This window comes from Tumebacillus avium, from assembly GCF_002162355.1.
Classification (GTDB): Bacteria; Bacillota; Bacilli; order Tumebacillales; family Tumebacillaceae; genus Tumebacillus_A; species Tumebacillus_A avium.
Window position 1 is genome coordinate 1,847,501 of the sequence record NZ_CP021434.1, and the last position, 115,000, is coordinate 1,962,500.

Genomic DNA, 115,000 nt, shown 5'->3' on the forward strand with positions numbered 1-115,000 from the left:
CATTAAAGCGGTACGCGAGCTGGGTTCAGAACGTCGTGAGACAGTTCGGTCCCTATCTGCCGTGGGCGCAGGAAGTTTGAGAGGAGTTGTCCTTAGTACGAGAGGACCGGGATGAACCGACCGCTGGTGTCCCAGTTGTGGTGCCAACCGCATCGCTGGGTAGCTATGTCGGGAAGGGATAAGCGCTGAAAGCATCTAAGCGCGAAGCCCACCTCAAGATAAGACTTCCCACACGGTCAACGTGGTAAGACCCCTTGTAGAAGACAAGGTTGATAGGCTGGAGGTGGAAGCGCCGTGAGGCGTGCAGCTGACCAGTACTAATCGGTCGAGGGCTTATCCTAAGTAAGTCCAACACTCACTATTACTCGCATCCAGTTTTCAGGGAACACGCACATGTCTAGTGGCAATGTCGTGGAGGTCACACCTGTTCCCATCCCGAACACAGAAGTTAAGCTCCACAGAGCCGATGGTACTTGAACCGCAGGGTCCTGGGAGAGTAGGACGTCGCTAGGCAAAGAGAAAGACCTGATCCATTTCGGATCGGGTCTTTCTTCATGTCTGACGAGAACATAGAAACAGTGCCGAGTTCGCAGCGGAGCGGAGAACCACCGTAGCGATAGCGGAGGTATGGTACTTGGACCGCAGGGTCCTGGGAGAGTAGGACGCCGCTTGGCAACGAAGAAACACGAAAAAGACTCGATCTTACGCAGATCGGGTCTTTTTTGTTGTCACAAAAACCCATAGACGGATATACCATGTAGGTGTAACGTTCGGGAGAACATTTGCTTCTAAAAGGAGATGAATGGTTTTGTACTACAATTGCTGTGATGATGAGTACCGGCAAATGAATCCATACGGCCAACAACAAGGTGGCCAGTCTTTGATGCAGCCGACATCGATGCCGATGTACCAGCCGGGCACTCAACTGGCGCAACCGGGGATGATGCAACAGCCGCTTCTGCAACAGCCAGGGATGGTGCAACAACCCGGCATGATGCAACCGGGCATGATGCAGCCCGGCATGACAGGCGCCGCACCCGGCGGTTTTCAAGTAGGCGCACTAGCGGTTGCCGAAGAATCCTATATTGAGAACATTCTCCGTTTCAACAAAGGAAAAGTCGGCACGTTCTACTATACGGTGGAAGGCAGCAAAGAATGGAACTCGGTCGTCTTCCGCGGCCGCGTCGAAACGGCAGGCCGTGACCATATCATTCTGAGCGATCCGAAGACGGGCCGCCGCTTCCTGCTCCTGATGGTCAACCTGAGCTGGGTGGAATTTGATGAGCCGATCAACTACCCGAACATTCCGGTGCCCCAACAGGTGCAGGCGGTCCTGACGTCCGGCGATATGCCGACCTTCCCGACCGCTCGCGAAGAAGAATAGCAAAACAAAAGGGCTCCCCGCTTAGCACAAGCGGCGGCGGCCCTTTTTCTTTACAGGGTATGGACACAATGTTAAACTGGCTGATGAGGAAAGAATCACCAAGCTAGCCTGCATGCCGGATACACATACTACGAGTACTTGCGTGTGCAGTCTGTGCATTTACATACCTACATCGTTACCTATTCAGGTTCAAGGAAGGGGTTTCCTAATGACTGCAAACATTGAGCAACTTGCAATCAACGCGATCCGCACGCTGTCGATCGACATGATCGAAAAGGCAAAATCCGGCCACCCGGGCTTGCCGATGGGCGCTGCGCCGATGACCTACGAACTGTGGACCAAACACCTCAAGCACAACCCGGCCAACCCGGAGTGGATCGACCGCGACCGCTTCGTTCTCTCCGCCGGCCACGGCTCCGCACTGCTGTACAGCATGCTGCATCTGACCGGCTACGGTCTGGAGCTCGAAGAACTGAAAAACTTCCGCCAGTGGGGCAGCAAAACGCCGGGCCATCCGGAATTTGGCCACACAGCGGGCGTCGAAGCGACCACCGGTCCGCTCGGACAAGGGATCGCGATGTCGGTCGGCATGGCGATGGCTGAAGCGCATCTGGCTGCCACCTACAACCGCGACGGCCACGAGATCATCAACCACTACACCTACGCGCTCTGCGGCGACGGCGACCTGATGGAAGGCGTGGCATCCGAAGCGATTTCCATGGCCGGCCACCTCGGCCTCGGCAAGCTCGTCGTGCTCTACGATTCGAACGACATCTCCCTCGACGGCCAGCTCTCCATGTCGTTCACCGAAAATGTCCAAAAGCGCTTCGAATCGATGGGCTGGCAGTACCTGCGCGTTGAGGACGGCACCGACATCGCTGCGATCGGCCAAGCGATCCGTGAAGCACAGGCTGACCACAACCACCCGGCCCTGATCGAGATCCGCACGATCATCGGCCACGGTTCCCCGAACCGCGCCGGCACCAACAAAGCACACGGTGCCCCGCTCGGCGAAGAAGAAGCACGCCTGACCAAAGAAGTCTACGGCTGGCCGCACGAGCCGTTCCACGTGCCGTCCGAAGTCAGCGCACACTTCAACAATGTCCAAGCAGAAGGCGGCAAAAAAGAAGCGGAATGGAACGAACGCTTCTCCCGCTATGAGCAGGCCCACCCGGAACTGGCGAAGCAGCTGAAGCAGGCGATGAAGCACGAACTGCCCCAAGGCTGGGACAAGGACATCCCGGTCTTCCAGCCGGACGCGCCGCAACTGGCAACCCGCGAAGCATCGGGCGCTGCCTTGAACGCGATCGCGAAAAACCTCCCGTCCCTCTTCGGCGGTTCGGCCGACCTGGCGGGTTCGAACAATACAACCTTGAAAGACTACCCGGTCTTCCATCAGGAAAACTACGCCGGCCGCAACATCTGGTTTGGCGTGCGTGAATTCGCGATGGCAGCGGCGATGAACGGCATGGCTCTGCACGGCGGCGTGCGTCCGTACGGCGGCACCTTCTTTGTCTTCTCCGACTACCTGCGCCCGGCCGTCCGTCTCTCCGCACTGATGAAACTGCCGGTGATCTACGTGCTGACCCATGACTCGATCGCAGTCGGCGAAGACGGCCCGACCCATGAGCCGGTCGAGCACCTCGCAGCGATGCGCGTCATCCCGGGTCTGGTCACCCTCCGCCCGGCCGATGTCAACGAAACGATGGAAGCGTACCGCTATGCTCTGTCGCAAAATGACACCCCGGTCGCGATGGTGCTGACCCGCCAAAAGCTGCCTGTGCTGACCGGCACCGCCGAAAAAGCGCGTGATGGTATCACCCGAGGCGCCTACATCCTCTCTGACGCGCCCAACGGCCAGCCGCAAGTGATCCTGATCGCCACCGGCTCCGAAGTCGCACTGGCGGTCAAAGCACAGCAAGCGCTCGCCGACAAAGGCATCGCCGCACGCGTCGTCTCCATGCCGAGCATGGAGCTGTTCAACAAGCAGTCCCGCGAATACAAAGACTCCGTGCTTCCGCCGTCCGTCAAGGCGCGCGTTGGCATCGAGATGGGCACCACCTTCGGCTGGGAGCGCTATGTTGGCGACAACGGCGTTGTGATCGGCATCGATACATTTGGCGCTTCGGCACCTGGTGACCGCGTGATTGCCGAGTATGGTTTTACCGTCGAAAACGTGATCGAAAACGTCAACAAAGTCCTGTAAAGAAACGCAAACACAACCGCAAATATTCTGTCAAAAAACCGCCTTCGCGCCAGTCGCGACGGCGGTTTTTCCACTTGTGATCCTCTTCACAAATCGTTCATTCTTGGTGTGCGAAATGTCATACTGAACACCCTCTAAAAGGTGTATGATGAGATTGTAAATAAAGGAGGCGTACGCAAAATGAAAAAATTTGCACTGATCGCTGCGACAGCTGTCGCATTCGGCATGATCATGACCGGTTGCGGTTCCGATGAGAAAGCAGCAGACAACACGAACAACACCCCTGAACAAACGAACTCTGGTTCTACCGATTCCAATACGAATACTGATACTGCGACCGGCAATGAGCAGGTTGTCAACGTAACCGCATCCAACTGGAAGTGGACGCTCGACAAGACCGAAGTCAAAGTCGGCCAACCGGTGAAACTCGTCGTAACCGGCAAAGAAGGTCTGCACGGCCTGACCGTGATGGGCGCAGACGCGAAGATCAAGAACGTCGCGCCGGGCAAAACCGAAACGGTTACCTTCACCCCGGACAAAGCGGGCGAACTGAAACTGGTCTGCACCGTTTCCTGCGGCACCGGCCACAGCACCATGTCGACCACCCTTAAAGTTGTAGAATAATTGCAGATATCGATCACTTAGCAGACAACCCATGCGATTTCAACCGCATGGGTTGTTTTATTTTGAACATTTGGCGAACGTCCTGTAACTTAGACATGCCCTTCCACGTCTTTCCATATAGTGATGGAGATGGAGGGGTGCAGGGTGAACAACAAGAGGAAAAAGCAGAAACTGTGGGTGCTGACAACCACAGTGACCAGCCTGGTTACGGCAGCTGTCGTAACCGGCGTGTATTGGCAGGCGGGAGGTTTTGCCAAACCGGTTGTGCAGCCGGCCGAAGCTGCTGCCACCGCTCCGCCGCAAAAGTCTGTCACCGTCCGACCGCAGCCGATTCCACCTCAATATGAAAAATTTGTCCCGGGCGAAAACGTGATCCCATCGCGGCAAGACAACCACACACAGCGCGAGGTCCACGACCAATATCAAGCATATCTGCAGCAACTGCCAAGTCAAAAAGGCGAACCTGTCGCCTCCTTTCAAACCTCGCTTGCCGGGCACAGCGCCGAAGGGCGGGTGAAAAACATCATCCTCGCCAACGACAAGCTCAATGGACGCATCCTGCTGCCGGGGGAGGAGCTCTCCTTCAACAACACGCTGGGCGACTCCAACGATCCCAGCGGCGGCTGGCAGTTGGCGACGGTGATCGTCGGCAAAAAATTTGAACAGGGCTACGGCGGCGGCATCTGCCAAGTATCGTCCACGCTGTACAATTCGGTGCTCGAGGCCGGGCTTGGCGTCGTTGAGCGCTACACGCACAGCTTGCCGGTCGGCTATGTTCAGCCGGGTCATGATGCGACCGTTTCCTATCCCGAACTTGATTTTCGATTTGTAAATACGTATGAGGCACCGGTCAAACTTCAAGCAACGATCATCGGCGGCATGGTGGTGTCGAAAATTTATCGACTGCCCGCTTTCCAGTACGTGCCGGCCAACTAAAAAAGCCGTCAGCAGCTCACAACTGCTGACGGCTTTTTTATTGCTTGATGAACACCAAGTCGCTAAACGCCACTCCCATGCCGGAGCGCAGCATGTTCCGCTGGCTGGAGCTGTTGTATGCCGCCTGGCCGACGACGAGGTCACAGCCCATGCGGGCCGCGTCCTGGATGCGCTGATAGATCAACGCCTGCTGCAAGCCCCGCCCGCGATATTCCGGGAGCGTGGCGGCGGCACAGAACGAGCCCATCCCGTCATGGAGGAACATCATCGCCACGCTCGCCGGAACTCCGTCCGCCGCAGCGATGTAGTAGTGATAGTCGGAGTTGTTCGCCGCGATCAGGCGGTTGTTATGGGCCAGCGAAGCTGCCCGCTCCGGAGCCAGCCCCATCGCTTGCGTATACAGCTCGGCAAACTGCTCGATCTCTTCAATCGTCAGCTTCTGCACGGTGATCCCGTCCGGCAGCGGCGGAATCTCTTCGGTCGCCAGCCCGTACATCGACGACGTGGCGAACTCTTCCACGACAAACCCATGCTCGGTCAGCGCCGCCAACAGATTAGGCGTGGCCAGCACCGGATTGGTCTTCACCCGGCAGACGACATCGTAAGCCGCGTAAAACTCGAGGATCTCCGGAAGCAGGTGCACATCCGCCTCGGTCAGACCGATCACCTTATTAAAAAATCCGGCCGGGGACTCTTTATAAATCAGCGCCGTTCCGCTCCCAAAACTTTTCAGCCCCACTCCGTCCCGTTTCGATGCGTCCGTCTGAAAGGCTTCCAAACGCTTGATCAGCCCCACATGCTCCGCAGACTCCACCCGCAACGCCAGCTCCGGCGTTGCGATCGGCAGCGTGCCGTTCATGCCGCTCACCCCTTTTTCAAGTCTTTTCTACCTCTTACATTAAAAGCCGGACCCGTCCCTTGTCAATCAACGTTTCGGTTGCGTACTTATACATATCTATGTATAATAATGCATATTGTGAAATCAAAACGAGGTGAAGAGGGATGAACGTTGCCGTAATCGGTGCGACCGGATATACAGGATTGGAAGTGGTGCGGCTGTTGATGCAGCACCCGGAGCTGAACGTGACGGCTGTCACGTCCGACTCGCAGGCAGGGGCGATGCTGACCGAGGTGTACCCGCACCTGCAAGGGCTGGTGCATGATCCGCTCCAGCGGGCTGATGCGCTCGAACTGGCAGCCCAGGCCGACCTGGCGTTTCTCGCCTTGCCGTCCGGGCTGTCCACCGCGCTGGTGCCCGACCTGCTCGCCGCCGGCCTGAAAGTGATCGACCTCGCAGGCGACCACCGGCTGTCCCAAGCGGACTATGCCGAGTGGTATCATAAAACGCCGCCGACCCACGAGGTCTTGAATCAGGCGATATACGGTCTGCCGGAATTTTATGCAGCCGAAATCGCACCGGCCCGCCTGATCGCCAATCCGGGCTGCTATCCGACGGCGACGCTTCTGTCCCTGCTTCCGCTCGTGCAGCACGGGCTGATCGACACCGAGTCCCTGATCGTCGACGCCAAATCGGGCGTATCCGGCGCCGGCAAAGCGTTGTCGCCGGGCACGCATTTTGCGGAAATCAATGAGAATTTCAAAGCCTACAAAGTCGGCGTCCACCAGCATATCCCGGAGATCGAAGGGGTGCTCACGAAGCAGCACGGGGCCAAAGTCACGCTGTCCTTCACGACACATCTCGTGCCGATGACGCGCGGGATCATGGCGACGTCTTATGCCAAGCTGACACAGGACCTGTCGACCGAAGAAGTGCTTGCCATCTATAAAGAGACCTACCAGAACCAGCCATTCGTCCGCATCCGTGCAAACGGGAGCATGCCGGCGACCAAAGACGTCAGCGCCAGCAACTTTTGCGACATCGGCCTGCGGGTCGATCCGCGCACGAGCCGCGTGACGGTGATCGGCGTGATCGACAACCTGATCAAAGGCGCGGCGGGGCAGGCGATCCAAAATGCCAATCTGCTCTGCGGCCTGCCGCAAACGACCGGCCTGCTACACGCGCCGGTCTATCTGTAACCAACCACAAGGGGGAACTGCAACGTGAACATGATGGTGAAAAAAGCCGCCTATACGGTACTGCCGAAAGGGTCGGTCACAGCCCCGCTTGGCTATCAGGCGGCCGGGCTGCATGCTGGGATCAAACGCAAGAAAAAGGATGTTGGGCTGCTCCTCTCCACGGTGCCGGCTGCCGCGGCCGGCGTTTTTACGATGAACACCGTGCGCGCCGCCTGCGTCACGCAAAATGAACAGCAGCTGCAAGCCATGCCGTACCTGCAGGCGATCGTCGTCAACTCCGGCAACGCCAACGCCTGCACCGGGGCGCAAGGCGATGCCGACGCCAAAGCGATGCAAAGCCACACCGCCGCCGAGCTTGGCCTGCCTTCTCATGCGGTCGCCATCGCGTCGACCGGCGTGATCGGGGTGCCGATGCCGATGGAGACGCTGAAGCAAGGCATCACCCAAGCTGCCGGAGGGGTATCGGAGGCAGGCGGCGATGATTTTTCCGAAGCGATGCTGACCACCGACACCTGCCTCAAGCAGATCGCCGTGCAGCTGACCATCGACGGCAAGACGGTGACGATCGGCGGCGCTGCCAAAGGGTCGGGGATGATCCACCCGAACATGGCGACGATGCTCGCCTTCGTGACCACCGATGCAAAAGTTGATCCGGCCGCGCTCCAGACCCTGCTGCGCCAGACGACCGACCAGACTTACAACTGCATCACCGTCGACGGCGACACATCGACCAACGACATGGTGCTGGTGCTGGCCAACGGCTTGGCCGACAATCACACCTTGACCCCGGCGCATCCGGACTGGGCCGATTTTGCCGCCGCTTTCCGCCATGTCTCGGAAAAGCTCGCCAAAGACATCGCCCGCGACGGCGAAGGCGCGACGAAGCTGGTCGAGGTGCATGTCAAGGGAGCGGTCAGCGTCAGCGTTGCCACGCAGGCAGCGAAAAAAGTCGTCGGCTCCTCCCTGGTCAAAACGGCCGTCTTTGGCGCAGATGCCAACTGGGGGCGCATCCTCGCGGCGGTTGGCTATTCGGGCATCCCGTTTGATGCTGGCCGCGTGAACATCTGGCTCGGTGACGTGCCCGTGGCGCAAAACGGCATGGGGCTGTCCTTCGATGAAGAGGCGGCCAAAGCGCATTTGCTCGGCGACACCGTGCAGATCACCGTCGACCTCAACCTCGGCGATGCGTCGGCCACGGCGTACGGCTGCGACTTGACCTACGACTATGTGCGCATCAACGCGAGCTACCGGACGTAAGGGGGAGCGGACATGATGACGATGACTCAGACAGAAACCCTGACGCCTGCTGAAAAAGCGCACGTTCTGCTCGAAGCGTTACCATACATTCAGAAGTTTGCCGGAAAGATCGTCGTGATCAAATACGGCGGTTCCTCGATCGAGCCGGACAGCGGCGAGATCGACCCGGTGATCCTCGACATCATCTGGCTGAAGCAGGTCGGCCTGTATCCGGTCGTTGTGCACGGCGGGGGCAAAGCGATCAACCGGCTGTTGGAGCGGCTTGGGCATCAGGCGCAGTTTATCGACGGGCTGCGGGTGACCGATGAGCCGACGCTGGAAGCGGTGGAGATGGTGCTGGGCGGCCTCGTCAACCAGCAGCTCGTCGCGGCCTTTCACGCGGGCGGCTGCAAAGCGGTCGGGCTGACCGGCGTCGACGGCGGCCTGCTCGCCGCCCAGAAGATCACACATGAAAAAGGCGACTTGGGGCGCGTCGGCGAGGTGATGGCGGTCCATGCCGAGCCGATTCATGCGCTGCTGCAAAACGGCTTTTTGCCGGTGATCGCGCCGCTGGGCTGTGACGAGCAGGGCGCGCGCTACAACATCAACGCGGACAGCGCGGCAGGCGCGATTGCCGCGGCGCTGGGCGCGGAAAAGCTAATTTTGCTGACCGATGTGCCCGGCATTTTACAAGCGGGCGAACTGATCAACCAAGTGACGCCGGAGGAAGTGGATGCGCTGCTCGCCGACGGCACGATCCAAGGCGGCATGGTGCCAAAAGTCGAAGCCTGCCTTGCCGCCCTGCATGGCGGTGCGCAGCAAGTGCACATTTTGAACGGCAAAGAACCGCATGCGCTGCTCCTGGAGATCTTCACGGAGCGCGGCGTCGGCACGCTGGTACACCGTTAGAAGAGGGGGATGACAGAGATGACCAGCCTGATGAACAACTATGCCCGGCTGCCGGTCGCGTTTGCCAGAGGGGCAGGGAGCAAGCTGTGGGATACGGAGGGGCGCGAGTATCTTGACTTCACCAGCGGCATCGCCGTGACCAACCTCGGCCATGCCCATCCGAAAGTGACGGCCGCCCTGCAGGAGCAGGCCGGGATGCTTTTGCACACGTCCAATCTGTATGAGATTCCCTTGCAGGAGCAGGTGGCGGGCAAACTCGCCGAGCTGTCGGGGCTGCCCAAAGCGTTTTTTTGCAACTCGGGGGCGGAGGCGAACGAAGCGGCGATCAAGTTGGCCCGCCGCTACAGCCAGTTAAAGCACGGGGCAGAGAAGTTTGAGATCCTCACCTTGCACGACTCGTTCCACGGACGGACGCTGGCGACGGTGACCGCGACGTGCAAGCCGAAGTTTCAGGAAGGATTTGCGCCGCTGATGCCGGGCTTTACGTATGTGGAAAAAGAGCTGGGCAAGATCGAAGCGGCGATTGGGGCGCACACCTGCGCCATTTTGGTGGAGCCGGTGCAAGGCGAAGGCGGCGTGCTGCCGCTGGGGGCGGAGTTCCTGCAGGGGCTGCGCGAGCTGTGTGACGCCAAAGGGATCTTGCTGCTGTTCGATGAGGTGCAGACGGGGATCGGACGCACGGGGCAGATGTTTGGTTTCCAATCCGCCGGGGTGCTGCCCGACATCATCACGCTGGCCAAAGGGCTTGGCAACGGCGTGCCGGTTGGCGCGATGCTGGCTAAGGAAGAGGTGGCTGCGGCGTTTACGCCGGGCACGCACGGGTCGACATTTGGCGGCAATCCGCTGGCGATGGCGGCCGCTCTGGCCGTGCTGACGGCGATTGAGGAGGAAGAGCTCTTGTCCCATGCTGTGCAGATGGGCGAGGAACTGCAGGGCCGTCTGCAGCGGCTGATAGAGAAGTATCCGTTCATCATCGGCGTGCGCGGACAAGGCTTGCTGCAAGGGCTCGTGTTCGACCGCCCGGTAGCGCCGCTGGTCAGCAAGTGCCTCGACCACGGCCTGCTGGTGCTGTCGGCCGGGGAGCACACCTTGCGCCTGCTGCCGCCGCTGATCGTCACGTCGGCCGAGCTGCATCTGGGGGTTACGTTGCTGGAGGAAGCAATAAAAGAAACTAGTGCCTGAGAGCGCTCGTTTTTTTATATAGTGGTGTCGTTCTGCAACAGGCATAATCGAATTTTCCCACTCATATACATGAAAAGTAGCAGCAAGCTCGGGTGATGTACAGAAAGGAGATGGGGTATGGTACGCGCGGGCAATCTGTTTCTCATGTTCGCCACGTTGATCCTGATCAACCTCGTCTTGAGCGACTTTGGTGTGTCCTGGTGGGTGCGCGTGTTGCTCGGCACGTTGATCTTTGCGCTGCTCAGTCCGTTCATCCGCATCCGCGACCGAAAACAAGAGCAAAAATAAGCTGGACAAAATAGGCAGGCGCCGCCACCGATTTCCCTCCCGCGCCATAGGATAACGTATCACCAGCGGAAAGGGGGAAACAACGATGTACGGAGTCTTTGGCGCATACACGCATTGGGCGGTTGTGTTTCTGATCATCTTCGTTCTGTTCTTCCTGTTCGTACCGGTGGGCGGTCAAGAAGGACACGGGCATCAAGGCTGCTAACCCGGCCACACATGTCCACAACAGGAAAAAGCCGTCAGCTCTTCGGAGTTGGCGGCTTTTTTGTCATCGGATATACATAATTCCCAGCGATAACGGTCTTGTCTCAGCGTGGGTTGTACTTTATGTTAAGAAGAGAGTTTCTGTTTCGCAGAAAGAGGGATTCCTTCAATGAGTACGAAAAGTACGCAATGGCTGAAAGTGTTAGCCTATGTCGCGACGATCATCATGTTTTTGGTCATGATCGCAGGGTCATTGGTAACGAAAACGGAGTCGGGCATGGGATGCGGCAACACATGGCCGCTGTGCAACGGCAAGTGGGTGCCGGAATACACGATCTCGTCGATGATCGAATACATGCACCGCATGATCACCGGTGTGGCAGGCGTTGTGGTGCTGTTGTTCTCGCTCCTCGCCTGGTGGAAAAACAAAGGCAACAAGGAAGTCCGCAATCTCGCCCTGTTCGGCATTTTCTTCATCATGGTTGAATCGGCGCTTGGCGCTGCTGCTGTCATCAAACCGCAGTCGTCGCCGGTGCTGGCGCTGCACTTCGGGTTCTCCTTGCTGGCGTTTACCGGCGTGCTGCTGCTGACGATCTGCATTTTGCAGCAGAACCGTTCGCAGAGCCTGATCCAGACGGCCGTGTCGAACGGCTACCGGCTGTACGCGTGGTTCGTCGCGCTGTTTGCTTACGGAGTGGTCTACCTCGGCGCCTATGTCCGCCACACCGGCGCGAGCGTGGCTTGCCCGAGCTGGCCATTGTGCCAGGAAGGCGTGCTGATCCCGGAGCTGCAGGGTCTGGTCGCCGTGCATTTTGTGCACCGCCTCGGGGCGCTGACCTTGTTCATTTTGGTGACGATCCTGTTTGTTTTGACGCTCAAGCGCTACAAGAACACGCGCCGCGATCTGTATGTCGCAAGCATTCTGGTGTTTGTGCTGATCACAGCTCAAGTGATCTCCGGCGGATTCGTGGTGCTCAAGCAGCTGCATCTGTATGCGACCTTGACCCACTCGGCGATCATTACCTGTCTGTTCGGGACGCTGTGTTATCTCTGTGTGCAGACGCTGAAAAAGCCGCGTAAAAACGCGTAAAAGAGGCTGTCTTGTGACAGCTTCTTTTTTTATGAAGGAAGTATTGAGTTGCTGTTGAAATTGTTTCTCAGGAAGAAGGAGGGAGAACTTTGCTGGATAACTTGCAAGCGAATGGCCTGATCGTGACGGAGCCGAACGGCGCCCGCCGCCGCCCGACTCCGACGGAGATGGTGAACATGCTGGCCGAGACGATCGGCGAGACGGCGATGAAGTCGGAGAAAGTCTGGGCGAAGCACAGCCAGCTGGAAAATGTCGCGATCTATGTCGATTATGACAACGTTTACTGGACGCTGAAGAACAGCTATCTCCACGACCCGGATGACAAGAACTTAGAGAAAAACTTGTTCACCCAGCTGTGGAACACGTACGACCGCGACAATGTGCGCGTGTTTAAGGCGTTTGGCGACTTCGAGCAGATCGCCTGCGACATGACATCGCTGCAGAAAAAGCGCATTCAGCTGCGCCACGTCTACGCCAACGGCAAGAAAGACGAACACCGCAAAAACGCGTCCGACATCGAGCTTTGCCTCGACGCGATCGAAACGACGTACACCGACCCGAACATCTCCTGCTACGTGTTTGTCACGGCGGACAGCGACATGATCCCGATCATGAGCCGCTTGATGTACAAGGGGAAACATGTCGAATTGTACTATGTGCCAAGCGCCGCTTCCAAACATTACGACATCACCTCCTATGCGCACCGCGCGGTCGACCTGCTGGAGTTCCTGAACATTCAAGTCAAGGAATACAACATCGAAGACTACATCATCGGCGCGTTGGAGTTTATCGAGAACTGGGAGCGCAAATTCCAGGAGAACCCGGAAGTGTTCCTCGGCCGTTCCTGGCTGTTCATGAAGCTGCGCGAAGTGCTGGCGATCCCGGAGAGCGCGTGCAGCCAATTGTTAGAGTTTTTGGAAACCAACGAGTATATCCTGCTCGACAACAAGAAATACTATGACAAGATCAAAGACGAACACACGATGAAAAAGAGCTACCGTCTCGCCAAAAAAGGCATTCAGTGCCTCAAAGAGTCGAACAAGGAATCGGCGGCTGCGAAGCAATAAGCGCGTTTTCATGAAGTTTTTGTCGAAATGCGTTTGACAAATTTCTCACTCCACTGTAATATATAGACATAGCAATGAGTTATCTGCTACAACATCGATTCGCTATGTGTCTATACGCTAAATATGATTCGCTATTATCAAAGACAGGAGCCAGATGGCTCCTGTCTTTTTTTGTCTACTCTTGTCTGTCAGAATTAGTAAGAATTAGTCTAATAGTCCCACGCCGCTCATAGGCTTATCTATGGTAAAATATACAAAACTAGTAGATTCGCAATGAGGGTTGGGAGAGTTGCAGATGAAACGATTTTGGGTGAGTCTGATCGCCGCCTTGTCGCTGGTTGTGCCAGGCGGGATGTTTACGGAGCGAGCGGAAGCGGTTGGGATGGCGATGGGCGCGGTGCAAACGCCGTCTGTGGTGCTGGACGGGTATCACCTGCCGATCGATCCGCAGCCAATTTTATATAAAGATCGTGTGATGGTGCCGTTTCGGCCGCTGGCCGAAGCGCTGGGCATCAAGGTGGAATGGGAGCCGAAGACCTCGACGGTCATCGCCGAGAGCGGCGGCAAGGAACTGCGCATGCAGATTGGCAACAAGACCGCTTGGGTAGGCGGCAAGGCTGTCCAATTGGATGTGGCGCCGTTTATCACAGAAGGACGCAGCTTGATTCCGCTGCGCTTTTTCAGCGAGCACGCCGGAGCGCAAGTCAGCTGGAACGACAAAACGCAGACGGTGAGCATGGAGTCGCAAGAGCGGGATTTGCATACGATGGTGTTTTACGGCTTGGGTTCGTACGGGCAGAAGGAGTATCTGCCGTACTTTGACGAGGCCTCTTTTACATGGAGCAGACTGGATGCTAATGGAGTGCTGGTCACCGATGAGAGCGAATACCAGTGGCCGGCAGCAGGCGCGGAGGAGCTCATGCAGGAAGTGCAGACGGCGGGCGTCGACACGTCGCTGATGGTCTTTTCGGTCAATGAGCAGGGCGAGCTGACCAAGCTGCTGAACGATGTCGCGTTGCAGCAGCGCTTTGCGAACGACCTGGCTGCTTTGCTGGTGCAAAAGGGCATCGGGGGCGCGTATCTCGACTTTGAAGCGCTGGCCCCGACCGGATCGAAAGACATCGCCACCGTGCGGGCGCAGTATGCGGCGTTTGTGAAGCGGGTCGCCGATGTGCTGCACAGCAAAGGCAAGCAGCTGACCGTTGTCGTGTCACCGCTGGAGCACGGCTGGTACCGTGGCTATGACTACAAGGCGCTGGCGGCGTCGGCCGATGCGCTGTTTATCATGGCATACTCCTATGTTGAAGACAAGCTCCCGCAGCCGGTCGATAAGATCGATGATGACATTCGCGCGGCGGTGGCAGCGGTCGGCCCGGAGAAGCTGATCCTCGGGATCAACGCTTACAGCGAGACTGCGCAAGGGGTGCAGGAGAAGATCGGCCTGGCGAAGCGGTACAATCTGCATGGCGTGGGCTTCTGGATCTTGCGCGTGTTTGACGACCCGTTTATGGATGCGATCGATGCGAAGCTGCTGCTCCGTCCGGAGCTGAACTAAAAAAGGCAGACCCGGCTATGGTGCAGGGTCTGCCTTTTTTATGCAATTTCATAGCCGAGCGCTTCGATGATCGAGACGGTGGCGCGGTGCGCGAAGTAAAACAAAGTCTTGGAAACGATGCCGACGACGACAAACTCATTTTCCTCGTGGTCGATCATCTGCCAGAGGGCAAAAGCGCGTTGGTTGTAAGAATACCGGCAGTGAATGATGTAGTCTTGTTCATTAGAAGTGAGCAGCCGGGCTCGCAATCGAATCTGGTCCAGCTCGAATTCGATGTTTTCGAGACGAAAACGATGATCGACATGGTTGACGGGCAAGATTTTCGATTCGACGAAATTAAGAGTATCGCGGAGCGTTTTCATGTCAGATTCACCGCCGTCATTGATATCGTTAATGATAGGTATAATCTATTGTAGCAGAATCTCGTGATGTACGGTATGGGTATGCCAGTCAGTTTTTGCGAACATCCTAACGTTGATCTTGGCAATGGGAAAGGATGGTTCGACAGAAATGGTGACAGGTGAGGTTCAGCAAAGCATACAAGCGGCAACGATGCCAACCATGCAGATTATGACGGTTGCCGATACTTTTGTCAAACAACTGGAAGCGTGGGGCGTGGAGCGCATCTACGGCGTGATGGGCGATACGTTTTTGGACTTTTTGGATGCGGTAGAGCGCTCTTCGATTCAGTTTGTCGCCGTCAAGCATGAAGGGACGGCAGCGTTTATGGCCTCGGCGGAGGCGAAATTGACCGGCAAGCTCGGCGTCTGCATCGCGACATCGGGGCCGGGGATGGCGAACCTGCTGAACGGGCTTGGCGACGCCTATCAGGACAAGGTGCCGGTGCTGGCGATCACGGGGCAGGTGCCGACGAAAAAGATCGGGACGGACACCAAGCAGTATCTGGACCAGCAGGTGTTCATCGAGCCGCTGGCGGCGTATTCGGCGCTGCTCTCCGCGCCGGACGCGACGGTGGAGCTGGTGACGAAAGCGATGCACACAGCAATGGAGTGGGGCGCGGTGACACATCTGTCGGTGCCCAAAGACCTGTGGAGCCAGCAGCAGACCAACGCGGTGCGCAAGCCGCCGCAGTTGGTCAAAGGCGTGGTGCAGTTCAACCCGCAGGATGTCGAGCAGGCGGTGGCGATCATGAAGACCGCCCAGCAGCCGGTCGTCGTTGCCGGGATCGGGGCGCGGGAAGCTGCCGGGGATGTGGTGCGGCTCTGTGCAGCGTGGGGCGCCGGGCTGATCCTGTCGTTGGGAGCGAAAGGGATGATCGAGGAGAGTTTCCCGCAACTGCTCGGCGGCATCGGCAAAGGAGGCAGTCCGCAGGCGTCGCAGCTGTTGAAAAAAGCGGACGTGGTGCTGCTCGCCGGGGACACGTGGTGGCCGGAAGGGTATGTGCCGGAGACAGCCAGACTGATTCAGATCGACTATGCGGCGGCGAACATCGGGACGCGCTTTTCGGTGGAGCTCGGGCTGGTCGGCGCGACCGGGCAGGTGCTGCCGGAGCTGGCCAAGCGGATGGCCGGGCATGAGCAAAATGAGCAATGGCTGACCTATGTCGGGCAGCAGCGGTCGAAGTGGTATGCGCAAGTGGAGAAAGAAGCGACAACCGAAGGGACGCCGGTGCATCCGGCCAGGCTGGTGCGGGCGCTGCAGAACACGGTGGCAAACGATGCGGTGCTGTGTGTAGATACCGGGGATCATACGGTGTGGTTCAGCCGGATCTTCGCCGGCAGCGGGGAGCAGAAGACGCTGTTTTCCGGGACGTGGCGTTCGATGGGATTTGGGCTGCCGGCGGCGATGGCCGCTCAACTGATCCAGCCGGAGCGGCAAGTGGTGGCGCTGGTCGGGGACGGGTGTCTCGGCATGACGCTGGCCGACCTGTCGACGGCGGCGCGCTACAACCTGCCCCTCACCGTGGTCGTGGTCAACAATGGCAACCTGCAGATGGAGACCGACCGCCAGAAAGTCGGCCAGCATACGACGCTGGGATCGGACCTGACCAACCCCGATTTTGTCAAAGTCGCCGAAGCGTGCGGCTTGGCCGGTTTCCGAGTTACCGATTCCGCCGAGCTCGACCAAACGCTGGAGCAAGCCTTCGCCCTCCCCGGCCCGGTCTTGGTCGATGTCAGCACCCTTCCGCTGACGTTCCCCAACACGTCGCCGCAGGAGGGGTAGTAGCAGGCAGAATAGTAAAACGCCCTTTCTTGTCTAAGAAAGGGCGTTGTTTTTTGGCACGGTCGATGAAGAATCCGGGCCGGGGAAGAACAGCTTGCGGGAGGACACGACACCGATGGCGGCGGTGATCATCAGGGCGCTGAGGATGTAGAGTGAACCGGTAGCGCCGGTGTAGATGATCGTTTGCGTGAACAAGGTAAGCAGCGACACGCGCATCGCCATCCCAAAGGCGTTGAAGAAGGAGTTGATCCGCCCGATCAGGTGGTTCGGCACGATCTCCATCAGCACCGTGTTGCGCGCCACGCGAATCCCGGCGTTGCCCCAGCCGTGCAGGAACTGCATCGCGATAAAGATCAGCGCCGCCGGGAACATGGCCGTCATTGTGATCGCGACTGCATACACCACGCCGGTCGCAATCGTCGTGCGATAGGAATTCAACCTGTTCATCAGATAAGGAATCGTCAGACCCGCCACGATCGCGCCGATCGCATAGATCGTGCTGCCTAAGCCCAGCACCGTAGCGCTGGCGCCAAGCGTCTTGGTCACATAGATCGGGAACAGATAGTTGCCCATCATCACCCCGATAAACGGCATCAAAGCGGAGATCAGATACAGATTGAGCAGCGGTTTCGTCTTCAGGTAGTGATAGCCCTCTTTGATATTTGCAAAAAACGAAACGTTCGCCGCCGCATTGTCTTTGCGCTGCGGTTGATACGGCACCAGGAAAATCAACACCGCGCCGATCAGATAGGTCATCGCATCGACGACCAGCAGATGCGACAGAAACACCTTGTCGATGACCAGCGAGGCCAGACCGCCGGAGATCATCGTCGCAAACTGGTTCTGCACCTCCAGCACCGAGTTCAGCGACCGGTACTGCCCTTTATCAAATATCTCCTGAATAAACGCAAATTTCGTCGGGAAGTAGATCGAATAATACAGCGACCCGCCAAAATGAATCGCAATCAACTGCCACGTCTCAAATTGCCCGGTCACATATCCCCACAAGGCAAACACCAGCACGGTGGTCAGTCCCATATACTCCGCGAACAACAACGTCTTCTTTCGCGAAATCCGGTCGATCAGCACCCCGATGTACGGCGATGCAAAAAACAGCAGCAACGTCGAAAACAGCGTCGCATACCCAAAAATCTGATCGCCACCCGCCCGATTCACGAGCAGCCACGGCACGGCGATCATCGTGATCCCCGACCCGATCGACGAGAACACGTTCGCCGTCAACAAATACTGAATCCGTCTGTCCTTCAACACTCCAAACATACCCGTTCACCCCTCACATGGGAATCTCTGCATTTATTGTACTCTCAATTCCATACTTTGTATATAGTTATGTATAAAAACTTTTCCAAATCTGCCCAAAAAGAAAAAGCCCCTGCGCGGCAGCAAGGGGCGATGTTCAACGTAACGCCTGAAACTCCGGCGTCTCGATCAACTTTTTGAAAAAGTCGTGCTTGGCGATCCGATAGGCGTCATGATCATTTCCTTGGAAATAACTCTTCAGTTGATTGTACAGCACCACATAATGCGGATGGGCCAGCATGAGCTCACGGAACTTCCAGAAAAAATCGTAGTCGCTGCCGATCACCGTCAACTGCACCCCCAGCGGCGGGGGTAGCGTCTCCTGTTGGAAGGCGCGAAAACTGTCCGTCTGGATGCTGCCGTCATTGAGCTCGTACAGTTCGGACAGCACCTCAACCGCTTTTTCAAAATCAGCCTCGGCGACGCGGACTTGGATGTCGAGGTCGCCTTTGGTCAGCGAGCCGGGGACGGCCGTGCTGCCGACATGCTGGATGTCGGCGGCAGGCAAGACGGCGAGGATGCGTGTTTGCTGTTCGGCAAACAACCGTTCGGCAGCCGCGCGAAACTGCATTTCGTCAGCAAATTGGACTCGCTCCATGAAGCACCTCCCCTGTGTTAAAGCGAAATGCTCTGCTTGCCGCCTTTCATGCGCAGATTGCCAAGACCTGCGAACAGCGACAAGATGATCGCCCCGTGGAAGATCATCACCATCACCGAAAGCGAAGTCGCGGCCAGCACATGCGGCGCGACCAGAAAGCCGATGCCAAATCCGGTGCGGTTGAGGAATCCGGACACGCCCATGATCCGCCCGCGAATCTCGTTGTCGCTCTGCTGCAGCAAAGTCGCTTTCGACGTGACCGAAATAGCGTCGAAGATACCGGTCAGGAACGCAAACAGCAAAATCAACGGCACCGTCGTCGAGGACAGGAACAGGATAAACCCAAACGACAAGCCAAACGTCGAGTACAAATAGGTTAGAGCAAGATTCTTGCGGAAAAAGCTCAGCTTGGGAATCAGGAACGAAGAGACAACGTTCCCGGCGCCCCAGACCGACCAGAACAGCCCATAGTAAAACGCCTGCCGCTCCGCATCGACCATCTCCGCGAGGAGGGGAATGCCGAGGTTGTGCGATGCGGAGCCAAACGTGTCGATCACATACACGAAAAAGACGGTGAACAGCACCGGGTGCAGTTTTAAATACGCGGCCACATCGCGGAAGTCGCGGCGCAGGGAGAGCACTTTTGCCCCGAGCGGCTTGGACTCGACTTTGTTCCACTGCACGCGGTACAAAAAGGCGGCCGAGAGCAGGTACGAGATCGCGTCAAACGCAAACACCGCCTGGTAGCCAAACTTCTGATAGAGGAAACCGCCGCCGAGGAAGCCGATCACCATCGCGATCGAGCTGAGCCGGGAGACGAGCGCGTTGATCGCCAGCGCCCGCTCTTTGCCGTAAATTTCAGGCAATTCGGCGCGGAACGAGACTTCAAAAAAGGACGAGCAGAGCCCGATCGCAAAGCGCACCAGCAGGATCAGCCACGGGTCGGGCGCAAAGATCAGCGTCGAGATCAGTGCGGCGCGGGCGATGTCGGCGAAGATCATGATCTTTCGCCGTTCAAAGCGGTCGGCGACCACCCCGGAGATCAAGCTCGACAAAAACCCGCCGAGCACGCCGGACAACAGCATCCCGGACAGCCACAGCGCACTCCCGTCTGTCGCGACCAGAATCAGCGCCCCCATCGCGATCACATCCATCCGCACGCCCAGTTCGGACAATGCGTTGACGTACAAATAAGCCCTGCTGTTTTTGAGTGCAGTCATACTCCACACCTGCTTTCTGCGACTAAATAAATGAATGCAACTTAAGATGGTCATATCATAACACAGGGATAATGAAAAAGCATGCCCGTGACGGGCATGCTTTTTATTCGCTTTCCAGCTCGGCCCACTCTTCCATCAGGGCTTCAAGTTCGGTCTGTGCGGCTTCCAGAGCAGCGTTTTTCTCAGCAGCGACAACGTGGTCGTTGAAGACTTCCGGCAGGCAGAGGTCCGCTTCAAGCTGGGCGGTCTGCTCTTCCAGCTCGGCGATGCGCGCTTCCACTTTCGCCAGACGCTCAAGGCGCTTTTTGGCGAGGCGCTTCTGCTCTTTTTCCTGCTGGCGGCGGAGCTGGTAGTCATCGAGCGGCGCTTCCTGCTGCTGCTGTTTCTTGCCAGCGGCGGCTTCTTCCCGCTCTTTGCGCTCCGCTTCCAGTTCGGCCTTCTTCTCCACATAATCATCGTAGTTGCCGAGGTAGGACGTGATGCCGTCTTCGGACAGCTCGACGACGCGCGTCGCCAGGCGGTTGACGAAATAGCGGTCATGGGAGATGAACAGGAGCGTGCCCGGATAATCGTCGAGCGCATTTTCCAACACTTCTTTGCTCAACAGGTCAAGATGGTTGGTCGGCTCGTCGAGGATCAGGAAATTGGCGTTAAGCAGCATCAGCTTGGCCAGCGCCACACGGCTTTTCTCCCCGCCGGACAGGGCGGCGATCGGCTTGGTCACATCGTCGCCGGAGAACAGGAAGTTGCCAAGCACCGTCCGCACCCGCGTCTGCTCCAAGTTGCGGTAGGTGTCCCAGACTTCGTTCAGCACGCTCTTGCCGGGTGTGAGGTCTTCCTGCTCCTGCGTGTAATACCCGAGCGACACGTTGGTGCCCAGCTTGATCCGTCCGTGCAGCGGCTTCAGGCGGTTGTTGATCGCCTTGAGCAGCGTCGTCTTGCCGATCCCGTTCGGACCGATCAGCGCGATGCGTTCGCCGCGAAAGACGTTCAGGTTGAGGTCATGCGACAACACCTTGTCCGCGTAGCCGAGCGACACGTCGTCCACGACCAGCACTTCGTTGCCGCTCTGCTTGTCGATGTTAAACGAAAAATGCGCCTGCTCCTGAGACAAGGTCGGGCGGTCGATGCGGTCGATCTTGTCCAGCATCTTGCGGCGGCTCTGCGCGCGCTTCGTCGTCGTGGCGCGGGCGATGTTGCGGCGCACGAAGTCTTCCAGCTTGGCGATCTCCGACTGCTGCTGGTCGAAGCGCTTCATCTGCTGTTCGAGGTCGGCCGCCTTCTGCTCCAGGAAATCGGAGTAGTTGCCTTTCCAGCGCTTGGTGCGGCCGCGCTCCATCTCGTAGATCACGTTGATCAGCGAGTCGAGAAAATAGCGGTCATGCGAGACCATCAAAAGAGCGCCCGGATAACTTTTCAGATAATCTTCCAGCCAGGTCAAAGTCTTGATGTCCAAGTAGTTGGTCGGCTCGTCCAAAATCAGCAGATCCGGCTGGGTGATCAACAGCTTCCCGAGCTGCAGGCGCGTCTTCTGCCCGCCGGACAGCGAGTTGACCAGCCGCCCGTGCATCGCTTCCGGAAAATCCAGCCCGTGCAAAATCCCGCGCACTTTCGCTTCTGCCGCGTACCCGTTCTGGTCGGTAAACTCCTGCTGGAGCCGCGCATACTGGTCGGTGAGCTGCCCGTATTTGACTTCATCTTCATAATACGCCGGATCGGCCATCAGCACTTCCAGCTCGCGCATCTTCGCTTCGATGCGGTAGACATCGGCGAAGACGGTGATCATCTCGTTCCAGATCGTCTGCTCCGAGTGGATCTGCGAGGTCTGGGCCAGATAGCCGACCGTCGTCTCCTTGGACATGTGGATCGTGCCCGAGTCGGAGGATATCTCGCCGGCGATCACTTTTAAAAAGGTCGACTTCCCGGCCCCGTTTGGCCCGATCAGCCCGACCCGCTCGCGGTCTTGCACGACGATCGATACGCCGTCCAAGATCACGTCCGTTCCGTATGACTTGCGTATATCATTCGCTTGCACGAGAATCATGTTTTATCACCTGAAATCTCTCTGGAATTATCCTCTAAGTGTACCCCAGCCGCCCCGATCTGAAAAGGATTTCTCAACTCGTCCCGTGAAACATATATATGAGACGATAAGGGGGCTGCCAACTTGCAAAAAGACATCCTGATCTGGATCCAAGGCTTTGCGGCATCATGGCTGGATACGCTGATGATCGCGTTTTCCTTTGTGGGAGATGAAGAGTTCTACGTGGCGACGGTGCCGCTGATCTATTATTTGATTTCCAAACGTGTTGGCGTCCGGCTGGCGATCGTGCTGTCCTTGTCGACGTTTGTGAACTATGCGCTGAAGTTCTTTTTCAACGCGCCACGCCCGATCGGGGTGGACGGGATTCGCAGCTTGTATACGGAGTCTGCGCCCAGCATGTCCTTTCCCAGCGGTCACGCCCAAGGCTCGGCGACATACTGGGGCTATCTGGCCACACAGGTCAAAAAGCCGTGGTTTTTCGCGCTGGCCGGGGTGATGATGTTACTCATCATGCTGTCCCGCCTCTATCTCGGCGTCCACTGGCCGATCGACGTGGCGGCCGGGCTGCTGTTTGGCCTCGTGTTTGTGGCGGGCATCGTCTGGGTGGACGGTCGGCTGATGGAGCGACCGCTGTCGTTTGGCGTAAAATTGACCTTGGGCATCGTGCTGCCGCTGTTGCTCCTGTTTGTCTACCATGAGCCGGACGGGCGCAAGATGATCGGCTTTTTGCTCGGATGCTGGAGCGGCTATGTGCTGGAATCACACACGCTGCGCATGGCGCTGCCGGAGTCGATCTGGAAGCGCATCCTGCCAACCGCCGTCGCCATCGCGATCGTGTTTGGCCTGCGCGCCCTGCTCAAAGAAGTGCTCCCAACCGACGCGCCGTGGGATCTCGTGCGCTACCTGCTGATCGGAGTGACCGCGACCCTGGCTGTGCCGTGGCTGTTTGTGAAACTGCGCTGGTATCCGCGGGAGAAGTGATGGCTATGAACAAATGAAAGGCCACAATGACCGCGTATAAGCGGCATTGTGGCCTTTCTTCGAACTAAAAAGACCACCGAATACGGAGGTCTCATGGGTAAGAGATCTTGATCTCGCCATTTTTATATTGCTGAATGAACTTAGACATAGCTTCTTTAATTTCCTCTTTTGAATCTGTGGGAGGAACTGCAAGAACTCCGGACGGATCGATATTGCTCGACTGTTTTGCACCCACAGATACTCGGAGGGTTTGTCCCGTTTGTTTCGGTACGAGCATAACTTTGCGCTTCAGCATAATCACGCCCCTTTTTTTGCAAAATTGGTGCCGTTCTTCTATACCTCTTCCATTATAGCAAGTCCTCAAACGAGAAAAGCACGATTTGCGGAGCAAAAGGGGACGGAATTTGCTCAAAACCGGGTGTTCGAAAAATTCAATCCATCGAAACCCGAAGATGTCCCCCAACCGTTGATCAGGTCAGCTAATTTATCTTAAGAAAGTCCGCGGGCTTTTCTCTTCGGTTTGCAGCCAGTCAACTCAATGATGATCGTCTCCTTCTTGAAATAGGCGTTTTTGCTGCGCGACCAAGATCTGCACCCAGAATTCCCCCCAGCACATGGGTAAATAGCCAATACTCACCTATCAACAAGAGTTGACTATTTTTAACTCCAAAGATATTTACAGCAAACAACCCTCTCGGTATAATTTTAACAGAACACTTTAATAATCCATGACGAGCAGGTGTGAAATTTGTTAGTTGACTTCAACGACACGACAATTGGACAACGGTTTAAGATAATCCGAACGGATAAAGGGTTTTCACAAGCTGAGCTCGCAGAAGGGATTTGCTCGACTTCTGTCATCAGCCAAATCGAGTGTGACCGGAAGTATCCTTCAGCAGAGACGCTTGGGAAACTTGCGGAAAAATTAAGCGTACCTCTCCGCGAAATAATGGGGATGCAAGAAAAACAGATGGACGTTGCATTTCAAATTGAATTGGTACGAGTACACCTTGAAAGGACAGATCATTCTCATGCTCTTATACTGATTCAAGAGCTGGAAAGAAGCACTGACTTATTAGAGCATCAGCGAGTATCTCTTCTCTATTTGCGAGCAGAATGTCTCATTCAACTTAGTCAGTTTGACGTGACCTGCTCGATCCTGATTCCATTTATCGAACAACAACAGATCCAACAATCGATTGAAGACGAGATGCTATGCGATCTCTATAATAAATTGGGAACCGCCTTTTTCAAACTCAGGGATTTTGAAAAGGCTTTTTCAGCTTATGAGCAGGGGTATCGTGTTTCCCTCCGCCTGAATCACTTTGGGCTTATCCCAGCTAGGGTGACCAAAAATTTAGGTCTGACATGTAATCAACTTGGGTTCAAGAAAGAGGCATCGCGATATTTAGAGAAAGCATATGCATTCTACAGTTCGGTCTCGGATATGAAAGGCATGGCGAATACACTTTTTGCCCTGGCGATTGCAACTGGTGATGCTGAACGATTAAAATTAGCTCGTTCGACATATGAAAGTCTTAACTTAGTCTATTCTGCCAATGTGGTCAAACAGCATTATGCTTACCATGTCGAATCCAAACGAGACTATAGGAAGGCTGTCGATGATTTGGTTGCAGTGGCATCTGAATTTGAGAAAGTCGAGCAGACAGGGATGGCCATCTATACATTATCGAGGGCTGTGATGGTGTGTATCGATCATACAGATATCGAACTGGCAGAATTGATCATGCGTGACGCGACCATCAAGCAATCTAAAATGGACGTCGAAGATAATTACATGATGGCCTTATACTATCGGTCAAAAGCCAGATACTGTTTAGAAACCGGTCTTCTTGACGAATGCGTGGCCCATTCAGAAAAGAGTGCAGCTATGTATGGTATAATTGGGATGAGTGCTGAGGCAGCTGAGTCACTTCAACTCGCCGTAAGTTCTTACCAGCGCCAAGGACAAATCGAGAAAGCACTCGTGGTATTGAAAAGATCATATGATTTGTTAAAAAGGAGTGGCGATATTGAATAAATCATTGTTGCTTTTTTTGGCTATTGGTCTAAGTATAGTTCTTAGCCTGCCTGATGCAACCAAGAAGAATGTAGCCCATGACATTGGAACAGAACCTGATACGGCTCCAAAGTACTTGGCTCATGACATTGGACCGGAACCTGATACGGCTCCAATCTTCTACAAATTCAAAATCAGCTAATCTCTATGAATTTACCAGACTAGTACATCTTGTACCATGTACCTGTAAGATGTAAAGAAGGTACAAAAAGTATACATTTATCAATGGATCTATGTTGGTTAAAATCACCATTGTAAGAGATTCTTCTTACGTGGTGATTTTTTTTATTTGGAGGTCATGACGATGCCAACTGATAAGCTGCCTACTATGTTCGACTCTTTTGGGCAACGCCTGCGTGAACTTCGCTTGAAAAAGGGTCTCACCCAAATCGAGCTAGCCAAAGGGATCATCACCCCCAGCATGATCTCGCAGGTCGAATCGGATCGCGCTCGCCCGTCGTATAAGGTATTAGCAGCACTCGCCTCGCGTCTGGAAGTTCCGCTGGAACAGCTTTTGGAGGGTGTTCATTTGGAGTTGGAGATTGCGAGCCAATACAAGATGGCGCTGAGCATGGTCAGGGCACGGGAGTTTAAAGCGGCGGTGCCGTTGCTGGATGGCCTGTTGAGAGCTTCACAGCATCGGATTCCAAGGTCGAGCTTGACGCTGGAACTTGCCCGCTGTCATCTTGAATTGGGGAATGCAGAAGAAGCCGAGAAACTGCTGAATGAATTGTACCAACTGGCAAGCGCACAGCAGGATGACCAGTTGCTGGCGGTGACGCTTCTGCATCTGGGGAAGGTCGGGGTGCTTGCATTGGATTTGCCAATGGCTCTTTTCCATTCGGAGCGGGCTTGGGATGTGCTTCAGAGGGAAGAGGCAGTGGACCCGGATTTGCAAGTACAGACCTTATTGCAACTGGCGAAACTGCATGAGCAAGTCGGAAAAATTGCAGCGGCCGTCAAGTACTATGAGCAAGCACTGCTGCTTAACCCGGGCGATGGTGAAAAACGGGGAACGATGTACCTCCGTTTGGCCGAAATGTACGACTGCTTGAAAAAATATGAGCAGGCAGAAGAGTATGCATCCAAAGCTGCTCTGATCTTCGAGGAGCATGCAAACAAGCAGCAGCGGTTCGAGATGCAACGGCGCTTGATCCTGCTGCAGCGCGGGTCGGACGATTGGCATACGTCTGTCCAACAACTGGTGTCCCTTGCGAACCAGCAGGAACGCGATGGTGATGTGAACAACGCTGGTAAAATCTTCTCCGACCTCGCGCTTCTCTGCTTCGAACATCAGGCTTATGAGGAAGCCTGCACGTTTGCTGAACAAGCAAAAGGCTGTCTGACTGGCTCAGACCCGGCGTTAGGGAATACATATCGCGTCTTGTCGTTGGGCGCTTTTCACCGCGAGGATGCGACATCAGGCAGGGAATACCTCGACAAGGCGGTCAAGATTTTTGAAAAGCACAGCATGGTTGCAGCGCTGGAAACTTTCACGATTGACATCTGCCAGTATTTAAACGACAAGGGCGCGCACCAAGAAGCGTTTGAGCGGATGGAGCGCACGCATAAGTACATGATCACACAACTCGCCCAGCGTGGGATTGTGTTGTAAAGGAGTGAGACATTTGGAACTCAACCGTCTTCAGAAGGAACAGATCAGCTATATCCACCTGCCCGACCCGGACAACGCTGAGGAGTCGATCTATCTCCCATCTTACGTCATCTCCGAAACACAAGCCTACGTCATCTGCGACGGTCATCTGGAACTTGCGGTCATCAGCCCAACATTCAAACCAAACGTGTTTGAACTCGTCTCTTTTTCCAATCCGATCTTCTATGTGGGCAGCGATGAACAAGCCGTTTTTTATGACCTGACCACGATGGGCTTTATCGACTTCGCTAAGAAGTACATGCACACAACGTTCCATGAAAAATGCCGGCGTAACCTGATCGAAGCCCGCTGGCGAAAGCAATTGACCGTGAATGAGGTCGCAGAGCTACTGCAGATGCCAATCCATGACTACCTCCGCATTGAATACGGGACTTCAATACCCTCGGTGGACGCTGCGTATTCTCTAGCGAATTTGCTTGGCACATCGATCGAAGGGCTCTTCTTCCCATGATGGCAGCACCCGTTTTGGACATGCTGGAGCAGTTCGAGAACATCTCACAGTGCCAAGCGATCCTCAGCCAAATTCGCGAACTGGAATCCGAGATCAAAGAACGTGTGGATGAAGAGTCCTGGCAGTTAATCATTCGCTGGGAGGAGCTCTGGGTGCAGATCTTGGTCGAGCAGCAAAAACATCTTCTTCCAAAAGGAGACGATCATCATTGACCATTCACTGGCTGGAAACGAAGAGAAAAGCGTATGGGCTTTCTCAAGAAAAACTGGCTGACCTGATCGGGGTGCACCGCTCATACGTCTCGAAACTCGAGAAAGGCCGCCAACCAAGCGTTGAAGTCGCACAACGGTTGAGTGATATTCTTGCTTTCCAATGGACTGAATTTTTCGAACGCAGGGTGTCAGAGTGCACTGCGCCCCCTTTTGTTCCGCAACTCGTGCTTGTCTCTTTTGAGAATTCAAGTGACGAGCATCCACATACGATCATGGAAGAAAGCCTGCTCTTTTGCCCGGTTCTCGCCATCTCCCGAATGGAGAAATGCTTGGAGAGTGGTTGTGTGACTTTTTGGGTACGGCGAGTTGAGCAACTTGAGAACTCGACGTATTACCGAGAGATTGCGTCTTATCCAGACCTGTTGTTTTATGACTCGGAAAAGTTGCTTCAGGACATGACATGCCTCACATTTGCTGGTCTTTTGCATAAATATTTTGCGGAGGACACGTTTTAATGGAAACACATATTGGAGAATTTCTCCGAACGAGGTGGATTGCAAGGGGGATGTCGATCCGACAAGTCGCTCTCTATGCTGGTGTTTCGGGCTCGTATCTTTCCTTATTAGAACGGCAGATTGTCGGAACGAATGGACCGACACCGAAGTTTTTGAAGAAGCTCTCAAAACCTCTGGATGTTCCATATGAGCTGCCGATGAAGGCTGCCGGACATTACGACGATTTCATCTCCGGCGTAGAGACCGTGCCGGTATCCTTTTTGCCACTGCTTCGATTCGCTCTGCTTGATGACCAGGAACAGTTTGCGGAGCGAATTGGTCTGTCCGTTGCAGAACTGCGGGACTTGGAGGCCAGCACAGAATTAACCGCAGAGACTGTCAGCATGATTTTCAACAGCTTGTTTGCAAAACATCTGGCTTTTAAAGCATCTGAAAAGGAGATGTTTTTTTCTGGTGCAACGAACATTTGAACGGGATTTTGAGTTGAGCCGAAAGTTGGAATCATTGCTCCAGTGGTTCTTTGCGGTTCATGGGAAACCGAATCAAAAGAACACAAAGGCATAAAAAGTTAGGAAGGTGTCAGAAGCTTGGAAAAGAGATTTGGATCTTACTTACGTGAAAAGCAAGCGAAGGACATGTCCATTCGCCAGTTGGCGTTATATGCCGGATGCTCCGACTCTTATCTATCTTCACTGGAACGAAACATTTCCGGCACACGTGGCCCCTCTCCCGCCATCTTGCAGAAATTTTCAAAACCGCTCGGAGTTCCATTCGAACTGCTACTGCAAGCCGCCGGGTACTTTGCCGATTTTCACAATGGTGTTGAAGTTGTCCCTGTCCCTATACTGTCCATCCTCCGAGAATCCTTGCAGGACAGCGAAGAAGTGTTTGCCAAGCGACTCAATCTGACCGTAGACGAGTTATCCAAGTTGGAGGGAAATCCGGATTTGACCGCCGGAACGGTGCGCGTACTTTTCGATAATCTTTTCGCACGGCAAGCCCAATTCACTTCATCCGGGAAAAGGGACCTGCTGTTAATTGAACAAACGTTTGAGCAGAATCAGGCACTTGGCCGCAGGTTGCAATCCTTACTGCAATGGTTTTTTGAAACAGAAGATGGTTACTTGATATCTAAAGAGAAATAGAGGAAGATAACGACAATACACCAATCTGCAACTTCCCCCCGCTACTATAGCTAGGGTAGCGTTGTATCTCAATAACCCTTTCCCGCTACGTTGAGCCAGGGCTGGGTTATTTTTGTTTTTAGCAGGTGCTCTCAATTTTCGGGCACTTGTACAAATGTTATGGTGAGGCATGTGAGGCAGTATCGAGGTTTGCGAGCTGGGGGATTTACTTATACGACAGAATGCGGTTTCTGAGCTTCTGAAACGATGGGATTTCGTACCTGGTGCGTTTCAGAAGCTTGATTTTTGTATTGGTGCCTTCAGTAAAAACCGTTCGTATATTTAATCTTGGACAAGACCAGCCGCTCTCAGCAGCGACCTGAGCAATGGAACGGGTGCGGCAGAGCTTAAACAACCACGCTGCCATTCTGTACAACGACCATACCTCGCCAGCGATGGATAACTGCTCAGAGAACAGAACTCTGCAACGAGCGCAGCGGAATCTCCTTTTCTCGCAGAGTTAAAAGGCACGTTGATCTCGAACCGGTCGATCTTCAATCAATTGTTTGCGTCGATCATGTAGCGATACCTCCACCGGCCACAATCAGGACAAGTCGGAAGGCTTATCGCCTTGACAAGAACAATCAAAACATTATTGCGATCCGTGACGGTTCCTAGCACGGAGAACTCTGGAAAATCATGTCTCATGTTCGATAATGATAGACTGGGAATGCATCTGAAACGCTTCTCTCAAGTTTGCTGGTCACACAACAAACTTCGACAGAAGCGTCCCGGATGTTTTTTTATTTCCAGTCCACCACAAGAGACATTCTACAGCCTTTTCTTTCAGGTTTAACATCGCTCACGCGGTCATCTTTTTTTTCGTCAATTCTTGGACAGCAGAGCCTGTCAATTTACGGGATATTATAGGGCAGTAGTAACATAAAGCCAATCCTCATAGATTATAGAGGTTGGCTTTATCGATAAGACGAACTATTGGTTTTTGTTGGGTCTTTCCTTTAATTTGTCAACATCACTTTTCACCTTGAATCTAATTTCATTTTTCTCTTGTTTACTCAAAAGTTGGAACAGCGAAGTATCGATTTGAGAACTACTGTACGCGATGCTTCTCGGCCAACTGTTATTGTTATACATGCTGATACCATAGTTGATCCAGTACTGGTCTCGCGGGTCATCAAAATAACTTGAGTACCAACCGATATACGATGTACCAGAGTAAATCTGGTAGGCACCGGCGGCCGTTTTTAACAAAGTGTCAGAAAAGCCGGCACCTCTACCTACAAAACCGTAATGCATGTTGCCTACATCCGCACCAGTCACGTAGAGACCGTTGTAAAGGTATTGAACTGTACTGCCGTAGTATTGTTTATAGTCCCACACGCCACCCGTTCTAACCTTGCTTGCAAATTCTTTGCCTGTTGCAATCGGGTATGTTTGCTGATAGTCTTGTTCATTCATTGCGTAATATGCCATGTAGGCGGCATTTTTACGCATGGTGGTCGTGAAGCTGTACGTTAAGTCTTCGCCAATGGGAAGTTCCACTTCCGGTGTAGTCGTTGAATTTGTTGCTGCGAATGAGCTGTTTGTACTGAATGTGAAAATTGAAGAAACTGCAAGCGCTGTTAGTAAGAGGTTCTTTGTTTTCATTTCAAAACTCCTTTTCATTTGTAATACACCTACGTTATCATTGGTTTCTAAAAAATGGAATATGAAAAAGTAAAGTTTTCCAAATTTTCTTCAATGTGTTAATATTAATTATCTGCATAAAACGGAAGGAGGCATAACAAACTTGAAAAAAAAGGTCCTAATCGGCTGTAGTTCGTTTCTCATTCTTGTTTTAGGGATCCTTGCGTTTGCTGTATACTATTTTTTCTATTCGATGGATAGGCTTCCAGTAGGAGAATTCCTGACTCAATCAAGTTCACCTAATAAGACATATACGATAGACTTTTACTTAGTAAATGGTGGAGCTACAACTGATTTTAGTGTTAGGGGTGAACTCGTGATCAATAAAACGAAAGAAAGAGAGAATATTTATTGGGAATACCGAACCGAAAATGTAAAAGCGGTATGGAAGGACGAATATACTGTGCTGATTAACGGGCATGAGTTAGATGTAAGAAAAGACAAATATGATTGGCGTAATGATAAAGATTGAGAATATGGTTTGACTGTTCATAAAGCAGAAAAAGCTGACGGCTGCATACCGCATCCGTCAGCTTTTTCCTATTTCTTTACAAACTGATTCAAAATCACTGCCGCTTCGCCGCGTGACAAGTTCTGCTGCGGCCGGAACGTGTTGTCGGGGAAGCCGTGCACGCAGCCGTCGCGGGTCAGGCTAGCGATGGAAGCGCGTGCCCAGTCCGGCACCGACTTCCAGTCTTGGAACGCGGGCGCTTCCACATAGGCGTTCGGGTCGATCTGCAGCGCCCGGCCGATCATCGCCAGCGCTTCGGCGCGGGTGATGCTGCGCTCCGGGAGGAAGACGCGTTCGCCAGCCTGCACTTCGCCGCTCACCCAGTCTAGGGCGGCGAGGTCAGCGATGAACGGGCGCGACCAGTCGTCCGCCTTTACATCGGCAAACGGGAACTCGCCCTCCGGCTCCGGGGTCACGTCAAACGCTTGATGCAGCATCGTCGCAAATTCCTTGCGTGACACGTCACGATCCGGCTCGAACGTCGTGACCGATGTGCCGGACAACAGCTGTTTGCGCGTCATGTTGCGGATCGCGTGGTAGCCGAAGTAGTTCAGAGCGACATCGGTAAATTTCAGCTTGTATGTCGACAGGAACTCCAGCATCGATGTGCCGATGTTAGGCGACGACTTGGTTTTTGTCACCACATGCAGTTTGTGCGTGCCGTCAGACAGCTCGCGTGAATCCAGCACATACGGCATCAGGCCGGTTGGCGCGGCCAGGTTGTCGACAATCTTTTTGCCGTCCAGCCACACCTGCATGTACTCCACATCGCTCCAGTCGCCTTCATAGGTGACATAGTCCAGCAAATTCATCCGATCAGAGATGAAGTTTAAATTGCGATTGCGGAAATACACTTCCGGGAAATCCCGGCTCGGGATGTCCAACTCCGCAGCTTGAATCTTGAAGCCATACTGCATGTCCCATTGCTGATACGTATGCGTGATCGCAGCCAGATAGATGCCATCTTGGGGCAGTGTAAAGCGGATCGGGGACAACGGCATGGTTTGGGTTCCTTCCGACACGATCTCCTTGGTGTCGGCATCGCGAATCACCAGTTTGACCTGTCCGTCTTGGCCTAAGCCGGACGCGACCAATTCACCGGTGCCAGCTCCAGCAGAAAAAGGAAACTCGGTCAGGTCAGGAATCCAGCCTTGGTACGATGTGAAGTAGGCCTCGTTAAACAAATATTGCCCGTCCGTGCGAAAATTCACGGTCAGATCGTTTGGCAGCGGAAAGCCCCACGAGCTGACCAGCCCGTCAGCTCCGCCCTTCAAGGTGACGGTGTACAGCTCGTTTCGCTTCAGCCGCTGCAACCGCTCGATTGCAAGCGCGCGGCGCGAGGAATCCGGATAGATGTGGAACAGCGACGTCACATCCGCGCCGGCGCTGTTCGTAACGTGCACGGCACCTTGTAGGCTCTCCACGGTCGGAACATCATTAAACAGCAGATAATACGTGCCAAACGTGCGGGGAATCACCGCTACGTCCGGGACTCTCACCAGCGTTTCCTCGAGTGAAAGCGCCGGATGCAGCGTATAGGCCAGCCCGTCCAGCATCAGTTCGCCGTTGCCTTCTTCCGCCATGGCGGTGAAGGAAGGGAAGATCAGAGTTACAATCAGGCTCAGCGCAAGCAGCAACGGTAGTTTGGATCGTCGTGTGAAGCTCATGAAGCAACCTCCTTTTTCCAGTCATTTTCGGGTACACTTAGTTGCAAAAGGAGGGATTGCCGATGGACAAAAAAGAACTGCGCAAGCACTTGCTCACGCAGCGGCAAAATCTGAGCCGGGATGATCGCGCTCCGCTTGATGCGGCGATTTTGGCGCGCCTGACCGAACTGCCCGAAGTGCAGGCGGCGCAAACGATTTTGCTGTATCTCGATTTTCGCGGCGAAGTGGAGTCGGACGGCATGATCGAGTATTGCCTGACGCACGGAAAAACGCCCGTTGCTCCGGTCACTTTTAAAGAGGAGCGCAAGATGATCCCGGTGCGCATCACGTCGCTTGCCGACCTGCGTGAAGGCGCGTACGGCATCCGCGAACCGCTGCATCTGCCGGAGCTGGAAGTCTCCATCGAGCAGATCGACCTCGTGATTTTGCCCGGCGTTGGTTTTGACCGCAAAGGGGGCAGGCTTGGGTATGGCGGCGGCTATTATGACCGCTTCCTGCCCAAGCTCCGCCCCGAGGTGCCGAAAATTGCGGTCGCCTATGAAATGCAGGTGGTAGAGTCAGTCCCGCTGGAGCCGCATGATACGCTGCTCGACGCGCTGGTTACCGAAAAGGGCGTCTGGCGCCGGACATCGCCTGCTTAGAACGGCAAGAACTTGTACAGCATCGCTGCAGCTTCCGCGCGGGAGAGGTTGTCGTTCGGATGGAACTTGCCGTCGCCTTGCCCGCTCAGCCATTTGTTGTAGGTGAGGATGGCGACGGAAGGCTGTGCCCAGGCCGGGACGGTGTTGAAGTCGCTGTAGCTCTGGTAATAGCTCCAGTTCGCACTCGAATTCGCGATCTCATGGATGCGGCCGAGGATCGTCGCCGCCTCAGCGCGGGAGATGTTGCGGTCCGGGTAGAAGTACATGTAGGAGCCAACTTTTTCACCGACGAGCCAGCCTTGCTCCGCCATCGCTGCGATGTACGGTTTGGCCCAGCGTTTCGGCCCGACATCGTAGAACGGGGACGGGCGGGTCGCGGTGATGCCCAGCGTCTTGGCTGCCATCGTGGCAAATTCTTCACGGGTGACTTTCGCATCCGGCACAAACGTCGTCGCGGTGCGGCCGTTGATCGCGCCGATCATGTTCAACATCTCCACCTGACGCGACGCCCAGTGCTTGCGCGGCATGTCTGTAAAGGTCTGATGCCCTTCGGAGTAGAAACCAAGCACGGAGCCGCCGACGTTGTTCGACGTTTTGCTTTCTGCGGCGATGGTCAGCGTGTGCAGACCGTCTTTCAGCTTCGCCGGGTCGATCACCACTTTCTTCATGGAGCGGTCGGCGTTCAGAATGTTCTCCATGTACGGCTCTTCATCGATGTAGACATGCAGTTGTTTCACGCCTGCATCAGGTTTGATCAGTGCGGTGATGTCGCGGGCTTTGTCAAAGAGCTGGAAGTGCTTCCCGAGCGACGTGGTCAGGCGGGGGATGTAGGTGTCGTCCAACTTCAGCTCATTGGCCCCGATGTTGACCGCCACGCCGCCTTCCATGTCGGTGCTGGCGACGGCGACCGTCAGCACATAGCGTCCGCTGTGCGGCAGGTTCAGTTTGTAGACGCCGCCTTGCTGATATGTTGCGTCCGCAACCGTCTCCCCGGTCGCTTCGTCGGTGAGTACCGCTTTCACGCTGCGCGTCCATTCGCGGCTGTTCTGCCATTCGGTGAGAATTTGGAACACGAACGAGCCGGCTTCCGCTTCAAACGGCAGGACGGTCATGCTCGGCAGGGTCGGATAGGTTGCGTTTTGCAGATACTCCATTTTGTAATACGGCGCATCGTCCGTTTTAAACGTGACGACCACATCGCTCGGAATGGCCACACCGCCTTCGAGGACCGGCTTGGGGTCGCCTTTGATCGTCACGGTGTAGGTTTCGTTTTTCTTCAGGAAGCCGGAGTCGAGCGTTAAGGAAATCGTCTTGTAGTAGCTGAAATTCACGTTCAGCCCCGGATCTTGACCGGCGCTGTCCTGAACGGTGACGCGGGGACGCAGCGCGGCTTGATCGGTCACGGCGTGGGAAAGACCGATCAGGACCCCGGTCGAGTTCGGCGAAATCACGCCGCCTACGGGAACGGTGACATTGGCGAACTCGGCGCCTGTCCGGTTCGACGACGTGCTGATCCCGATGACCGCAAACGGTTCAGCCGCAGTGGCAGCCGAGACCGGGAACAGTGGAACGATCAGGCAAAGCATTAGTAACAGAGTGAACATACGATGAAGTCTATGCAAGTTGTTTTCGTCCTCTCCCAAAATGGTTCATTCTAGCACTCTTTAGTTTACGTAATTCATTGATCGTTTTACAGGAACGGATTTTTCCAATAAAAAAAAGAGAGGAGCGAACTCCTCTCTCTTGCATGCGATATTAACCTGCCGTATGCGATTCTTCCAATGCCGGGTTGTAGCGGCAGGTGCGGTTCTTGCCGGAAGTCTTCGCGACGTACATCGCTTGGTCGGCACAGTCGATCAGGTGCTGGTGGTTGTGGCTCGTCTCCGGGAAGGAGGCGACGCCGACCGAAGTGGAGACGCGCAGGAACTCGCCGTTGGCGAGCGGGATCTTCACTTTGTTGATCTCCTGGCGCAGGAAGTCGGCCATCACAAACGCATCGTCGACCGGCATATCCGGCATGATCACCGACAGTTCCTCGCCGCCGGCGCGGCAGGGGGTGTGGTAGGTGCCTTTTAAGACTTCTTTCAGGCGCTTGGAGATCATGCGCAGCACTTCGTCGCCGATCAGGTGGCCAAACGTATCGTTGACGCGCTTGAAGTTGTCGATATCAAACATGACGAGCGACACAGGATGCCCGGTCTGCTTCGCTTTCTCCACTTCGATGATCAGCTGCGAATGGAGATAGGAATGGTTGTGCAGGTCGGTCAGCTGGTCGAGCACCGCCTTGTTGTGCAGGTCAAACGTATACTCGGCCACTTGGCGCGAGATCGATTCCATCTCCTGCACCAACTGCTCTTTTTCCAGATTGAGCCGCGAGGAGACGGTGTTGGATTCCTGATGACGGGTCTCGAGGAGCGACAACAGCGGGAACAACGTCGACAAGAAGAGGAAAAACACCATCCGAATCGCGATCTCCCGCGGCGCTGCAGGTCCGGGTGCGATGATCATCACAGTCAGGTAGGCGATGTTCGTCAGCAAGGCAAAGATTGAAGTAAAATTGCACTTGTACATAAACGATGCCATCGCCAACAGCCCGTAATAGGCGTAGTAGATGTCGCTTTGCACGCCGCCTTGAACGTAGACCATCACTGAGACGGCGGCGAGGTCGGTGTAGAGCAATACGCGCCATAAATTCCAGCGCCCTTCTCCTTTGTTGTAACAGAACAGCATCGCGGCGGTTGTCAGCACGTAGTAGCCAAACGCCGCGAGCATGATGCCGTCAAAGGAGCTCGTATATGGGTTCCATGCAAACAGCAGCAATGTGGAGGTGATAAACGTTCGCAAAGTAATCAAAAGCGCTTCATAATTCGTAAGGAATCGAAAGAGGAACGTCACGGAACACGACTCCTTTCCCAGGGTTTGCATGGCAGTTGTAAAGCGAAAGTTGAAAAATCATACATATCCCCTAATGATAGTAGTGTATCATATGCTTGAACTCTGCAACAGAGCCTAAGGTTATATTTATTGAATAGTCACATAAGTAAAAATAACATTAAGGATGTAAATTCAATGCGAGGAATTCTTTTGTGCGGCGGAGCGTCGAGCCGGATGGGACGGCGCAAGGAATGGCTGGCTTTTGATGACCGGCCGCTTGTGCTGCATACGCTGGAGAAATTGCAGAGCGTGTGCAGTGACGTGGTGGTGGTGGCCCGCGAGGAAGCGGAGCTGGAGTCGCTCTTACAACTAAATGTACGAGCCATCCTTGACGAATATGCAGGTCAAGGTCCGCTGGCCGGTCTGCATGCCGGATTAAATGGGCTGGCTCCGGCGGAAAAAGCTTGTCTGGTCGCGTGTGATCTGCCTTTTTTGCGGGCAGAAATTTTAAAGGACCTGGCACAGCTGATCGACGAACAGCCAGGTACACAGGCGGTGGTGCCGCAGGAAGGGCAGCGTTTGTTTCCGGTCTGTGCGCTGTATCATGGACAAGTGCGGGAAATTGCGGCATCCTGTTTACAGAACGGGGAAAATGCGATGCGGGGTTTTTTGGCGAAGTTACAGGTTGGGTATGTGCCGATTGAGCGGTATGCGGCGTATGACCCGTCGCCTTTTCTCAATATGAATACGCCACAGGATTATGAACTGGCGCGCACTTTATGGAAGAAGGAAGGTCGCTGAACATGGAAGATCGTTATCATCTGGCGCTTGGCTACGGCGGAGACCGCGGGGCGAGCGCATGGTTTGAGTGGAATTTCCGCTGCTTGATCGGGCAGGAGAACAAGGCCGATTTTGCGGCACGAGACAAGTTTATTCAGGACTTTGTCAGCGCTACCGAAAACGGGCAGGAATATGTGATCGGCGCGCCCGACCCGAGCGCCGACTATGTGCGGGCGTTTGCCGAGTTTGGCAAAAAGGCGCTGGGCGAGCGGGAAGACCTGTTTGTGTTTTACATACTGGAAGACGCGAGTGCGCCTTCGAACCAGTTTCGCATCTATTTGAAAAAGGATGATCCGGAAGCGGAACTGCCGGAGTATCAGATGTACGTCGACGGCTTTGACGTGCCGCGCGATGCGCTGGTCTGGATGCAGGAGCAGATCGGCTGCCGGTTTTATGTGACGGAAGACCGCGCGGAGATGATGATTGAGTTTCCGTATCAAGGGCCGGAGGAACTGCCGGTCATTCAGTAGGGAGGCGCTTGGTGATGAAAAAGGAAGTCCGGGTAGAAGACGCCGTCGGGATGCGCCTTGCGCACGACTTGACCCGCATCGTGCCGGGGGAGTTTAAAGGGCGTTTGTTCAAAAAAGGGCATGTGATCAGCGCCGATGACATTCCGGCGCTCTTGAATATCGGCAAAGAGCACATCTACATCCTGGAGCTTAACGACGGGGAACTGCATGAGGACGACGCGGCGCTGCGCATGGGCAATGCGCTGGCCGGCACTGCGATGCGTTTTGACGAGCCGCATGAAGGCAAAGTGGTCTTGAAGGCGGAGATGCAGGGCTTGCTGAAAGTTGACGCTGAGCGGCTGTTTGCGATCAACATGATCGACGAGATCGCCGTGGTCGCCAAGCAGAACAACACCGTGCTGGAGCCGGGGGATAAGATCGCCGGGCTGCGGGCGATTCCGCTGACTGTCGCCGAGGAAAAAGTGGCGCGGGTGGAAGCTCTTGCCGCTGACAGGGCTGTTTTTGCGATCAAGCCGTTTCGCCGGTTGAAAGTCGGTGTGGTCACGACAGGTTCGGAAGTGCTGAAAGGGCGGATCGAGGATAAGTTCGGCCCGCGCGTGCGCGAGAAGCTGGAGCGGTACGGCTCGGAGGTGATCGAGCAGAAGATCGTCGGCGACCTCGTGGAGGATATCGCTGGAGCGATCGAAACGTTCCATGCGGCCGGAGCGGACATGGTGATCTGCACCGGCGGGATGTCGGTCGACCCGGATGACCGCACGCCTGGCGCGATCAAGCGGGCGGCGACCGAAGTTGTGTCGTACGGGATGCCGGTGCTGCCGGGCTCGATGATGATGCTGGCGTATCGCGAAGCTATGCCGATCTTTGGGCTGCCGGGCTGTGTGATTTTTGATGATTTCACGTCGTTCGACATTCTGCTGCCGCGCGTGCTGGCGGGTGAAAAAGTCACCCGGGAAGAGGTGGCGCACCTCGGGCACGGAGGGCTGTTGTAATGGAGATGTTTTTGCGCCTCGAAGAGGCGTGGGACGTGACGCTTCGGCGAACCGATGCTTGTCCGGTGGAGACGGTGCCGCTGTTTGATGCGTACGGACGAGTGCTGGCGGCAGCGGTGCAGGCGAAGGCGCCTTTTCCGCCGTTCGACCGCTCGGCGCTGGACGGGTATGCGGTGCGGGCCGCCGACATCCAAGGCGCGTCGCCCGATGCGCCGGTCGAGCTGCAGGTGCTGGAAGAAGTGCCTGCTGGCACGGTGCCCGAGCGGGTGGTCGGAGCAGGTCAGGCGGCGAAGATCATGACCGGCGCGCCGATTCCTGTTGGAGCGGATGCGATTGTGCGGAAAGAGGCTGCGGAGCTGCTCGGCAATCCGGCGGGGCGGAATTCCGAAAGTGCTGACGGTGAAGGTGCGGAAGGTCTGTGCCAGCATGCAATCGTGCGCATTTTGATGGACGTGCCTGCGGGCGAAGCGATTTCTGTGCAGGGTGAAGATGCCCCGCAAGGCGCTATGCTCTTGGAAGCGGGGACGCGAATCGGCGCTGCTGAAACTGCCTTGCTGGCGACGAACGGAGAGGCGATGGTGCCTGTCTATCGGCGACCTCGCGTCGGCATCCTCGTCTCGGGCAGCGAAGTGCGCCCGTTGAGCGGGGAACTGCTGCCTGGCCAGATCCGGGACAGCAACGGCCCGATGCTGGCGGCGCTGGTGCGCGATCTGGGCGGTGAACCGGTCTTGTACGGACAGGTCGGCGACGAACTGGAAGAGATCGCAGCGCGGGTCAAACAGATGGCCGCCGAATGCGACCTCGTCCTGACCACCGGCGGTGTCTCGGTCGGCGACTATGACGTGATGCGCGACGCGTACGTGCAGGCGGGCGGCGAAGTGGTGTTTTGGAAAGTCACGATGCGCCCCGGCACCCCGGTCACCTTTGCTGAGATCGCCGGAACTCCCGTCTTTGGCTTGTCGGGCAACCCGGCGGCTGCCTATGTCAATTTTGTCATGCTGGTCGTGCCTGTCCTGCGCAAACTGGCCGGGTTGAGCCAAGTGCTGCCCCGCCCTGTCAAAGCGGTGCTGGACAGCGCAGGCTCGGCCAAAGTGATCGGCCTCGACCGCTTCCTGCGGGCTGAGCTGGTCTCTCTGGACGGACAACTTGTCGCCCGCGCAGGAAAAGGGCAAAAGGCAGCGATCCTCACCTCGCTTGTCGGCATTCAAGGACTGGTGCGCATCCCGGCGCGCGAAGAAGCGCCAAATGGCAGCCTCGTCGACGTCTACCTGTTGCAGGAAGGGGCCTTGTCCCGATGAAAGCGGTGGCGGTCGTCGGCTACAAAAACACCGGCAAAACCACGCTCATCGCCCGCCTCACCGCCGCCTTCAAAGCGGATGGCCTGCGCGTCGGCACGCTCAAGCACGAAGGGGGCGGACACGACATCGCCGGGGACACCCCGCACACCGACACCTGGCAGCACCGCCAGGCCGGGGCGGACGTCACCTTGCTCGCAACGCCAAGGCAAGCGGTGCTGCGCCAGCACTACGAGTCGGAGCCGCCGCTGGAGCAGTTTTTGCAGCAGTTGAACGGAGTGGAGCCTGCCCTCGACCTGATCCTCGTCGAAGGCTGGAAACATTCCGATTTGCCGAAAATCGTGCTGGTCGGCGACGAGAAAATTGAACGATTGGCGAACGTTCTCGCATATGCGGGGAATTGTAAAGAGTCGTCAATTGCAGTGGGTCAGGAGCAGGTGTATGATAGAGAAGATATCGAGGCACTCGTCCAATTGATCAAAGATCTTGTGCTGCACGAATAAACGAATCTTACGACAAATCTTACAACCTGGAGGGTTACTGCTATGTTCCAAAACATTGGTGTTCCGGGACTGATTTTGATCCTTGTCATCGCGCTGATCGTCTTCGGTCCGAGCAAACTGCCGGAGATCGGCCGCGCGTTTGGCCGCACGCTCAAAGAGTTCAAGTCCGCTACTAAAGGCCTGACCGAAGATGACGACAAGAAAGAACAGCCGGCACTGGCGAGCAAGGAAGACGAAAAAGGTCTGCAGACCAAGTAATGCTGCGCTGAGCGGCAGGAAAGGTGTGAGCTTGTGAGCGCAGTTGAGCCGGAAACTCTGGTCGACCATATTGCCGAGCTGCGAAGACGGCTGATCTGGGTCTTGGTCATTTTCCTGATCGCCATCGTTGTGACGTTTATCTTTGTCGATCCGATCTACTACGCGCTGGTCAATGACGCCTCCCGACTCTTCCCCGGCATGGGGGAGATCGAGCTGACGGTGCTTGGCCCGGGCGAAATCTTAAAAGTGTACTTCACCGTGGCGGGTCTCGCCGCCTTTGGACTGACGATTCCGTTTCTGCTCTACCACCTCTGGGCGTTCATCAAGCCCGCGCTGGAAGAGCGGGAAGCCAAGCTGGCCTACAAATTCCTGCCTTTGGTGGCGGGGATGTTTTTCGCCGGGATCTTGTTTGGCTACTATTTCGTCTTTCCGATGCTGTACAAGTTCTTGTACCAGCTCGGGGTGGACCGCTTTAACATCATGTACACGGCGGCCAACTATTTTGGCTTCATGACGAACATCGTCATCCCGTTTGGCCTGATCTTTGAGATGCCGGTTGCGGTGCTGTTCCTCTCCCGCATCGGCATCCTCGCGCCGCATACGCTGGTCAAAGTGCGCAAATACGCGTACCTGGCGCTCGTGATCGTCGCTTCGATGATCTCGCCGCCCGACCTGATCGCCCATCTCTCGGTGGCAGGTCCGATGATCCTGCTCTATGAGTTGTCGATCATCATCGCCAAATGGTCGTGGAAGAACCGCGAGAAAGCGATGCAGGCTGCGGAAGCGCGTCTGGCGCAGGAAGAAGCATAAGACATGACGCAGCCTTTTCCCGCCCGTGGAGAAGGCTGTTCGTTTACGGACATATTTCCGGACCTAACCCACTATTTATGTAAAGAGGAGGCTGCTTGTGACCGATTCAAAAAAGCCATCCATCGCTGAATTGGAAGAAGTGGTGAGACAGTTGAAACAGGCACAGGAAGAAACGTCGGCTGCGATCACGGCGGACAGCTTGCAGTTGCTGCCAGACCGCACCGCAGCGAAGCCCCTGTCGGTGAACCTCCAAGGGTTATTCGGCAAGAAGCGCCTGTTGCTCGTTCTGCTCTTCACCGCGCTGGTCGCAGGTTTTTCCGGCGCCTGGTATTTTCTGAACGTGCAGGAAAAGCCAAACGCTGCCGTCTTTGTGACCGGCGTGCGCGAGCTGTCCGCATTGGCGACGGCTGAAGCGTATGTGATGACCACGCTCGAGGGCGCGGACAACAAGATTTTTGGCATCGAGATCCCTGTGGATTTGCCCGGCACCAAGCGCTCGTATTTATTTGTCGTCCCGGCGAAAATGCTCGCCGGCGTCGAAGTTGGGCAATTGCAGGAAGACGATGTCCGCATCGACCATGACCAGAAGACGATCGGGATCACCTTGCCGCACGCCGTCTTCCTGGAGGAGTCGATCCAGATGGACCAGATCAAAGTCTTCACCGAGGAAGGCTTGTTCCGCAGCTCCACCGATCTGCAGGAAGGCTTGAAGCTGATGTCCCAGGACATGGTGCTGGCCAAACTCCGCTCCGAAGCGGGCGCGACCGGCGTGTTGCAGACGGCTGAGCGCAATGCGGAAAAAGCGCTGCAAGAGCTGTACGGTAAACTGGGATATACGTTGACGGTGAACTACCAATAAAGACGAACGCAAAAAGCCGGGCGATCGCCCGGCTTTTCCACTTCTTTCGAGCTCATTCGCGAAAACTTCCTATGGTAACTTCCTGCCTTCTCTATGTATAATGTTGCCAGCAGGGGACACCCTAGAACTTTGTGTGGGTTTTACAAAAATGTAATGCAAAATTTTTGTTCTTCCCTCTTGCAAACAACAAGGCATTTGACTATCATAAGAATTGGAATTAGCACTCAGTGATGACGAGTGCTAACAGAACATCACTCATCAAAATCTGAGGAGGGTTTTGCATGATTAAACCGATTGGCGACCGCGTCGTCATCAAAGTTGTAGAACGTGAAGAGAAGACCGCAAGCGGGCTGTTCCTGCCGGACACCGCGAAAGAAAAGCCGCAAGAAGCTGAAGTTGTAGCAGTTGGCACTGGCAAAGTTGTAGGCAACTCCGTAGTTGCACTGGACGTAAATGCCGGCGACCGCATCATCTTCTCCAAGTACGCAGGCACCGAAGTGAAGTACAACGGCGTCGAGTACCTGATCGTGCGCGAAGCTGACATCCTCGCGATCGTCGAAGCGTAAGCGACTCCGGGACTGCCCGGAAAACATAGAACATTCACAGGTTTCGACACACATACGTAAAACCGACAAGTACAGGAGGTTGGACGAAAATGGCTAAAGAAATTCGTTTCCAAGAAGATGCTCGCCGCTCCATGCTGCGTGGCGTAGACATTCTGGCTGACGCTGTAAAGGTAACCCTCGGCCCGCGCGGCCGCAACGTCGTGCTCGAGAAGAAGTTCGGCTCCCCGTTGATCACCAACGACGGCGTAACCATCGCCAAAGAGATCGAACTCGAAGATGCTTTTGAAAACATGGGCGCGCAGCTGGTCAAAGAAGTTGCGACCAAGACCAACGACGTCGCAGGCGACGGCACCACCACCGCGACCGTTCTGGCGCAGGCGCTGATCCGCGAAGGTCTGAAAAACGTAACGGCAGGTGCAAACCCGATCGGTCTGCGCCGCGGTATCGAAAAAGCGACCCGTGCTGCTGTTGAAGAAATTCAACGCATCTCCACTCCGGTTCAAGGCAAAGAAGGCATCGCAAACGTTGCTTCCATCTCTGCCGGCGACGAAGAGATCGGCCAGCAAATCGCTGAAGCGATGGAAAAAGTCGGCGAAGACGGCGTAATCACCGTTGAAGAGTCCAAAGGCTTCACCACCGAGGTGGAAGTTGTCGAAGGTATGCAGTTCGACCGCGGCTACATCTCCCCGTACATGGTGACCGACACCGACAAGATGATCGCGGTTCTCGACGAGCCGTACATCCTGATCACCGACAAGAAGATCTCCAACATCCAGGAAGTTCTGCCGGTGCTCGAGCGCGTTGTCCAATCCGGCCGTCCGCTCCTGATCATCGCAGAAGACATCGAAGGCGAAGCGCAAGCGACCCTGATCGTCAACAAACTGCGCGGCACCTTCACCGCAGTTGCTGTTAAAGCTCCGGGCTTCGGCGATCGCCGCAAAGCGATGCTGCAAGACATCGCAGCTCTGACCGGCGGTCAAGTGATCTCCGAAGAAGTTGGCCTCGAACTGAAAAACACCCTGATCACTCAACTGGGCCGCGCGCGTCAAGTTCGCGTTTCCAAAGAGAACACGATCATCGTGGACGGTTCCGGCGACAAGAACGAGATCGAAGCACGCGTGCACCAGATCAAAGTTCAACTCGAAGAAACCACTTCCGAGTTCGATAAAGAGAAGCTCCAAGAGCGTCTCGCGAAGCTCGCTGGCGGCGTAGCGGTGATCAAAGTTGGCGCTGCGACCGAAACCGAGCTCAAAGAGAAGAAACTGCGCATCGAAGATGCTCTGAACGCAACCCGTGCAGCGGTTGAAGAAGGCATCGTACCGGGCGGCGGCACCGCGCTGGTGAACGTCATCCGCGCCCTCGACGCAGTTGTGCTCGAAGGCGACGAAGCGACCGGCGTGCAAATCGTGCGTGCAGCGCTCGAAGCACCGGTTCGTCAGATCGCGACCAACGGCGGCCAAGAAGGCGCGGTGATCGTTGAGCGCCTGAAAAAAGAAGAAGTCGGCATCGGCTTCAACGCGGCGACCGGCGATTGGGTCAACATGCTCCAAGCGGGCATCGTCGACCCGGCCAAAGTTACCCGCTCCGCGCTGCAAAACGCAGCATCCGTAGCGGCGCTGTTCCTGACCACCGAAGCGGTAATCGCTGACAAGCCGGAGCCGAAGGGCGCTGGCGGCGGCATGCCGGATATGGGCGGCATGGGCGGCATGGGCATGATGTAAGCCCACGCTCTTCGAAAAACCACTCTCCTTTGTGAGGGTGGTTTTTTTCTTTTTGCACAACTCGTCCAAAGCTTGCCAAAACAATGACAGCTTGGTTACAAATTGTCGAAACAGGTTGTACCCGCCGCTCGCATTCGGTAGTATGAGACCGATACGTAAAGGAGTGAAAGCGGGGATGAGCAACAAGGGGAACCAGTGGACCGCCTGCTTATTGGCCGGTTTGCTCTTGACCACAGCGCTGCAAGGGACTGCGCTGGCTGCCGAGCAAAAGGGCGAGCAAGCAGAGAAGATTCAGCAAGAAATCACCCAAGTCGACAAAGAACTGCAAGATACATTACAGACGATGCAAGACCTCGAAGCGGAACTGACCGCGGGCATGAAAGAAAAGGAAAAGATGAAAGGCGAGATCGCCGCACTGGAACAGCGCATCGAGAAGCACCGCGAGAAGCTGAAAGAGCGCGTCAAAGTGATGTACGAAAAAGGCGATGTCTCGTTCTGGGAAGTGTTGTTTCAGGCGACCGACTTCTCCGATTTTCTGGAGCGGCTCCAGATGCTGTCGATGATCGTTGAACAGGACCAGGAGCTGATCGACCAGCTGCGTGCCGATCAGGAGCAGCTGAAAGTCACCAAGGCCAAGCTCGACGCGCAGCAAAAGGCGCGCCGCGCCAAGCAGGAAGAGCTGCGCAAGACGGAGCAGGACCTGCAGGCGAAAGCAAAAAATCTGAAAGGCGATCTCGCCGAAGCATTGGCCGCTCCGGCGGAAGACCAGATGGTCGTCGAGCAGGCTTATCAGAACTACACCGGCCCGCAGTTCATCCAGAGCGTTGCCGGCAACGGCAGCTATGCTTGGCCGGTGCCGTCGTCGTTTGCGATCTCTTCGGGCTACGGCATGCGCGGTTCCGAATTCCACAAAGGGATCGACATCTCCGCACCGATCGGCACCCCGTTTGTGGCGGTGGCAGACGGCGTGGTCGTGCAGGCAGGTTCGGCCAGCGGGTACGGACACTGGATCGTCATCGACCACGGGGGCGGCGTCACCTCCGTCTATGGCCACATGTACGGCAACGGGATCTATGTCAGCACCGGCCAGACCGTACGCCAAGGCCAGGTGATCGGCGCGACCGGCAATGACGGCTACTCGACCGGCCCGCATCTGCATCTGTCGATGCAAAGCGGCGGCGGCTACGTCAATCCGCTGGCATTCCTGCAATAACGTTGGCACAATCCCCGGTTTTTCTGGCCGGGGATTTTTTTGTCGAGATTTTTGTAGAGATTAATGTGAATTTTCATATATATTAAGAGGGTAGACACCTGTCCATCCATCCAATACTTGTGCGAGGACAAACTTTCCCCCACTCTGTTATGCTTAATTATGTAGACTTGCCTGAAAAATGCTAACAATTGGAAGGACTTTTGTCATAGCTGCGAGAAGTATAGATGACTGGCAATCTTTTGAATTGGAGGAAGTAAATCATGCAACATACAGACGATAAAGAACTTGTGAACCGTGAATTTGATCACCCGCACAAAGTTCTGACCGATGTGGTGAATAACGTCGAGAAAGTAATCATTGGCAAGTCGAAAGCTGTCCAGCTCTGCATGGTCGCGATGCTCTGCGACGGACACGTATTGCTGGAGGACGTTCCGGGTGTCGGCAAGACGATGCTCGTGCGCTCGCTGGCGAAGACGCTGGGCTGCTCCTTCAAACGCATTCAATTCACGCCTGACCTGTTGCCCTCCGACGTGACAGGCGTTTCGATCTATAACCAGAAGACCAACGAATTTGAATTCCGTCCCGGCCCGATCATGGGCAACATCATCCTCGCCGACGAGATCAACCGCACCTCGCCGAAAACGCAGTCCGCGCTGCTCGAAGCGATGGAAGAGCACAACGTGACGGTCGACGGCACCACCTATAAACTGCCGTCCCCGTTCCTCGTCATGGCGACGCAGAACCCAATCGAATACGAAGGCACCTTCCCGCTGCCGGAAGCACAGCTCGACCGCTTTCTGCTGAAGCTCAACCTCGGCTACCCGACGCCGGAGCAAGAAGTTGATCTGCTTGGCCGTCAGCAACTGGTGCATCCGATTGAGAACCTCGAGCAGGTCACCGATCAGGAAACCTTGCAGTCGATGCAACAGAAAGTGCGCGAGATCTATGTGGAACAGTCGATCCGCGAATATATCGTCAACATCACCACCGAGACCCGCAAACACCAGGCGGTCTACCTCGGCGCATCGCCGCGCGGTTCGCTTTCTCTGTTTAAAGCAGCGCAGGCGCTGGCCTTTGTGCTGGGCCGCGACTATGTGATTCCGGATGATGTGAAGCAGTTGGCGCCGGTCACGCTGGCCCATCGCCTGATTCTGAAATCGGAAGCCCGTCTGGGCGGCACGACGGTGGAGAAAGTGCTGTCTGAGATCATGAAAGCTGTGCCGGTGCCGGTCACCCGCGAGTTTTCCCCCGACAAAGCCCGTGAAAGGGTGAAGTAAGGTGAGGAGATTCGGACGCATTCTCCTGTGGCTGATCCTGCTGTTCGCCACGTTTGCTTACGGCAAGTTTCAAGGCGGTTTTGCGGCCTGGTTTATGTTTTACGCAGCAGTTCTGCTCGCCGTCTACGAGCTGGGGACCGCCCGCTATGCCCTGCGCGATGCCAAGTCGGAGCGCCGGCTGTCCTCGCTGAAGATCAACGCGGGACAGACGCTGGAAGTCGATATCGTGATCGAGATCGAAGGCCGCAAATGGCCGCTGCCGTGGCTGGTCGTCGAAGATACGCTGCCGACCCGGCTGCTCTTGCAGAGCGGATCGAACCGCGAGCTCCATTTCCCGGGTTATAATCGCAAGCTGCGCCTCACCTATTCACTGCCGAACATGCCGCGCGGCAAATACGTCCTCGGCGACACCCGGCTCGTCACCGGTGATATTTTTGGCCTGACCAAAAAGGAACTGGTGCACCAGCGGACCGATGAGGTGACCGTCTATCCGAAGATCATCCCGATTCCGTATTGGCATACGATCAACAAATTTAACATCGGCCACACCAACGCGCAAAACCGGATGGCGGAAGACTCGTCGAACGTGATCGGCGTGCGCGATTATGCGCAAGGCGACCGTCTGTCGCGCATTCACTGGCGCGCGTCGGCCCGCACTGGCTCTTTGAAGACCAAAGAGTTTGAGCTGCATGTGACCAACGATATGATGTTTTTCTTAAACCGTTCGGAGGATGCCTATCGCGGCGGCTCCAACCAGCTGTTTGAGCTGGCGGTGACCACGGTGGCGTCGCTTTTGAAACACGCGTCGAGCAAAAAGTACTCGGTCGGCCTGACTTCTTATGGCCGCGAGCGCGTGACGATTGCGCAAAGCCGCAATTTTGAGCAATACCTGCGCATCATCGAGCATTTGGCGATCGTGCAGGCGGACGGCGCTGACGAGTACAATGACGCGATTCTGCGCGAGGTCAACCACCTGCAGCGCGGTTCGACGATCGTGCTGGTCACGCCGGTGCTCGACCAGCCGCTGGTGCAGTTGATCGGCTTTTTGGAATACCGCAAGATCAAGGCCGAACTGTTTTATATCGTCGGCGGACGCCAGTTGAACGAAGTGGATCTGTCGCACATGGGGAAATTGGAGATGCTAGGCGTCCACACCTATGTGGTGCGGGACGAAAATGAACTGGAAGATGTAGTGAGGGGGCCGATATCCTATGCTTCAAACGGCTAGATGGGTGACGGGCAGCCCGCTGCGCGACACCGTTCTCTACTCCTTGGTCTGGCTGTGGCTCGCTCAAGTGCTCTTCCCGCTCGGAGAAGCCGGCGAGATCCAGTCGATCTGGTTCTTCTTGTCCTTCCTGCTGCTGCTGTTCGTCAGCGATTTGCTGGTCGGACACCTGTTGCTGCGCTTTTTGCTGAAAGCTGTGGTGTTTTTCAACTTCGTGTTTCAGTACCACTATAAAGGCACCTATCTCTTCTTCGAGCTGACAGCGTGGCTGGGGCATTGGTTCCGCGACGTGACGGCGGCGTTTCACGCGCTGCAGGCGGGGGAGTTTGCCGCGCTGACGATGTCTGCGAAGACGACGGCGATGCTGCTGGGACTGTGGCTGTTCCAAGTCTTGTTCCGCCAGAGTCTGAAGGCGAAGATCTGGATGTTTGTCTTCCTCGTGCTTGGCCTGGTCGGGCTCGGGGTGCTCGATACGTTTTATGTGGAAGAGACGGAAGGCCATATCGTGCTGTTCCTGCTGTTTGGCCTCGTCATCCTCGCCTTCCGTCAACTGCCGGTGGTGGAGCGTCTGGCCCGCATGCCGCGCCATCTCAAAGGCTGGCCGACACACTGGCTGGCCTGGACGTTGATCTTGTCGCTTTTGGTAACCGGCGTGGGTCTGGCCGTCCCGAAAGCGCAAGATCCGGCCTGGCCGGACCCGGTGTCATACCTGCAAGGGCTGAAAGACGGCGGCGCGGTGCGCCAAAAGATCGGCTATGGCAGCAACGATGACCATCTCGGCGGTCCGTTTGAGATGGACGAAACGGTTGTCTTCACCGTGACGTCGACCGTCGAAGGCTACTACCGGGGCGAGACGAAAGCATTTTACACCGGCAAAGGCTGGCTCTCCGTAGCGCCGGCCGAACCGGTGCCCAATCCGGAGTTTGTCCAAGCGGAAAGGTTTTTACCGACATCGACCTTGGAGACCAAGCGCGTGGAGCAGACCGTCCACGTGCAGGACACGATGGTGCCGCTCGTCTTTGGACATTCGGAGATCACCGGCGTGACCGGCCCGAACATCTCGCCGAACACGCTGAGCTATTCCATCCTCGACAGCCGTCTGGAAGTCAATCAGATGGAGCCTGGCGACACCTATACGGTCATCTCGGAAGTGCCGTACCATGATGAGGTGGCGCTGAAGGGCGCTTCCATGCCGCCGCAAGACCTGCTGACCGGCTCGCTGCAGTCGTACATCTCGCTGCCGGCCAACCTGCCCAAGCGGATTCGCGAGTTGGCGCTGGAAGTTACGAAAGACGCCAAGACGCCGTATGAGCGCGCCAAGGCGCTGGAGGATTACTTGAGCGGCAACTACCGGTATGAAACGGAAGATGTGCCGATTCCAAAGGATAAGCAGGATTTCGTCGATCAGTTCCTGTTTGAGTCCAGACGCGGCTACTGCGACCACTTCTCCTCCTCATTTGTCGTCATGGCGCGGACGCTGGGCATGCCGACCCGCTGGGTCAAAGGCTTCACCCGCGGCGATGTCGACTTGACGTATGACGGCAAAACGGACGACGAATACCTGTACACCGTCCGCAACAAAAACGCCCACTCCTGGGCGGAAGTGTATTTTGACGGGATCGGCTGGGTGGCATTTGAACCGACCGCAAGCTTCCAATTGCGTCCGCTGTTCAAGCCGGATGAAGCGGCGCCGGTGATTGCGCCGCCGGTCAACAACCCGAAAGGCGAAGAAGAAGAGGAAGAGCAGGCAGCACCGTCCAAGACGGCTTTGTTCTCCTTTGACATCAACTGGAAAGCGGTCGGCCTCTACGCAGGCATCGCAGCCGTGATCCTGCTGATCGTCGCCTTCTTCAACCGCCGCAAGCTGCTCACCGCCTACTACCTGCGCCGGGCGTACAAAGGCGACGGCGATGTGATCATGAACGCGATCCTGCGTCTGATGCTGATCATGAACCGCTTCGGCTGGAAGCGCCGGGACGACATGAGTTTGCGCGAGTACGCGTTGTTCCTCTCCGGCAACCCGGACCTGCGCGGGCGGGAGATGATTCCGCTGGCCCAGATCTTCGAGCGCGTACGCTATGGCAAACGCGACGTGTCCGACGGGGAAAAATCGCAAATTCAAGACCTCTGGACGCGAATCGTTCGGAAAGCGGGACGTATGAAAAAACGGTAACGCGAACGATGTGTGATTTATAGTTGACGAATGTTCGTCTTTTAAAGTAGAATGATGTCGAAAACAAGATTGTCTCGTATATTGCCGGGGATATGGCTCGGCAGTTTCTACCAGTTCCCGGAAAGAACTGTCTACGAGGATTCGACATCGTGCAAGTCAAGTAAGCACCCTGTTCTCCTCGTATGCCTTGAGTATGATTTTTCCATACTAAAGGTGTTTGAGGAGCGACAGGGTGCTTTTTTCATGTTTACAACCTAGTGGGACGGGAGCGTATGTGATGATGGATAACAAAGAGATCGTCGTCGTGCTGGACTTTGGGGGTCAATACAACCAGTTGATCACCCGCCGAATTCGCGAACTGAACGTCTACTCGGAGCTGATGCCGTTTCAAACGACGGCGGAAGAGCTGAAGAAGCTGAACCTGAAAGGGATCGTTTTCTCCGGCGGCCCGAACTCCGTCTATGCGGACGGCGCGCCGAAAGTCGACCCGGCGATCTTTGAACTGGGTGTGCCGATCCTCGGCATCTGCTACGGCATGCAGCTGATGGCGCATCATTTTGAAGCAAAAGTTGAGCGCGCCGATGTGCGCGAGTATGGCAAATCGATGATCGACGTGCAAAGCGACAACGTGATGTTTACCGGCCAGCCCGCATCGCAGCAAGTCTGGATGAGCCACTCCGACAAAGTGGTGTCCGTGCCGGCCGGCTTCCGCGTCGACGCGACGACCACCACCTGCCCGGTCGCAGCGATGAGCGATGCGTCGCGTAAGCTTTATGCGGTGCAATACCACCTCGAAGTCAACCACAGTGAATTCGGACAAGAGCAGTTGAAGCATTTCCTGTACGATGTGTGCCAAGCGAGCGGTTCCTGGACCTCCGCGTCGTTTGTGGAAGAAGCGATTGCGAAGATCAAAGAGCAAGTCGGCGACAAAAAAGTGCTCTGTGCTTTGTCCGGCGGCGTGGATTCCTCCGTGGCGGCCGTGCTGGTGCACCGGGCGATCGGCGACAACCTGACCTGCATGTTCGTCGACCACGGCCTGCTGCGCAAAAACGAAGCGGAGCAAGTGATGGAGATGTTCGCCGGCGAGTTCAAGATGAACGTCGTCAAGATCGATGCCCGCGACCGCTTCCTCGGCCGTCTGGAAGGCGTGTCCGATCCGGAGCGCAAGCGCAAGATCATCGGCGAAGAGTTCATCCGCGTCTTTGAAGAAGAGTCCAAAGCGCTGGGCAACTTCGACTTCCTGGCGCAAGGCACCTTGTACACCGACATCATCGAGTCGGGCACGGCGACGGCGGCGACGATCAAGTCGCACCACAACGTCGGCGGCCTGCCGGAGGACATGCAGTTCAAACTCGTCGAGCCGCTGAACGCCCTGTTCAAAGACGAAGTGCGCGCCGCGGGCACCGAGCTTGGCATCAAAGACGAGATCGTCTGGCGCCAACCGTTCCCGGGTCCGGGTCTGGCGATCCGCATCATTGGTGACGTGACGGCAGACAAGCTGGAGATTTTGCAAGATGCTGATTTCGTCGTTCGCGATGAGATTCGCCGCTCCGGCCTCGACCGCGAGATCTGGCAATACTTCGCGGTGCTGCCGGACGTTCGCTCCGTCGGCGTCATGGGTGACGAGCGCACCTATGCGTATACGATCGCGATTCGCGGCGTGACGTCGAGCGACGGCATGACGGCCGACTGGGCGCGCATCCCGTACGATGTGCTGGAGCGTTTGTCCGTAAGACTGGTCAACGAAGTTCGCGACGTCAACCGCGTCGTGTATGACATCACGTCCAAGCCGCCGGCAACGATTGAGTGGGAATAACAGAGAAGCAGAATCAGAGGGGAAAAAAGGGGGAGCATTGCGATGTTAGAACGTCTCTTTAAACTTGGCGAATTTGGCACCAACCCGCGCACCGAGATCATCGCCGGGATCACCACGTTCGTCACGATGGCGTACATTCTGTTTTTGAACCCGGTGGTCCTGAAGGGCACCGGCATGTCGGAAGGCGCGGTCTTCTTTGCAACGGCGGTTGGCGCCGGGCTCGTGACCTTGATGATGGGTCTGTTCGTCAACTACCCAGTCGGCCTCGCGCCGGGTATGGGTCTGAATGCGTATTTCGCGGTTGTCGCAGCTGCTAACGGCGGCGTGATGACGTGGCAAGTGGCGCTCGGTGCTGTTTTTGTCGCCGGTATCATCTTTATTTTGCTGACGGTGACCGGGTTCCGCCAAATGCTGGTCAAGGCGCTGCCCGATTCGCTGAAATATGCGATCACCGTCGGTATCGGTCTCTTCATCACCCTGATCGGCCTGAAACTGGGTCAGGTCAGCACCGTTTCTTTCGTCGGCGGTCCGTCTGCCGAAGCGATCAAAGCGGGCGCTCCCGTCGTCAACCTGCTGTTCTTCGAGTGGAACATCGGCCTGACCAACTTTGTCGCCAACAAAGCGGCAGCCTTGACGCTGATCGGGCTGCTGATCGCCGGCATCCTGACCACGCTGCGCGTGCGCGGCGCACTGCTGATCGGCATCATCCTCACCACCCTGATCGGCATTCCGCTTGGCGTCACCAACACGGCGTCGCTTAGCAACCCGACGTTCCTGCCGAACTTCAGCGAGCTGTCCCTGTTCAAACTCGACTTCTCGATGCTGGGCAGCGGGATCTTCTGGGAAGTTGTGATCATCTTCGTTTTCGTCACCTTGTTTGACTCCTTTGGCACCTTGGTCGGCACGGCGAACCGTGCAGGCCTGCTCAACCGTCCGGACGGCGAAAAGCGTCTGGGACGCGCGATGTTCGTCGACGGTTCCGGCGTTTCGATCGGCGCGCTGCTCGGCATCACGCCGATGACGGCGTACATCGAGTCGGCAGCCGGCATCGAATCGGGCGGCCGCACCGGTCTGACCGCTGTGACCACCGGGATTCTGTTCCTGCTGTCTGTCGTACTGCTCGCTCCGTTTGTGCAAGTGATTCCCGATTCGGCGACCGCACCGGCGCTGATCGTGGTTGGCGTGCTGATGATGAGCTCCGTCCGCCACATCGAGTGGGATGATTTCGGCATCGCGATGCCAGCGTTCCTGACCATCGCCCTGATGCCGTTCACCTACTCCATCGCCAACGGCATCTCGATCGGGATCATCTTCTTCGTGATCCTGAACGTGCTGCGCAACCTCTTCACCAAAGACGCTGACAAAAAAGTCAACGTCCACTGGCTGATGTGGGTCATCGCCATCCTCGCCCTGGCCCGCTACATCTTCCTGGCCGGGGAGTAAGACCCTGGAGAAAATAATTAAAAGCCCTTCATCGCGAAGGGCTTTTTTTCATACTTTTACACCGGCGCCGTGCCGTCCGCATCGCCCGGCTCTTGCGCCGCCAGCAGGTCGCCAAGCGCAGGCAGCCGCTCCAAGAGCCGGACGCGGATGTCGTCGGGCATCTCGTAGCGGTTCCGCTCGCGGTAGAGGATCAACAGCCCAAGCGAGGCAACCTCCTCCATAAACGCGTCGATCCGGCAGCGCTCGTGCAGCGCCAGCCGGGTCATCGCGCGGCGCTCAAACGGGGAGAGCGCTTTTACAAACTCATCCCAGTGCGCGGGGTCTTCCCAGTAGGCCACGATCTGCTCGCGCAGCTCAGCCTCCGTGTACTTCACCTTGGTCTCCGGGAGGTACAGCGTCTCATACACGTCATACAGATGAGACGGCGGCAGCGTCCGCAGATAATCGCAGAGCATCATGAAACGTCCCTCCTCTGCTCTTTCATACGCTTGGGCCGCTTGTCGGTCAGGGGAATCGCATGGCGCCAGGCAAAACGCTGCAGGGCGCTCATCGCATCCCAGTAGTCGGCCGCATTCACGCGAATGTATCGGTTGTGCTCGCCGACGCGAATCTGCACAACATTGTTTTTGATCAGGAAAATCTCATAGATCTCCTCATGCGAAAACACCTGTTGCCAGCGGCCGCGGTCGATGCGAATCTCCTCATCGCCGACCTCCAGCTCACGCAACTGAAACAGCACCCGAAAGGTGAACAGCACGTAAAGCGCCACGACGGCAAAAAACACCAAGGCATTGCCCGGGCGCATCCATTGCAGCAGCAGCGGGATCAACGGGAACAACAACGGCAGAAAAATAAAACGCTGGGTGTCGCGTATCCGATAGATGCGTGCCATGTCCAATCACTCCATACAGTTCCGGATCTACTATCAGTCTATTGGCACGGGCCAAAAACTATGTCTAGAGGAGAAAAAGAGGTCAAAATTCGAACGATCATAAAATGTTCACGTCTAATGTTCGTATTTTCCGTTGACGGGCTAGGATGCGTTTTGGTATGCTTACAGTAGACAACGACATCAACCGACAACAGTCCGTATATACTCGGGGATTGGCCTGAGAGTCTCTACCCGGCGACCGTAATCGCCGGACTACGAACGAAAGTGAATCTAGGGTTCCGCTCGCACCGAGTAGGTCCAAGCGATTCACATGTCTACCACGCGTGGACATGACACCGAAGGGAGAAAAGCCCAGGCGGGTAGGTTTCGCTCGGCAGCACCACGTGCAGCGACCGAATTCTACCCATCTGGGCTTTTTTATGAAACTTTTGCGTGTAGCACCAGAGGATTTGCTAAAAACTAACGCTGGTTCACTAATTGGAGGGAAACAACAATGGCAAAGAAAGTATTGATTCTCATGGGCAGTGATTCCGACCTGAAAGTAATGAACGAAGCAGCAAAAGCGCTGCACGCTCTGGAAGTGGAAACGGAGATTCGCGTCTCCTCCGCACACCGCGTGCCGGACAAGACGATGAAGCTGGCGCGCGAAGCTCGCGAAAACGGCTTCGGCGCGATCATCGCAGGCGCAGGCCTCGCCGCGCATCTGCCGGGCGTCGTTGCAGCATGCACCACCCTGCCGGTCGTCGGCGTGCCGATCCAAGGCGGCGCGATCCAAGGCGTTGACGCACTCTACGCGATCGTCCAAATGCCGAAGGGCATCCCGGTGGCAACCGTCGCTGTCAACGGCGCATACAACGCTGGCCTGCTCGCTGCACAGATTCTCGCAACTGCAGACGAAGACCTCGCGAACCGTCTCGTCACCTACCGTGAACAACTCGCCGCCGAAGTGATTGCGAAAGACGAAAAACTGCAAAGCATCGGCGTGGAAGCATACCTGAACAACTAATCCTTACAAAGACACTTACAACTTACTGACCTGCAACATTGGGGACTTGGGAGGAAACCAACTGTGATCGATCGCTACACCTTACCGGAAATGGGCAAGATCTGGGAACTGCACAACCGCTTCGCCAACTGGCTCGAAGTTGAAATTCTCGCATGTGAAGCATGGGCAGAACTCGGCGTCATCCCGCAAGAAGACGTCAAGCTGATCCGTGAAAAAGCAACCTTTACCGTCGAGCGCATCCTCGAGATCGAAGAATCGACCCGCCACGACGTGGTTGCTTTCACCCGCGCCGTCTCCGAATCGCTCGGCGACGAGTCGAAATGGGTGCACTACGGCCTGACCTCGACCGACGTTGTCGACACGGCGCTGTCCAGCCAGATTCGCCAAGCCAACCAGATCATCCGCCAAGACATCACCGACTTCATCGAAGTGCTCGGCGCGAAAGCAACTGAGCACAAATACACAGTCATGATGGGCCGTACCCACGGCGTGCATGCCGAGCCGACCACGTTTGGCTTGAAAGTTGGCCTGTGGTTCGAAGAGATGAAGCGCAACCTGGAGCGTTTTGACCAGGCCTGCGACACCATCGAATACGGCAAGATGTCCGGCGCGGTCGGCACGTACGCGAACATCGACCCGTTTGTTGAGAAATTCGTCTGTGAAAAGCTCGGCCTGAAAGCATCGCCGATCTCCACCCAGACCCTGCAGCGCGACCGTCACGCACACTACATGAGCACGCTGGCGATCATCGGCTGCACCTTGGACAAGATCGCGACCGAGATTCGCGCCCTGCAAAAAACCGAGTTCCGCGAAGCGGAAGAGCCGTTCTACAAAGGCCAAAAAGGCTCCTCGGCGATGCCGCACAAGCGCAACCCGGTCTCCTGCGAACAAGTTTCCGGCCTCGCGCGCATCCTGCGCGGCAACTCGCTGGCCGCTTACGAAAACGTGCCGCTCTGGCATGAGCGCGACATCTCGCACTCGTCGGTGGAGCGCGTGATCATCCCGGACAGCACGATTCTCGTCAACTACATGCTGCGCAAGATGATCCGCATCATCAAAGACCTGACCGTGTTCCCGGAGAACATGAAGCGCAACATGGACCGCACCTTCGGCCTGATCTACTCCCAGCGCGTCCTGCTCGCACTGATCGACAAAGGCCTGACCCGCGAGAAAGCGTACGACGCGGTCCAAGCCCGCGCGATGCAATCCTGGGAAGAGCAGCGCTCCTTCCGCGAGATCGTGGAAAGCGATGAACTGATCACTTCGCACCTGAACAAGGAAGAACTTGACGACTGCTTCGACTACAACTGGCACCTCAAACACGTCGATACCATCTTCGATCGACTCGGCCTGTAAAATTTTTTCCGGGGCTTTACTGCCGGACCGCCTTCATCCCTTGACCGAGAGGAGGCGGGGAGTGAGTCCCGGTGTTTTTTATAACAGAGGAGGTTTTCTCTCATGATTACTAAAGGCGAAATGCTCTACGAAGGCAAAGCAAAACGCGTTTTTCATACCGACAACTCGGATCAATATATCGTGGAATACAAAGACGACGCTACCGCTTTTAACGGCGAGAAAAAAGGCACCATCTCCGGCAAAGGCCAGCTGAACAACGCCATCTCCACCATCTTCATGGAGATGCTCAAAGAGCACAACATCCCGACCCACTTCATCTCCAAGCTGAACGCGAACGAGCAACTGGTACGAAAAGTCGAAATCGTCCTGCTTGAAGTAGTAGTCAGAAACATTGCAGCCGGTTCCCTGGCGAAGCGCCTCGGCATGGCGGAAGGCACCGTGCTCCCGAAGGCGGTCGTGGAATTCTACTACAAAGACGACGACCTCGGCGACCCGCTGATCAACGACTCGCACATCGACGTGCTGAACCTCGCAACCCCGGAAACGGTTGCCAAGATGGCTGAATACGGCCGCCAAATCAACGACATCCTGATCAACTACCTCAAAGACCGCAAAGTAAAACTCGTCGATTTCAAACTCGAATTTGGCATCACCCCGCAAGGCGAACTGATCCTCGCCGATGAAATCTCTCCGGACACCTGCCGCTTCTGGGATGCAGACACCAACGAAAAGCTCGACAAAGACCGTTTCCGCCGCGACATGGGCAATGTGGAAGAAGCATACCAAGAAATGCTGCGCCGCTTGGGAGGAGTCGAAGTATGATCATCGCTCGCATTCACGTCACCTTGAAACAGTCCGTTCTCGACCCGCAAGGCACCGCCGTCACCAAGTCGCTGCACGCGCTTGGCTACAGCGAAGTGGACGATGTGCGCATCGGCAAATTCCTCGAGCTGAAAATCAACACGACCGACCGTGGCGCAGCAGAAGCTCGCGTGACCGACATGTGCGAAAAACTGCTCGCCAACACCGTCATCGAAAAATACGAATTCGAACTTGTGGAGGCCTAAACGATGAAATTCGCCGTCCTGGTTTTTCCGGGTTCCAACTGTGACATCGACGCAGTGAAAGCGGTGGAAGACGTGCTCGGCGAAGGAGTCGAGCCGGTCTGGCACACCACCACCGATCTGTCCGACTATGACGCCATCATCGTACCGGGTGGCTTCTCCTATGGCGATTACCTGCGCTGCGGCGCGATCGCCCGTTTCTCCCCGGTGATGGAAGCGGTGAAGCAGGAGGCTGCCAACGGCAAATTTGTCATCGGCATCTGCAACGGCTTCCAGATCCTCACCGAGTCCGGCCTGCTGCCGGGTGCCTTGCGCCACAACGATCACCTGCAGTTCCGCTGCGCGATCTCGCCGCTTGTCGTCGAGAACAACAGCACCCCGTTTACGACCGGCTATGAACAAGGCCAGGTGATCAACATCCCGATCGCCCACGGCGAAGGCAACTACCACGTCGATGAAGAGACGCTGGCGAAGATGAAAGCGAACAACCAGATCGTCTTCCGCTACCACGAGCACAACCCGAACGGCTCCTTGGAGCGCATCGCCGGGATCTGCAACGAAGCGGGCAACGTGCTGGGCATGATGCCGCACCCGGAGCGTGCTGTGCACGAACTGTTGGGCTCGGCCGACGGCAAAGCGCTGTTCACGTCGATTCTGAAAGCATGGAGGGACAAACAAGGTGCGTAACGAACCGACTCCCAAGCAAATTGCTGACGAAAAAATCTATCGCACGTTCGGACTGAATGACGAAGAGTACGACCGCATCGTCTCCTTGATGGGCCGTCAACCGAACTACACCGAGACCGGCATCTACTCGGTCATGTGGTCTGAACACTGCTCCTATAAATCGTCCCGCCCGGTTTTGAAAAAGTTCCCGACCTCGGGCCCGCACGTGCTGCAAGGCCCGGGTGAAAACGCCGGGATCATCGACATCGGCGACAACCTCGCCGTCTCCTTTAAGATCGAATCGCACAACCACCCGTCTGCGATCGAGCCGTACCAAGGCGCTGCGACCGGCGTCGGCGGCATCATCCGCGACGTCTTTACGATGGGCGCGCGTCCGATCGCGCTGCTCAACTCGCTGCGCTTCGGCGAGATCGAAGGCGACGACAACGTACACAACCGCTACCTCTTCTCGAACGTCGTCGCAGGTATCGCCGGTTACGGCAACTGCATCGGCATTCCGACCGTCGGCGGCGAAGTGGTGTTTGACGACCGTTACCGCCACAACCCGCTGGTCAACGCGATGTGTGTCGGCATCATGACCCACGATGAGATCGCCAAAGGCTTCGCAAGCGGCGTCGGCAACCCGGTACTGGCAGTTGGCGCACGCACCGGCCGCGACGGCATCCACGGCGCAACGTTTGCGTCGACCGAAGACCCGCACAGTAAAGAGCGCTCCGCCGTGCAAGTCGGCGACCCGTTCATGGAAAAACTGCTGCTCGAAGCCTGCCTCGAACTGATCGCCACCGGCGACGTGATCGGCATCCAGGACATGGGCGCTGCAGGTCTGACCTCTTCCTCTTCGGAGATGGCAGCCCGCGCCGGTTCCGGCATCGAGCTCGACATGACGAAAGTGCCGTGCCGCGAAGAAGGCATGACTCCGTACGAAATGATGCTCTCCGAATCGCAGGAGCGCATGCTGGTGGTCATGGAACAAGGCAAAGAGCACATCGCCACCGAGATTTTTGAAAAATGGGGTCTGGAAGCTGCCGTCATCGGCCGTGTCACAGATGACAGCATGCTCCGCCTGAAGTGGGGCGAAGAAACGGTTGCTGAGATCGTCGTCTCCACGCTGGTTGACGATGCGCCGGTCTACCACCGTCCGTCCCAGCGTCCGGCCTACCTCGACGCAACGCTGGCATTTGATGCGGCAAGCGTCTCTGTACCGGACAACCTGACCGACACCTTGCACGAACTGCTCCGCACCCCGACCATCGCGTCGAAAGAATACGTCTACCAGCAATATGACTACATGGTGCGCACCAACACCGTCGTGCGCCCGGGCTCCGATGCGGCAGTCGTTTCCATCCGCGGCACCAAAAAGGCGCTGGCGATGAGCACCGACGGCAACGGTCGCTATGTCTACCTCAACCCGTACACGGGCGGCGCGCACACGATCGCCGAATCGGCGCGCAACCTGATCTGCTCCGGTGCACGTCCGATGGCGGTCACCGACTGCCTCAACTACTCCTCGCCGGAGAAGCCGGAGATCTTCTATCAGTTCGAAGAGAGCTGTGCAGGCATCTCCGAAGCATGCCGCGTGCTGGATACGCCGGTCATCTCGGGCAACGTCTCGCTGTACAACCAGACCAACGATGTCGACATCTACCCGACTCCGATCATCGGTATGGTGGGCCTGATCGAAGACACCGACCACATCACCACCCAGGCGTTTAAAGCGGCAGGCAGCAAAGTCTACCTGATCGGCCCGTCTGCCACCGGCCAGATCGGCGGCTCCGAATACCTTCGCGTCGTGCACGGCACCGTCGCCGGCGATGCGCCGCCGCTCGACCTGAACGTGGAAAAAGCGGTGCAGCACGCGACTTTGACCGCGATCCAATCCGGCCTGATCGCATCGGCGCACGACCTCGCAGAAGGCGGATTGTCCGTTGCGTTGGCAGAGTCGGCGATCGGCGGCAAGATTGGCGCGACGATCGAGATCGCATCTCAGCAGCGTTTGGATGAAATTCTGTTTGGCGAAGCAGGGTCCCGCATCATCGTTGAAGTGAAGCAGGAGAACGAAGCTGCTTTTGAAGCATTGTTTACGGAAAACAACGTCACGGTCACCCCGCTTGGTCTCCTCGGCGGCGAGAACCTGACGATTCGCGTAAACGGCAACACCGTTGTTGATGACAAGGTCGAGCACTTGGAAGCCACTTGGAGAGGAGCCATCCCATGTCTGATGAACTAAATATGGACATGACCGACGACGAGATTTTTGACAAATGGCATGAAGAGTGCGGCGTGTTTGGCATCTTCGGACACCCCAATGCGGCACAATTGACCTACTATGCGCTGGTCGCTCTGCAGCATCGCGGCCAGGAGTCGGCCGGGATCGCCACGGTTGACGGTTTGAAACTGTATCACCAGAAGGGCATGGGTCTCGTTGCGGAAGCAATTCCGAACGAGGCCATGCCGCGTCTGTCCAAAGGCCACGCGTCTGTCGGCCATGTGCGCTACTCCACGACCGGCGTTTCGCAGCTGCTCAACGCTCAGCCGCTGGTGTTTAACTTCCAGCGCGGCAACATGGCGTTGGCGCACAACGGCAACCTCGTCAACGCGCACCAGCTGCACAGCTTCCTTGAGCGTCGCGGCGCCATCTTCCAATCGACCTCCGACACGGAAGTGGTCGCGCACCTGATCGCCCGCGCCGGCAACCCGGACATGGCGGACAACATCCGCGAAGCACTGTCGATCGTCAAAGGCGCGTATGCGTTCTGCATCCTGACCGACGACAAGCTGTACGCGATGCGCGATGCGAACGGCCTGCGTCCGATGGTGCTCGGCAAGATCGGCGATGCCTACTGCGTATCGTCCGAATCCTGCGCGTTTGACACGATCGGCGCGGAGATCATCCGCGACATCGAGCCGGGCGAAATGCTGATCATCTCCAAAGACGGCATCGAATCGACCCGCTTTGCCAGCGCTTCAAAGCGTGCGCTCTGCACGTTTGAATACATCTACTTTGCGCGTCCGGACTCGGATATCGACGGTTTTAACGTCCATGCCGTGCGCAAAGATTTCGGCAAGCTGTTGTACCGCGAACATCCGGTGGAAGCGGACGTCGTCATCGGCGTGCCGGACTCCTCGATCTCCTCGGCGATCGGCTATGCGGAAGAGTCGGGCATCCCGTATGAGATCGGACTGATCAAAAACCGCTACATCGGCCGCACCTTCATCCAGCCGAGCCAGGAACTGCGCGCGCGCGGCGTCAAGCTCAAGCTGAACGCGGTGCGCCGGATCGTCGAAGGCAAGCGCGTCGTGATGATCGACGACTCGATCGTGCGCGGCACCACCTCGGGCCGCATCGTCGACATGCTCCGCGAAGCGGGCGCAGTCGAAGTGCACGTGCGCATCGCGTCGCCGCCGGTCACGCACTCCTGCTTCTACGGCATCGACACCTCGGCCCGCGATGAGCTGATCGCGTCGAAAAAGTCGGTCGAGCAGATTCGCGAGTATATCGGCGCCGACACGCTGGCTTATCTGTCGGAAGGCACGATGATGCAGGCGTTTGGCATCATGGACGGCAAAGATCACGGGCACTGCAACGCATGCTTCAACGGGAAATACCCGACCGAAGTGTACGAAGACCTGAGCAAATCGATCATGGATCGCTAGGAGGATACAAAATGAGCGAACTGTACAAAGCGGCGGGCGTCGACATCGACGCGGGCAACGAAGCGGTCAACCGCATGAAATCCCACGTGGCGCGCACGATGCGCCCGGAAGTGGCGACGATGCTCGGCGGATTTGGCGGCGGGTTTCAGCTCGACGTATCCAAATACAAGAACCCGATGCTCGTCTCCGGCACCGACGGCGTCGGCACCAAGCTGAAGCTGGCCTTTGCGATGGACAAGCATGACACGATCGGCATCGACGCGGTGGCGATGTGCGTCAACGACATCGTGGTGATGGGCGCAGAACCGCTCTTTTTCCTCGACTACCTCGCGACCGGCAAAGTGGTGCCGGAAACGATCGAAAGCATCGTCAAAGGCATCGCCGACGGCTGTGAACAGTCCGGCTGCGCGTTGATCGGCGGCGAGACGGCCGAGATGCCGGGCATGTACCAGGACGGCGAGTATGACATTGCCGGCTTCACGGTTGGCGTGGTCGACAAAGACAAGCTGATCGACATCAGCAACGTGCAGGCGGGCGACCTGATCGTCGGTTTGTCGTCGAGCGGGATTCATTCCAACGGCTACTCCTTGGTGCGCAAGCTGTTCTTCGGCGACAACGAGTATTCGCTCGACCATGTGTTCCCGGAGATCGGAGAACCGCTGGGCGAAGTGCTGCTCACCCCGACCAAAATTTACGTCAAAACGATCTTGAACCTGCTGGAGCGCTTCGACATCCACGCGATGGCGCACATCACCGGGGGCGGATTTTTGGAAAACATCCCCCGTGCGCTGCCGGAAGGGCTGTCGGCGGAGATCCAAGTCGGCTCCTGGCCGATCCATCAGGTGTTCAACACGATGCGCCGTCTGGGCAACATCGAGACGTTTGATCTGTTCCGCACCTTTAACATGGGCATCGGCATGATTCTGATCGTTCCGGCGGAGCAGGCGAAAGACATCGTGGCGGCAGCAGAAGCGCTTGGCGAAGAAGCGAACATCATCGGCGCGATCATCGAAGGTCCGCACGACGTTCAGCTGAAGGGGATTTAAGCAGATGGCGAAGTTTGCAATTTTTGCATCAGGATCTGGGTCGAACGCCCAGGTCCTGATCCATTGGGTCAAAGAAGGCAAAATCGACGCCGAGCTGGCTTGTCTGGTCTGTGACCGGCCGGGGGCGAAAGTGATTGAACGAGCAGAGGCAGCGGAGGTTCCTGTGCTCGTTTATTCACCGAAAGAGTTTGAAAACAAAGCGGCATATGAGGCGCAAGTCGTGGCCGACCTGCGTGCGCGCGGTGTGGAGTACATCGTGCTGGCAGGCTACCTGCGCATCTGCGGACCGACTTTTTTGGAAGCGTATGCGGGCAAGACGATCAACCTGCACCCGTCCTTGCTGCCCTTGTTCCCGGGCCTGCATGCGATCCGCGATGCGTTCGAAGCGGGCGTGAAGTACACCGGCGTCACCGTGCATTTCATCGACGAAGGCGTCGACACCGGCCCGATCATCCGCCAAGAGACGGTCATGGTTGATCAGGAAGATACGTTAGAAACGCTGGCAGAAAAAATTCATCAGGCCGAGCACCGCGTTTTACCGGAAGTGGCCGCCCAATTTTTGACCGGAAAAATCCGGCTTGTGAACGGCCAGATCGAGACAGAGATAGAGTAAAAGGTAGTGGAGAAGAACCGAACGGAACCGAACGGAACCGAACGGAACCGAACGGAACCGAACGGAACCGAACGGAACCGAACGGAACCGAACGGAACCGAACGGAACCGAACGGAATCGTACGGAAGAGAACGTGTACTTGAATCGAAGTATCTGATCTGAAGTATCTGATCTGAAGTATCTGAACTGAAGCATTGAACGGAGGAACCTACCTTATGAAACGCGCACTGATCTCAGTATCGGACAAAACGGGCGTTGTCGAGCTGGCCCAAGCGCTCGTCCGCCACGACGTCGAAGTCGTCTCCACCGGCGGCACGCACAAACTCCTGCAAGACGCCGGCGTGCCCGTCACAAACATCTCGGATATCACTGGCTTCCCGGAAATCATGGACGGCCGCGTCAAGACCCTGCACCCGAACATCTTCGGCGGCCTGCTGGCGATCCGCTCCAACGAGGAGCACATGGGCGCGATCGGCGGGCTGAACATCCAGCCGATCGACTACGTATTCGTCAACCTCTACCCGTTCCAAGCAACGATTGAAAAGCCAAACGTCTCCTTCGAAGACGCCATCGAAAACATCGACATCGGCGGCCCGTCGATGCTCCGCGCGGCGGCGAAAAACTACCAGGACGTCGCAGTTGTCGTCGACAGCAACGACTACGCCCGCATCATCGACTCGCTCGACAACAACAACCCGCTGACCCGCGAAGAACTGCTCGGTCTGGCCACGAAAGTATTCCGCCACACCGCCGCGTACGACGCGCTGATCTCCCAATACCTCTCCAAAGCGACCGGCGAAGAGTTCCCCGAGCGCCTGACCGTCACTTACGAAAAGGTGCAAGACCTGCGCTACGGCGAGAACCCGCACCAGCAGGCTGCATTCTACGCCGAGCCGGGCGCGGCCCAGCACACCATTGCCGGCGCGAAACAGTTGCACGGTAAAGAGCTGTCCTACAACAACATCAACGACGCCAACGCAGCGCTCTCCATCGTGCAGGAGTTCACCGAACCGGCTGTCGTCGCGATCAAGCATACCAACCCGTGCGGCGTCGGCATTGCCGAGAACATTTTTGACGCCTACATCAAAGCATACGAAGCCGACCCGGTCTCCATCTTCGGCGGCATCGTCGCTTTGAACCGCGAAGTTGACGCTCCGACCGCACAAAAGATGAGCGAGCTGTTCCTCGAGATCATCCTCGCGCCGTCCTACACGGCAGAAGCATTGGAGATCCTGACCCAAAAGAAAAACCTCCGCGTCATGACCGTCGCGATGACCCCGCAAGGCGGCATCCAAGCGCTCGGCACTCCGCGCACCACGCTGAAAGTGCAAGGCGGCCTGCTGATCCAAGACCTCGATCTGAAAACGGTCACTGAAGCGGACGTGCAAGTGGTCACCAAACGCCAGCCGACCGCCGAAGAGATGAAGCAGTTGCTCTTCGCCTGGAAAGTGGTCAAGCATGTGAAGTCCAACGCGATCGTCCTCGCCCGCGAAGACCGCACAATCGGCGTTGGCGCAGGCCAGATGAACCGCGTTGGCGCTGCGAAGATCGCCATCGAGCAGGCAGGCGAGCTGGCAAAAGGCTCCGTGCTGGCATCCGATGCATTTTTCCCGATGGCCGACACCGTGCAAGCGGCAGCCGCAGCAGGGGTGACCGCAATCGTGCAGCCGGGCGGATCGATCAAAGATGCCGACTCGATCGCCGCAGCCGATGAAGCGGGCATCGCAATGATCTTCACGTCTGTCCGGCACTTCAAACACTAAGAGGGAGGCAATCCCATGAAAGTATTAGTAGTAGGCGGCGGTGGCCGCGAGCACGCGATCATTTGGAAGCTGTCCCAGTCCCCCAAGCAGCCCAAGTTGTACTGCGCCCCGGGCAACCCCGGCATCGCCGAGCTGGCGACGTGCGTCAACATCTCCGCAGAAGACGTGGCCGCTCTGGCCGATTTTGCCGAAGCGGAAGGCATCGAGCTGACCGTCGTCGGCCCGGAAGCGGCGCTCCTGCTTGGCATCGTCGATGAGTTTGAACAGCGCGGCCTGCGCATCTACGGCCCGAAAAAAGGCGCCGCGCTGATCGAAGGCTCCAAAGCGTTTGCCAAAGAAGTCATGGCGGCGCAAAATGTCCCGACCGCAGGCGCTGCTTATTTTGGCGAACTGGAAGCGGCCAAAGAGTACGTCCGTGCCCAAGGCGCGCCGATCGTGATCAAAGCGGACGGCCTCGCAGCCGGCAAAGGCGTCGTCGTCGCCCAAACGGTGGCAGAAGCGGAAGCGGCGCTCGACATGATGATGAAAGACAAAGCATTTGGCGACTCCGGCGCACAAGTCGTGGTCGAAGAGTTCCTGACCGGCCAAGAGGCGACCGTGATGGCCTTCATCTCCGGCGACACCGTCAAGCTGATGGCCCCGGCGCAAGACCACAAGCCTGCTTATGACGGCGACCAAGGCCCGAACACCGGCGGCATGGGCACCTATTCCCCGGTCCCGGTGGTCGACGAGGCGTTGTTGAAAGAGGTGGAAGAGAAGATCATCCGCCCGGTGATCTACTTCCTCGCCAACAACGGCACCCAGTACAAAGGCACCTTGTACACCGGCCTGATGCTCACGGCAGACGGCCCGAAAGTCATCGAGTTCAACGCCCGCTTCGGCGATCCGGAAACGCAAGTCGTGCTCCCGCGTCTGGAAACCGACCTGCTGGACATCTTCAACGCCGCCGTCGACGGCACGCTCGCCGACCTCGACGTGCAGTGGAGTGACCGTGCGGCCGTCTGCGTAATCATGGCCGCCGGCGGCTACCCGGCCGACTACCGCAAAGGCGACCTGATCACCGGCCTCGACTCTGCAGGCAACAACGCCGTCATCTTCCATGCCGGCACCAAGCAAACCGCCACGGGCATCGCCACCAACGGCGGCCGTGTCTTGGGCGTCACCGGCTTCGGCGCCGACCTGAAAGCGGCGCAGGCTGAAGCGTACCGCACCGTCGAGAACATCAAGTTTGAAGGCGTGCATTACCGGAAAGACATTGCCGAAAAAGCGTTTCGATAAGCTGTTCACAAGAGCCCTGTGAGAAATCGCAGGGCTCTTGCTTTTTCATAAGTTGCAAAAATTGACATTTCTTCACCGCAATTGATGCGATGTAGGATACCCCAGTATGGTTTATATTTAGATCAAGGAACAACACAACAACAAAACAAGGAGGCAACACACATGGAAAACCAAAACATGTTCGACCTGGATCTGGAAGTCACTTCGGAAGCTGCTGAGCACGAGATGGTCCTGATCTCCATCGAATTCTGCTACTAAGCCAACGCTTTTCACAAACAACAACCATTAGGGAGGAAACAACCATGAAAAAAAGCATCGCATTTCTGACCGCACTGGCATTTTCGATCATCGTGATCGGCGCACCGGCTACCGCGACCCACGCGGCGGGCGACACTAGCGACACGCCGCAGCCGTACATGGCACGCGGTTAAGCCAAACACGAAACACATACCAAAACCACCATACAAGGAGGCAACAACCATGGAATTCCAAAACATGTTCGACCTGGACGTAGAAGTGACGTCCGAAACCACCGGGACCAACATCATCCCGATCTTGTCCATCGAATACTGCTACTAGTCTAAGCAACCAAAAGCAAGGTCGTCGGTAAAGCGGTGACCTTGCTTGTTTTTGCGCAGGCCAGCACGGCAGCGAACAAAAGCTGAAAAGCCAACTTCCTCTGCAGAGGAAGTTGGCTTTTCAAATTGTGAGTGATGAAGGCAGTGATTAGTACAGGATAGCGAAGACGTTGACGGTAAAGTTTTGCGTTGCGTGCGACGGGTTGGCGATGTAGAGCTTGTCGTTGGTTCCTTTTACCGGCGTACGGTTGCCCGACATGACACCGGAGAAGATCGGGTCGTCGGTGCCGAAGGAAATGTCACTCCAGACATCAAAGGAGATCACATCCGCGCCGGAGGTGGTGTTTGGGTCGATTTCCCATTCCAGATTGAGCGTTCCGGCCGGCAAATCATGATAGCTGAAATTGCCGCTGGAGCGGTGCTCCTGACCTTCTTGCGGATGCGGCTCCGAAATAATCGTAGCGATCAATTGTCTTTCACTCATGTTTTCGTCACTCCCATTTTGTTGGATAGTTCTCACATCTCTATCGTACAGAGCGCAAAGAGAGAAGTCTATATTTATCTTATTAAAATATTTGAAAATGGAAGGAAGTAAAAATTGTAAAAATAAAATGTCAATAGGAGTCGGTCTTTGTCAGCCAACCGGGAGGGAAAGCGGACGCTGTGATAAAATGTACTCAACTGCACACCACGGAGGTACTTTATGAAAAAGCGCATCGCCATCGGCATGATCAGCCACGAATCGAACAGCTTTTCCCCCGTTCCGACCCCGCGTTCCGAATGGGAAAAATGGGGTCTGACCGCAGGCGAAGAGATCCTCACCGTCTGGAAGGGGAGCCACACCCCGGTCGGCGCGTTCCTCGACTTTGCGGATAGAGCGGGATGGGACGTCATTCCCACCTTGGCAGCGCAAACGTTGCCTTCCAAGCCGACCGATGCTGAACACTACCATTGGATGAAAAAGCAACTCCTCGAACCGATCGAACGCGAGCAGCCCGACGGTGTGCTTCTTTTCATGCACGGCGCAATGATGGCGGAAGGCACAGACGACGTGGAAGGCGACATCTGCTGCGCGGTGAAGGGGATCATCGGCGACCGCCCGTTGATCCTCGCCATGGACTTGCACGGCAACATCACCCCGGAGATGTGCGCGCATTGCGACGGGGTCTTTGCGTTTGACACCAACCCGCACATCGACCTGATCGAACGCGCCACCGAAGCGGCCCAGTGTATGGAGCAAGCCCTGCTCGGCAAAATTCGCCCCGTAATTGGACATTCCTATCCGCCACACCGCATGCTGCCGCCGACGATCAACATGCGCACTGCAGAAGGGCCGATGGCGGAGCTGTTCACGCTCGCTCGAGAGTGGGAGGAGAAACCGGGGATTCTTAACGTCTCCATCTTCGGCGGTTTCCCGTACTGCGATTTTGCAGGCGCCGGATTCTCCGTCGTGACCACCGCAGATAGAGACCAGACCCTCGCCGACTCCTGCTCAACAGAAATTGCCGCAAGAGCGTGGGAAATCCGCGACCAGTTTCTCAAAGAGATCCCAACCTACGAGGAAGCAGTCCAGCAAACACTCGAACTGCTCAAAGAGCGTGGTCAACCTGAAGACCAAGTCCCGCTCCAAGCCAATCCCGACCTGCAAGCCAACAACCACCCCTCCGGCCCGATCATCCTCGCCGATGTCGCCGACAACCCGACAGGCGGCGGTTCGGCAGACACGACCGTTTTGCTCCATGAGCTCCTGCGCCGTGGCGTCACCGGTGTTGCCGTCGCCTGCATCCACGACCTGGAGACGGTCGAACGCGCCTTCCAGAGCGGCCTGCACAACACCGCCCGCTTCACCATCGGGGGCAAAACATCCCCCGATTACGGCGCGCCTTTGGAAGTCGAAGGCACCGTCCGCGCCCTCACCGACGGCCGCTTCACCGCGACATCCCCGGTCAGCCGCGGCGAGCAAAACATGGGCCCGACCGCCGTCATCGAAACGGGCGGTCTAAAGCTTGTCATCACCACCAACCGCCGCGCCTGCATCGACACCGCCGTCTTCGCAAGCGTGGGCATCGACCCGTCGACAATGCCCGTGCTGGTCGTGAAATCACGCGGTCACTTCCGCGCCTCCTTCGAGCCGATCGCCAGCCACATCCTCGAAGTTGACGCCCCCGGCCCGGCCAACCCGAGTCTGCACCACTTCCCGTACCGCAAAATCCCGCGCCCAATCTGGCCGCTCGATGAAGCTCCAGAGGAGAGCACACCATGAAACACACCATCACCCACAAAAAGCCGTCCAAACTCCTCAACCCCGCCACCGGCTACCTGACCGGCTACAGCCACACGCTGAATCCTTACACCGGCTGCTCATATGCCTGCTCCTACTGCTATGTCCGCCAGATGCCCGTGGCGCTTTTTCGCAAAGAGGAGTGGGGCAGTTGGATCGACGTCAAAACGGAAGCGGCCGCCAAGCTGAAAAAAGAGCTGCAATCGGCCCGCAAAAAAGGCCCGGCCACCCTCTTCATGTCCTCCAGCACCGACCCGTACCAGCCGCTCGAAGCGCAGGAAAAGGTCACCCGGGGCCTGCTGGAAACGATGGTCGAGCAGCCGCCCGACTTCCTGTTTGTCCAGACCCGCAGCCCGCTCGTCACCCGCGACCTCGACCTGTTTCAGGAGCTGAAAGACCGCATCCGCATCTCGATCACCGTCGAGACCGACCGCGACGACATCCGCAAACTCTTCTCCCCGAAAGCCCCGCCGATCCCGGCCCGGCTCAAAGCCCTGCAAACGATCGCCGACGCCGGCATCCCGGTGCAGGCGACCATCGCGCCCGTCCTGCCGAGCAGCGACAACTTCGCCCGCACACTTGCCGGGATCGTCGACCGCGTCTGCCTTGACGACTTCTTCATGGGCGATGGCAGCGGCGGCAAACGCACCGAGCGGATGCGGATCAGAGATATCTACACGGAGCATGGACTCGAAGACTGGTATGGCCGCGACGCCTATCTGCGCGTGCTGCATCGCCTGCAGGCCGAGTTTCCGCCTGAGCGGATCTACATCTCCCAACAGGGTTTTCTTCCGTAGTCATTTCTTGTCCCGTACTGCTCATACAGTAGAAGGTGGAAAGACTGACTAGCCGGAGGTGCACCTCATTATGATCGCAGACTCATTTGCAGCCGAACTGATCAAACTCATCCTGATCAACATCGTGCTCAGCTGCGACAACGCCTTGCTGATCGCGCTCGTCTGCCGCAACCTGCCTGCCCAGCTTCAGAAAAAAGCGTTTTGGTGGGGCAGCATGGGAACGGTGGTGTTAAAAGTCGCGTTGACCTTCATCGCAGCAAGGCTGCTGGAGATTCCCTACCTGCAGGCGGCGGGCGGGGTGCTGCTCGTCTATATCGCGGTCTCCCTGCTCCGCCAAGACCCGGAAGAAACCAAGGCCCAGAGCCAAGAGTCCGGCCTGTGGAGCGCGGTGAAAACGATCATGATCGCCGACCTCGTGATGAGCGTCGACAACACGGTCGCCGTCGCCGCCGTCGCGGGCGGAGACCTGCTCCTGATCGGCATCGGCCTGCTCGTCTCCGTTCCGGTGATCATGTTTGGCGCCGACCTCGTGACCCGGATCATGCGGCGTTACCCCTACGTGATCACCCTCGCCGCCGCCTTCCTCGGCTACACCGCCTGGGAGATGGTGCGCGAAGACCACTTCGTCGGCCCCTACCTCTCCCAACACCTCGCCCAAGCGGAAATGTTAATCCCCTGGCTGCTCGTGGCTGTCTTCCTGCTCTACGGCTGGAAACAGCAAAACCGCGTGGTGACCATTAAAAGAAGTCAGACCAGATGAGTCTGGCTTCTTTTAATGGCGAGTGAGTACCATAAATATAATAATAGGGATAATTGTAAAATTATAGTTGACGATTTTACGCTGGATATTGTATGATCTTTCTAACAACAATAATAAAATATTAATAAGTTATACATAGAGGAAAAATAAAAACCTTGTCCGTAGGTTCTTAAATTTCGAGGTGATGCACGATGAAACGGAGCGAACTGGTGGACAGTTCCGCCATCAAGATGCCGACATTGCACGGCAACTTTCAGATGATGGCCTATGAGACGGAAGATCCCACTGGCCAACCTACCCTCGTGCTGGTCAAAGGCGATGTACTCGGGCGGGAGAACGTGCTTGTCCGCTTCCATTCCGAGTGTTTGACCGGTGATGTGTTTGGCTCGTTGCGATGTGACTGCGGCCTTCAATTGCAGCATACGATGCAGATGATTGAAGAGGCAGGCTCCGGCGTAATCATCTACTTGCGTCAGGAGGGTCGCGGCATCGGGCTGGTAAATAAAATGAAAGCCTACCGTTTGCAGGAGCAGGGCTTAGACACGGTGGAAGCCAACGAGCGGCTGGACCTGCCTGTCGATGCCCGGGAATATGACGCTTGCAAAGTGATACTCGACGACCTCGGCGTCGCTTCGATCCGGCTGATCACCAATAACCCGGACAAGATCGATAAAGCGCTGGCTCTTGGCATCAATGTGCAGGACCGCGTCGAGATTGAAATTGAGCCGTTTTACGAAAATAAGCAGTACATGATCACGAAAAAAATCAAGATGGGACATCTGCTCAGCGAAGTCTGAAGGAGGAAACGGGATGCATGCAGGTCCGATTACATCGGTAGCCGTAGCGGAAGACGGCCGGACCGTCTATACGTGTGGCTATGATAAGCGGGTATTTAAATGGGATCGCCAGACTGGACAGGCTGAACTGTTGACTCTGCATGAGCATCTGGTGAACGCGATCTCCCTTTCGAAAGATGGCCAATGGTTGGCGTGTGCATCGGCTGACTATACGGTGTCCCTGATTGACACTGTGCAAAACAAACGGGTGCGTACGCTGTACGGACATCATGATGATGTGGAAATGGCGCTATTCGCTATGAATGACAGCATGCTGGTCACCTCTTCTCAGGACACGCGGGTAAAAGTGTGGGACTTGGCAACCGGCAGCATCGTCACAGATTTTCGCCACCATTCCAAAGTTGTCAATGCGATCTGGGTGCATGAAGACAAAGTGTTCTCGGCTGCTGATGACGGCAAGGTATTTGTTTGGGAGATGATGACCGGCAGCATCGTCGACGAACTGCACTTCGACCGCGATTTGGACTGCGCGGGCGGGCACAAAGAATGCGGACTCTTCGCTGTGGGCTGTGACGACGGTACTGTTACGCTGTACGATACCGAGTCGCTTTCAGTCGTCAACCGCATTCAAGCACATGAGCGCGGTGTGAAGGCGATATGTTTTTCTCCATCTGGAAGCCGTTTCCTGACAGCAGGTTACGATCATCAGATCAAAATCTGGAGGGTCGCAGACGGAGCCTTATTGCAAACCCTGCCCTCCCACCGTTATCAGTGGGAGCGAGCCTTCGCCTGGACACCTGATGAGCAGTCGGTGATCGGCGGAAGTTTTGGCCGCATGTACACCGAATGGCTGGTTGCGGAAGGACTTTTTGTGGAACGAGGCATAGAGCTTGCCACACCGGCGTTCAATGATGTGGCTGTTTCGCAGAATGGAGACATTGTTACAGCTTCCGATGATGGAAAATTCAGAGTGAACGGCGAATACCGCGGGCATCACAATCTCGTTCTGACCAACGGAGTTGGGGTCTCGGATGACGGAAGGTTGGGAGCGTGGGGCGATCATTTTGGATATGTCCATGTGATGGACCTGCATACGGGCGAGATTCTTCACAGCTTGAACACCGGCACCGGTCCGGTCAACAGCATCAAATATTGGGGAGAGAACCACTCCTTTTATGTCGGCACATACGGCGGACATATTCATCGTCTGTGTCTTAACAGCGGAAAGTGGAAAATGCAACTGCAAGCTGCAACCGGAGCAGTAAAGGCGCTGGAAGTAGACGAAGAACGCATGATTTCCGGCGCATCGGAAGGGAAAATCTACATCTTTGACCGCCATACGCTCGAACGCCGCGCCGAATTGGTCGGGCCGACCTTGATCGTTAACGATGTCAGCCTCGACCGAACCCGCAATCGGGTCGCCGTCGTGAGCCGCGACAACGTGGTGCGCCTGTATGACTTGGCCGCATGCACGCTGCTTGCCCAGCACAAACTGCATCGCTATTCGATCAAATCGGTCACCGTTCTCGATGACGGCACCGTCGTCTCCGGAGATTATTGGGGAGAAGCGGTCGTTTGGAACCCGGACAAAGATGTTCTGCACAAAATTCGCGTCGGCTGGAACGGTATCTCTGGGCTGACCTCCCATCAGGGATCTGCATACGCTGCTTCCTATGATGGAGGCGTTTATAAAATCGCGGCGGATGGGACGTTTGAAGAAGCGTTCCGCCTGTTTGACCAAAGTCAAACGTTCACCGAACCCGCCTTGCAAGAGGTGTAATTGTGGCATCGAACATGTTTTCAGTATTGAAAATCCGTGATTTCCGGCTGCTTTGGCTGGGGTTGATGATTTCCAATCTCGGCACCTGGGCACAGCTGTATGCAGAACAGTGGTATGTGTTTTCCTTTAACAAATCGGCGACAGACGTGTCTTTGCTAATCTTCGTGCAAGCAGTTCCAAACATTCTGTTCATGCTGCTTGGCGGCATCCTCGCGGACCGTTTCAACAGACGCAACCTCTTGTTTTTCACACAAGGCATGCAAGCATTCTTGACGGTCGTGCTTGCACTGCTGATCACGTTTAACGTGATGGATCTTTATCTGTATTACTCGATCAACTTTTTGTACGGTTTGTTGATCGGGTTGGACATCCCGGCCCGTAGGTCGATCGTGCCGAATATTGTGCCGCCGGAGAAGTTATCCCAGGCCTTGTCGGTGTACAACGCCACATTCCAACTAGCACTGTTCGCCGGTCCGGTGATCGGCTCGACGCTGGTCGCGCTGTTTGGCTACAAAATGGTATTCTACCTGAACGCCCTGAGCTTCATAGCGATTCTTTACGCGGTTTGGCAAATGAAGATCCCGGAAAAAATCCAACTTGTCGGAGTCAAGCCGACACTGTTCTCCGAGTTGAAAAATGCGGGCGAAGCATTCCGTTTGCACAGGGTGCTGCTAACAATGGTCATCCTCAACTTCCTGTTTGTGTCGCTGGGACGGATCGACTACCTCTTCCCGTCAATTTCGAATGATCTGCTAAACATCGGGGTCGAAAATGCCGGCTGGCTGAATTCATCACTTGGCATCGGATTTGTGATCGGCTCACTGGTCTGCGGAACTTTTGACAAGTATTTCAAACAAAACGTTCTGGGGATGTTGATCTTCAAAGCAGTGGTCTTATGCGTGACTGCCTGGGTGGTTGCTTCCTCGTCGTACTTGTGGCTGGATTGCGTAACGATTGCGATTCGCGGCGCATTTCTGTCGATCGGCGGAATCGTGATCAGCAACGCCTTGCAGATGACAACGCCCGACCAGCACATGGGCAAAGTGATGGGCGTGCAAAGTGCCGTGGTCTCCGCAGCGCAAATGGCAACCTTCCCGGTGGGGCTGATGACCGATTGGTATGGAATCCAGTCGATCCTAAACGGGCTGGCAGTCGGCAGCCTGCTGATTCTCGGTTATGTGCTGCTCAATCGCAAACAGGTCGGCACAATGTCCACACCTAAACTCACAGGTGTCGGGATAAGCAAGTAAGGGGGAGCGACATGTTGAAGAATGTCATGCACTTAAGCATGGAGGAAGCCAAAACCAAGCTTGTTATGGAAGCGTTGCCGATGATGGCGAATGTCTATGATCTGATTGAACATAAAACTCTTGCCGAGGCACGCCAGCTTCTGACTGCGCAAATTGGGGATGACTGGGTGGAGAAAACATTGGCCATAGTTGGTCTGGAACGCCTGAAAGAGATTCGCCCGTCCTGGTATCAGACGTTTGTCGCTGGCGAGAACGGCTTGATCGGCAGGGATGAGATGTCCGAGTTGGTCGCCAAGTACATGACGCGGGAACACGCCTTGATGGAGATCGCTTTCTACTACGCGCTCAACCACACCGGCTTGTACACCTACTACCTGAACATTCCACTCGACTATGACGCCGTCGATTTCACTGTAACGACGGGTGAAGGTGAAGAGCGTCATGTGATGGACGTCGAGCAGGGCAGCATCCCCGGCTATGAGTGGTTTTCCAAAGACCGCGGCGATGTTACGGCGGGCGACTACTTTAAGATGATTGGCCATACACGGGAGATGTTCATCCGCTTGGGACGCGAGATTCGTCAAGCCCTTAAGGACGGAACACTGGAAGAATAATGCGTTAAATAGGCAGACTCTATTGAAAGGAGGTGAGAGAAGAATGAAGATCGAACAACTGAAAGACCTGGTACACGGCGCAATGGCGAAGTCCAACTGCACCACGACCACGTTCATGACGTATGGCGCTCGTTCCGGCGCTCTGGTTGCTACTGCTGCAGTTGCAGAACTGAACGCAGCGATGGCACTGGTGAAAGAAGAAGTCATGGCATAATGTCCATTTCGCAAAATGGCTCAAGGCAGATTTGCCTCGGGCCGATTTTGCATTTCTCATAGATTCGAACAGCTTGTGATGGGACTGTATATCCCTTGAAAGAGCGTTTCAAATGCGCTAGGCTTTTACCAAAGCTTAGCGTTTTTATTTTGAGGTGAGAGAATTGTATATTGCACTATGTATTGTGCTCCTGGTGCCTGCAGCCGTACTGTATCTCCTATTCCAAACCAAATACGTAGGAGTCACCACCCATACCTTGCCGAATCATAAGGGATCTTTTCGCATTGTGCAAGTGTCGGACATTCACGGCGCGACCCGGTTTTTAAACGGGAGGCTGAGCCGCTTGGTCAACCGTTTTAAGCCGGACATCATCTGTGTGACGGGAGATCTGGCCAACCATCGCGGTCAGTTGCCGCGCGTGATCGGGGAAATCGCAGAGTTTCGGGCTGGGCACGGGGTCTTTTTTGTGCCGGGGAACTACGAGCGGGAGGAGCAGACCGGTTTTTGGCAAAAGGGGCTGATCACGGGGCCGCCGACGTATCGGGATTACCTGAACGGGGAGATGACCGTGCTGGAAAATGAAGCCCGCACCGTCCAGGTCGGGGAGACGGATGTGTTCATCTACGGTTTTGACAACTCGATCTACGGCAACGAAGCGATCACGGCCGACTTGCCTGAGGACGCATTTGTGCTCTTGCTCGCCCACTCGCCGAACATCATTCGCTTCCTGGACAAGCATCAAATTCAAGGCGACTTGCTGCTCTGCGGACACACGCACAGCGGGCAGATTCGCCTGTTCGGGCGCACCATCGGCGCGTACAAGCATTTTCACATCGGCGTGAAACAAGTCGCTGACCACGCGTACTTTGCCATTACGCGGGGCTTGGGCATGGTCAAACTGCCGCTGCGCCTCAACTGCCGGCCGGAGATCGCCGTCTACGATCTCGTGCAAAAACCATAGAAAAAGCCATAGCAAAAGGGAAGCCCTCGGAGGCTTCCCTTTTGCTTATTTGTGGTACGGCGGCGGCGTTTTCAGCCAGCCGTTTTTGATCATCAACGGTTTGAAGGTGGCGGCGAAGGTGACTTTTTTCATGAAGATCTTCACGAACAGGTACGCAACATCCGCCCGCAGCGAGTTAGTCAAATAACGGGAGGCATAATCGATGCCCTGGTTCAGGTTGAACATGATCAGATTGGCCACCTGCGCATCGGTCGGGCGGGCGCCAAACGGCACGTCGACCGAGCCAAGCTGCGGGATCGACTCCGATTCCGGGGGCAGCTCCACGCCTTCTTTGAGCAGCAGTTCCTTGAGATCCTCGATGATCGTTCCGTGAATCTCAATCCGCAGCTCATGTAACTTTTCGCGCAACTCCGGATCGGACACCACATTCTCAAATACGCCTTCGCAGCGCATCGTTTCTTCGGAACCGGCCAAATACGCCCACATATGAAACGCTTCCCCCACATGCAGCGGCGGTTTCTCACCGTCGACCAACGGGGCAAAGCTGTCTTTTAACACCTCAAACAGGTTCATAACGGCCTCCTTGGAGCAAAAAGGTATTCTCTCCAAAAGAATGCCCGACTACACCAACTTTATACGGTGGCCGGACGCCGGATCACGATGCGCACCAGCACCAGCAGCACGGCCAGACCGATAAACGAATAGGTAAACCCGATCACATCGACCACCGCCCCGTACAGCGGGAAGATCAGCATGATGCCAAACGAGGTCAGGAGCGAGATCATCGAGAAAAAGGTCGCCCGCACCTGCGCGGTCAGCTTGGCCTGCACGAAATTGGAGAAGATCGGCTCCAGCCCCGTCGACAGCATCCCCATCGCATAGAGCAGAAAGACGGCCATCCAGCCTTTGATCACCGCAAAGACGAGCAAGAGCAGCAGAAAGCTGAAGTAAATCCCTTGAAACAGCTTGGAAAATTGAATCTTTTCTTCCACCCGGTGCGCCAGTTTCGCCGCCGCCGCGCTGAGCAACGCTTCGGCCATGAAAATAAACCCGATCTCGCCCGTCGAAAAGCCTTGCCGCTTGAAGTGCTCCTGCGCGTAGAAGATCACGACCGTCATGATCGTCACCACCGCGACAAACAGCACGACCGGCTTGCGCAGCGAGGGCTCTTTTTTCCAAACGGACAGCGTGTCGGCAAACTGCCCTTTCCACAGCTGCACCGTCGATTTTTTCCCCGTTTGCTCCGCCTGTTCCGCCGGGACTTCCCGAGCGGGCTCTTTCACGAACCAGACCAGCACCAGCGCGACCACTTGCGCCACGATGATCGAGGAGTAGACCAGCGTCCAGCTCGTCCCGGCCATCAAGCCGCCCGTCCACTGGGCGATGGAGAGCGAGAGCAGGAACAGCGCCGTCTCGTTGCCCATGATCTTGGTGTAGCTGCTCTCCTTACCGCCTGCCTGCAGCGTCTCATAGAGCAGCGCCTGCGACGCGCCCGACTTGAACGTTCCGGACAGCCCCATCAGGGCAAAGGCGAGCGTAAAAGTGAAGAAATTGCCGGAGATCATCATAAACAGGGCATAAAACAGCGAGATAAACGTGCCGATCAATAAGCTTTTGCGCCGTCCATACAGGTCGGCGACGATGCCGGTCGGGACTTCGAAAAAGAGAATCGCCAAATGCAACAGCGACTCCAGCAGCCCGACCTGCGCCATATTCATTCCGCGCTCGACTAAAAACAAGACCCATAGCGCGCGGTCAAAAAACAATCCGGTCGCAAACGTGTAGGCATAGATCAGCCAGACGTTGTTGCGGACCAATTTCGTATTCATTTGTCAGTTCCTCCACTCTTTTTTACACAGCGGCACAGGCCTCACAGTGCTTCTTCACATACGCCTGCGCATGGTTGACAAACTCGGCCGCCGCCGGCGACACCGTCTGCAGACAGCGCACCGCCAAGCCCAGCGTGCGCGTCACCTCCGGCGACAAGGGAAGCGCCGCCACATTGGGCAGGCTGGCCGGAATGCCCATCTCCGGCAGCACCGTCACGCCGAGGCCTTCCTGCACCATCGCGAGGATCGTCGACGTATCGCGCACCTCAAACTGCACGTTTGGCGTCAGGCCCCGACTGGCAAACCACTCGCGCACAGGCGCGTCACAGCTCCCTTTTGCCAGCAGGAACGGCTCGTCGGCCAACTGCTCGACCGCAATCGCCGTCTCGTGCTGCAAAGGGTGGCCGGGCGGCAGGTAGACATGGAAGCGCTCCTGCACCAGCGGCAGGCTGTGGATCATCAAGCCGTCGAGCGGCAGCGGAAGCAAGCCGACATCGACGACCGAGCCTTGCACCCACTCGATGATCTCCTCCCGGCTCCCTTCAAACAGGATCAGCTCGATCCCCGGAAAGCGGCTTTTGAACCCGCCGATGATGCCAGGCAGCAGCTTCGCCGCCATGCTGGGGATCGACCCGATGCGCAGCGACCCGATCTCCAGACCAAGCGAAGCGGACGCCTCCTGCTTCATCAGCATCGTCCGGCGCGAGATCTCCCGCACATGCAACAGCATCCGCTCACCGATCTGTGTCGGCGTGATTCCGCTGCGGCTGCGATTGAGCAGCGTCACCCCAAGCGCCGTTTCCAGCGCAGAGATCGTCTGCGAAACGGCCGACTGAGTCAGCCCGAGCTGCTCACCAGCTTTGGTAAAACTTTTTGTTTCAATCACTGTCATCAACACCTGAAATTGCAGCAGCGTCACAGCGTCCCCTCCTCTCATTAGAAAAACCTAATGTAATCTATCGTAAAGAGTAATTAGACTGATGGAAATGAAACTAGTTAAGCTTATTATAACAAGTCACAGAGAGGGGCAACACCATGATTACGAAAAAAACGCACTGGCAGGAGATCTGCGAACAATTTCTCGCCACAACCGGCTATGACTACGGCGATTTTGAACGAGACGAGCTGCTGAATCCCGACCCGGGCCAGAAGCCGCCGGCCTACTACAGCCATGGGGATGCGGTGGTGGTGATTCTGCTTGGTGAACCGGTATTTCCGCAGGAGAAGGGCAGCTATTGGGAGCTCTTGAAAAATCGCCGGACCAAGCGCAACTATACGGGGAAGTCGCTGACCTTAAACGAACTCAACCTGCTGCTTTGGGGCACGCAAGGCATCACCGCCGATCTCGGCGACTACCAAGCGCGCACCGCATCGTCGGCCGGGGCGTTGTATCCGATTGAAACGTATCTGCTGATCAACAACGTCGAAGGGTTGGAAAAAGGGCTGTATCATCTGAACGTGAAAGACTGGACGCTGGAAGGGGTAAAGCTGGGCGATTTTGGCGATTTTGCGGTCGAGGTCACCGACGGGCAGGAGCAGACGCGCCATGCGGCGGTCAACTTCGTCTGGACGGCGATGGTCGAACGCACCCGCTACAAATACAAGGAGCGCGCCTATCGCTACATCTTCTGGGATTCCGGCCACATCGCGCAAAACCTGCATCTCGCCTCGGCTGAACTCGGCCTTGGGGTCACCACGATCGGCCACTGGTACGATGTCCCGATGAACTCCTTCCTTGGCATCGACGGCAAAGAGCACCTCTCGATCCTGATGGCTTCGGTGGGCAAAGTGGCAGGCCAGGACTGGCTGGCCGATCGTCGGCCGCCGGTGCAAGCATAAACGAAAAAGACCTGCTCTCTGAGCAGGTCTTTGCTTTATCCTTTTATCGCTCCGTGCGGGAGGAAGGCGTGGACGCCTTTGACCCCGTTGACGATCTGGGTGATGCGCAGGTCGACGGTGAGCGAGGCGAGGGCGTATGCTTCGGTGCGCGAGATCCCGTACAGGCTGCCGATCAGGTCGAGCATGCCTTCAAGAGCCTGCCACATCGCTTCGTCGAGGTCTTCATGCAGACCCATCGTCAGCCAGCCTGTCGGGGTCTTAGCCCGGGGCATGGTCAGGCGGAGATCGTCGCGGACTGTGAGGGTCAGGTCGACCCGCTCCATCGGGCACTCCAGCGCCGGGCCGGAGACTTCGCCGTCCCCTTGCACGGCATGGCCGTCGCCGACCGAGAGCAAAGCCCCTTTTACAGGAATCGGCAGGTACAGGATGCTGCCGGCTGTCAGCTCCTTGCAGTCGAGATTGCCGCCGCAGAAGCGGGGCGGGAACGTGGAATGCGTGCCCGGCTCAGCCGGGGGCATTCCGAGGATGCCAAGGAACGGGCGGATCGCCACCTCATAGGGGAAATCGCCATGCAGGCTCCGGGCGGTCATCTTGTCCCGGTCGAGCGCCCAGTCCAGCAGCACTTCCGCTTCCTCGGCCACGCCCATCCGGCGGTTCCAGTAGCTGTTGAATCCGCCGGCGGAAGACCAGCCCCATGCGCCCGGCACGATCTCGTTGATTTTGATCTCCAAGGTCATCCCCGGCTCCGCACCCTGCACGTAAATCGGGCCGGTCAGCGCATGGTTGCCTCCGTCGCGCTCGCGGTCAAACTCGGCAAACTTGCGCCGGGTCGCCCCTTTATAGGCGCGGGGCTCGATGCCCCAGGCGGAGTCGAGCGTGGCGAGCCGCACCGTGTCGCCGGAGTCGATCGTCAGCGCTGGGGGACGGTCTTTGTCAAACGGACCATGCAGGGAGTGCCGGTCCGGGAGCAGTTGATGAATCATCGGCATGAAAAAGCGCACCTCCAAATCTTGGATGTACGCTCAGTCTACCTGAAGTTTGCTAGTTTTTGTAGCCTAAAACTTTGCCGTACAAGTCCTTTTCATCGAGCGGGCCAAACGCTGTGCTGTCGATGCCGCGAAACCAGTCGTCAGCTACGACAAACACCTGATGGGAAGCGAGCCGGACGGCGGGGTATTTCTGGTCGCTTTTCTTTGGCGGCCCCGGAGAGAAATTGCCTTGTGCGGCATAGGTGTCAAAGTCGGCGCCGCGGCGATGGTAGGCGCCGTAGAAGGTGTCGAGTTTGGCACCGTTGATGTAGATCTGCGCGTCTTTGACCTCCACCGTTTCGCCGGGCAGCGCAACGACGCGGGCCAAATCTTTATAGCGGGGGTCGCGGGACAAGTAGGGATTCAGCTTCAGCCCTTCTTCCGGAGTGGTAAAGGCGACAACATCGCCGCGCGTAAGGGTCTTGGCGGTGGTGAAGTCCTGATCGACCACCAACGGATGTTGCATATATTCGTAGTCGCCGCGATCCATCGCGTCGTGTCCGTATTCGTAGAGCACCATCGAGTCGTCCAGCTCTTTCACCACCGGCACCGCCGTCTTGGTATCCGGGTCGGTGACCGGCGGCTTGCTCGGGTCGATGGCGATCACGGATGCCTGATCCGGAGCAGGCGCACGCTCCGGGAGAAAGACGATGAGCAGCGCTGCGGCGGCGAGGAGGAGCAAGCCTCCGCCCAGCCACATGCCCCCTTTTTTCATATTTATCATGTCAATCGATCCTCTCTTCTAAGTTTAGATGCGGTATCCGATCACTTTGCCGATAATGTCCGTTTCGCTGAGCGGGCCGTAGTGCCGGCTGTCCATCGCGCTGATGGACCAGGTATCGCCGATTACAAAGACGTGCCCGTCAGGAACTTTTACCGGCGCCAGGTAGAGGTCGTCTGGTTCCGGAGTTTCATTTGGATCATGGAAGGAACCGTAAAACGTATCGAGCTTCTTGCCGTCGATATAGAACTGGGCATCGCGAATCTCTACGGTCTCACCGGGCAGTCCGATCACACGATGCACAGCTTTGTAGTGATTCGGCTCGGTGTACTCGGGGTATTTTTCAAACGCCTTGCGCGGGGTGGAATACAAGATAAGATCGCCGCGCTGCAAACTGGCTGCCGTTTGGTACGTTTCGTCGAAGATCGCTTCGCGGTTCCCGACCGGATAGGCCGGCAGATTGCTCTCAGTCTGAGCCATGTCGGGAAGATGTACTGCCGTAATCGGGTCGGTGATCGTCTCCGGGGCGTTCAGCGCCTGCCACAGCGTCGGGGTCTGCCAGAGAGCAAACGCAATCGCTGCCACCGCAACACCGCCGCAAAGCCATGCGCCGACCCGGCGCGGAGACTTGCGGGCGCCGGAAGCGGCTTGCGTGTGGATCTTCTGCCGAAGCTCATCGGTGAACCCGGCCTGACTATGCTCCACAGGCGGCTTCGACAGGGCTTCTTTCCAATCGAACTCCGTCATTTTACGCATCCCCTTTCATCAGTTCATACGCTTTTTTGCGGGCCCGATGGAGCCGCGTTTTCACGGTCGCTTCCAGCAGGTCGAGCACAACGGCGATCTCGGCGTTGGTCATGTTGTAGTGCGCGTGCAAAATCAGCACTTCGCGGTACTTCACCGGCAGTTTCAGCACGGCCGCCCACGCGTCATCGGTGACGAGGTTGCCCAAGGCTTCCTGCTCCGCCGACGGGTGCTGGCCGCGTTCGATGAACAGATCGACCAAAGTCACTTTGCGTAAATAATACGATCGGCGGCAGTCATATGCTTTGTTTCGCGTGATGCGGAGCAGCCACGTCCGCAGCGACGCATCTCCGCGAAACGTATCGAGTTTCTGATAAATGCTGAGAAAAACATCCTGGGTCACATCGTCCGCAAGGTCGACGCGCCGGGTCAAGGTATAGGCGAGGTTCCAGACGTCCTGTCCGTACTGCGCCATGATGTCATCAAATAAAAGCGGGTCTGCGTTCATCCTTACGATCACTCCTCTCACCAAGAACTGACGATCCAACCGGGGAAAAAGAGTCAAAGTCGCAAAAAAGCCCCTTTGGAGCATCCTCCAAAAGGGGCTTTTTTGCAAGTCAGTACTTCGTCAGATCTTAAAACTTCTCGCGCGGTTTGCGCTTTTTCGAGACCATGCTGTACAGCACAGGGACGAACAGCAGGGTCAGGAAGGTGGAGGTGGTCAAGCCGCCGATGACCGTCAAGGCGAGGCCTTTGGAGATTAGGCCCGCTTCTTCTTGCGACAGGCTGAGCGGCAGCAGTGCGAAAATCGTAGCCAGCGCCGTCATCACGATCGGACGCAGGCGCGTTTTCGCCGCTTCGACGACCGCTTCGGTCAGCTCCATGCCGTTGTCGCGGTTTTTCTCGACGCGGTCGAGCAGGACGACGGCGTTGGTGACGACGATCCCGATCAGCATGAGCAGACCGATCATGCCGCTCATCGAAAGCGGTTCGCCGGTGATGAGCAGAGCGCCCAGCGCCCCGATCGGCACGAACAAGAGCGAGGAGAGGATGACCAGCGGTGTTTTCAGACCGCCGAAGGTGACGCTCAAGATCAGGAAGACGAGGAAGACGGCCGCCACCATCGCCATCCCGAGATCGGTAAAGCCTTCGGTGATCATTTCCATCCCGCCGCCCGTCTCATACGTGACGCCGCTCGGCAAGGTCATCATGTCGAGGTCGGCCAGCACGTCTTGGGTGACTTTTGCCGTGTCGGTGCCTTTGATCGTCGCCGAGAGATCGGCGTACGGTCTGCCGTCTTTGTGCGGGATCGAGACCGGCGTTTCTTCAATGGCGATGTTGGCGATGTCGCCGAGGTTGACCACTCCGGTCGCGGTCGGGAGTTTGACGGCGGCGAGCTGTTCCTTGGTGGTGATCGCTTTGTCGTATTTCAAAGTGAGGTTCCACGCGTTGCCGCCCAGTTCATAGGTGCCGACATCGACCGGGCGCAGCTGTTCGGAGACAGCGCCCATCAGGACATAGCCGCTAACGCCGGCATCTTCGCCTTTTTGGTTCAAGGTGACGACCCATTTCGGGCGCTGTTCGTTCATGTTGTTGGTCACGTCTTTGAGGTTTTCGTTTTGCTTCAGGGCATCTTCAACTTGCGTGGCCGCTTTGCCAAGCGCGGTCAGATCTTCGCCAAACAGCTGGATCGTGACGTTGTTGCCGGCCGGCGGGCCTTGAGACTGCGTTTCCTGCACGGTGACTTCCGAGTCTTGTTCCAGCTTCTGCACGATGGCGGTCAGGTCTTTTTGCGTGGCGGCCATCGTGGTTTCCAGCGAAGCGTCCTCTTGGAGGTGGATCGTGAACTTCGCTTCGTTCGGCGTTGCGCCGATGTTGTTGAAATCAAGCGCGGTGCCTGATGTGATCGTCATCTGGCTGTATTCGACGCCTTTGAGCGATTCCAGATATGTTTCCACTTCTTTGGACACTTCGTCGGTGCGCTCCAACGATGTGCCGTTCGGGAGTTTCATCGTGGCGGTGAACTGCTTGCCTTCCCCTTGCGGCAGGAAGGACACGCCGATCACCGGGATCAGCGAAAGCGACCCGATCAGCAGCACGATGGTTAGGCCCACGGCGATGCCTTTTCTGCGCAGGGAAGCGCGGAGCAGCTTTTCAAAGCCTTGGGTGATCTTGCCTTCTTTGTGCGAGAGCTTGATCTTTTTGAAGAACGAGCTGCCGAGCACCGGGATCAAGACCAGCGACACGAGCAGGGACAAGAGAATCGAGGTGACGACAGCGACGGCAAACGGGCGGAAGAACTCGCCGATGATGCCGGAGACCAGAGCCAGCGGAGCAAAGACGACGACGGTGGCAAACGTCGAGGACGCAACCGCGCCGGTGACTTCTTTGGCCGCCTGGTAGGCGAGCGCTTTGCCGCTCAGCTCTTCGCCTTTTTCCTGACGCCAGCGGTAGATGTTTTCGATGACGACGATCGAGTCGTCGACGATGCGCCCGACGGCGACGGCGAGACCGCCGAGGGTCATGATGTTCAGGGTATAGCCAAACTGGTTGAGCACAAAGATCGTGCCGAGGATCGACAGCGGCAGGGACAAAATCGAGATCAAGGTCGCCCGCACGCTGCGCAGGAACAGCAGGATCACGATGACGGTGAACAGTGCGCCAAGCAGACCTTCACGGATCAGCGCGGAGACCGATTTCTCCACTTCTGCGCCTTGGTCAAAGATCACGTGGTAGGTGAGGTCAGCGTTTTCTTGTTGCCATTTGTTCAACACGTCTTTCACTTCGGTGACCACTTCGGCCGTGTTGGCGTCTTGCGTCTTCAGCACTTCGATCGTCATCGACGGCTGGCCGTTGTAGCGGGTGATCTCCGCCTGGGTGGTGACTTCGGAGATCGTCGCGACGTCTTGGAGCAGCACCGGCTTCATGGCAGCCGGAACTGCTTGTGCAGTCGGAGCGGAAGCGTTGCCTGCAGACGGCATTTGTCCGTTCATCTGCGTGCCGTCCGGCATCATGTGCGACATGCCGCCGGAAGGAGCCGCTTGAGCGGCGGGAGCAGACGGGCCAGGCGCAGCGGTCTGGCCAGAGGTGAGCTGCAGTTTTTTCAGCTCATCGACCGTGTCGAGATCGCCGGTCAGACGCACCGGGATCGAGTTGCCTTCGTTTTCCACGTTGCCAAGCGGGAGCGAATACTCTTTGGCTTGGATCGCTTCTTTGATCTTGGAGAGCGACAGGCCGCTCGCTTGCGCTTTGGCCTGATCGACCACGACTTGCAGGTCGGTGCTCTGGGTCCCTTTCAGCGAAGCAGAGGCGACGCCATCGACCCCTTCCAGCTCCGGCATCACGCTTTTTTCGAAGAGGCCTTGCAGTTCGGCCGCATTTTCGCCGGACACGGCGACTTGGTAGACCGGCATCGAGTTGCCCGTCATGCGGATGACGTTGACTTCCGCGCGCTCCGGCATGTCGATCTTGGCGACCGCCTCTTCGACTTTGCCGGTCATTTCCTCCATATCGGTGCCAAACGGGTACATGATCATAATGATCGACGCGTTTTCACTGGAGTTGGAGGTGATGTTGTCATAGCCTTTGAGATTCAACAGCGTTTTTTCCAGCGGGGTGGTGATTTCCGCTTCCACATCGGACGCCGCTTCGCCCGGATAGATTCCTTGGATCATCAGGGCCGGGAAGGAAACGTCAGGGAACGTTTCGATTTTGATCTGATTGGTGGAGAACAGACCGCCGACCAGCACCAGCACACAGAGGATGATGACGGCGACCGTATGTTTCAAACTGAGTTTGGTAAGTCCGCTCATAAAAAAATGCTTACCCCTTTCTTTTGCTTTTCTGAGGTAAGCATAGTGTTCCAATATGAACTGAATATGAACAAAACTACATTTTGGGCAAGGTTGCCAAAAAAGTGGTTCCGCTGCCCGGCGTGCTTTCTACGGTGATCGTGCCGCCGTGGATCGAGATGATTTTTTTGACGATCGCCAGTCCCAGCCCGTTGCCGCCCAGCGAGCGGTCGCGGGACTTGTCGACTTTGTAAAAGCGTTCGAAGATCTTCGGCAGTTCCTCGGCGGCGATGCCGATGCCGGTGTCTTGGAAAGAGACGGTGACCGTGTCGGCGTGCAAGGTCGCAGTGATGGAGATCGACCCGCCGTGCGGCGTGTATTTGACTGCGTTGGCGAGCAGGTTGGTCCAGACTTGGCTGAGCTGGTCGGGGTCGGCCAAGATGGCGACGGCGGGCAGGTTGAGCTCAATGTCGAGGTCTTTGGCCGACCACTGCGGTTCGGCGGCGATCACCGTTTGGCGGATGCCTTCATCTAATGCGTACGGCTTGGGGTGATACGGGTAGTGCTCCGCTTCCAGCGAGGCGAGGCGGAGCAGATTTTCACTGAGCCGGGAGATGCGTTCGCTTTCGTCGTGGATGATCTGCAGGTAGCGCAGGCGGTCGGCGTCGGTCAGCTCGTTGTCCTGCAGGGCTTTCGAGAAGCCTTTGATCGAGGTCAGCGGCGACTGGATCTCATGCGAGACATTGGAAACAAAGTCTTGGCGCATCTGTTCCAACTGCTGCAGCTCTTGGGCCATGTGGTTGAAGCTGTCGGCGAGCGTGCCTAGTTCATCCTGGCGCTTGTAGGAGATGCGCACGTCAAAATCGCCTTTGGCCAACTTTTTCGTCGCGGCTGTCATCTGCACGAGCGGCCGGACGAGAAAGCGCGAGGAGATCAGGATCAGCAGGGAGCCGGTGCCGAGAATGATCGACAGCACGATCAAGAGAAACGAGTGTCCGGTCATCTCCTCTTGTCCGGGAGCGGGCAGCAAAAAGAGGGCGTAGCGCTTCCCGTCCGCTTCGAACGGCAGGCCGACGGCGATGTGGCGGAAGTTGACACGGCCGTCCAGCGAACTGCGGTAGACGCCGCCGTGCAGAACTTTTTGCACGACGTTTTGCTCGATCTGCGGACTTTGATCCCCGTTGTTGGGCACAAAGACTTTTTGGCTGCCGTCTTCGCTGTAGACGAGGAAGGTGTAGAAATTCAGGTCGGCCAGATTGTGAAAATAAGTGTCGAGGTCAGGCTCGCGCTGGTTTTCATAAAGGCGGATCACCTGCTGGCCGATGCGGGTCATGTCGGACTGCATCATTTCGAAGGCCTGCGTTTTGAACAGTTGGACCGAGATGAAAAACGAGACAATCAGGCTGAGCAGCACAACGCCGATGAAGGTCAGCACAATGCGAAGATAGAGGCTTTTGATCATGACATGACCTCCGGGCGGAGCGTCAGCACGATGCGCGAGGAAAGCGATTTGATCATGAGGTGACCTCCAAGCGGTAGCCGAGCCCGCGCACGGTGGCGATTTTGAAGTCTGACGTCACCGGCTGCAAGCGTTCGCGCAGCCGCTTGATGTGCACGTCGACGGTGCGGTCGTCACCTTCATAGTCGAGGCCCCAGATGTCTTCGATCAGCTGCGCGCGGGTGAAAATCTGTCCGGGGTAGCCGGCGAGCTTGTAGAGCAGCTCAAATTCCTTCGGCGCGAGCGACAGGCGCTGGTCGGCGGTGACCACTTCAAACGTCAGGCGGTCGATCTGCACCTCGCCGAAACGAATCGTCTGCGAGGCGTTGATCCGGTAGCGTTTGAGCAGGGCTTTGACGCGCATGACCAGCTCCAGCGGGTCAAACGGCTTGACGAGATAATCGTCGGTGCCAAGCTGAAAACCTTTGATTTTCTGCTCCGACTCGCCTTTGGCGGTGACCATGAGGATCGGCAGGTCGAATTCCTTTTTGACGGTGCGGCAAAATTCATACCCGTCCATCTGCGGCATCATGATATCAAGCACAATCAAATCGGGGAGCTCCTGCTCCACCAAGGCTAACGCTTCCACGCCGTTTTGCGCTTCAAGGGTGTGGAAGCCTTCTTTATGCAAGTAGTGTTTAATCAGTTCGCGAATATGCGGATCATCGTCGGTGATGAGAATTTTGATCACGGAGTTCCCACCTTTCAGAGGCACTGATTACCATTTTATACGAAAACAGGGGCGGAAACAGATTACTTTGGTAAAATGAGCTTGGAGGTGTCAGAATCGTGGAAAATTTGATAGGTTTTCTATTAAGTGCGATTGCATTGGCGCTGGGCGGGATGTTGGTCATGATGTCTGCACTCGTAAAAAAACACGACTCCCGCTATGGAAAAATCGGCGACATGATCGGATGGTTTGTTGTTGGGGTTGCCGTTCTCATTGGGATTCTTATCTTTGTACAAATATCCTAAGCAAAAGGATCTCCGTTTGGCGGAGATCCTTTTTGTTTCTGCACTTATTGTTCCTGTGCTTGGAGCCAGTTCGAGACGAGGCTGGTCAGCTCGGGGTCGATCGGGAGCTTGACCGCTTTGCCGTAGTCGCCTTTCAGGCCGAGTATGGTCGGAACGTTGTCGACTTTGCGCAGGATGTGGATGAGGTCGGGGATGACGTGCCACTCGGACGGGCCGGTGACGAGCGATGCGATTTGTTCGGCGTGGTCGGGCGGGACTTGGATGTCTTTGGCGCCGGTGATGACCAGCGTCGGGCAGGTCACATTTGGCAGAGAGGCGCTGACATCGTAGTTGTAGTGCTCGCGGAACCACTTGGCGTTAACTTTGATCCCTTTCAGGCGGATCGTGTCGGTGGTCGAATTCATCATCTTGCTGAAGGACTTGGCGCTGTCTTTGCGCGCTTTCTTCGCGACGCCGAGCAAACGGATCAGGAAGCCTTTGAAGCCGGTCATTTTGCCGAGCTCGTCAAAGACCATCTCGTTCTGGCGGTCGACGGTGAGCTTCAGCGACTCAGCGACACCGGAGAGCAGGATCATGCCTTTGAACGGTTCGCGCTCAAACACCTGCGGGGCGAGGATCGCGCCTTCGCTGTGGCCAAGCACGTAGATGCGCTCGGGGTCGATGCGGGGCTGGTTTTTCAAAAATTGCACCGCTGCCACCGCATCGTCGACAAGGTCGTACATGCCGGTCTCAACGAAACTGCCGCCGCTTGTGCCGACGCCTCTTTTGTCATAGCGCAGCGTGGCGAATCCGAGGCGGGCAAAGTGTTCGGCGAACTGCTTAAACGCGTTGATCGGCATGCCTTTGGCGTCCGAGTTGCGGTCGATCGGACCGGAGCCGTGGATGAACAGCACGGCGGGGAATTTGTGGTCTCCGTCATGGGGCAGGGTGAGGGTCCCTCCGAGGGAGAAAGCGCTTTGAATGATCACGTCTTGTGCAGGCATGAAGGTCACGTCCTTTTGCGGAAGATTTTACGGGCAAACAGCAGATAGAAAATCGTCGGAAACGGGCATTGGATCAGCCCCCAGATGCCCCAGAACCAGCGGTTGTGCCCGTGTTTGCGGGCGCTGAGAAACAGCCAGGTGCTTTGGAGCAGCATGATCGGCAGGATCGTGGCGAGCGCGAGCAGTTCTTGATGTGTCACTCGGTGTCCACCTGCTTTCGGGCGTTCGTGCGCAGGAGCCAGACGACAGGACCGAGGACAGCCAAGACTTGCAGGATCAGGAACAGGCTCTGATTTTGCGTAAACACGGCAACGGTGACGGTGAGCACGACCGCTGCGACCAGCCAAAAGAGCAGCAGATCTTGAACCAGGCGGCGGCGCAGCTTTTTCTGCTCGGCGGCGATGCGGGCATGGAACCATTGCAGGTCCGGCGTGTAGACCGGATGCAGGCGGTCGAGGTGGTCGAGCCCTGCTTTCATCTCGTCGAGGGTGGATTGCTCGTCATGAGAGGTCATCGTGGGACAACTCCTTTCGCAGGCTTTTCAAGCCGTTGTGGATGCGGGATTTGACAGTTCCGGGAGCGAGCTGCATGATGTCGGCGATCTCGTCGTAGGAGTAGCCGTAGTAGTGTTTTAAAATGATCGGCAGGCGCACATCTTCGGACAGTCCGCCCAGCGCATCGAGCACGTGCGGCCAGTCATCTTGGAGCTGCGAGGTCTGCCAGCGCATTTTGCGGAGCGACTGTTCTTGCTCCTGCCAGCTCCGTTCGCGCTTTTTCTTGCGCAGGTCGTCGATGTACAGGTTGGTGGCGATGGTGATCAGCCACGAGGAGAACTTGGATTTGCCGTTGTAGAGATGAATCTTCTCGATGCATTTGATCATCGTCTCCTGCGTGACGTCTTCGGCGAGTGTGGGGTTGAGCGTCACTTTGAGCAGATATTTCATCAGGAAGGAATAGTGCTGCTGCATCAGCATCGACAAAGCAACCGTGTCGCCTTTTACAGCCAGCTTGATCAGTTCCTGTTCTTCTCTCACTTCCATAATCGGGTGCCTCCGGCGTTGATTTCGATGATAGTACGAATGAGTTCGGCAAAACGTTCATAGGTTTCAAAACTTTTTTCTAAGGCTTACAATAGGGGAAAGATCTGGAATTGGGAAGGGTGTCGAGCAGATGACAGTTAAGATGGTGGGAACGTTTGCGGAAGCGGCGGAAGTAATTAAGGAAATGGGAGTGCTGCCCTTGTCGAGTTTTATTCCGGGGCATCTGTCTTTGGAGGCGATCACGGCAAAAGAGAGCTGGCATACCGGCTTGGAGACCGACCCGTGGCTGTGGCGCGATCGTTTTGCGGGAGAAGGCGTGGCGGCATACGGGCGGTTTTTTGCGAAAAAGCCAGTGCTGATCGACGCCGGGCTGTTTCCGTTGTTCCAAAAAGCGTTTGGCGCGGCGCGTTCTGCCCAGCAGCGTTATCAGGACGGCCTGGTGTCACCGGCGGTGCCGAAGATCTGGCAGGCGATCCACGACCAGCCGGGCATCGACGTGAAAGCCTTGAAAAAGCAGGTTGGCATGGCGGACAAGGAGTCCAAGGCCGACTTTGACAAAGCGCTGATCGAGCTGCAGGCGTCATTTGACGTCGTGATCGCCGGCATCTCCGAGCAGCTCAACGAATTCGGCAACAAAAGCGGCTGGAACAGCACCTGCTACCTCCTCGCCAACCGTTGGCTCAAACTGCACGGCCTCCAGCCCTCGGAGCTGTCTGCAGAAGAGGCGCAAGAGGTGTTGTTTCAGGTGCTGGACGGCCGCTTGTCGGCCGATGCAATGAAGTATCTGCGCAAGGTGTTTAAGGTGAAATAAAAAACGAATGGGGCAGGAGTGCCTCATTCGTTTTCATGAATCGCTGTTTTAAAGTCCTTGACCGTGTTCACCGTCGCTGCTGCAATGATCCAGCGGGTGAGCCGATCGGGGTCTTTTTCTTTTATTACACGGGAAAGGATGTCTTCGTCGGCCAGTTTTTTGGCGTTGAGAATCTTGAGCAGAGCATCGATCTTGCCTTCGACTTTGCCTTCAATCTTGCCCTCGATCTTGCCGCGCTTTCTGCTTTCTAGTAAAGCATCGACATTAAGAACCGAATCCAGCATGTGCTGCACCTCCTGTGGGAACGAGTTGTTATATACATAAAATTTCTCGTAGAGATGTTCCATGAGATTGTGCGTGACGGTCGTCATTTTGTTCAGATCGTCTTCTTTGATTTTCTCAGCGCCATAGATCGATAGCAGATGTTCCTGGCTGGACTGAATGATGCGTTTGACTTGTGAAAACTCTTCATTGTACAGAACAAGCTGCTTCGGATAGCGCAGAAAGACTTTTTTATCTTTCGTCTGCGCAGATTCGCGTGCGATGTGAAAGCCATACTCGAACATGCGGATGATCATCGACGCCGGATTTGCGATTTGAAACTCGATGTGGAACTGTTTCGAAACCTGACCTTGCTCCGCCGAAAGCACCCAATCGGCAAAAATCACGCTGAGGTCGGCCGCTTGGAAAGGCTGAACAGTTTTTTCAGCGACTCGTCTGCCCGTACTTTAGTAGTCATCGGCAGTACCCGCCCATTGGAAGTATAGACACGGAGTAACTTTATTATAGCAGTTTTTCATCTCATGATCCCTCCCTGTCCTATGTTGACATGGTTGGAATTACAAAACAATGTTTGTATATTTAACAAAACCGAAACGAGAACGATACTCAAAATAGCTAATGTTATTAAATGAGGAAATTGTAACTAATTGTCGACATTCCACGAATCTATCAGAGAATTTGCAGGCAGATATGGTATAATAACCTCGTAGAGTTCTACTCTAATGCATATTAAAAAACTATATAGTTACTGCTAATGTAACTAAAATTAAATGAAATGCCACTGGGGGATTTGAGAGGAAGATGGCTTTTTCGCTGCGACGGAACTTTTCTTGGACGATCGGAGGGAATCTGGGGTATACGGCGTGCCAGTGGGGGATGATGGTCGCTTTGGCACAGCTGGGGAATCCGGAGATGGTCGGGCAATATGCGCTTGGGCTGGCGCTGACCGCGCCGGTGGTGCTGTTTCTGAACTTGCAGCTGCGCATGGTGCAGGCAACAGACGCACAGCGCTCGTACCGCTTCGCCGACTATCTCGGGCTGCGGCTGCTCATGGCGCTGCTGTCACTCCTCGTCATCGCCGGCCTCACCCTCATACTCGGCTATGACCCGGCCACCGCTGCCGTCGTTCTGCTCGTCGGCTTGGCCAAAGCTTTCGAAGCGGTGTCTGACGTGTATTACGGGCTGTTCCAACAGCGCGAACGGATGGACCTCGTCTCGAAATCGCTGGTACTGCGCGGCACCGGCACGCTGCTCCTGTTTGTGATCTGCCTGTTCGTGACAGGCTCGGTGATCTGGGCATCGGCTGCCCAAGCGCTGTTTTGGCTGATCAGCCTGGCCTTTTACGACGTGAAAAATGGCAATCTCCTCGCCCGCACCGCGCCGGAGCCGTTTGGCGCCAAGCCCGGTTTTGCCAGCGTTCGCCTGTGGAGCCTCGCCCGGCTGGCGCTGCCGATGGGCATCGCGTCCCTGCTGACCAACTTGAACTTCAACGTGCCGCGCTACTTCATTGAGCAGCAGCTGAGCGTCGCCGAACTCGGCATCTATGCAGCCTTGGCCTACTTGTGGCTGGCCAACCAGACGATCATCAACGCGCTGGGACAGACCGCCTCTTCCAGACTGGCAGCTTACTACCAAAGCAACCGCTCGCATTATAAAAAGCTGCTTCTCAAACTGGCGGCGCTGGGCGCGGGTCTTGGGGCATTTGGCGTACTGTGCGTCTGGCTGTTTGGCGAATGGTTCCTGCGGTTCTCCTACGGTCCGGAGTATGCGGCGCACAACGACGTGCTGCTGGTGCTGATGATCGGCTCCGGCCTCTCCAACCTGTCGTCGATCTTCTGGTACGGCGCGACGGCCGCCCGCCTGTTCAAGGCGCAGGTACCGTTGTTCGCGCTGATGACCGTGGTCGTGACGGTCGTCTCCTGGATGCTGATCCCGGTGCAAGGCATCATGGGCGCAGCGGTGGCGATGACCGCAAGCTACGCGTTTCTGACCTTGGCGACGTTTGGTCTCAACCTCTACGCGCTGGGCAAGGGGGGACGAAATGACGAATCTGCAACAATTGCATCTGCGAGCTAGAACCGATCGTCATGAAGCCAACATGCGCGTCCTGAGCTACGTCCTGCCGTTTTACATCGTGGCGGTGCTGTTCACCTGGCTCGTCTTCAAAGACGCGCGCTATCTGCACTGGTTTCTCGTGCCGATTGGGCTCAGCGGGCTGATCGTACTGATCGACGCGGTGAACTGGATGACCGGGCGGTACGACCTGTTCGACCCGGCCGGCATCCTCGGACTGTTCATGGCGCACTTTTTCTTCTCGGCGCCGCTGATGCACATCACGTATGACTACTGGATGCGCTACGTCATCCCGCCGTCCGACTGGCGGGACTGGCTGGGCTGGATGGCCTGGCTGAATTTCCTCGGACTGGTCATCTACCGGGTGATCCGCGACTTCGGCTTCAGCACCAAAAGCAAGCCGAAGATGACCATGAAGTGGAAGATCAACCGCAAACGGCTGCTGCTGCTCCTGGCCGCGGGTCTTGCGGTGACCGGCGCTTTGCAGATGCTCGTCTACGCGCAAAGTGGCGGGATCGTCGGCTACATCACCGCATTTGAAGAAGGGTCTGCCGAAAACTTCAAAGGCATGGGCTTCGTGTTTATGATCTCGGAAAGTTTCCCGATTCTCTTCCTGATGTTCTGGGTGATCATCACGCAGAACAAAAAATGGGCGAAGAGCTGGGTGATGATCATCGCGATCCTCGCCGTTTATTTTATTCTCAAACTGCTGTTCGGCGGCCTGCGCGGTTCCCGCTCAAACACGATCTGGGGACTGTTCTGGGCAGCGGGGCTGATCCACCTCTGGGTGCGCCCGATGACCAAGCAATTTATCGCCGTCGCGATGGTGTTCCTCATCTCGTTTATGTACATCTACGGCTTCTACAAAGCAGGCGGCACAGAAGGCATCCAGGCGCTGATGCAAGGCGGCTCTGCGAAGGAAGAATTGCAGTCCTCGCACAACCGCGGCATCGAGACCACCTTGCTCGCCGACCTCGGACGAAGTGACGTCCAGGCGTTCCTGCTCTACCGGCTGAACATCCCCGACAACGGGTTCAAATACGCTTGGGGCCGCACCTACATCGGCTCGGTGACCTTGCTGATCCCGGCTTCGCTTTGGCCGGGACGGCCGGAGACCAAGCTCAAAGAAGGCACGGAACTTCAATACGGCTCACTCGAAGACTCGCCGGGGCAGAAGTACTCCTCGCGGATCTATGGCCTGACCGGGGAAGCGATGCTCAACTTCGGCATCTTCGCCGCCCCGGCCGCCTTTATCATCTTTGCGGTGTACGTCAGGCGGCTGCGCGTCTGGATGCTGACGTGGGACAAAGATGACAGCCGGATGCTGATCCTGCCGTTTTTGATCAACCTGAGTCTGCTCATGCTCGGCTCGGACGGCGACAACATCGTCTTCGTTCTGATCAAAAACGGGGCGGTGCCGTTTATGATCCTCTTCCTCGCTTCGAAAAAAGAAATGGTGTTTCACAACGCGCTGGAACAAAAGGAGATTGCCCGATGAAACTGTTAGTCGCACTGGAAGCACATTTTTACCGCACACCGGACGGCCGGGTCTGGAATGACTCGGTCTCGGACGCCTCGTTTTGGCAGCGCTACCTGAACGTCTTCGAGGAGGTCCTCGTCGTCGCCCGCGTCAAGCAGGTCGAGACGAACGACCCGAAATGGAAGCTGTCCAGCGGCGACAACGTCGAGTTCTGGTGCCTTCCCGACTATCAGGGCCCGTGGCAGTATCTGAAACAGCGCCGCGCCTTGCAGGACGAGGTCAAGAAGGCGGTCAAAACCTGCGACGCGATCATGCTCCGCGTGCCCGGCGCGATCGGGACGCTGGTCTGGAACGTCGTGAAAAAAACGAACAAGCCGTACGCCTGCGAAGTGGTCGGCGACCCGTGGGACTCGCTGGCGCCGGGCACGGTGAAGAGCATCGCCCGCCCGTTGGCGCGGGTGATGACCACCTGGAACCTGAAGCGCCAATGCGAGCAGGCGGACGGTGTCTCCTATGTGACAGAAAAAACGCTGCAGCGCCGCTATCCGAACCGGGCCGCTTTTTACACGCATTACTCGTCGATCGAGCTGCACGACATCGCCTATGCCGATTCGCCGCGCACCGAAGCGCCGCAAGGGGAAGTGCGCATCTTTAACGCCGGCAGCATGGCGACGCTCTACAAAGCGCAGGACGTGCAGATTCAAGCCCTGCACAAGCTCCGCGAGCTAGGGGTCAACGCCAAGCTGGTCCTCGCCGGTGACGGCGTCTGCCGGGCGCAGTTTGAAGAAGTGGCGGCATCCTTAGAGGTTTCGGACAACGTGGAATTTTTAGGACTGTTGCCGGGAGCGGAAGCGGTCAGACAGGAACTTGACCGTTCCGACCTGTTCATCTTGCCGTCGCGCACCGAAGGCCTGCCGCGCGCGGTGATCGAAGCGATGGCGCGCGGACTGCCCTGTGTCGGCACCAACGTCGGCGGGATCCCGGAACTGCTGGAGAGTGACGACCTCGTGCCGGTGGAAGATGCCGCCGCACTGGCCGAACGCATCGCCGTCATGCTGCAGGACGCCAAGCTCTATACGGAACGCTCCGAACAGAACTGGCAAAAAGCAAAAGATTATCACGCAAACCTGCTCAGCGAGCGCCGCACCACATTTTACACCCGCTTGCGGCGTTTGGCCGAGCAGCGCACCCGCTAAGGGTACGGGGGAAAGGGGCATCACACAATGGGGAACAAACAAAAGGTGCTGATCACCGGCGCGGCCGGTTTTATCGGGTCGCATCTGGCGATCCGCCTGCTGTCTGAAGGGGCAGAAGTCGTCGGGATCGACAACCTGAACGATTATTATGATGTGCAATTGAAGCGCGACCGCCTGGCCCGCTTTCAGGATCATGACAATTTCACCTTGGTGCAGACCTCGCTGGAAGACCGCGAGACGGTGGAGCAGGTGTTTGCCGAACATCAATTTGACACGGTGATCAACCTCGCGGCGCAGGCCGGTGTCCGCTACTCGCTGGAAAACCCGCGCGCCTACATCGACTCCAACGTGGTTGGCTTCCTGAACATCTTGGAAGGGTGCCGCCATCACAAGGTCAAGCATCTGATCTACGCGTCTTCGTCCTCCGTCTACGGGGCGAACACCAAGATGCCGTTTTCCGTGCATCAAAACGTCGACCATCCGCTTTCCCTGTATGCGGCGACGAAAAAATCGAACGAGCTGATGGCCCATACATACAGCAATCTGTTTGGGCTGCCGACGACAGGGCTGCGCTTCTTCACCGTCTACGGACCGTGGGGACGCCCGGACATGGCCCTGTTCCTGTTCACGAAAGCCATTCTGGAAGGCAAGCCGATCAAAGTGTTCAACAACGGCGAGATGAAGCGCGACTTCACGTTTGTCGATGACATCGTGGAAGGCATCGCCCGCCTGACGCACAAGACACCGGAGCCGAACCCGGAATGGTCCGGCGATGCGCCCGATCCGGGCACCTCGTACGCGCCGTACAAGATCTACAACATCGGCAACAACTCGCCGGTGCAACTGTCCTACTTTATCGAAACGATCGAAAAAGCGGTGGGGAAGACGGCGATCAAAGAGCTGCTTCCGCTGCAGGACGGCGACGTTCCGGCGACCTTCGCCAACGTGGACGACCTGATGCGCGATGTGGACTTCAAACCGGCCACCCCGATCGAAGAGGGCATCGGCAAATTTGTCGCTTGGTACAAAGATTACTACGGGGTGAACTAAGATGAGAAAGATCGCGATAGTAGGGCTCGGCTATGTTGGCTTGCCGGTGGCAGCCGCGTTTGGGGAAGTGGTGCCGGTGCTGGGTTTTGACATCAACCAGCATCGCGTGGACACGCTGAAGCAAGGCTATGACTACACCAATGAAATGTCGGCCGAGGAATTGGCCCGCACGCAGATCGACTACACCGCCGATCCGGCGCGCCTCGCAGAAAGCGACTTCATCATCGTCGCGGTGCCGACGCCGATCGATCAGGCCAAGAAACCCGATCTGACCCCGCTGATCAAAGCATCGGAGACGGTCGGCAAACATCTGGCAAAAGGCACGATCGTCGTCTACGAATCGACCGTCTATCCGGGCACGACCGAAGAAGTCTGCGTGCCGATTCTGGAGCGTCTCTCCGGACTCACCGCAGGCGTTGACTTTTTTGTCGGATACTCGCCGGAGCGGATCAACCCGGGCGACAAAGAGCACACCTTCACCAGCATCGTCAAAGTCGTCTCCGGCATGAACGAAGACACCTTGCAGATCGTCGCCGACACCTACGGCATGGTCGTGCAGGCCGGCGTCTACCGCGCGTCTTCGATCAAAGTGGCCGAAGCGGCGAAAGTTATCGAAAACACGCAGCGCGACTTGAACATCGCTTTGATGAACGAGTTGGCGATCATCTTTGACCGCCTCGGCATCGACACCAGCGAAGTGCTGGCGGCGGCGGGCACGAAATGGAACTTCCTGCGCTTTACGCCAGGTCTGGTCGGCGGGCATTGCATCGGCGTTGACCCGTACTACCTGACCTACAAGGCGGAAAGCATCGGCTACCACCCGCAAGTGATCCTCGCGGGACGCCGCATCAACGACTCGATGGGCAAGTTTATCGCCACTTCGCTCGTCAAACAGCTCGCTCTGCAGAATAAACTGATCCAAGGCGCACGCGTCTCCGTGCTGGGCCTGACGTTCAAAGAAAACGTCACCGACCTGCGCAACTCCCGCGTCATCGACATCATCGAAGAGCTCCGCGAGTTCGGCGTGCAAGTCACTGTCACCGACGCGCTTGCCGACGGCGAAGAAGCGCTGCATGAGTACGGCCTGCCTCTGATCCCGCTCGAACAGTTGCCCCCGGCCGACGCCGTGGTGGTCGCCGTGCCGCACCAAGCGTACCGCGATCTCGGCTGGAACGGCGTGCAAGGCCTGCTGGAGAACGGCACCGGCGTTGTTGTCGACGTGAAAAACATGCTGGAACAGCGCGAGTGCCCGGAAGGTGTCGTCTTGTGGAGACTGTAGTCCGCTCACAGCCCAAAGCAGCTTTTGTTGCTTCTGTGTACCGCCATTTTGAATTGTTTCATCTCCCGTTTCTAACCGGGCTGCAAGAGCAAGGCTACGAGGTTCACGTCTACGCCTCTCCTGATTACGCCAAAGCGCCTCTCGAAGCGCGCGGGCTGATCTGCCATGATGTCCACTTCGAACGGAGCCCGTTCCAGCCGAAGAACATCAAGGCGCTCAAAGAGCTGGTGCAGTCGTTTCGCGCAGAAAAATTCAGTTTGGTGCATGTCCACACCCCGGTCGCGTCCATCCTCGGCCGGATCGCCGCCCGGATCACAGGCGTGCCAAGCGTGCTGTATACGGCACATGGATTCCACTTTTTTGACGGGGCGCCCAAAGCGAACTGGCTGCTGTTCGCCCCGGTGGAGTGGCTGATGGCACGGGAGACCGACGTGCTGCTGACGATCAATCAGGAAGACTACGCGCGGGCGCAAAAGTTCCCCGTGCGCGGGGATGTGCTGTATGTGCCGGGCGTAGGGCTGGATACGACCGTGTTCCAGCCGGGCGAAGAAACGGCCGCAGGGGTCAGAGCCCGGCTGCGCGGTGAGCTTGGCGTGGCGGAGGACGAACTGCTCATCCTCTGCGTGGCCGAGCTGAACGCGAACAAGAACCAGCCGCAGCTGTTCGAAGCGATGAAACAGCTGCAAGAGCAAGGCGTCGCTGCCCGCTGCCTGCTCGTCGGTGTCGGCGAGTCGGAAGAGCTGTACAAACAGCAGGTCGCAGCGATGGGGTTGAGCGGCAGGGTCACCTTCCTCGGGTACCGGCTGGACATCCCCGACCTGATGCAGGCGGCCGATGCGGCCACGTTATTGTCAAAACGCGAAGGGCTGCCGCGCTCCGTGATGGAAGCGATGGCGGCAGGTCTGCCGATCGTGGCGACCGATGTGCGGGGCAACCGCGACCTGGTGCAGGACGGCGAGAATGGGTATCTCGTGGCGCCGGGGGATGCGAAGGCCACCGCAGACGCTTTTTCCAAACTAGACAAAGATCCGGCGATGCGCTTGGCAATGGGGCAGCGCAGCCGGGAGCTGGCTGCACAGTACGACATCGCGATCATCCGTTCGGAGATGATGCGGGTCTACGCAGAAGCAGCCGCACAGGGAAAATTGGGTTAGAGTACTGTTGCTGACGGGGTGGGGTAAATGATGAAACGGTTGTTCGATCTGACGGTATCTGCCGTCTTGCTGCTGGTGTTGTCTCCGGTGATCCTGATCACAGCGTATCTGATCCGGCAAAAGCTCGGATCGCCTGTGCTCTTCAAACAGGAGCGTCCGGGACTGCACGGCAAGATCTTTTCTCTCTATAAATTCCGTTCGATGACCGACGAGCGCGATGAAAACGGCGAACTGCTGCCCGATGATGTGCGGCTGACGGCGTTTGGCAAACTGGTGCGCAAGACCAGCCTCGATGAGCTGCCGCAGCTGTTTAACGTGCTGAAAGGCGACATCTCGCTGGTTGGTCCGCGCCCGCTGCTCAAAGAGTACCTGCCGCTCTACACGGAGGAGCAGGCGCGCCGCCACCATGTGAAGCCGGGCATCACCGGCTGGGCGCAGGTCAACGGGCGCAACGCGATCTCGTGGGAAGAGAAATTCAGGCTCGATGTCTGGTATGTGGATCACCAGTCGTTTGGGCTGGACTTGAAGATTTTGTTCATGACCCTGATGAAAGTGGTGCGCTCCGAAGGCGTCAACCAGGCCGGGCATGTGACGATCTCCAAGTTTCAGGGAAAGCAGGGGCAAAGGAGCCAAACGACGTGACGGCCAAGCTGATCATCATCGGCATGGGCGGCCACAGCAAAGTGGCTGCCGACGTAGCGCGCCGCAGCGGCTATGAGCTGCTGGGCTTTCTGGACAATCGTGAGCCTGCCGTACCGCATGGGGCGTATCTGGGACCGGTGGACGATTTCCCGTATGAGGAGCACCGTGACACACAGTTTTTTGTCGGGATCGGCAGCAATGCGGTTCGGCAAAAGGTGGCCGGGCGGTTGGCGGCACGCGGTGTGGAATTTGCCACATTGATCGACCCGTCGGCGATTCTCGGCAGCGGCGTGATGATCGGCAGCGGGACCTTGGTGATGCCCGGGTGCATCATCAATGCGGACAGCAGGATCGGGCAGCAGGTGATCCTGAATACGGCGGCGACGGTCGATCATGACTGCGTGGTCGGAGACTATGCACACCTGTCGCCCGGCGTTCATCTGGCCGGAGCGGTGCAGATCGGGGCGCTGACCCATGTCGGCATCGGCGCTTCGGTGATTCAAACGGTGCAGATCGGGGCGCGCGCGGTGATTGGCGCCGGCGCTGCCGTGGTGCGGAACATCCCGGACGATGTGACGGCAGTTGGCGTGCCGGCCAAAGTTATCAAAACGAACAGTTGAGGAGAGACGATCATGATTCCACTTTCGGGACCGGATATTACACAACGCGAGAAAGATCTCGTCATGGAAGTACTCGACTCGGGCATTTTGGGGCTCGGGCCGAAGATGAAGCAGTTTGAACAGATGATGGCCGAGTATGTGGGCGTCAAACATGCGATCTCCTGCAACAGTGGGACAAGCGGTCTGCATATGCTGATCGCGGCGATGGGAATTGGCGAAGGCGATGAAGTGATCACCACCTCGTTTTCCTTTGTGGCGTCGGCGAACTGCATTTTGTTTGAGCGTGCCGTGCCTGTTTTTGTCGACATCGACGAAAAGACGTACAACCTCGATGTGACACAGATCGAAGCGAAGATCACGCCGAAGACGAAGGCGATTTTGCCGGTGCATGTGTTTGGCCAGCCGGCGAACATGGACGAGATCCGCGCTTTGGCGAAAAAGCACAACCTGTGGGTGATCGAAGATTCCTGTGAAGCGATCGGCGGGGAGTGGAACGGCGAGCGCGTCGGCGGTTTGGGCGATGCCGGGGTGTTTGCGTTTTATCCGAACAAGCAGATGACGACCGGCGAAGGCGGCATCATCGTCACCAACAATGACGAGATCGCGGAACTCTGCCACTCGATCCGCAACCAGGGGCGCGGCGAAGACGGCCTGTGGCTGTCCCATGTGCGCCTTGGCTACAACTTCCGGATGGACGAGCTGAGCGCGGCGCTCGGCGTGGCGCAGTTGGAGCGTATCGACGAGATCCTGGCCAAGCGCGATGCGGTGGCGAAGATGTATTCGGAGAAGCTGAAGGACGTGGCGGAAGTGATTTTGCCGCATGTGGAAGACAACGTGAAGATGAGCTGGTTCGTCTATGTGATCCGCTTTGCGGAAGATGTGGACCGCGATCTGGTCATGGAGCGTCTGAGCAAGCGCGGCGTTGGCTGCCGTCCGTATTTTACGCCGATTCACCTGCAGCCGTTTTATGTGGAGCGCTTTGGGTACAAGCGCGGCGATTTCCCGGTGACGGAGCGTGTGGCCGACAAGACGCTGGCGATTCCGTTTTTCAACAATCTGACCGAAGCGCAGGTTGATGAAGTGGTGGCGGCGATCAAAGAAGAGATTGCAAACGCAAAGGAGCCGGCTGCGCTCTAACAGCAGCAGGGGGTCAATAGGGGGGAGAGTCGGGTGAATTATCGCCTGCGATTGGTGACGCTTGGCACGCTTGATGTGTGCATTGCTGCGATGGCAGTAACGCTGGCGTATTTTTTGCGCTTTGACTTTCAAGTGCTGCCCGAATATTTTGTGGCGTTCCCGTATGTGGTGCTCCTGCATGCGGCGTTGACGCCGATCGTCTTTTATTCGATGAAAATGTACCATTCGGTGCTGCAGTATGCGAGCATTGGGGAATTGAAAAATATTTTGCGGGCCACAGTTGTGGCCGGGCTGATTTTTGCACTGATTCATCAGATGATTCATTTGGAGTTTGAATGGTTTAAAGTCCCGCGCACCATCTTGCTGCTGTCCTGGGTGCTCACCGTGCTTGGAGTCGGCGGTTCGCGTCTGGCGTGGCGCATCTTCCGCGATTCGGTGATGCGCAGCGAGCCGAACCATCCGCGCGTGCTGATCGTTGGTGCGGGCAGCGCCGGCGCGTTGATCGCACGCGAGCTGAAGACGTCGCCGTATTCGACGCTGAACCCGGTCGCGTTTATCGATGACGACCGCAAGAAGCGGGGCTTGGCGATCCTCGGCCTGCCGGTGGTAGGGGGCCGGGAAGCGATCCAGTACGCGGTGGAGAAGTACGGGGTGCAGAAGATCCTGATCGCGATTCCGTCGGCTCAGGAGACGGAGATCGCGGCGATTCTCGACATCTGCAAGCGCACCACCTGCCAGATCAAAACGTTGCCGCGCGTGTCTGACATCGCGGCCGGCAAAGTGTCGGTGAACATGATTCGCGAAGTCAGCGTCGAGGATTTGCTCGGTCGTGAGGCGGTGCAGGTCGATCTGGAAGGCGTGGCGAGCTATGTGGCCGGGCAAGTGGTGCTGGTCACCGGCGCGGGCGGCTCGATCGGGTCGGAGCTGTGCCGGCAGATCAGCAAGTTTGCGCCGCAGCAGCTGCTCTTGCTCGGGCATGGGGAGAACTCGATCTATGAGATCGAGCTGGAGCTGCGCGGCAAGTTTCCGGCGCTGCCGCTGGCGACGATCATCGCCGACATTCAGGATCGCAAGCGGCTGAATGCGGTGTTTGACGCGTACCGGCCAAGCGTGGTGTTCCATGCGGCGGCGCACAAGCATGTGCCGCTGATGGAGCGCAACCCGCAGGAAGCGATCAAGAACAACGTCTTGGGGACAAAAAATGTTGCGGAGTGTGCGCATGAGTATGGGGCGAGCCGCTTTGTGATGATTTCGTCCGACAAGGCGGTCAATCCGACTTCGGTGATGGGTGTATCGAAGCGGGTGGCGGAGATGATCATTCAGGGGCTGGACCGGATCTCGGAGACGCAGTTTGTCGCCGTGCGTTTTGGCAATGTGCTGGGGAGCCGGGGCAGTGTGATCCCGATCTTCAAGCGGCAGATTCAAGCGGGCGGTCCGGTGACGGTGACGCATCCGGATATGGTGCGGTACTTCATGACGATTCCGGAAGCATCGCAGCTGGTGATTCAGGCCGGTGCCTTGGCGGAAGGCGGGGAGATCTTTATCCTCGACATGGGGGAGCCGGTGAACATCGCCGATCTGGCGCGCGACTTGATCCGCTTGAGCGGGTTCCGGCCGGATGAGGATATTGAGATCGTCTACACGGGCATTCGTCCGGGGGAGAAGCTGTTCGAAGAGATTTTGACCAACGAAGAGGGCACAGAGGAGACCAAGCACAACCGGATTTTCGTGGGGCGCCCGCTGGACTTTTCGTGGGAGGAATTGCAGTTTATGATCAAACGCCTCGCAGGGGCGGCGTTTGCGCCCGACGTAGAGAGCAAGGCGGAGGAGATCAAAGCCCTGTTCAAAGCGATCGTGCCGACCTATCTGTGGCAGCCGAAAGACGAAGCTGTTGTGCTGGCGATGCAGGAGATCCAAGCCTCGCTCGCCGAAGCGGCTGCGCATCGGGAATAAGAGGGGAAAAGAAAACCGCTTACTCATGGAGAGTAAGCGGTTTTGTTGTGTTATTTGGGTGCGTCGGCAGCATCGTAGTTGAATTGGACTTTGTCGACGTTGATGTAGTCGTTGAAGCCGGATGGATCACCTTTTAGGTAAAGGCGTTCAATCTTGACGACGTGCGTGCCGTTGGTCAGACCGGCTTTTTCAAAGACGACCTGTGTGTTGAGCGCGACCGGATTGTAGAAGTTGATCTCTACCGGTGCCAGATCATCAAGAGTCAGCAATGCTTTGCCTTGATACTTTTGTTTGTATCCAAAGACGCGGACCGAGGTCCCGCTGAATTGGAAGGTGACGGTGTCTTTCGGATTCGGGGCAGTGTAGGCCAAGGTTGACCACTTCAGCGTGCCATTGCTGTAACTGCCGGTGACCGAGGACCAGTTGCCGGTGTAGGTGAAGACGGGATCGTTGTCTTCCGCTTCTTTGTAAGTCGGCGCTGGCGGTGTGGTGCCGCCGCCGGGGTCGGTGCCCGGATCCGGATCGGTGCCGTCGTCTGGCTGGGCCAATTCGGAAACTTTCGTCTCCAGTGTGGTGACACGGCCGTCGACTCCGGTCAGGTCGGTGCGGATGCCATTGACGTTGGTGGTCAAGGTGGTCAGGTTGTTGCTCTGGGTCTGCACGTCGCCCTGCAGGGTGGTGACAGTGCTGGTAAGCCCAGAAGAGGCGGTTTGCAGAGCGTTGATCGACGCATCGTGTCCGGTGAGTTGATCAACCAGGGATTGGATCTGCGTGTCGTACCCCTCTTTGAATGAAATAAAGGCGAGATCTTGCAATTCGTTGGCCTTGAACAACTCGTCGAGCTTCGTCGTGATCGCCGTGTTCAAAGCTGCGAGGTCGTCGGCGAGCTTCGTCTTCAGGTCGTTCAACTCTTTGGTGAGCACGGTGTTCAAGTTTTCGATGTTCTCCGCAAGCGTGGTGTCCTGCTCTTGTCGAGCGGTTGTTTCCTGTGCGAGAGCGAATGCCAGATCGCCGTCTGCTTCAGACCGTGCCTTGCTCTCATCGTCCAAATCCGTTGTCAGCTTGTTGTCCGCAAGGGTGCGGGCATCTGCTTCATCGGTTAGCGCTTGGGAGAGCAAGGTGTCTTCAGCGGCGCGATCGGCGATCTCATTGCTGATCGCAGTGTTCGCCGCAGCGATGTCTCCATCGAGCAGGGTGTCCTTCCCCTTCAGCGCGGCGATGTCGGTGCCGTGCGTAACGCCTTGGCTGGTCAGGTCGTCGATCTTGCCCTTGTTGGTGGTCGCCAGCGTAGTCAGCGACTCAAGGCTGATCTCATGAGCTTCCTTGGCATCTTCCAGCGTGTCGATGGACGTTTGCAAAGCCGATTTTGCGGTCTCCAGCTCGCCGATGCGCGTTTCGAGCGCATCCATCACCTCGTTGTCGGTGAAGTCTTCGAGCGCGGTGATCTTGAGGCTTTGCGCGTACAAGGCGCTGCTGACACCGCCGATCATGTTCGAGTTGTCCTGGTTGGCCTTCTTCAAAGCCTCCAGGTTGTTCTTCAAGGCGGTTGACGCCTGAAGCACATCTTCGAACTGATCTGCATACAGCTGCGAATCCATTTCAAGGCCTGCAATCTGTTGCCCATAAGTAGCGGTGACAGATTGGAGTCCATCTATCTCAGAGGATTGAATCGCGGTGATGTTCCGCAGTTCCTTCACATTCTGCCGGTCGGTCTTGGCTGCCGCAAACAGGTCCTTGATGTTGCGCTCCTGATCAGCGGCTTTCGCTTTCAAATCGGTGATGCCTTCCTGGTGGGATGAAGACTGGGTCTGAAGGCGCTCCATCTGCTGATGCTGATCTGCAGCCTGTGCCTGAAGCTGTGCGATCTGTCCTTGATACTCGGACGTGCTCTGCTCCTGACTGGTCAGTTGGGTCTGCAGAGTCTGGATCACCTGGTCCTGATTCGTTACCCGGGCGGTCAATTTCTTAATCTGGTCCTCCAAACGGGAGAGATCAGCCGGTACTCCGGGATTGTCGGCAGCGGTGTTGTTATTCTGTTGTGACGACGTCGTGACGGACTCGCTTCCGGCTGCTTGGCTGGCTGTCGAAGGCGGCAATTCAGGCCCGCTGAAGACAAACGCCAAGACGGCCGTCGCAATCGCGAGGGGCGCCATGATTAGCGTCGTGTTGGCAGCTTTCATCTCATACTCCTTCCCCCTGCACTCGAAAGTGTCTATCCCCAACCTCATTATGCCTTGTATCTATAAACCTAGTCAATAAGTAGTAGTTTAAATAAACAATTTTAATCCTGATACGACGAAAGTTCCTCCAAATCGACAAAAAACCACACGTTCATGTCGAACGTGTGGTTCTCCGGTCCTGTGAAATTTTACTCTACTACGATCTTGTCGATGTTGATGTTGGAGTTGAGCGCAGCGCCGTTCTTGTTGCCGGTCGCTACGATCTCGACGGTGTGTTCGCCCAGTTCCAGGCCGGAAGCGGTGAACAGCACTTGCTTGTAGAGGGTGGAAGCGTTGAAGTAGTCGATGCTGCCTACTTTGTTGCCGTCCACGAAGACGTCAGCGATGCCCATGTACTTGGACTTGTAGCCGACAACTTGCAGCGCGGAACCGGTGAAGTTCACTTTGAAGGACGCGCCTTTGGTGCCGGTGTACTTGACAGCGCCGCCGCTGTTTTGCGGAGCGGCGAAGTCGGTCCAAGCGCCGGTATAGGTGATCAGCGCGGAACCTTCTTCATAGTCGCCTTTTGCAGTCGGAACCGGAGTCGGCTTGGTCGGCACGGTCGGGTCCGGAAGCTGCGGCAGGACAACATCGTCAGTCGGCTTGGTCGGCACGGTCGGGTCGGTGCCCGGAGCCGGCTGGGTCGGGTCGGTGCCCGGAGTCGGCTGGGTCGGGTCGGTGCCCGGAGCCGGCTGAGTCGGGTCGGTGCCCGGAGTCGGCTGGGTCGGGTCGGTGCCCGGAGTCGGCTGAGTCGGATCAGTGCCCGGAGTTGGTTGGGTCGGCTCGGTGCCCGGGTCGGGCTGAGTCGGTGTGGTGTTGTCGCCCGGCAACTGCGGGTTGGAACCGAGGTTTGCAAGTTTCGCTTCCAGTGCAGCCAGTTGCGTCTGCAGGCTCGCGATCACTTCTTGCTGAGTCGCAACGTGCGAGTTCAGCTGGCCGATCACGCCGGTGTAGTCGGTGGTCTGCAGGTTGTTCAGACGGTTTTGCAGCTCGATGATCTGTGCGGCTTGTGCATCATTTTCCGTTTGCAGAGCGTTTGCTTTGTTCTGCCAAGCCGGAAGCTGCGCTTCGTAGCCTTTGATCAGCTCGCCTGTTTGGAGCAGTTGGGACTTAAGCCCGGCAATCACTCCGTCTTGCGTGGTGGAACGGGTGTTCAGAGTTTGAATCAGCTGGTCTTGAGCCGCCGATTTCGACTGCAGGGAGCTAAGGGCGGTCGTTTGCTCCGCCGATTTGGTCTCCAGCGTCTTGATCTGCTTCACTTGATCGGCCGATGTTGTTTGCAGCGACTTGATCACTTGTTCTTGTTGTGCATTTTCAGCTTTCAGTTGTGCGATCAGTTGGTCTTGCGAGGTTACTTTGCCCTGCAGGGTGCCGACAGTCGACTGCTGCGTTGTAAATGCGTCCTTAAGTTCTTCAAACTCCGATTGCAATGCGGTCAACTGAAACGGAATCCCAGTTCCGTTCTCGTTGCCAAAGCCAGCAGCTTGTCCGTTTGTAACCGCCAGCATGGATGCTACCAGGCCAACCCCGATAGCTCCAAGAAGCCAGTTCTTAGGTGCTCTCATTTGTTACCCCTCCCCAAAATATAGGTCTTTAGTACCCCTTATTGCTATTTTGAGTGCGCTGAAAGATTTTGTCAATGAGAAATATTAATAATTTTCTTGGGAGTGCAATGAAGTGGGTTAACGGAGTAAATAAACCCATTTTAATAGTGGGAAAATTCGACCTTGTTCGTGTTAAACGTCCGGATGAAGTATGAGGCGAGAGGACTGGTCATATGGATAAATCAAAAGGAGTCCGAAAGGGGTCGAACGATGTCGAAACTTCATGTCGAATTTCCAGCAGCCGCTATGTACACGGACGGAAGCCGGACGGCCGACTGGCAGGCCGCAGCAAAGCGTGCGCACGACCAGCTGCACGGGCGCAGCGGCCCCGGACAGGAATGGCTCGGCTGGCTCGACCCGCCGTCCCCGGATGATGAGGAAACAAGGCGCATCGCCGAGGCGGCCGAAGAGATTCGGGCCCGCGCCGATGCGCTGCTCGTCATCGGCATCGGAGGTTCCTATGCAGGAGCCCGTGCCGCGATCGAACTGCTCACGCCTCCTTTTTCCAGCCAACTCCCCCGGGAGCAGCGCAAAGGTCCGGACGTTTATTTTCTGGGACAAAATCTTTCCGCTTCCTATATAAATAGTGTTTTGTCGATTCTTGCCGACAAGGATGTCGAAATCAATGTCGTTTCCAAATCGGGGACGACAACCGAACCGGCGCTCGCGCTGCGCATCGCCCGCGAATGGATGATCAAAAAATACGGCCGGCAGGAAGCGGCCACACGCATCATCGCGACGACCGACCGCACACAAGGCGCACTCCGCCGTTTTGCGGAAAGCGAAGGCTGGAGAATGTTGGCGGTGCCTGCTGACGTGGGCGGGCGATATTCTGTGCTGACGGCAGCCGGACTGTTGCCGATGAGCGTGGCCGGGCTGAAGATCGGGGAGATGCTTTTGGGGGCGCAGGAAGCAAGCGTTGAGTACGCCATGCCCGATCTGGATGCGAACGGCTGCTACCGCTATGCCGTCTGGCGCAATGAGCTGTACCGGCAAGGCAAACAGATCGAGTTGCTGGCGGCGTACGAACCGGCGTTTTGCGCGTTTGCGGAGTGGTGGAAACAACTGTTTGGGGAGAGCGAAGGCAAGGATGGCAAAGGGATCTTTCCGGCTGCTGCGCAGTTCTCGACCGATCTGCATTCGCTGGGGCAATACATCCAGGACGGTCCGCGCCACATGTTTGAAACGGTGCTGTGGGTGGAGCTGACGGGAAGCGAGCTGCTGGTGCCATTTATCGAGGAAGATCCGGACGGCTTGAATTACCTGACCGGCAAAAGCGTATGCGAAGTGAACGAACAGGCGTATCGGGGCACGATCGAAGCGCATCAGGACGGGAAGGTGCCGAATCTGCTTTTGACGCTGGCGCAATTGGATGAGCGTCATGTCGGGCACTTGTTTTATTTTTTTGAGAAGGCGTGTGCGCTGAGCGGATACCTGCTGGGGGTCAATCCGTTTGACCAGCCGGGCGTGGAAGCGTACAAGGGGAAGATGTTCAAACTGCTGGGTAAACCGGGTTGGACAGTATGAACCAGCTCATCCATTGCCGGTTTGTCGCTGTGTTAAAACAGGTCGAGGAGCATGACGTGCAGCTGCGGCTGTTTCACGAGGTGGAGCGGGCCGGACTGCCGCTTTTTAAAGAGCGGATTCGCAAAAAGCTGGTCATGCCGCGCGTGTATTTCGATGCGCTGCTGCAGGCGGGGGTGTTTGTGCTGGAAAGCGGAGGTCCGCTGTATCAGCCGGAGCAGACGGAGTGCGGGGTGGGGTTTGACATCCATGCGCTGGGACGGAAAGTGCAGTTTGACATCTGTCTGCACGCGGAATTGCACCAATTGTGGCAGGACGTGCGCTACCGGATCGAAGACGTGGTGCTCGACCAGGACGTGTTTGAGTCGTACACATACCGGCTGCGGGCGATCTCGCGGTATTTGTACTTGGGACGGGAAGACAATGTGTTTCGGGCGGTTGCGCGGGAGGAGAATCAGGAGATTGAGTTCAAGCTGGATTTTCAGAACTCGAAGGAAAAGATCCTGAAATCGGTCGTGGCGTTTGCCAACTCGAACAACGGCAACCTGTATCTCGGGATCAGTGACGACAAGCGGATCGTCGGGATCAATCATGAGATCGCGCGGTATGGCAGCGAAGACCGCTATCTGCTGGCGGTGACGTCGCTTTTGCATGCGCGGATTTATCCGCTTTTGTCCCCGTTTCCGGAGGTGCGCATCCTGACGGCAAACGGGCGGAAGATTGTGCACCTGTATGTCCCGGTCGGCACGGCGATGTATTCGGTGCTCGACACGATCGGCGGCGGACAGCAAAGGCGGCGGGTGGCGGTGAAGCAGAACAACCAGTCGGTGTGGGTGGATGACCCGTATGTGATCGCCGAGCTGTACATCAAGCGGCGCATCGGGCCGCATACGGCGTCAACGTTAGGCTTATTGTGAGCACGACCCGGCTTCCTTATGTGGGAGGTCCGGGTCTCTTTTTTTTGTCTGGGATGGTGGAGGTGTGATTGTCTCATCTTATATAGTAGAGAGCGGTCTGCTTTTTCTGCACTGCTTTTGCGCCACTTTATTGTGATACTGCGATATCGTGCATAGGTTAACGAAGTAGTGTATGATCGGTATTCTGTGCAGATGTTTTTGAGATCAGAGAAGGTGGGATAGGAATGAGCCGCACGTGGGCGATTTTGTTTGTATTGATAGGCGGGGCAAGCTACGGCTTGATCTCGCCGGTGATAAAGATGGCGTACGAAGCCGGGTTTACGCCGGGGGATGTGACGTCCTCGCAGTATTTCATGGCGACGGCGGTCTTGCTGTTGATCTCCGCGTTTCAGTTCCGTCATTTTAAGCAGCTGACGGGGCGGGATGTGCTCTTGTTTATTTTTCTCGGGGTGCTGTCGACCGGCACCAGCGTGTTTTATTATCTGGCGCTGGCCGATTTGCCAGCGTCGCTGGCGATCGTGCTGCTGTTCCAGTTTGCGTGGATTGTCATGCTGATCGATTTTCTGGTCACGCGCAAGAAGCCAAACAAAGCCAAATGGGCGGCGCTGGTGCTGATTTTGGCGGGGACGGTGTTTGCGGTTGACCTGTTGCATGCCAATTGGGGCGCGGTGTCGATGACCGGTCTTGTGCTTGGCCTGCTGTCTTCGGTGACGTACAGCACGTTCTTGTATTTCACCAGCTATGTTCGCGCGGGGACTTCGCCGTGGGTGAACAGCGCGATCATCGCGATGGCATCGACGGTGGTAGTATTCTTCGTGTTCCCGCCGACGTTTTTGTGGAACGGGACGCTGTGGGACGGGCTGTGGTTCTGGGCGCTCCTGATCGGGGCGCTGGGGCAGATCTTCCCGCCGGTGTTCTTTAACATCGGGATTCCGAGAGTGGGCGGCTCGCTGGCCGGCGTGCTTGGCTCGATCGAGCTGCCGGTGGCGGTGATTGCGGCTTTTGTGATCTTGCGCGAACATGTCGCCGGTGTGCAATGGGTTGGGATCTTGCTGATCCTGGCTGGGATCGTTGTATCGGAACTGCGGATGCGTTCGCGGCGCCGGGATATGGCGCAGGCGTAGAGTTCGTGTAGATTTAGTAGATGAGAGAACCCTGTTCGCGAGTGTGCGGGCAGGGTTCTTTTTGTTTAGTTGATTTGAAATTCGACGTTGTCCTTGACGTTGTACGGCTGATGGTTGTTGGTGTGCAGTGTCGCTTCGAGCGAGTGTTTGCCTTTGGTGAGGTTGTTCAGGACATAGGTGTTCTCTTTGACCCCGATGCGCGTGACGCTGCCATCGACGAAGAGGTGGATGTGACCTTCACCGGGGATGTGCATGCTGCTGTAGTGTTCGGGCGCAAGTTTGAAGTTGGCGGTTTGGAAGGTGATCGTCGCGCTGGTGCCGGAGACGTCGACTTTCATATTGAGTGTCGGTGTCGCCGGCGCTTTGTCACTGAGCGCAGCAGCGGTCGGAGCGTCTTGGGGCTGTTGCTGGGTCGGAGTGATCTTTTCTTTGGGACCGCAGCCGGTGAGCAGCGCGGCTGAGAGCAAGGCTGCGGTGAATGCGAGTGTGTAGTTGTGTTTTGGTTTGTGCAAGGACATAGGTGAGGCTCCTTTTTAGGTGATATATTCGTATAGAAACAGGATGGTCAATGCAGAAGCGAGATAGACAGGCAATTTGTTTGAGTTTGTTTGCAGAGCGAGATTGAGGGAACAGCGGCGGCGTGATAATATGTTCCTTGTCGCCGCGAGAGACGCGGTGATGAAAAAGAAACGGAAACTTCCAGTTGACTTTATGGGGCTAGATGTGGTATATTAACTCTTGTCGCCGCGAGAGACATGCGGTGGTGGAAGCGATTGATCCTTGAAAACTAAACGAGTGTTACAGAGAGATGACGCGAGTCAGAGATACAAACTTTTTCAACTTTTATTGAGAGTTTGATCCTGGCTCAGGACGAACGCTGGCGGCGTGCCTAATACATGCAAGTCGAGCGGACTGATTTGGAGCTTGCTCCGAAGATGTTAGCGGCGGACGGGTGAGTAACACGTGGGCAACCTGCCCGACAGACCGGGATAACGCTTGGAAACGAGTGCTAATACCGGATAGGCTTTTCCTTCGCATGAGGGAGAAGAGAAAGAAGCTTTCGCTTCACTGTCGGATGGGCCCGCGGCGCATTAGCTAGTTGGTGAGGTAACGGCTCACCAAGGCGACGATGCGTAGCCGACCTGAGAGGGTGACCGGCCACACTGGGACTGAGACACGGCCCAGACTCCTACGGGAGGCAGCAGTAGGGAATCTTCCACAATGGGCGCAAGCCTGATGGAGCAACGCCGCGTGAATGATGAAGGCCTTCGGGTTGTAAAATTCTGTCTTCTGTGAAGAACAAGTGTGAGAAGAGAATGCTCACACCCTGACGGTAACAGAGGAGGAAGCCCCGGCTAACTACGTGCCAGCAGCCGCGGTAATACGTAGGGGGCAAGCGTTGTCCGGAATCACTGGGCGTAAAGCGCGCGCAGGCGGCCATTTGCGTCCGGGGTGAAAGCCCAAGGCTCAACCTTGGGATTGCCTTGGATACGGGATGGCTTGAGGATCGGAGAGGCAAGGGGAATTCCACGTGTAGCGGTGAAATGCGTAGAGATGTGGAGGAACACCTGTGGCGAAGGCGCCTTGCTGGCCGATTTCTGACGCTGAGGCGCGAAAGCGTGGGGAGCAAACAGGATTAGATACCCTGGTAGTCCACGCCGTAAACGATGAGTGCTAGGTGTTGGGGGGTACCACCCTCAGTGCCGAAGCTAACGCATTAAGCACTCCGCCTGGGGAGTACGGTCGCAAGACTGAAACTCAAAGGAATTGACGGGGGCCCGCACAAGCAGTGGAGCATGTGGTTTAATTCGAAGCAACGCGAAGAACCTTACCAAGACTTGACATCCCGCTGACCGGTTTAGAGATAGACTTTCCCTTCGGGGCAGCGGTGACAGGTGGTGCATGGTTGTCGTCAGCTCGTGTCGTGAGATGTTGGGTTAAGTCCCGCAACGAGCGCAACCCCTAAATTGTGTTGCCATCATTTAGTTGGGCACTCACAATTGACTGCCGGTGACAAACCGGAGGAAGGCGGGGATGACGTCAAATCATCATGCCCCTTATGTCTTGGGCTACACACGTGCTACAATGGGCGGTACAAAGGGTTGCGATGCCGCGA

The 115,000-nt window shown here is 56.5% G+C and carries 111 protein-coding genes, 3 rRNA genes and 2 riboswitches (2 of these 116 cut by a window edge); of the genes, 82 read left to right on the forward strand and 32 right to left on the reverse strand.

The features are described 5' to 3' along the window. The 6 genes from CBW65_RS08790 to CBW65_RS08815 form a co-directional block, all read left to right on the forward strand. Positions 1-341: ribosomal RNA gene (locus CBW65_RS08790) — 23S ribosomal RNA — on the forward strand; it begins 2,588 nt to the left of the window's first position. Positions 342-396: 55 nt separating this feature from the next. Continuing rightward, positions 397-513: ribosomal RNA gene (gene rrf, locus CBW65_RS08795) — 5S ribosomal RNA — on the forward strand. 370 nt (positions 514-883) lie between these two features. After that, positions 884-1,384: a spore coat protein GerQ gene (gene gerQ, locus CBW65_RS08800; RefSeq protein ID WP_087456499.1), complete on the forward strand. Its 501-nt coding sequence runs from the start codon at positions 884-886 to the stop codon at positions 1,382-1,384. A 208-nt stretch (positions 1,385-1,592) separates the two neighbouring features. Continuing rightward, positions 1,593-3,590 (forward strand): transketolase, encoded by a 1,998-nt coding sequence (gene tkt / locus CBW65_RS08805; RefSeq protein ID WP_087456500.1) that lies wholly within the window; start codon positions 1,593-1,595, stop codon positions 3,588-3,590. 180 nt (positions 3,591-3,770) lie between these two features. Continuing rightward, on the forward strand, positions 3,771-4,214 hold the full coding sequence (locus CBW65_RS08810; protein ID WP_087456501.1) for a cupredoxin domain-containing protein: 444 nt from the start codon (positions 3,771-3,773) through the stop codon (positions 4,212-4,214). A 144-nt stretch (positions 4,215-4,358) separates the two neighbouring features. After that, positions 4,359-5,150 (forward strand): VanW family protein, encoded by a 792-nt coding sequence (locus CBW65_RS08815; protein ID WP_157721841.1) that lies wholly within the window; start codon positions 4,359-4,361, stop codon positions 5,148-5,150. 37 nt (positions 5,151-5,187) lie between these two features. On the opposite strand, the gene CBW65_RS08820 is transcribed toward CBW65_RS08815, so the two are convergent. Beyond that, complete coding sequence (locus CBW65_RS08820) at positions 5,188-6,009, reverse strand: GNAT family N-acetyltransferase (protein WP_087456503.1); 822 nt, start codon at positions 6,007-6,009, stop codon at positions 5,188-5,190. 143 nt (positions 6,010-6,152) lie between these two features. On the opposite strand from CBW65_RS08820, the gene argC reads away from it, so the two are divergent. The 8 genes from argC to CBW65_RS08855 all read left to right on the forward strand — a co-directional run bounded on the left by argC (position 6,153) and on the right by CBW65_RS08855 (position 14,718). After that, positions 6,153-7,187 carry an N-acetyl-gamma-glutamyl-phosphate reductase gene (argC, locus tag CBW65_RS08825; protein ID WP_087456504.1) on the forward strand — a complete coding sequence of 345 codons (1,035 nt, stop codon included), beginning with the start codon at positions 6,153-6,155 and terminating at the stop codon, positions 7,185-7,187. A gap of 30 nt (positions 7,188-7,217) precedes the next feature. Further along, positions 7,218-8,444, forward strand: coding sequence for a bifunctional glutamate N-acetyltransferase/amino-acid acetyltransferase ArgJ (gene argJ, locus CBW65_RS08830; protein ID WP_087459170.1), 1,227 nt, complete (start codon positions 7,218-7,220; stop codon positions 8,442-8,444). Positions 8,445-8,456: 12 nt separating this feature from the next. Next, a complete protein-coding gene (gene argB / locus CBW65_RS08835; protein WP_232463468.1) occupies positions 8,457-9,332 on the forward strand; it encodes an acetylglutamate kinase in 876 nt (291 codons plus the stop codon). An 18-nt stretch (positions 9,333-9,350) separates the two neighbouring features. Beyond that, positions 9,351-10,514 (forward strand): aspartate aminotransferase family protein, encoded by a 1,164-nt coding sequence (locus CBW65_RS08840; RefSeq protein ID WP_232463469.1) that lies wholly within the window; start codon positions 9,351-9,353, stop codon positions 10,512-10,514. A gap of 117 nt (positions 10,515-10,631) precedes the next feature. Beyond that, complete coding sequence (locus tag CBW65_RS24155) at positions 10,632-10,802, forward strand: hypothetical protein (protein ID WP_157721842.1); 171 nt, start codon at positions 10,632-10,634, stop codon at positions 10,800-10,802. A gap of 373 nt (positions 10,803-11,175) precedes the next feature. Further along, entirely contained in the window at positions 11,176-12,096 is a 921-nt protein-coding gene (locus CBW65_RS08845; protein WP_087456505.1) for a COX15/CtaA family protein, read from the forward strand. An 89-nt stretch (positions 12,097-12,185) separates the two neighbouring features. Continuing rightward, on the forward strand, positions 12,186-13,163 hold the full coding sequence (locus tag CBW65_RS08850) for an NYN domain-containing protein (RefSeq protein WP_087456506.1): 978 nt from the start codon (positions 12,186-12,188) through the stop codon (positions 13,161-13,163). 295 nt (positions 13,164-13,458) lie between these two features. Then, complete coding sequence (locus CBW65_RS08855) at positions 13,459-14,718, forward strand: stalk domain-containing protein (protein WP_087456507.1); 1,260 nt, start codon at positions 13,459-13,461, stop codon at positions 14,716-14,718. A 38-nt stretch (positions 14,719-14,756) separates the two neighbouring features. Here the strand turns inward: CBW65_RS08855 and CBW65_RS08860 are convergent, their stop codons facing one another. Beyond that, entirely contained in the window at positions 14,757-15,080 is a 324-nt protein-coding gene (locus tag CBW65_RS08860) for a hypothetical protein (protein WP_087456508.1), read from the reverse strand. A 148-nt stretch (positions 15,081-15,228) separates the two neighbouring features. Between CBW65_RS08860 and CBW65_RS08865 the strand changes: the two genes are divergently transcribed. Then, a complete protein-coding gene (locus tag CBW65_RS08865) occupies positions 15,229-16,902 on the forward strand; it encodes a thiamine pyrophosphate-binding protein (RefSeq protein WP_232463470.1) in 1,674 nt (557 codons plus the stop codon). A 33-nt stretch (positions 16,903-16,935) separates the two neighbouring features. Here CBW65_RS08865 and CBW65_RS08870 read toward each other — a convergent pair whose 3' ends face one another. The 4 genes from CBW65_RS08870 to CBW65_RS08885 form a co-directional block, all read right to left on the reverse strand. Continuing rightward, positions 16,936-18,183 carry an MFS transporter gene (locus CBW65_RS08870; RefSeq protein ID WP_087456509.1) on the reverse strand — a complete coding sequence of 416 codons (1,248 nt, stop codon included), beginning with the start codon at positions 18,181-18,183 and terminating at the stop codon, positions 16,936-16,938. 136 nt (positions 18,184-18,319) lie between these two features. Next, entirely contained in the window at positions 18,320-18,820 is a 501-nt protein-coding gene (locus tag CBW65_RS08875) for a GrpB family protein (RefSeq protein ID WP_087456510.1), read from the reverse strand. 17 nt (positions 18,821-18,837) lie between these two features. Next, a complete protein-coding gene (locus CBW65_RS08880) occupies positions 18,838-20,040 on the reverse strand; it encodes an MFS transporter (protein WP_157721843.1) in 1,203 nt (400 codons plus the stop codon). Between the two features lie 103 nt (positions 20,041-20,143). Continuing rightward, on the reverse strand, positions 20,144-22,084 hold the full coding sequence (locus CBW65_RS08885; RefSeq protein ID WP_087456512.1) for an ABC transporter ATP-binding protein: 1,941 nt from the start codon (positions 22,082-22,084) through the stop codon (positions 20,144-20,146). A 123-nt stretch (positions 22,085-22,207) separates the two neighbouring features. Between CBW65_RS08885 and CBW65_RS08890 the strand changes: the two genes are divergently transcribed. After that, complete coding sequence (locus tag CBW65_RS08890) at positions 22,208-23,065, forward strand: phosphatase PAP2 family protein (RefSeq protein ID WP_087456513.1); 858 nt, start codon at positions 22,208-22,210, stop codon at positions 23,063-23,065. A gap of 91 nt (positions 23,066-23,156) precedes the next feature. On the opposite strand, the gene CBW65_RS08895 is transcribed toward CBW65_RS08890, so the two are convergent. After that, a complete protein-coding gene (locus CBW65_RS08895; RefSeq protein ID WP_087456514.1) occupies positions 23,157-23,360 on the reverse strand; it encodes a hypothetical protein in 204 nt (67 codons plus the stop codon). Positions 23,361-23,813: 453 nt separating this feature from the next. Here CBW65_RS08895 and CBW65_RS08900 point away from each other — a divergent pair, with 453 nt between their 5' ends. The 8 genes from CBW65_RS08900 to CBW65_RS08935 all read left to right on the forward strand — a co-directional run bounded on the left by CBW65_RS08900 (position 23,814) and on the right by CBW65_RS08935 (position 29,143). Next, positions 23,814-25,106 carry a helix-turn-helix transcriptional regulator gene (locus CBW65_RS08900; protein ID WP_087456515.1) on the forward strand — a complete coding sequence of 431 codons (1,293 nt, stop codon included), beginning with the start codon at positions 23,814-23,816 and terminating at the stop codon, positions 25,104-25,106. Continuing rightward, positions 25,099-25,287: a hypothetical protein gene (locus tag CBW65_RS08905; protein ID WP_087456516.1), complete on the forward strand. Its 189-nt coding sequence runs from the start codon at positions 25,099-25,101 to the stop codon at positions 25,285-25,287. Before CBW65_RS08900 ends, CBW65_RS08905 begins: the two co-directional genes overlap by 8 nt. Positions 25,288-25,449: 162 nt before the next feature. Further along, a complete protein-coding gene (locus CBW65_RS08910; RefSeq protein ID WP_198299790.1) occupies positions 25,450-26,760 on the forward strand; it encodes a helix-turn-helix domain-containing protein in 1,311 nt (436 codons plus the stop codon). Positions 26,761-26,773: 13 nt separating this feature from the next. Further along, positions 26,774-27,271 carry a helix-turn-helix transcriptional regulator gene (locus CBW65_RS08915; RefSeq protein ID WP_087456518.1) on the forward strand — a complete coding sequence of 166 codons (498 nt, stop codon included), beginning with the start codon at positions 26,774-26,776 and terminating at the stop codon, positions 27,269-27,271. Next, entirely contained in the window at positions 27,268-27,483 is a 216-nt protein-coding gene (locus tag CBW65_RS08920; RefSeq protein WP_087456519.1) for a hypothetical protein, read from the forward strand. Before CBW65_RS08915 ends, CBW65_RS08920 begins: the two co-directional genes overlap by 4 nt. Continuing rightward, positions 27,480-27,998, forward strand: coding sequence for a helix-turn-helix transcriptional regulator (locus CBW65_RS08925; protein WP_157721846.1), 519 nt, complete (start codon positions 27,480-27,482; stop codon positions 27,996-27,998). The genes CBW65_RS08920 and CBW65_RS08925 overlap by 4 nt, the downstream gene beginning before the upstream one ends. Positions 27,999-28,048: 50 nt before the next feature. Beyond that, positions 28,049-28,468 (forward strand): helix-turn-helix domain-containing protein, encoded by a 420-nt coding sequence (locus tag CBW65_RS08930; protein WP_157721847.1) that lies wholly within the window; start codon positions 28,049-28,051, stop codon positions 28,466-28,468. A 117-nt stretch (positions 28,469-28,585) separates the two neighbouring features. Further along, the gene (locus CBW65_RS08935; RefSeq protein WP_087456522.1) at positions 28,586-29,143 is read left to right on the forward strand and encodes a helix-turn-helix domain-containing protein; all 558 of its coding nucleotides are present in this window, start codon (positions 28,586-28,588) and stop codon (positions 29,141-29,143) included. 972 nt (positions 29,144-30,115) lie between these two features. Here the strand turns inward: CBW65_RS08935 and CBW65_RS08940 are convergent. After that, positions 30,116-30,790, reverse strand: a complete 675-nt coding sequence (locus CBW65_RS08940) for a polymorphic toxin type 44 domain-containing protein (RefSeq protein ID WP_087456523.1) — start codon at positions 30,788-30,790, stop codon at positions 30,116-30,118. A gap of 142 nt (positions 30,791-30,932) precedes the next feature. Between CBW65_RS08940 and CBW65_RS08945 the strand changes: the two genes are divergently transcribed. Next, complete coding sequence (locus CBW65_RS08945; RefSeq protein WP_087456524.1) at positions 30,933-31,301, forward strand: DUF5412 domain-containing protein; 369 nt, start codon at positions 30,933-30,935, stop codon at positions 31,299-31,301. Positions 31,302-31,369: 68 nt separating this feature from the next. On the opposite strand, the gene CBW65_RS08950 is transcribed toward CBW65_RS08945, so the two are convergent. Continuing rightward, positions 31,370-33,007 carry an S-layer homology domain-containing protein gene (locus tag CBW65_RS08950; protein WP_087456525.1) on the reverse strand — a complete coding sequence of 546 codons (1,638 nt, stop codon included), beginning with the start codon at positions 33,005-33,007 and terminating at the stop codon, positions 31,370-31,372. Positions 33,008-33,069: 62 nt separating this feature from the next. On the opposite strand from CBW65_RS08950, the gene CBW65_RS08955 reads away from it, so the two are divergent. Then, complete coding sequence (locus tag CBW65_RS08955; protein WP_087456526.1) at positions 33,070-33,648, forward strand: 5-formyltetrahydrofolate cyclo-ligase; 579 nt, start codon at positions 33,070-33,072, stop codon at positions 33,646-33,648. Here CBW65_RS08955 and CBW65_RS08960 read toward each other — a convergent pair. Further along, positions 33,645-35,270, reverse strand: a complete 1,626-nt coding sequence (locus CBW65_RS08960; RefSeq protein ID WP_157721848.1) for an S-layer homology domain-containing protein — start codon at positions 35,268-35,270, stop codon at positions 33,645-33,647. The genes CBW65_RS08955 and CBW65_RS08960 overlap by 4 nt on opposite strands. Before the next feature lie 133 nt (positions 35,271-35,403). Beyond that, positions 35,404-36,543 (reverse strand): GGDEF domain-containing protein, encoded by a 1,140-nt coding sequence (locus CBW65_RS08965; protein WP_157721849.1) that lies wholly within the window; start codon positions 36,541-36,543, stop codon positions 35,404-35,406. Between the two features lie 174 nt (positions 36,544-36,717). On the opposite strand from CBW65_RS08965, the gene mobA reads away from it, so the two are divergent. The 16 genes from mobA (at position 36,718) to CBW65_RS09045 (ending at position 53,980) form a co-directional block, all read left to right on the forward strand. After that, positions 36,718-37,323, forward strand: a complete 606-nt coding sequence (gene mobA, locus CBW65_RS08970) for a molybdenum cofactor guanylyltransferase (RefSeq protein ID WP_087456529.1) — start codon at positions 36,718-36,720, stop codon at positions 37,321-37,323. Positions 37,324-37,325: 2 nt separating this feature from the next. Further along, complete coding sequence (locus tag CBW65_RS08975) at positions 37,326-37,832, forward strand: hypothetical protein (protein ID WP_087456530.1); 507 nt, start codon at positions 37,326-37,328, stop codon at positions 37,830-37,832. Positions 37,833-37,846: 14 nt separating this feature from the next. Beyond that, positions 37,847-38,821, forward strand: a complete 975-nt coding sequence (locus CBW65_RS08980) for a molybdopterin-binding protein (RefSeq protein ID WP_198299791.1) — start codon at positions 37,847-37,849, stop codon at positions 38,819-38,821. Next, positions 38,821-40,119 (forward strand): molybdopterin molybdotransferase MoeA, encoded by a 1,299-nt coding sequence (locus tag CBW65_RS08985; RefSeq protein ID WP_087456532.1) that lies wholly within the window; start codon positions 38,821-38,823, stop codon positions 40,117-40,119. The genes CBW65_RS08980 and CBW65_RS08985 overlap by 1 nt, the downstream gene beginning before the upstream one ends. Further along, positions 40,116-40,619 carry a molybdopterin-guanine dinucleotide biosynthesis protein B gene (mobB, locus tag CBW65_RS08990; RefSeq protein ID WP_087456533.1) on the forward strand — a complete coding sequence of 168 codons (504 nt, stop codon included), beginning with the start codon at positions 40,116-40,118 and terminating at the stop codon, positions 40,617-40,619. Before CBW65_RS08985 ends, mobB begins: the two co-directional genes overlap by 4 nt. Before the next feature lie 42 nt (positions 40,620-40,661). Next, positions 40,662-40,877, forward strand: a complete 216-nt coding sequence (locus CBW65_RS08995) for a twin-arginine translocase TatA/TatE family subunit (protein WP_087456534.1) — start codon at positions 40,662-40,664, stop codon at positions 40,875-40,877. 33 nt (positions 40,878-40,910) lie between these two features. Beyond that, positions 40,911-41,687, forward strand: a complete 777-nt coding sequence (gene tatC, locus CBW65_RS09000; protein WP_087456535.1) for a twin-arginine translocase subunit TatC — start codon at positions 40,911-40,913, stop codon at positions 41,685-41,687. Between the two features lie 97 nt (positions 41,688-41,784). After that, positions 41,785-42,546 carry a DUF4230 domain-containing protein gene (locus CBW65_RS09005; RefSeq protein ID WP_087456536.1) on the forward strand — a complete coding sequence of 254 codons (762 nt, stop codon included), beginning with the start codon at positions 41,785-41,787 and terminating at the stop codon, positions 42,544-42,546. Between the two features lie 281 nt (positions 42,547-42,827). Next, positions 42,828-43,112 carry a co-chaperone GroES gene (gene groES, locus CBW65_RS09010; RefSeq protein ID WP_087456537.1) on the forward strand — a complete coding sequence of 95 codons (285 nt, stop codon included), beginning with the start codon at positions 42,828-42,830 and terminating at the stop codon, positions 43,110-43,112. A gap of 89 nt (positions 43,113-43,201) precedes the next feature. After that, the gene (gene groL / locus CBW65_RS09015) at positions 43,202-44,833 is read left to right on the forward strand and encodes a chaperonin GroEL (protein WP_087456538.1); all 1,632 of its coding nucleotides are present in this window, start codon (positions 43,202-43,204) and stop codon (positions 44,831-44,833) included. A 175-nt stretch (positions 44,834-45,008) separates the two neighbouring features. Continuing rightward, a complete protein-coding gene (locus tag CBW65_RS09020) occupies positions 45,009-46,046 on the forward strand; it encodes a murein hydrolase activator EnvC family protein (protein ID WP_157721850.1) in 1,038 nt (345 codons plus the stop codon). A 260-nt stretch (positions 46,047-46,306) separates the two neighbouring features. After that, positions 46,307-47,323: an AAA family ATPase gene (locus CBW65_RS09025; protein WP_087456540.1), complete on the forward strand. Its 1,017-nt coding sequence runs from the start codon at positions 46,307-46,309 to the stop codon at positions 47,321-47,323. A 1-nt stretch (position 47,324) separates the two neighbouring features. Beyond that, a complete protein-coding gene (locus CBW65_RS09030) occupies positions 47,325-48,551 on the forward strand; it encodes a DUF58 domain-containing protein (protein WP_087456541.1) in 1,227 nt (408 codons plus the stop codon). Continuing rightward, positions 48,535-50,721 (forward strand): DUF4129 domain-containing transglutaminase family protein, encoded by a 2,187-nt coding sequence (locus CBW65_RS09035; protein WP_087456542.1) that lies wholly within the window; start codon positions 48,535-48,537, stop codon positions 50,719-50,721. Before CBW65_RS09030 ends, CBW65_RS09035 begins: the two co-directional genes overlap by 17 nt. A 54-nt stretch (positions 50,722-50,775) precedes the next feature. Further along, positions 50,776-50,875: riboswitch (purine riboswitch) on the forward strand. A gap of 123 nt (positions 50,876-50,998) precedes the next feature. Continuing rightward, the gene (gene guaA / locus CBW65_RS09040) at positions 50,999-52,537 is read left to right on the forward strand and encodes a glutamine-hydrolyzing GMP synthase (protein WP_198299792.1); all 1,539 of its coding nucleotides are present in this window, start codon (positions 50,999-51,001) and stop codon (positions 52,535-52,537) included. Between the two features lie 42 nt (positions 52,538-52,579). Further along, on the forward strand, positions 52,580-53,980 hold the full coding sequence (locus CBW65_RS09045; RefSeq protein WP_087456543.1) for an NCS2 family permease: 1,401 nt from the start codon (positions 52,580-52,582) through the stop codon (positions 53,978-53,980). 56 nt (positions 53,981-54,036) lie between these two features. Here the strand turns inward: CBW65_RS09045 and CBW65_RS09050 are convergent, their stop codons facing one another. Both CBW65_RS09050 and CBW65_RS09055 read right to left on the reverse strand, forming a co-directional pair. After that, on the reverse strand, positions 54,037-54,438 hold the full coding sequence (locus CBW65_RS09050; RefSeq protein ID WP_087456544.1) for a hypothetical protein: 402 nt from the start codon (positions 54,436-54,438) through the stop codon (positions 54,037-54,039). Beyond that, entirely contained in the window at positions 54,435-54,872 is a 438-nt protein-coding gene (locus CBW65_RS09055; RefSeq protein ID WP_087456545.1) for a hypothetical protein, read from the reverse strand. The genes CBW65_RS09050 and CBW65_RS09055 overlap by 4 nt, the downstream gene beginning before the upstream one ends. A 175-nt stretch (positions 54,873-55,047) precedes the next feature. Then, positions 55,048-55,147, forward strand: a riboswitch (purine riboswitch). Between the two features lie 218 nt (positions 55,148-55,365). On the opposite strand from CBW65_RS09055, the gene purE reads away from it, so the two are divergent. From purE to CBW65_RS24575, 14 genes are all read left to right on the forward strand, one after another. Beyond that, the gene (gene purE, locus CBW65_RS09060) at positions 55,366-55,878 is read left to right on the forward strand and encodes a 5-(carboxyamino)imidazole ribonucleotide mutase (protein ID WP_087456546.1); all 513 of its coding nucleotides are present in this window, start codon (positions 55,366-55,368) and stop codon (positions 55,876-55,878) included. A gap of 63 nt (positions 55,879-55,941) precedes the next feature. Further along, positions 55,942-57,234 carry an adenylosuccinate lyase gene (gene purB / locus CBW65_RS09065; protein ID WP_087456547.1) on the forward strand — a complete coding sequence of 431 codons (1,293 nt, stop codon included), beginning with the start codon at positions 55,942-55,944 and terminating at the stop codon, positions 57,232-57,234. Positions 57,235-57,339: 105 nt separating this feature from the next. Next, entirely contained in the window at positions 57,340-58,056 is a 717-nt protein-coding gene (gene purC, locus CBW65_RS09070) for a phosphoribosylaminoimidazolesuccinocarboxamide synthase (RefSeq protein ID WP_087459175.1), read from the forward strand. After that, positions 58,053-58,301, forward strand: coding sequence for a phosphoribosylformylglycinamidine synthase subunit PurS (gene purS / locus CBW65_RS09075; RefSeq protein WP_087456548.1), 249 nt, complete (start codon positions 58,053-58,055; stop codon positions 58,299-58,301). The genes purC and purS overlap by 4 nt, the downstream gene beginning before the upstream one ends. Before the next feature lie 3 nt (positions 58,302-58,304). Further along, on the forward strand, positions 58,305-58,985 hold the full coding sequence (purQ, locus tag CBW65_RS09080; protein WP_087456549.1) for a phosphoribosylformylglycinamidine synthase subunit PurQ: 681 nt from the start codon (positions 58,305-58,307) through the stop codon (positions 58,983-58,985). Beyond that, complete coding sequence (purL, locus tag CBW65_RS09085) at positions 58,978-61,212, forward strand: phosphoribosylformylglycinamidine synthase subunit PurL (RefSeq protein WP_198299793.1); 2,235 nt, start codon at positions 58,978-58,980, stop codon at positions 61,210-61,212. The genes purQ and purL overlap by 8 nt, the downstream gene beginning before the upstream one ends. A gap of 8 nt (positions 61,213-61,220) precedes the next feature. Next, on the forward strand, positions 61,221-62,639 hold the full coding sequence (gene purF / locus CBW65_RS09090) for an amidophosphoribosyltransferase (RefSeq protein ID WP_087459177.1): 1,419 nt from the start codon (positions 61,221-61,223) through the stop codon (positions 62,637-62,639). Between the two features lie 11 nt (positions 62,640-62,650). Then, complete coding sequence (purM, locus tag CBW65_RS09095; protein ID WP_087456550.1) at positions 62,651-63,685, forward strand: phosphoribosylformylglycinamidine cyclo-ligase; 1,035 nt, start codon at positions 62,651-62,653, stop codon at positions 63,683-63,685. Between the two features lie 4 nt (positions 63,686-63,689). Further along, entirely contained in the window at positions 63,690-64,298 is a 609-nt protein-coding gene (gene purN / locus CBW65_RS09100) for a phosphoribosylglycinamide formyltransferase (protein ID WP_087456551.1), read from the forward strand. Positions 64,299-64,513: 215 nt separating this feature from the next. Then, a complete protein-coding gene (gene purH, locus CBW65_RS09105) occupies positions 64,514-66,061 on the forward strand; it encodes a bifunctional phosphoribosylaminoimidazolecarboxamide formyltransferase/IMP cyclohydrolase (RefSeq protein WP_087456552.1) in 1,548 nt (515 codons plus the stop codon). 15 nt (positions 66,062-66,076) lie between these two features. Beyond that, the gene (gene purD, locus CBW65_RS09110) at positions 66,077-67,339 is read left to right on the forward strand and encodes a phosphoribosylamine--glycine ligase (protein WP_087456553.1); all 1,263 of its coding nucleotides are present in this window, start codon (positions 66,077-66,079) and stop codon (positions 67,337-67,339) included. 162 nt (positions 67,340-67,501) lie between these two features. Further along, positions 67,502-67,597 carry an FDLD family class I lanthipeptide gene (locus tag CBW65_RS24570; protein WP_198299794.1) on the forward strand — a complete coding sequence of 32 codons (96 nt, stop codon included), beginning with the start codon at positions 67,502-67,504 and terminating at the stop codon, positions 67,595-67,597. 44 nt (positions 67,598-67,641) lie between these two features. Then, entirely contained in the window at positions 67,642-67,770 is a 129-nt protein-coding gene (locus tag CBW65_RS25050; RefSeq protein ID WP_269768009.1) for a hypothetical protein, read from the forward strand. Positions 67,771-67,819: 49 nt separating this feature from the next. Beyond that, positions 67,820-67,918: an FDLD family class I lanthipeptide gene (locus tag CBW65_RS24575; RefSeq protein ID WP_198299795.1), complete on the forward strand. Its 99-nt coding sequence runs from the start codon at positions 67,820-67,822 to the stop codon at positions 67,916-67,918. Positions 67,919-68,065: 147 nt separating this feature from the next. On the opposite strand, the gene CBW65_RS09115 is transcribed toward CBW65_RS24575, so the two are convergent. Then, entirely contained in the window at positions 68,066-68,401 is a 336-nt protein-coding gene (locus CBW65_RS09115; protein WP_087456554.1) for a hypothetical protein, read from the reverse strand. Positions 68,402-68,620: 219 nt separating this feature from the next. On the opposite strand from CBW65_RS09115, the gene CBW65_RS09120 reads away from it, so the two are divergent. The 9 genes from CBW65_RS09120 (at position 68,621) to CBW65_RS09155 (ending at position 77,371) form a co-directional block, all read left to right on the forward strand. Further along, complete coding sequence (locus CBW65_RS09120; protein ID WP_087456555.1) at positions 68,621-70,180, forward strand: M81 family metallopeptidase; 1,560 nt, start codon at positions 68,621-68,623, stop codon at positions 70,178-70,180. Then, a complete protein-coding gene (locus CBW65_RS09125) occupies positions 70,177-70,995 on the forward strand; it encodes an SPL family radical SAM protein (RefSeq protein ID WP_087456556.1) in 819 nt (272 codons plus the stop codon). Before CBW65_RS09120 ends, CBW65_RS09125 begins: the two co-directional genes overlap by 4 nt. A 70-nt stretch (positions 70,996-71,065) precedes the next feature. Continuing rightward, positions 71,066-71,755: a TerC family protein gene (locus CBW65_RS09130; protein WP_087456557.1), complete on the forward strand. Its 690-nt coding sequence runs from the start codon at positions 71,066-71,068 to the stop codon at positions 71,753-71,755. A 191-nt stretch (positions 71,756-71,946) separates the two neighbouring features. Then, the gene (ribA, locus tag CBW65_RS09135) at positions 71,947-72,552 is read left to right on the forward strand and encodes a GTP cyclohydrolase II (RefSeq protein ID WP_087456558.1); all 606 of its coding nucleotides are present in this window, start codon (positions 71,947-71,949) and stop codon (positions 72,550-72,552) included. 13 nt (positions 72,553-72,565) lie between these two features. Beyond that, positions 72,566-74,332 carry a WD40 repeat domain-containing protein gene (locus tag CBW65_RS09140; protein ID WP_087456559.1) on the forward strand — a complete coding sequence of 589 codons (1,767 nt, stop codon included), beginning with the start codon at positions 72,566-72,568 and terminating at the stop codon, positions 74,330-74,332. Between the two features lie 2 nt (positions 74,333-74,334). Further along, the gene (locus CBW65_RS09145) at positions 74,335-75,582 is read left to right on the forward strand and encodes an MFS transporter (RefSeq protein WP_087456560.1); all 1,248 of its coding nucleotides are present in this window, start codon (positions 74,335-74,337) and stop codon (positions 75,580-75,582) included. A gap of 11 nt (positions 75,583-75,593) precedes the next feature. Next, positions 75,594-76,196, forward strand: coding sequence for a hypothetical protein (locus CBW65_RS09150; RefSeq protein ID WP_087456561.1), 603 nt, complete (start codon positions 75,594-75,596; stop codon positions 76,194-76,196). 43 nt (positions 76,197-76,239) lie between these two features. Continuing rightward, entirely contained in the window at positions 76,240-76,410 is a 171-nt protein-coding gene (locus CBW65_RS24160; RefSeq protein WP_157721851.1) for a hypothetical protein, read from the forward strand. Positions 76,411-76,696: 286 nt separating this feature from the next. Next, a complete protein-coding gene (locus tag CBW65_RS09155; RefSeq protein ID WP_269768020.1) occupies positions 76,697-77,371 on the forward strand; it encodes a metallophosphoesterase in 675 nt (224 codons plus the stop codon). Between the two features lie 45 nt (positions 77,372-77,416). On the opposite strand, the gene CBW65_RS09160 is transcribed toward CBW65_RS09155, so the two are convergent. The 3 genes from CBW65_RS09160 to CBW65_RS09170 are packed head-to-tail and all read right to left on the reverse strand — an operon-like array spanning position 77,417 to position 80,119. Beyond that, complete coding sequence (locus CBW65_RS09160) at positions 77,417-77,944, reverse strand: DUF3231 family protein (RefSeq protein ID WP_087456563.1); 528 nt, start codon at positions 77,942-77,944, stop codon at positions 77,417-77,419. 59 nt (positions 77,945-78,003) lie between these two features. Beyond that, complete coding sequence (locus CBW65_RS09165; RefSeq protein ID WP_087456564.1) at positions 78,004-79,200, reverse strand: MFS transporter; 1,197 nt, start codon at positions 79,198-79,200, stop codon at positions 78,004-78,006. Positions 79,201-79,222: 22 nt separating this feature from the next. Beyond that, positions 79,223-80,119: a LysR family transcriptional regulator gene (locus tag CBW65_RS09170; RefSeq protein ID WP_198299796.1), complete on the reverse strand. Its 897-nt coding sequence runs from the start codon at positions 80,117-80,119 to the stop codon at positions 79,223-79,225. Positions 80,120-80,235: 116 nt separating this feature from the next. Here CBW65_RS09170 and CBW65_RS09175 point away from each other — a divergent pair, with 116 nt between their 5' ends. Continuing rightward, positions 80,236-81,039, forward strand: coding sequence for a SagB/ThcOx family dehydrogenase (locus tag CBW65_RS09175; RefSeq protein WP_087456566.1), 804 nt, complete (start codon positions 80,236-80,238; stop codon positions 81,037-81,039). Between the two features lie 35 nt (positions 81,040-81,074). Here the strand turns inward: CBW65_RS09175 and CBW65_RS09180 are convergent, their stop codons facing one another. From CBW65_RS09180 to CBW65_RS09210, 7 genes are all read right to left on the reverse strand, one after another. Continuing rightward, complete coding sequence (locus CBW65_RS09180; RefSeq protein ID WP_087456567.1) at positions 81,075-82,028, reverse strand: acetamidase/formamidase family protein; 954 nt, start codon at positions 82,026-82,028, stop codon at positions 81,075-81,077. A gap of 52 nt (positions 82,029-82,080) precedes the next feature. After that, positions 82,081-82,791, reverse strand: a complete 711-nt coding sequence (lepB, locus tag CBW65_RS09185; protein WP_087456568.1) for a signal peptidase I — start codon at positions 82,789-82,791, stop codon at positions 82,081-82,083. A gap of 24 nt (positions 82,792-82,815) precedes the next feature. Then, positions 82,816-83,535, reverse strand: coding sequence for a signal peptidase I (lepB, locus tag CBW65_RS09190; RefSeq protein WP_157721853.1), 720 nt, complete (start codon positions 83,533-83,535; stop codon positions 82,816-82,818). A gap of 1 nt (position 83,536) precedes the next feature. Next, on the reverse strand, positions 83,537-84,040 hold the full coding sequence (locus CBW65_RS09195) for a sigma-70 family RNA polymerase sigma factor (RefSeq protein WP_232463471.1): 504 nt from the start codon (positions 84,038-84,040) through the stop codon (positions 83,537-83,539). Positions 84,041-84,167: 127 nt separating this feature from the next. Next, positions 84,168-87,344 carry an efflux RND transporter permease subunit gene (locus CBW65_RS09200; protein WP_087456570.1) on the reverse strand — a complete coding sequence of 1,059 codons (3,177 nt, stop codon included), beginning with the start codon at positions 87,342-87,344 and terminating at the stop codon, positions 84,168-84,170. A gap of 76 nt (positions 87,345-87,420) precedes the next feature. Then, positions 87,421-88,785, reverse strand: a complete 1,365-nt coding sequence (locus tag CBW65_RS09205) for a sensor histidine kinase (protein ID WP_087456571.1) — start codon at positions 88,783-88,785, stop codon at positions 87,421-87,423. A 52-nt stretch (positions 88,786-88,837) separates the two neighbouring features. After that, on the reverse strand, positions 88,838-89,512 hold the full coding sequence (locus tag CBW65_RS09210) for a response regulator transcription factor (protein ID WP_087456572.1): 675 nt from the start codon (positions 89,510-89,512) through the stop codon (positions 88,838-88,840). 98 nt (positions 89,513-89,610) lie between these two features. On the opposite strand from CBW65_RS09210, the gene CBW65_RS09215 reads away from it, so the two are divergent. Continuing rightward, on the forward strand, positions 89,611-89,796 hold the full coding sequence (locus CBW65_RS09215) for a hypothetical protein (RefSeq protein ID WP_087456573.1): 186 nt from the start codon (positions 89,611-89,613) through the stop codon (positions 89,794-89,796). Between the two features lie 44 nt (positions 89,797-89,840). On the opposite strand, the gene CBW65_RS09220 is transcribed toward CBW65_RS09215, so the two are convergent. The 4 genes from CBW65_RS09220 to sigY are packed head-to-tail and all read right to left on the reverse strand — an operon-like array spanning position 89,841 to position 91,819. Then, on the reverse strand, positions 89,841-90,779 hold the full coding sequence (locus CBW65_RS09220; RefSeq protein WP_087456574.1) for an alpha/beta hydrolase family protein: 939 nt from the start codon (positions 90,777-90,779) through the stop codon (positions 89,841-89,843). A gap of 5 nt (positions 90,780-90,784) precedes the next feature. Beyond that, positions 90,785-90,979, reverse strand: coding sequence for a sigmaY antisigma factor component (locus CBW65_RS09225; RefSeq protein ID WP_087456575.1), 195 nt, complete (start codon positions 90,977-90,979; stop codon positions 90,785-90,787). Beyond that, a complete protein-coding gene (locus tag CBW65_RS09230; RefSeq protein ID WP_087456576.1) occupies positions 90,976-91,293 on the reverse strand; it encodes a YxlC family protein in 318 nt (105 codons plus the stop codon). The genes CBW65_RS09225 and CBW65_RS09230 overlap by 4 nt, the downstream gene beginning before the upstream one ends. Then, positions 91,280-91,819, reverse strand: a complete 540-nt coding sequence (gene sigY / locus CBW65_RS09235) for an RNA polymerase sigma factor SigY (protein WP_087456577.1) — start codon at positions 91,817-91,819, stop codon at positions 91,280-91,282. Before sigY ends, CBW65_RS09230 begins: the two co-directional genes overlap by 14 nt. Positions 91,820-91,949: 130 nt before the next feature. On the opposite strand from sigY, the gene CBW65_RS09240 reads away from it, so the two are divergent. Beyond that, positions 91,950-92,630 carry an AlkZ-related protein gene (locus CBW65_RS09240; RefSeq protein ID WP_087456578.1) on the forward strand — a complete coding sequence of 227 codons (681 nt, stop codon included), beginning with the start codon at positions 91,950-91,952 and terminating at the stop codon, positions 92,628-92,630. Between the two features lie 23 nt (positions 92,631-92,653). Here CBW65_RS09240 and CBW65_RS09245 read toward each other — a convergent pair whose 3' ends face one another. Continuing rightward, a complete protein-coding gene (locus tag CBW65_RS09245; protein WP_087456579.1) occupies positions 92,654-93,298 on the reverse strand; it encodes a hypothetical protein in 645 nt (214 codons plus the stop codon). A 415-nt stretch (positions 93,299-93,713) separates the two neighbouring features. Between CBW65_RS09245 and CBW65_RS09250 the strand changes: the two genes are divergently transcribed. From CBW65_RS09250 to CBW65_RS09295, 10 genes are read left to right on the forward strand one after another with little or no spacing between them, the layout of a single operon-like run. Continuing rightward, positions 93,714-94,988, forward strand: a complete 1,275-nt coding sequence (locus CBW65_RS09250) for a lipopolysaccharide biosynthesis protein (RefSeq protein WP_087456580.1) — start codon at positions 93,714-93,716, stop codon at positions 94,986-94,988. After that, entirely contained in the window at positions 94,954-96,483 is a 1,530-nt protein-coding gene (locus tag CBW65_RS09255; protein ID WP_087456581.1) for a hypothetical protein, read from the forward strand. The genes CBW65_RS09250 and CBW65_RS09255 overlap by 35 nt, the downstream gene beginning before the upstream one ends. Next, entirely contained in the window at positions 96,480-97,661 is a 1,182-nt protein-coding gene (locus CBW65_RS09260; protein ID WP_087456582.1) for a glycosyltransferase family 4 protein, read from the forward strand. The genes CBW65_RS09255 and CBW65_RS09260 overlap by 4 nt, the downstream gene beginning before the upstream one ends. Before the next feature lie 27 nt (positions 97,662-97,688). Beyond that, a complete protein-coding gene (locus CBW65_RS09265) occupies positions 97,689-98,711 on the forward strand; it encodes an NAD-dependent epimerase (RefSeq protein ID WP_087456583.1) in 1,023 nt (340 codons plus the stop codon). 1 nt (position 98,712) lies between these two features. Beyond that, positions 98,713-99,990: a nucleotide sugar dehydrogenase gene (locus CBW65_RS09270; protein ID WP_087456584.1), complete on the forward strand. Its 1,278-nt coding sequence runs from the start codon at positions 98,713-98,715 to the stop codon at positions 99,988-99,990. Next, positions 99,978-101,144 (forward strand): glycosyltransferase family 4 protein, encoded by a 1,167-nt coding sequence (locus CBW65_RS09275; protein ID WP_157721854.1) that lies wholly within the window; start codon positions 99,978-99,980, stop codon positions 101,142-101,144. The genes CBW65_RS09270 and CBW65_RS09275 overlap by 13 nt, the downstream gene beginning before the upstream one ends. A gap of 30 nt (positions 101,145-101,174) precedes the next feature. Continuing rightward, on the forward strand, positions 101,175-101,786 hold the full coding sequence (locus CBW65_RS09280) for a sugar transferase (protein ID WP_087456586.1): 612 nt from the start codon (positions 101,175-101,177) through the stop codon (positions 101,784-101,786). Then, the gene (locus CBW65_RS09285; RefSeq protein WP_232463472.1) at positions 101,783-102,406 is read left to right on the forward strand and encodes an acetyltransferase; all 624 of its coding nucleotides are present in this window, start codon (positions 101,783-101,785) and stop codon (positions 102,404-102,406) included. The genes CBW65_RS09280 and CBW65_RS09285 overlap by 4 nt, the downstream gene beginning before the upstream one ends. Positions 102,407-102,418: 12 nt before the next feature. After that, entirely contained in the window at positions 102,419-103,543 is a 1,125-nt protein-coding gene (locus CBW65_RS09290) for a DegT/DnrJ/EryC1/StrS family aminotransferase (RefSeq protein ID WP_087456587.1), read from the forward strand. Between the two features lie 33 nt (positions 103,544-103,576). Beyond that, positions 103,577-105,496, forward strand: coding sequence for a polysaccharide biosynthesis protein (locus CBW65_RS09295; protein ID WP_087456588.1), 1,920 nt, complete (start codon positions 103,577-103,579; stop codon positions 105,494-105,496). 50 nt (positions 105,497-105,546) lie between these two features. On the opposite strand, the gene CBW65_RS09300 is transcribed toward CBW65_RS09295, so the two are convergent. Then, positions 105,547-107,676: a coiled-coil domain-containing protein gene (locus tag CBW65_RS09300; protein WP_087456589.1), complete on the reverse strand. Its 2,130-nt coding sequence runs from the start codon at positions 107,674-107,676 to the stop codon at positions 105,547-105,549. A 188-nt stretch (positions 107,677-107,864) separates the two neighbouring features. Next, the gene (locus CBW65_RS09305; RefSeq protein ID WP_157721856.1) at positions 107,865-109,280 is read right to left on the reverse strand and encodes a hypothetical protein; all 1,416 of its coding nucleotides are present in this window, start codon (positions 109,278-109,280) and stop codon (positions 107,865-107,867) included. Between the two features lie 249 nt (positions 109,281-109,529). On the opposite strand from CBW65_RS09305, the gene CBW65_RS09310 reads away from it, so the two are divergent. The 3 genes from CBW65_RS09310 (at position 109,530) to CBW65_RS09320 (ending at position 112,884) form a co-directional block, all read left to right on the forward strand. After that, a complete protein-coding gene (locus tag CBW65_RS09310) occupies positions 109,530-110,846 on the forward strand; it encodes a glucose-6-phosphate isomerase (protein WP_087456591.1) in 1,317 nt (438 codons plus the stop codon). After that, positions 110,843-111,760: an AlbA family DNA-binding domain-containing protein gene (locus tag CBW65_RS09315; protein WP_157721857.1), complete on the forward strand. Its 918-nt coding sequence runs from the start codon at positions 110,843-110,845 to the stop codon at positions 111,758-111,760. Before CBW65_RS09310 ends, CBW65_RS09315 begins: the two co-directional genes overlap by 4 nt. A gap of 224 nt (positions 111,761-111,984) precedes the next feature. Continuing rightward, positions 111,985-112,884, forward strand: coding sequence for an EamA family transporter (locus CBW65_RS09320; protein ID WP_087456592.1), 900 nt, complete (start codon positions 111,985-111,987; stop codon positions 112,882-112,884). A gap of 65 nt (positions 112,885-112,949) precedes the next feature. Here the strand turns inward: CBW65_RS09320 and CBW65_RS09325 are convergent, their stop codons facing one another. After that, positions 112,950-113,402 (reverse strand): hypothetical protein, encoded by a 453-nt coding sequence (locus CBW65_RS09325; protein ID WP_087456593.1) that lies wholly within the window; start codon positions 113,400-113,402, stop codon positions 112,950-112,952. Positions 113,403-113,726: 324 nt separating this feature from the next. On the opposite strand from CBW65_RS09325, the gene CBW65_RS09330 reads away from it, so the two are divergent. Then, positions 113,727-115,000: ribosomal RNA gene (locus CBW65_RS09330) — 16S ribosomal RNA — on the forward strand; it runs 273 nt beyond the window's last position.

What these genes read in the sequence shown, in the direction of transcription:
- CBW65_RS24575 (WP_198299795.1), top strand. Translation starts at nt 67,820, where the DNA reads ATGGAATTCCAAAACATGTTCGACCTGGACGTAGAAGTGACGTCCGAA.
- ribA (WP_087456558.1), top strand. Translation starts at nt 71,947, where the DNA reads ATGAAACGGAGCGAACTGGTGGACAGTTCCGCCATCAAGATGCCGACA.
- CBW65_RS08880 (WP_157721843.1), bottom strand. Translation starts at nt 20,040, where the DNA reads ATGACTGCACTCAAAAACAGCAGGGCTTATTTGTACGTCAACGCATTG.
- CBW65_RS09255 (WP_087456581.1), top strand. Translation starts at nt 94,954, where the DNA reads ATGACGAATCTGCAACAATTGCATCTGCGAGCTAGAACCGATCGTCAT.
- lepB (WP_157721853.1), bottom strand. Translation starts at nt 83,535, where the DNA reads ATGACGGAGTTCGATTGGAAAGAAGCCCTGTCGAAGCCGCCTGTGGAG.
- CBW65_RS09175 (WP_087456566.1), top strand. Translation starts at nt 80,236, where the DNA reads ATGATTACGAAAAAAACGCACTGGCAGGAGATCTGCGAACAATTTCTC.
- CBW65_RS09165 (WP_087456564.1), bottom strand. Translation starts at nt 79,200, where the DNA reads ATGAATACGAAATTGGTCCGCAACAACGTCTGGCTGATCTATGCCTAC.
- CBW65_RS08865 (WP_232463470.1), top strand. Translation starts at nt 15,229, where the DNA reads ATGGTGACAGGTGAGGTTCAGCAAAGCATACAAGCGGCAACGATGCCA.
- CBW65_RS09115 (WP_087456554.1), bottom strand. Translation starts at nt 68,401, where the DNA reads ATGAGTGAAAGACAATTGATCGCTACGATTATTTCGGAGCCGCATCCG.
- argJ (WP_087459170.1), top strand. Translation starts at nt 7,218, where the DNA reads ATGATGGTGAAAAAAGCCGCCTATACGGTACTGCCGAAAGGGTCGGTC.
- CBW65_RS08845 (WP_087456505.1), top strand. Translation starts at nt 11,176, where the DNA reads ATGAGTACGAAAAGTACGCAATGGCTGAAAGTGTTAGCCTATGTCGCG.
- CBW65_RS09310 (WP_087456591.1), top strand. Translation starts at nt 109,530, where the DNA reads ATGTCGAAACTTCATGTCGAATTTCCAGCAGCCGCTATGTACACGGAC.
- CBW65_RS09025 (WP_087456540.1), top strand. Translation starts at nt 46,307, where the DNA reads ATGCAACATACAGACGATAAAGAACTTGTGAACCGTGAATTTGATCAC.
- CBW65_RS08895 (WP_087456514.1), bottom strand. Translation starts at nt 23,360, where the DNA reads ATGCTGAAGCGCAAAGTTATGCTCGTACCGAAACAAACGGGACAAACC.
- CBW65_RS09250 (WP_087456580.1), top strand. Translation starts at nt 93,714, where the DNA reads ATGGCTTTTTCGCTGCGACGGAACTTTTCTTGGACGATCGGAGGGAAT.
- CBW65_RS08820 (WP_087456503.1), bottom strand. Translation starts at nt 6,009, where the DNA reads ATGAACGGCACGCTGCCGATCGCAACGCCGGAGCTGGCGTTGCGGGTG.
- CBW65_RS09035 (WP_087456542.1), top strand. Translation starts at nt 48,535, where the DNA reads ATGCTTCAAACGGCTAGATGGGTGACGGGCAGCCCGCTGCGCGACACC.
- CBW65_RS08940 (WP_087456523.1), bottom strand. Translation starts at nt 30,790, where the DNA reads ATGAAAACAAAGAACCTCTTACTAACAGCGCTTGCAGTTTCTTCAATT.
- CBW65_RS08995 (WP_087456534.1), top strand. Translation starts at nt 40,662, where the DNA reads ATGTTCCAAAACATTGGTGTTCCGGGACTGATTTTGATCCTTGTCATC.
- CBW65_RS08855 (WP_087456507.1), top strand. Translation starts at nt 13,459, where the DNA reads ATGAAACGATTTTGGGTGAGTCTGATCGCCGCCTTGTCGCTGGTTGTG.
- CBW65_RS09315 (WP_157721857.1), top strand. Translation starts at nt 110,843, where the DNA reads ATGAACCAGCTCATCCATTGCCGGTTTGTCGCTGTGTTAAAACAGGTC.
- CBW65_RS08930 (WP_157721847.1), top strand. Translation starts at nt 28,049, where the DNA reads ATGTCGATCCGACAAGTCGCTCTCTATGCTGGTGTTTCGGGCTCGTAT.
- CBW65_RS25050 (WP_269768009.1), top strand. Translation starts at nt 67,642, where the DNA reads ATGAAAAAAAGCATCGCATTTCTGACCGCACTGGCATTTTCGATCATC.
- CBW65_RS09325 (WP_087456593.1), bottom strand. Translation starts at nt 113,402, where the DNA reads ATGTCCTTGCACAAACCAAAACACAACTACACACTCGCATTCACCGCA.
- mobA (WP_087456529.1), top strand. Translation starts at nt 36,718, where the DNA reads ATGCGAGGAATTCTTTTGTGCGGCGGAGCGTCGAGCCGGATGGGACGG.
- CBW65_RS08875 (WP_087456510.1), bottom strand. Translation starts at nt 18,820, where the DNA reads ATGGAGCGAGTCCAATTTGCTGACGAAATGCAGTTTCGCGCGGCTGCC.
- CBW65_RS08920 (WP_087456519.1), top strand. Translation starts at nt 27,268, where the DNA reads ATGATGGCAGCACCCGTTTTGGACATGCTGGAGCAGTTCGAGAACATC.
- tkt (WP_087456500.1), top strand. Translation starts at nt 1,593, where the DNA reads ATGACTGCAAACATTGAGCAACTTGCAATCAACGCGATCCGCACGCTG.
- CBW65_RS08810 (WP_087456501.1), top strand. Translation starts at nt 3,771, where the DNA reads ATGAAAAAATTTGCACTGATCGCTGCGACAGCTGTCGCATTCGGCATG.
- CBW65_RS09240 (WP_087456578.1), top strand. Translation starts at nt 91,950, where the DNA reads ATGACAGTTAAGATGGTGGGAACGTTTGCGGAAGCGGCGGAAGTAATT.
- CBW65_RS09220 (WP_087456574.1), bottom strand. Translation starts at nt 90,779, where the DNA reads ATGCCTGCACAAGACGTGATCATTCAAAGCGCTTTCTCCCTCGGAGGG.
- CBW65_RS24570 (WP_198299794.1), top strand. Translation starts at nt 67,502, where the DNA reads ATGGAAAACCAAAACATGTTCGACCTGGATCTGGAAGTCACTTCGGAA.
- CBW65_RS09320 (WP_087456592.1), top strand. Translation starts at nt 111,985, where the DNA reads ATGAGCCGCACGTGGGCGATTTTGTTTGTATTGATAGGCGGGGCAAGC.
- CBW65_RS09050 (WP_087456544.1), bottom strand. Translation starts at nt 54,438, where the DNA reads ATGATGCTCTGCGATTATCTGCGGACGCTGCCGCCGTCTCATCTGTAT.
- argC (WP_087456504.1), top strand. Translation starts at nt 6,153, where the DNA reads ATGAACGTTGCCGTAATCGGTGCGACCGGATATACAGGATTGGAAGTG.
- gerQ (WP_087456499.1), top strand. Translation starts at nt 884, where the DNA reads ATGCAGCCGACATCGATGCCGATGTACCAGCCGGGCACTCAACTGGCG.
- purD (WP_087456553.1), top strand. Translation starts at nt 66,077, where the DNA reads ATGAAAGTATTAGTAGTAGGCGGCGGTGGCCGCGAGCACGCGATCATT.
- CBW65_RS09290 (WP_087456587.1), top strand. Translation starts at nt 102,419, where the DNA reads ATGATTCCACTTTCGGGACCGGATATTACACAACGCGAGAAAGATCTC.
- CBW65_RS09300 (WP_087456589.1), bottom strand. Translation starts at nt 107,676, where the DNA reads ATGAAAGCTGCCAACACGACGCTAATCATGGCGCCCCTCGCGATTGCG.
- CBW65_RS24155 (WP_157721842.1), top strand. Translation starts at nt 10,632, where the DNA reads ATGGTACGCGCGGGCAATCTGTTTCTCATGTTCGCCACGTTGATCCTG.
- purE (WP_087456546.1), top strand. Translation starts at nt 55,366, where the DNA reads ATGGCAAAGAAAGTATTGATTCTCATGGGCAGTGATTCCGACCTGAAA.
- CBW65_RS09265 (WP_087456583.1), top strand. Translation starts at nt 97,689, where the DNA reads ATGGGGAACAAACAAAAGGTGCTGATCACCGGCGCGGCCGGTTTTATC.
- sigY (WP_087456577.1), bottom strand. Translation starts at nt 91,819, where the DNA reads ATGGAAGTGAGAGAAGAACAGGAACTGATCAAGCTGGCTGTAAAAGGC.
- CBW65_RS08950 (WP_087456525.1), bottom strand. Translation starts at nt 33,007, where the DNA reads ATGAGCTTCACACGACGATCCAAACTACCGTTGCTGCTTGCGCTGAGC.
- CBW65_RS08985 (WP_087456532.1), top strand. Translation starts at nt 38,821, where the DNA reads ATGGAGATGTTTTTGCGCCTCGAAGAGGCGTGGGACGTGACGCTTCGG.
- CBW65_RS09045 (WP_087456543.1), top strand. Translation starts at nt 52,580, where the DNA reads ATGTTAGAACGTCTCTTTAAACTTGGCGAATTTGGCACCAACCCGCGC.
- purS (WP_087456548.1), top strand. Translation starts at nt 58,053, where the DNA reads ATGATCATCGCTCGCATTCACGTCACCTTGAAACAGTCCGTTCTCGAC.
- CBW65_RS09270 (WP_087456584.1), top strand. Translation starts at nt 98,713, where the DNA reads ATGAGAAAGATCGCGATAGTAGGGCTCGGCTATGTTGGCTTGCCGGTG.
- purN (WP_087456551.1), top strand. Translation starts at nt 63,690, where the DNA reads ATGGCGAAGTTTGCAATTTTTGCATCAGGATCTGGGTCGAACGCCCAG.
- CBW65_RS09195 (WP_232463471.1), bottom strand. Translation starts at nt 84,040, where the DNA reads ATGAACGCAGACCCGCTTTTATTTGATGACATCATGGCGCAGTACGGA.
- CBW65_RS09055 (WP_087456545.1), bottom strand. Translation starts at nt 54,872, where the DNA reads ATGGCACGCATCTATCGGATACGCGACACCCAGCGTTTTATTTTTCTG.
- purQ (WP_087456549.1), top strand. Translation starts at nt 58,305, where the DNA reads ATGAAATTCGCCGTCCTGGTTTTTCCGGGTTCCAACTGTGACATCGAC.
- purF (WP_087459177.1), top strand. Translation starts at nt 61,221, where the DNA reads ATGACCGACGACGAGATTTTTGACAAATGGCATGAAGAGTGCGGCGTG.
- CBW65_RS09125 (WP_087456556.1), top strand. Translation starts at nt 70,177, where the DNA reads ATGAAACACACCATCACCCACAAAAAGCCGTCCAAACTCCTCAACCCC.
- groL (WP_087456538.1), top strand. Translation starts at nt 43,202, where the DNA reads ATGGCTAAAGAAATTCGTTTCCAAGAAGATGCTCGCCGCTCCATGCTG.
- CBW65_RS09200 (WP_087456570.1), bottom strand. Translation starts at nt 87,344, where the DNA reads ATGAGCGGACTTACCAAACTCAGTTTGAAACATACGGTCGCCGTCATC.
- CBW65_RS09150 (WP_087456561.1), top strand. Translation starts at nt 75,594, where the DNA reads ATGTTGAAGAATGTCATGCACTTAAGCATGGAGGAAGCCAAAACCAAG.
- CBW65_RS08980 (WP_198299791.1), top strand. Translation starts at nt 37,847, where the DNA reads ATGAAAAAGGAAGTCCGGGTAGAAGACGCCGTCGGGATGCGCCTTGCG.
- CBW65_RS08975 (WP_087456530.1), top strand. Translation starts at nt 37,326, where the DNA reads ATGGAAGATCGTTATCATCTGGCGCTTGGCTACGGCGGAGACCGCGGG.
- CBW65_RS08870 (WP_087456509.1), bottom strand. Translation starts at nt 18,183, where the DNA reads ATGTTTGGAGTGTTGAAGGACAGACGGATTCAGTATTTGTTGACGGCG.
- CBW65_RS09130 (WP_087456557.1), top strand. Translation starts at nt 71,066, where the DNA reads ATGATCGCAGACTCATTTGCAGCCGAACTGATCAAACTCATCCTGATC.
- CBW65_RS09160 (WP_087456563.1), bottom strand. Translation starts at nt 77,944, where the DNA reads ATGAACCTGTTTGAGGTGTTAAAAGACAGCTTTGCCCCGTTGGTCGAC.
- CBW65_RS09020 (WP_157721850.1), top strand. Translation starts at nt 45,009, where the DNA reads ATGAGCAACAAGGGGAACCAGTGGACCGCCTGCTTATTGGCCGGTTTG.
- CBW65_RS09120 (WP_087456555.1), top strand. Translation starts at nt 68,621, where the DNA reads ATGAAAAAGCGCATCGCCATCGGCATGATCAGCCACGAATCGAACAGC.
- purH (WP_087456552.1), top strand. Translation starts at nt 64,514, where the DNA reads ATGAAACGCGCACTGATCTCAGTATCGGACAAAACGGGCGTTGTCGAG.
- CBW65_RS24160 (WP_157721851.1), top strand. Translation starts at nt 76,240, where the DNA reads ATGAAGATCGAACAACTGAAAGACCTGGTACACGGCGCAATGGCGAAG.
- CBW65_RS08955 (WP_087456526.1), top strand. Translation starts at nt 33,070, where the DNA reads ATGGACAAAAAAGAACTGCGCAAGCACTTGCTCACGCAGCGGCAAAAT.
- CBW65_RS09260 (WP_087456582.1), top strand. Translation starts at nt 96,480, where the DNA reads ATGAAACTGTTAGTCGCACTGGAAGCACATTTTTACCGCACACCGGAC.
- guaA (WP_198299792.1), top strand. Translation starts at nt 50,999, where the DNA reads ATGATGGATAACAAAGAGATCGTCGTCGTGCTGGACTTTGGGGGTCAA.
- CBW65_RS09280 (WP_087456586.1), top strand. Translation starts at nt 101,175, where the DNA reads ATGAAACGGTTGTTCGATCTGACGGTATCTGCCGTCTTGCTGCTGGTG.
- mobB (WP_087456533.1), top strand. Translation starts at nt 40,116, where the DNA reads ATGAAAGCGGTGGCGGTCGTCGGCTACAAAAACACCGGCAAAACCACG.
- CBW65_RS09305 (WP_157721856.1), bottom strand. Translation starts at nt 109,280, where the DNA reads ATGAGAGCACCTAAGAACTGGCTTCTTGGAGCTATCGGGGTTGGCCTG.
- groES (WP_087456537.1), top strand. Translation starts at nt 42,828, where the DNA reads ATGATTAAACCGATTGGCGACCGCGTCGTCATCAAAGTTGTAGAACGT.
- CBW65_RS08885 (WP_087456512.1), bottom strand. Translation starts at nt 22,084, where the DNA reads ATGATTCTCGTGCAAGCGAATGATATACGCAAGTCATACGGAACGGAC.
- CBW65_RS08840 (WP_232463469.1), top strand. Translation starts at nt 9,351, where the DNA reads ATGACCAGCCTGATGAACAACTATGCCCGGCTGCCGGTCGCGTTTGCC.
- CBW65_RS09180 (WP_087456567.1), bottom strand. Translation starts at nt 82,028, where the DNA reads ATGCCGATGATTCATCAACTGCTCCCGGACCGGCACTCCCTGCATGGT.
- CBW65_RS09230 (WP_087456576.1), bottom strand. Translation starts at nt 91,293, where the DNA reads ATGACCTCTCATGACGAGCAATCCACCCTCGACGAGATGAAAGCAGGG.
- purM (WP_087456550.1), top strand. Translation starts at nt 62,651, where the DNA reads ATGAGCGAACTGTACAAAGCGGCGGGCGTCGACATCGACGCGGGCAAC.
- CBW65_RS09140 (WP_087456559.1), top strand. Translation starts at nt 72,566, where the DNA reads ATGCATGCAGGTCCGATTACATCGGTAGCCGTAGCGGAAGACGGCCGG.
- argB (WP_232463468.1), top strand. Translation starts at nt 8,457, where the DNA reads ATGATGACGATGACTCAGACAGAAACCCTGACGCCTGCTGAAAAAGCG.
- lepB (WP_087456568.1), bottom strand. Translation starts at nt 82,791, where the DNA reads ATGATAAATATGAAAAAAGGGGGCATGTGGCTGGGCGGAGGCTTGCTC.
- CBW65_RS08910 (WP_198299790.1), top strand. Translation starts at nt 25,450, where the DNA reads ATGCCAACTGATAAGCTGCCTACTATGTTCGACTCTTTTGGGCAACGC.
- CBW65_RS09205 (WP_087456571.1), bottom strand. Translation starts at nt 88,785, where the DNA reads ATGATCAAAAGCCTCTATCTTCGCATTGTGCTGACCTTCATCGGCGTT.
- CBW65_RS08860 (WP_087456508.1), bottom strand. Translation starts at nt 15,080, where the DNA reads ATGAAAACGCTCCGCGATACTCTTAATTTCGTCGAATCGAAAATCTTG.